General features: G+C 31.4%; 96 protein-coding genes, 1 tRNA gene and 21 pseudogenes (2 of these 118 cut by a window edge). 37 read left to right on the top strand and 81 right to left on the bottom strand.

What is annotated here, in order from left to right:
- Positions 1–2,976 carry the start of a non-ribosomal peptide synthetase gene (locus tag I6L50_RS29890; protein ID WP_219303867.1) on the bottom strand. Its footprint begins 4,623 nt before the window's first position, so 2,976 of the gene's 7,599 nt are visible here — the first part of the coding sequence; it begins with the start codon at positions 2,974–2,976; its stop codon lies beyond the left edge, outside the window.
- Between the two features lie 368 nt (positions 2,977–3,344).
- Between I6L50_RS29890 and I6L50_RS29885 the strand changes: the two genes are divergently transcribed.
- The 3 genes from I6L50_RS29885 (at position 3,345) to I6L50_RS29875 (ending at position 7,157) form a co-directional block, all read left to right on the top strand.
- Positions 3,345–4,271 (top strand): aldo/keto reductase, encoded by a 927-nt coding sequence (locus tag I6L50_RS29885; protein WP_219303866.1) that lies wholly within the window; start codon positions 3,345–3,347, stop codon positions 4,269–4,271.
- 484 nt (positions 4,272–4,755) lie between these two features.
- Positions 4,756–6,408 carry a pyridoxal phosphate-dependent decarboxylase family protein gene (locus I6L50_RS29880; protein ID WP_219303865.1) on the top strand — a complete coding sequence of 551 codons (1,653 nt, stop codon included), beginning with the start codon at positions 4,756–4,758 and terminating at the stop codon, positions 6,406–6,408.
- Between the two features lie 104 nt (positions 6,409–6,512).
- Positions 6,513–7,157 (top strand): hypothetical protein, encoded by a 645-nt coding sequence (locus I6L50_RS29875; protein WP_098618353.1) that lies wholly within the window; start codon positions 6,513–6,515, stop codon positions 7,155–7,157.
- An 843-nt stretch (positions 7,158–8,000) separates the two neighbouring features.
- Here the strand turns inward: I6L50_RS29875 and I6L50_RS29870 are convergent.
- Positions 8,001–8,411 carry a hypothetical protein gene (locus I6L50_RS29870; protein WP_219303864.1) on the bottom strand — a complete coding sequence of 137 codons (411 nt, stop codon included), beginning with the start codon at positions 8,409–8,411 and terminating at the stop codon, positions 8,001–8,003.
- A 116-nt stretch (positions 8,412–8,527) separates the two neighbouring features.
- A complete protein-coding gene (locus tag I6L50_RS29865) occupies positions 8,528–8,716 on the bottom strand; it encodes a helix-turn-helix transcriptional regulator (protein ID WP_219303863.1) in 189 nt (62 codons plus the stop codon).
- A gap of 160 nt (positions 8,717–8,876) precedes the next feature.
- On the opposite strand from I6L50_RS29865, the gene I6L50_RS29860 reads away from it, so the two are divergent.
- Positions 8,877–9,200: a helix-turn-helix domain-containing protein gene (locus I6L50_RS29860; protein WP_219303862.1), complete on the top strand. Its 324-nt coding sequence runs from the start codon at positions 8,877–8,879 to the stop codon at positions 9,198–9,200.
- A gap of 389 nt (positions 9,201–9,589) precedes the next feature.
- Here I6L50_RS29860 and I6L50_RS35100 read toward each other — a convergent pair.
- From I6L50_RS35100 to I6L50_RS29805, 12 genes and pseudogenes are all read right to left on the bottom strand, one after another.
- A pseudogene (locus tag I6L50_RS35100) lies at positions 9,590–9,727 on the bottom strand (site-specific integrase); the annotation flags it as partial.
- A gap of 199 nt (positions 9,728–9,926) precedes the next feature.
- Positions 9,927–11,249 (bottom strand): annotated as a pseudogene (locus I6L50_RS29855) (IS4 family transposase).
- Between the two features lie 195 nt (positions 11,250–11,444).
- Positions 11,445–13,112 (bottom strand): ADP-ribosylglycohydrolase family protein, encoded by a 1,668-nt coding sequence (locus I6L50_RS29850; RefSeq protein ID WP_219303861.1) that lies wholly within the window; start codon positions 13,110–13,112, stop codon positions 11,445–11,447.
- The gene (locus I6L50_RS29845) at positions 13,099–13,785 is read right to left on the bottom strand and encodes a DarT ssDNA thymidine ADP-ribosyltransferase family protein (RefSeq protein WP_219303860.1); all 687 of its coding nucleotides are present in this window, start codon (positions 13,783–13,785) and stop codon (positions 13,099–13,101) included. The genes I6L50_RS29850 and I6L50_RS29845 overlap by 14 nt, the downstream gene beginning before the upstream one ends.
- A 10-nt stretch (positions 13,786–13,795) precedes the next feature.
- Complete coding sequence (locus I6L50_RS29840; RefSeq protein ID WP_257475432.1) at positions 13,796–15,241, bottom strand: 3'-5' exonuclease; 1,446 nt, start codon at positions 15,239–15,241, stop codon at positions 13,796–13,798.
- A 570-nt stretch (positions 15,242–15,811) separates the two neighbouring features.
- Positions 15,812–15,973 (bottom strand): hypothetical protein, encoded by a 162-nt coding sequence (locus I6L50_RS29835; RefSeq protein ID WP_219303859.1) that lies wholly within the window; start codon positions 15,971–15,973, stop codon positions 15,812–15,814.
- 806 nt (positions 15,974–16,779) lie between these two features.
- The gene (locus tag I6L50_RS29830) at positions 16,780–18,474 is read right to left on the bottom strand and encodes a hypothetical protein (protein ID WP_219303858.1); all 1,695 of its coding nucleotides are present in this window, start codon (positions 18,472–18,474) and stop codon (positions 16,780–16,782) included.
- Positions 18,474–20,546 carry a hypothetical protein gene (locus I6L50_RS29825; protein WP_219303857.1) on the bottom strand — a complete coding sequence of 691 codons (2,073 nt, stop codon included), beginning with the start codon at positions 20,544–20,546 and terminating at the stop codon, positions 18,474–18,476. Before I6L50_RS29825 ends, I6L50_RS29830 begins: the two co-directional genes overlap by 1 nt.
- Positions 20,536–21,213 (bottom strand): hypothetical protein, encoded by a 678-nt coding sequence (locus I6L50_RS29820; protein ID WP_219303856.1) that lies wholly within the window; start codon positions 21,211–21,213, stop codon positions 20,536–20,538. Before I6L50_RS29820 ends, I6L50_RS29825 begins: the two co-directional genes overlap by 11 nt.
- 582 nt (positions 21,214–21,795) lie before the next feature.
- Complete coding sequence (locus tag I6L50_RS29815) at positions 21,796–22,005, bottom strand: hypothetical protein (RefSeq protein WP_219303855.1); 210 nt, start codon at positions 22,003–22,005, stop codon at positions 21,796–21,798.
- Positions 22,006–22,040: 35 nt separating this feature from the next.
- On the bottom strand, positions 22,041–22,928 hold the full coding sequence (locus tag I6L50_RS29810) for a hypothetical protein (protein WP_219303854.1): 888 nt from the start codon (positions 22,926–22,928) through the stop codon (positions 22,041–22,043).
- A gap of 42 nt (positions 22,929–22,970) precedes the next feature.
- Positions 22,971–24,620 carry a hypothetical protein gene (locus I6L50_RS29805; protein ID WP_257475431.1) on the bottom strand — a complete coding sequence of 550 codons (1,650 nt, stop codon included), beginning with the start codon at positions 24,618–24,620 and terminating at the stop codon, positions 22,971–22,973.
- Positions 24,621–25,463: 843 nt separating this feature from the next.
- Here I6L50_RS29805 and I6L50_RS29800 point away from each other — a divergent pair.
- A complete protein-coding gene (locus I6L50_RS29800) occupies positions 25,464–26,024 on the top strand; it encodes a hypothetical protein (RefSeq protein ID WP_098542558.1) in 561 nt (186 codons plus the stop codon).
- Positions 26,025–26,986: 962 nt separating this feature from the next.
- On the opposite strand, the gene I6L50_RS35095 is transcribed toward I6L50_RS29800, so the two are convergent.
- From I6L50_RS35095 to I6L50_RS35085, 4 genes are all read right to left on the bottom strand, one after another.
- The gene (locus I6L50_RS35095; protein WP_257475430.1) at positions 26,987–28,165 is read right to left on the bottom strand and encodes a hypothetical protein; all 1,179 of its coding nucleotides are present in this window, start codon (positions 28,163–28,165) and stop codon (positions 26,987–26,989) included.
- 631 nt (positions 28,166–28,796) lie between these two features.
- Positions 28,797–29,612, bottom strand: a complete 816-nt coding sequence (locus I6L50_RS29790) for a hypothetical protein (protein WP_257475451.1) — start codon at positions 29,610–29,612, stop codon at positions 28,797–28,799.
- Positions 29,613–29,622: 10 nt separating this feature from the next.
- Positions 29,623–30,072: a hypothetical protein gene (locus I6L50_RS29785; protein ID WP_219303853.1), complete on the bottom strand. Its 450-nt coding sequence runs from the start codon at positions 30,070–30,072 to the stop codon at positions 29,623–29,625.
- Positions 30,073–30,162: 90 nt separating this feature from the next.
- The gene (locus tag I6L50_RS35085; protein WP_257475429.1) at positions 30,163–30,291 is read right to left on the bottom strand and encodes a hypothetical protein; all 129 of its coding nucleotides are present in this window, start codon (positions 30,289–30,291) and stop codon (positions 30,163–30,165) included.
- 115 nt (positions 30,292–30,406) lie between these two features.
- On the opposite strand from I6L50_RS35085, the pseudogene I6L50_RS29780 reads away from it, so the two are divergent.
- Positions 30,407–30,970: pseudogene (locus tag I6L50_RS29780) on the top strand (right-handed parallel beta-helix repeat-containing protein); the annotation flags it as partial.
- Positions 30,971–31,261: 291 nt separating this feature from the next.
- Here the strand turns inward: I6L50_RS29780 and I6L50_RS29775 are convergent.
- Positions 31,262–31,555, bottom strand: a complete 294-nt coding sequence (locus tag I6L50_RS29775) for a hypothetical protein (protein ID WP_219303852.1) — start codon at positions 31,553–31,555, stop codon at positions 31,262–31,264.
- Positions 31,556–31,559: 4 nt separating this feature from the next.
- Entirely contained in the window at positions 31,560–31,751 is a 192-nt protein-coding gene (locus I6L50_RS29770) for a helix-turn-helix transcriptional regulator (protein ID WP_219303851.1), read from the bottom strand.
- Positions 31,752–32,353: 602 nt separating this feature from the next.
- Between I6L50_RS29770 and I6L50_RS29765 the strand changes: the two genes are divergently transcribed.
- Both I6L50_RS29765 and I6L50_RS29760 read left to right on the top strand, forming a co-directional pair.
- Positions 32,354–32,719: a hypothetical protein gene (locus I6L50_RS29765; RefSeq protein ID WP_219303850.1), complete on the top strand. Its 366-nt coding sequence runs from the start codon at positions 32,354–32,356 to the stop codon at positions 32,717–32,719.
- 138 nt (positions 32,720–32,857) lie between these two features.
- On the top strand, positions 32,858–33,130 hold the full coding sequence (locus I6L50_RS29760) for an HU family DNA-binding protein (RefSeq protein ID WP_001043951.1): 273 nt from the start codon (positions 32,858–32,860) through the stop codon (positions 33,128–33,130).
- Positions 33,131–33,427: 297 nt separating this feature from the next.
- On the opposite strand, the gene I6L50_RS29755 is transcribed toward I6L50_RS29760, so the two are convergent.
- Together I6L50_RS29755 and I6L50_RS35080 are read right to left on the bottom strand one after the other, a co-directional pair.
- Positions 33,428–34,954 carry an FAD-dependent oxidoreductase gene (locus I6L50_RS29755; RefSeq protein WP_219303849.1) on the bottom strand — a complete coding sequence of 509 codons (1,527 nt, stop codon included), beginning with the start codon at positions 34,952–34,954 and terminating at the stop codon, positions 33,428–33,430.
- A gap of 1,148 nt (positions 34,955–36,102) precedes the next feature.
- Positions 36,103–36,237: a hypothetical protein gene (locus tag I6L50_RS35080; RefSeq protein WP_257475428.1), complete on the bottom strand. Its 135-nt coding sequence runs from the start codon at positions 36,235–36,237 to the stop codon at positions 36,103–36,105.
- A 237-nt stretch (positions 36,238–36,474) separates the two neighbouring features.
- Between I6L50_RS35080 and I6L50_RS29750 the strand changes: the two genes are divergently transcribed.
- Positions 36,475–36,585: a YjcZ family sporulation protein gene (locus tag I6L50_RS29750; RefSeq protein WP_000540371.1), complete on the top strand. Its 111-nt coding sequence runs from the start codon at positions 36,475–36,477 to the stop codon at positions 36,583–36,585.
- 89 nt (positions 36,586–36,674) lie between these two features.
- Here the strand turns inward: I6L50_RS29750 and I6L50_RS29745 are convergent, their stop codons facing one another.
- From I6L50_RS29745 to asnB, 3 genes are all read right to left on the bottom strand, one after another.
- On the bottom strand, positions 36,675–36,989 hold the full coding sequence (locus tag I6L50_RS29745; RefSeq protein WP_002016778.1) for a hypothetical protein: 315 nt from the start codon (positions 36,987–36,989) through the stop codon (positions 36,675–36,677).
- 227 nt (positions 36,990–37,216) lie between these two features.
- Entirely contained in the window at positions 37,217–37,951 is a 735-nt protein-coding gene (locus I6L50_RS29740; RefSeq protein WP_219303848.1) for a DUF874 family protein, read from the bottom strand.
- 537 nt (positions 37,952–38,488) lie between these two features.
- Positions 38,489–40,312: an asparagine synthase (glutamine-hydrolyzing) gene (gene asnB, locus I6L50_RS29735; protein ID WP_219303847.1), complete on the bottom strand. Its 1,824-nt coding sequence runs from the start codon at positions 40,310–40,312 to the stop codon at positions 38,489–38,491.
- 401 nt (positions 40,313–40,713) lie between these two features.
- Between asnB and I6L50_RS29730 the strand changes: the two genes are divergently transcribed.
- Positions 40,714–41,283, top strand: a complete 570-nt coding sequence (locus tag I6L50_RS29730) for a TetR/AcrR family transcriptional regulator (protein WP_219303846.1) — start codon at positions 40,714–40,716, stop codon at positions 41,281–41,283.
- Positions 41,284–41,536: 253 nt separating this feature from the next.
- On the opposite strand, the pseudogene I6L50_RS29725 reads toward I6L50_RS29730, so the two are convergent.
- The 6 genes and pseudogenes from I6L50_RS29725 to I6L50_RS29700 all read right to left on the bottom strand — a co-directional run.
- Positions 41,537–41,959: pseudogene (locus I6L50_RS29725) on the bottom strand (polysaccharide deacetylase family protein); the annotation flags it as partial.
- A 4-nt stretch (positions 41,960–41,963) separates the two neighbouring features.
- Positions 41,964–42,038 (bottom strand): annotated as a pseudogene (locus tag I6L50_RS36035) (imm11 family protein); the annotation flags it as partial.
- Between the two features lie 383 nt (positions 42,039–42,421).
- On the bottom strand, positions 42,422–43,075 hold the full coding sequence (locus I6L50_RS29715; RefSeq protein WP_219303845.1) for an SMI1/KNR4 family protein: 654 nt from the start codon (positions 43,073–43,075) through the stop codon (positions 42,422–42,424).
- A complete protein-coding gene (locus tag I6L50_RS29710; RefSeq protein WP_219303844.1) occupies positions 43,072–44,661 on the bottom strand; it encodes a T7SS effector LXG polymorphic toxin in 1,590 nt (529 codons plus the stop codon). Before I6L50_RS29710 ends, I6L50_RS29715 begins: the two co-directional genes overlap by 4 nt.
- Positions 44,658–45,029 carry a DUF3958 family protein gene (locus I6L50_RS29705; protein ID WP_257475427.1) on the bottom strand — a complete coding sequence of 124 codons (372 nt, stop codon included), beginning with the start codon at positions 45,027–45,029 and terminating at the stop codon, positions 44,658–44,660. Before I6L50_RS29705 ends, I6L50_RS29710 begins: the two co-directional genes overlap by 4 nt.
- A 42-nt stretch (positions 45,030–45,071) precedes the next feature.
- A pseudogene (locus tag I6L50_RS29700) lies at positions 45,072–45,347 on the bottom strand (TIGR04197 family type VII secretion effector).
- Positions 45,348–45,612: 265 nt separating this feature from the next.
- Between I6L50_RS29700 and I6L50_RS35885 the strand changes: the two are divergent.
- From I6L50_RS35885 to I6L50_RS29680, 3 genes and pseudogenes are all read left to right on the top strand, one after another.
- Positions 45,613–46,274: pseudogene (locus I6L50_RS35885) on the top strand (EndoU domain-containing protein); the annotation flags it as partial.
- Positions 46,275–46,277: 3 nt separating this feature from the next.
- Entirely contained in the window at positions 46,278–46,613 is a 336-nt protein-coding gene (locus I6L50_RS29685; protein WP_219303843.1) for a hypothetical protein, read from the top strand.
- Positions 46,614–47,857: 1,244 nt separating this feature from the next.
- Positions 47,858–48,044, top strand: a pseudogene (locus I6L50_RS29680) (hypothetical protein).
- A 108-nt stretch (positions 48,045–48,152) separates the two neighbouring features.
- On the opposite strand, the pseudogene I6L50_RS35065 reads toward I6L50_RS29680, so the two are convergent.
- The 3 pseudogenes from I6L50_RS35065 to I6L50_RS35060 all read right to left on the bottom strand — a co-directional run.
- Positions 48,153–48,263, bottom strand: a pseudogene (locus tag I6L50_RS35065) (rod shape-determining protein MreC); the annotation flags it as partial.
- 16 nt (positions 48,264–48,279) lie between these two features.
- A pseudogene (locus I6L50_RS29675) lies at positions 48,280–48,420 on the bottom strand (helix-turn-helix domain-containing protein); the annotation flags it as partial.
- 146 nt (positions 48,421–48,566) lie between these two features.
- Positions 48,567–48,804, bottom strand: a pseudogene (locus I6L50_RS35060) (hypothetical protein); the annotation flags it as partial.
- Here I6L50_RS35060 and I6L50_RS35055 point away from each other — a divergent pair.
- Together I6L50_RS35055 and I6L50_RS29670 are read left to right on the top strand one after the other, a co-directional pair.
- A pseudogene (locus tag I6L50_RS35055) lies at positions 48,802–48,972 on the top strand (MarR family winged helix-turn-helix transcriptional regulator); the annotation flags it as partial. The pseudogenes I6L50_RS35060 and I6L50_RS35055 sit on opposite strands and share 3 nt — an antisense overlap.
- A 502-nt stretch (positions 48,973–49,474) precedes the next feature.
- A complete protein-coding gene (locus tag I6L50_RS29670) occupies positions 49,475–49,987 on the top strand; it encodes a DUF6609 family protein (protein ID WP_219303842.1) in 513 nt (170 codons plus the stop codon).
- Positions 49,988–50,435: 448 nt separating this feature from the next.
- Here I6L50_RS29670 and I6L50_RS29665 read toward each other — a convergent pair whose 3' ends face one another.
- From I6L50_RS29665 to I6L50_RS29610, 12 genes are all read right to left on the bottom strand, one after another.
- Complete coding sequence (locus tag I6L50_RS29665; protein ID WP_219303841.1) at positions 50,436–50,963, bottom strand: nuclear transport factor 2 family protein; 528 nt, start codon at positions 50,961–50,963, stop codon at positions 50,436–50,438.
- A gap of 154 nt (positions 50,964–51,117) precedes the next feature.
- Positions 51,118–51,510, bottom strand: a complete 393-nt coding sequence (locus I6L50_RS29660) for a nuclear transport factor 2 family protein (protein WP_219303840.1) — start codon at positions 51,508–51,510, stop codon at positions 51,118–51,120.
- 4 nt (positions 51,511–51,514) lie between these two features.
- Complete coding sequence (locus I6L50_RS29655) at positions 51,515–52,336, bottom strand: MBL fold metallo-hydrolase (protein WP_219303839.1); 822 nt, start codon at positions 52,334–52,336, stop codon at positions 51,515–51,517.
- Between the two features lie 172 nt (positions 52,337–52,508).
- Entirely contained in the window at positions 52,509–53,129 is a 621-nt protein-coding gene (locus tag I6L50_RS29650; protein ID WP_219303838.1) for a DsbA family protein, read from the bottom strand.
- A 714-nt stretch (positions 53,130–53,843) separates the two neighbouring features.
- Positions 53,844–53,996, bottom strand: coding sequence for a hypothetical protein (locus tag I6L50_RS29645; protein ID WP_219303837.1), 153 nt, complete (start codon positions 53,994–53,996; stop codon positions 53,844–53,846).
- A gap of 71 nt (positions 53,997–54,067) precedes the next feature.
- Positions 54,068–54,141: transfer RNA gene (locus I6L50_RS29640), tRNA-Ile, on the bottom strand.
- 235 nt (positions 54,142–54,376) lie between these two features.
- Positions 54,377–55,363 (bottom strand): type II toxin-antitoxin system antitoxin SocA domain-containing protein, encoded by a 987-nt coding sequence (locus tag I6L50_RS29635; protein WP_219303836.1) that lies wholly within the window; start codon positions 55,361–55,363, stop codon positions 54,377–54,379.
- Between the two features lie 40 nt (positions 55,364–55,403).
- Positions 55,404–55,835, bottom strand: coding sequence for a hypothetical protein (locus I6L50_RS29630; RefSeq protein WP_219303835.1), 432 nt, complete (start codon positions 55,833–55,835; stop codon positions 55,404–55,406).
- Positions 55,836–56,584: 749 nt separating this feature from the next.
- Positions 56,585–56,968, bottom strand: a complete 384-nt coding sequence (locus I6L50_RS29625; RefSeq protein ID WP_016089855.1) for a hypothetical protein — start codon at positions 56,966–56,968, stop codon at positions 56,585–56,587.
- 188 nt (positions 56,969–57,156) lie between these two features.
- Positions 57,157–57,729, bottom strand: a complete 573-nt coding sequence (locus I6L50_RS29620) for a histidine phosphatase family protein (protein WP_219303834.1) — start codon at positions 57,727–57,729, stop codon at positions 57,157–57,159.
- 218 nt (positions 57,730–57,947) lie between these two features.
- Positions 57,948–59,102 carry a 1-deoxy-D-xylulose-5-phosphate reductoisomerase gene (locus I6L50_RS29615; RefSeq protein WP_219303833.1) on the bottom strand — a complete coding sequence of 385 codons (1,155 nt, stop codon included), beginning with the start codon at positions 59,100–59,102 and terminating at the stop codon, positions 57,948–57,950.
- Between the two features lie 92 nt (positions 59,103–59,194).
- Positions 59,195–60,448 carry an MDR family MFS transporter gene (locus I6L50_RS29610; protein ID WP_219303832.1) on the bottom strand — a complete coding sequence of 418 codons (1,254 nt, stop codon included), beginning with the start codon at positions 60,446–60,448 and terminating at the stop codon, positions 59,195–59,197.
- Positions 60,449–60,550: 102 nt separating this feature from the next.
- On the opposite strand from I6L50_RS29610, the gene I6L50_RS29605 reads away from it, so the two are divergent.
- Positions 60,551–62,197, top strand: coding sequence for an ABC transporter substrate-binding protein (locus tag I6L50_RS29605; protein WP_219303831.1), 1,647 nt, complete (start codon positions 60,551–60,553; stop codon positions 62,195–62,197).
- A gap of 454 nt (positions 62,198–62,651) precedes the next feature.
- Here the strand turns inward: I6L50_RS29605 and I6L50_RS29600 are convergent, their stop codons facing one another.
- The 7 genes from I6L50_RS29600 to I6L50_RS29570 form a co-directional block, all read right to left on the bottom strand.
- Complete coding sequence (locus I6L50_RS29600; protein ID WP_257475424.1) at positions 62,652–62,930, bottom strand: hypothetical protein; 279 nt, start codon at positions 62,928–62,930, stop codon at positions 62,652–62,654.
- Positions 62,931–63,226: 296 nt separating this feature from the next.
- Positions 63,227–64,909: a DUF2075 domain-containing protein gene (locus I6L50_RS29595; RefSeq protein WP_219303830.1), complete on the bottom strand. Its 1,683-nt coding sequence runs from the start codon at positions 64,907–64,909 to the stop codon at positions 63,227–63,229.
- Between the two features lie 145 nt (positions 64,910–65,054).
- Positions 65,055–65,384 carry a nucleotide pyrophosphohydrolase gene (locus I6L50_RS29590; protein ID WP_219303829.1) on the bottom strand — a complete coding sequence of 110 codons (330 nt, stop codon included), beginning with the start codon at positions 65,382–65,384 and terminating at the stop codon, positions 65,055–65,057.
- A 68-nt stretch (positions 65,385–65,452) separates the two neighbouring features.
- Entirely contained in the window at positions 65,453–65,815 is a 363-nt protein-coding gene (locus I6L50_RS29585; RefSeq protein ID WP_219303828.1) for a hypothetical protein, read from the bottom strand.
- A gap of 57 nt (positions 65,816–65,872) precedes the next feature.
- Positions 65,873–66,796, bottom strand: coding sequence for an HNH endonuclease (locus I6L50_RS29580; protein WP_078205662.1), 924 nt, complete (start codon positions 66,794–66,796; stop codon positions 65,873–65,875).
- Positions 66,797–67,363: 567 nt separating this feature from the next.
- Positions 67,364–68,110, bottom strand: a complete 747-nt coding sequence (locus I6L50_RS29575) for a zeta toxin family protein (protein WP_219303827.1) — start codon at positions 68,108–68,110, stop codon at positions 67,364–67,366.
- A 578-nt stretch (positions 68,111–68,688) separates the two neighbouring features.
- Positions 68,689–70,059 carry a lytic polysaccharide monooxygenase gene (locus I6L50_RS29570; RefSeq protein WP_219303826.1) on the bottom strand — a complete coding sequence of 457 codons (1,371 nt, stop codon included), beginning with the start codon at positions 70,057–70,059 and terminating at the stop codon, positions 68,689–68,691.
- 680 nt (positions 70,060–70,739) lie between these two features.
- Here I6L50_RS29570 and I6L50_RS29565 point away from each other — a divergent pair.
- Positions 70,740–71,030 carry a DUF4183 domain-containing protein gene (locus I6L50_RS29565; RefSeq protein WP_201053967.1) on the top strand — a complete coding sequence of 97 codons (291 nt, stop codon included), beginning with the start codon at positions 70,740–70,742 and terminating at the stop codon, positions 71,028–71,030.
- Positions 71,031–71,083: 53 nt separating this feature from the next.
- Here the strand turns inward: I6L50_RS29565 and I6L50_RS29560 are convergent, their stop codons facing one another.
- Both I6L50_RS29560 and I6L50_RS29555 read right to left on the bottom strand, forming a co-directional pair.
- Positions 71,084–71,941 (bottom strand): DUF4183 domain-containing protein, encoded by an 858-nt coding sequence (locus I6L50_RS29560; protein ID WP_219304042.1) that lies wholly within the window; start codon positions 71,939–71,941, stop codon positions 71,084–71,086.
- A 180-nt stretch (positions 71,942–72,121) separates the two neighbouring features.
- Entirely contained in the window at positions 72,122–72,529 is a 408-nt protein-coding gene (locus I6L50_RS29555; protein WP_374108435.1) for a hypothetical protein, read from the bottom strand.
- An 85-nt stretch (positions 72,530–72,614) separates the two neighbouring features.
- Between I6L50_RS29555 and I6L50_RS29550 the strand changes: the two genes are divergently transcribed.
- The 3 genes and pseudogenes from I6L50_RS29550 to I6L50_RS35720 all read left to right on the top strand — a co-directional run bounded on the left by I6L50_RS29550 (position 72,615) and on the right by I6L50_RS35720 (position 73,927).
- Positions 72,615–72,830: a spore germination protein gene (locus I6L50_RS29550; protein WP_078205660.1), complete on the top strand. Its 216-nt coding sequence runs from the start codon at positions 72,615–72,617 to the stop codon at positions 72,828–72,830.
- A gap of 250 nt (positions 72,831–73,080) precedes the next feature.
- The gene (locus I6L50_RS29545; protein WP_219303824.1) at positions 73,081–73,362 is read left to right on the top strand and encodes a DUF4183 domain-containing protein; all 282 of its coding nucleotides are present in this window, start codon (positions 73,081–73,083) and stop codon (positions 73,360–73,362) included.
- A 375-nt stretch (positions 73,363–73,737) separates the two neighbouring features.
- Positions 73,738–73,927 (top strand): annotated as a pseudogene (locus tag I6L50_RS35720) (hypothetical protein).
- Positions 73,928–74,313: 386 nt separating this feature from the next.
- On the opposite strand, the gene I6L50_RS29540 reads toward I6L50_RS35720, so the two are convergent.
- Positions 74,314–74,739, bottom strand: coding sequence for a DUF4879 domain-containing protein (locus tag I6L50_RS29540; RefSeq protein ID WP_219303823.1), 426 nt, complete (start codon positions 74,737–74,739; stop codon positions 74,314–74,316).
- 617 nt (positions 74,740–75,356) lie between these two features.
- Between I6L50_RS29540 and I6L50_RS29535 the strand changes: the two are divergent.
- Positions 75,357–75,570: pseudogene (locus I6L50_RS29535) on the top strand (hypothetical protein); the annotation flags it as partial.
- Positions 75,571–76,129: 559 nt separating this feature from the next.
- A complete protein-coding gene (hfq, locus tag I6L50_RS29530; protein ID WP_219303822.1) occupies positions 76,130–76,318 on the top strand; it encodes an RNA chaperone Hfq in 189 nt (62 codons plus the stop codon).
- A 294-nt stretch (positions 76,319–76,612) separates the two neighbouring features.
- On the opposite strand, the gene I6L50_RS29525 is transcribed toward hfq, so the two are convergent.
- Complete coding sequence (locus tag I6L50_RS29525; RefSeq protein ID WP_219303821.1) at positions 76,613–76,975, bottom strand: carboxymuconolactone decarboxylase family protein; 363 nt, start codon at positions 76,973–76,975, stop codon at positions 76,613–76,615.
- Between the two features lie 273 nt (positions 76,976–77,248).
- Between I6L50_RS29525 and I6L50_RS29520 the strand changes: the two genes are divergently transcribed.
- The 4 genes from I6L50_RS29520 (at position 77,249) to I6L50_RS29505 (ending at position 79,325) form a co-directional block, all read left to right on the top strand.
- A complete protein-coding gene (locus tag I6L50_RS29520; RefSeq protein ID WP_000354585.1) occupies positions 77,249–77,422 on the top strand; it encodes a hypothetical protein in 174 nt (57 codons plus the stop codon).
- 174 nt (positions 77,423–77,596) lie between these two features.
- On the top strand, positions 77,597–77,860 hold the full coding sequence (locus I6L50_RS29515) for a transcriptional regulator SplA domain-containing protein (RefSeq protein WP_219303820.1): 264 nt from the start codon (positions 77,597–77,599) through the stop codon (positions 77,858–77,860).
- Positions 77,857–78,885 carry a spore photoproduct lyase gene (gene splB / locus I6L50_RS29510; protein ID WP_219303819.1) on the top strand — a complete coding sequence of 343 codons (1,029 nt, stop codon included), beginning with the start codon at positions 77,857–77,859 and terminating at the stop codon, positions 78,883–78,885. Before I6L50_RS29515 ends, splB begins: the two co-directional genes overlap by 4 nt.
- A gap of 266 nt (positions 78,886–79,151) precedes the next feature.
- Entirely contained in the window at positions 79,152–79,325 is a 174-nt protein-coding gene (locus tag I6L50_RS29505; RefSeq protein ID WP_219303818.1) for a helix-turn-helix transcriptional regulator, read from the top strand.
- Positions 79,326–79,774: 449 nt separating this feature from the next.
- Here the strand turns inward: I6L50_RS29505 and I6L50_RS29500 are convergent, their stop codons facing one another.
- A complete protein-coding gene (locus I6L50_RS29500) occupies positions 79,775–80,101 on the bottom strand; it encodes an ArsR/SmtB family transcription factor (RefSeq protein WP_219303817.1) in 327 nt (108 codons plus the stop codon).
- Positions 80,102–80,510: 409 nt separating this feature from the next.
- Positions 80,511–80,699, bottom strand: coding sequence for a hypothetical protein (locus I6L50_RS29495; RefSeq protein WP_219304059.1), 189 nt, complete (start codon positions 80,697–80,699; stop codon positions 80,511–80,513).
- 406 nt (positions 80,700–81,105) lie between these two features.
- Between I6L50_RS29495 and I6L50_RS29490 the strand changes: the two genes are divergently transcribed.
- Together I6L50_RS29490 and I6L50_RS29485 are read left to right on the top strand one after the other, a co-directional pair.
- Entirely contained in the window at positions 81,106–81,567 is a 462-nt protein-coding gene (locus tag I6L50_RS29490; protein ID WP_219303816.1) for a hypothetical protein, read from the top strand.
- A 743-nt stretch (positions 81,568–82,310) separates the two neighbouring features.
- Positions 82,311–82,724, top strand: coding sequence for a hypothetical protein (locus I6L50_RS29485; protein ID WP_098717920.1), 414 nt, complete (start codon positions 82,311–82,313; stop codon positions 82,722–82,724).
- Between the two features lie 75 nt (positions 82,725–82,799).
- Here the strand turns inward: I6L50_RS29485 and I6L50_RS29480 are convergent, their stop codons facing one another.
- The 4 genes and pseudogenes from I6L50_RS29480 to mntA form a co-directional block, all read right to left on the bottom strand.
- Positions 82,800–83,015 carry an alpha/beta-type small acid-soluble spore protein gene (locus I6L50_RS29480; protein WP_219303815.1) on the bottom strand — a complete coding sequence of 72 codons (216 nt, stop codon included), beginning with the start codon at positions 83,013–83,015 and terminating at the stop codon, positions 82,800–82,802.
- A gap of 159 nt (positions 83,016–83,174) precedes the next feature.
- Positions 83,175–83,261: pseudogene (locus I6L50_RS35880) on the bottom strand (chemotaxis protein); the annotation flags it as partial.
- Between the two features lie 134 nt (positions 83,262–83,395).
- Positions 83,396–83,809, bottom strand: a complete 414-nt coding sequence (hepT, locus tag I6L50_RS29475) for a type VII toxin-antitoxin system HepT family RNase toxin (protein ID WP_219303814.1) — start codon at positions 83,807–83,809, stop codon at positions 83,396–83,398.
- Complete coding sequence (gene mntA, locus I6L50_RS29470; protein WP_016093855.1) at positions 83,799–84,206, bottom strand: type VII toxin-antitoxin system MntA family adenylyltransferase antitoxin; 408 nt, start codon at positions 84,204–84,206, stop codon at positions 83,799–83,801. The genes hepT and mntA overlap by 11 nt, the downstream gene beginning before the upstream one ends.
- Before the next feature lie 333 nt (positions 84,207–84,539).
- Between mntA and I6L50_RS29465 the strand changes: the two are divergent.
- Positions 84,540–84,746, top strand: a pseudogene (locus I6L50_RS29465) (zinc ribbon domain-containing protein); the annotation flags it as partial.
- A 100-nt stretch (positions 84,747–84,846) separates the two neighbouring features.
- Here the strand turns inward: I6L50_RS29465 and I6L50_RS29460 are convergent.
- Positions 84,847–86,316 (bottom strand): HAMP domain-containing sensor histidine kinase, encoded by a 1,470-nt coding sequence (locus I6L50_RS29460; protein ID WP_257475423.1) that lies wholly within the window; start codon positions 86,314–86,316, stop codon positions 84,847–84,849.
- A complete protein-coding gene (locus I6L50_RS29455; protein WP_219303812.1) occupies positions 86,310–86,993 on the bottom strand; it encodes a response regulator transcription factor in 684 nt (227 codons plus the stop codon). Before I6L50_RS29455 ends, I6L50_RS29460 begins: the two co-directional genes overlap by 7 nt.
- A 366-nt stretch (positions 86,994–87,359) precedes the next feature.
- Here I6L50_RS29455 and I6L50_RS29450 point away from each other — a divergent pair, with 366 nt between their 5' ends.
- From I6L50_RS29450 to I6L50_RS29440, 3 genes are all read left to right on the top strand, one after another.
- Positions 87,360–88,088 carry an ABC transporter ATP-binding protein gene (locus I6L50_RS29450; protein ID WP_219303811.1) on the top strand — a complete coding sequence of 243 codons (729 nt, stop codon included), beginning with the start codon at positions 87,360–87,362 and terminating at the stop codon, positions 88,086–88,088.
- Between the two features lie 61 nt (positions 88,089–88,149).
- Complete coding sequence (locus I6L50_RS29445) at positions 88,150–88,977, top strand: ABC transporter permease (protein ID WP_219303810.1); 828 nt, start codon at positions 88,150–88,152, stop codon at positions 88,975–88,977.
- Between the two features lie 146 nt (positions 88,978–89,123).
- The gene (locus I6L50_RS29440) at positions 89,124–89,909 is read left to right on the top strand and encodes a hypothetical protein (protein WP_219303809.1); all 786 of its coding nucleotides are present in this window, start codon (positions 89,124–89,126) and stop codon (positions 89,907–89,909) included.
- A 137-nt stretch (positions 89,910–90,046) separates the two neighbouring features.
- On the opposite strand, the gene I6L50_RS29435 is transcribed toward I6L50_RS29440, so the two are convergent.
- From I6L50_RS29435 to I6L50_RS29405, 7 genes are all read right to left on the bottom strand, one after another.
- Positions 90,047–91,462 (bottom strand): S8 family peptidase, encoded by a 1,416-nt coding sequence (locus I6L50_RS29435; protein WP_219303808.1) that lies wholly within the window; start codon positions 91,460–91,462, stop codon positions 90,047–90,049.
- 203 nt (positions 91,463–91,665) lie between these two features.
- Complete coding sequence (locus I6L50_RS29430; protein WP_219303807.1) at positions 91,666–93,048, bottom strand: lanthionine synthetase C family protein; 1,383 nt, start codon at positions 93,046–93,048, stop codon at positions 91,666–91,668.
- Positions 93,049–93,075: 27 nt separating this feature from the next.
- Positions 93,076–94,890, bottom strand: a complete 1,815-nt coding sequence (locus tag I6L50_RS29425; RefSeq protein WP_219303806.1) for an ABC transporter ATP-binding protein — start codon at positions 94,888–94,890, stop codon at positions 93,076–93,078.
- Between the two features lie 151 nt (positions 94,891–95,041).
- Positions 95,042–98,233 (bottom strand): lantibiotic dehydratase, encoded by a 3,192-nt coding sequence (locus I6L50_RS29420; protein WP_219303805.1) that lies wholly within the window; start codon positions 98,231–98,233, stop codon positions 95,042–95,044.
- Positions 98,234–98,509: 276 nt separating this feature from the next.
- Entirely contained in the window at positions 98,510–98,719 is a 210-nt protein-coding gene (locus tag I6L50_RS29415; RefSeq protein WP_257475450.1) for a gallidermin/nisin family lantibiotic, read from the bottom strand.
- Positions 98,720–98,821: 102 nt separating this feature from the next.
- Entirely contained in the window at positions 98,822–98,995 is a 174-nt protein-coding gene (locus I6L50_RS29410; protein ID WP_219303804.1) for a gallidermin/nisin family lantibiotic, read from the bottom strand.
- Between the two features lie 125 nt (positions 98,996–99,120).
- The gene (locus I6L50_RS29405; RefSeq protein WP_219303803.1) at positions 99,121–99,294 is read right to left on the bottom strand and encodes a gallidermin/nisin family lantibiotic; all 174 of its coding nucleotides are present in this window, start codon (positions 99,292–99,294) and stop codon (positions 99,121–99,123) included.
- Positions 99,295–100,048: 754 nt separating this feature from the next.
- Between I6L50_RS29405 and I6L50_RS35875 the strand changes: the two are divergent.
- A pseudogene (locus I6L50_RS35875) lies at positions 100,049–100,152 on the top strand (RsfA family transcriptional regulator); the annotation flags it as partial.
- Positions 100,153–100,532: 380 nt separating this feature from the next.
- Here the strand turns inward: I6L50_RS35875 and I6L50_RS29400 are convergent.
- Positions 100,533–101,480: pseudogene (locus I6L50_RS29400) on the bottom strand (S8 family serine peptidase); the annotation flags it as partial.
- 70 nt (positions 101,481–101,550) lie between these two features.
- Between I6L50_RS29400 and I6L50_RS29395 the strand changes: the two are divergent.
- On the top strand, positions 101,551–102,018 hold the full coding sequence (locus I6L50_RS29395; RefSeq protein ID WP_219303802.1) for an RsfA family transcriptional regulator: 468 nt from the start codon (positions 101,551–101,553) through the stop codon (positions 102,016–102,018).
- A gap of 179 nt (positions 102,019–102,197) precedes the next feature.
- On the opposite strand, the gene I6L50_RS29390 is transcribed toward I6L50_RS29395, so the two are convergent.
- From I6L50_RS29390 to I6L50_RS29370, 5 genes and pseudogenes are all read right to left on the bottom strand, one after another.
- On the bottom strand, positions 102,198–103,472 hold the full coding sequence (locus I6L50_RS29390) for an MDR family MFS transporter (RefSeq protein ID WP_219303801.1): 1,275 nt from the start codon (positions 103,470–103,472) through the stop codon (positions 102,198–102,200).
- Positions 103,473–104,010: 538 nt separating this feature from the next.
- Complete coding sequence (locus I6L50_RS29385) at positions 104,011–104,487, bottom strand: GNAT family N-acetyltransferase (protein WP_219303800.1); 477 nt, start codon at positions 104,485–104,487, stop codon at positions 104,011–104,013.
- 283 nt (positions 104,488–104,770) lie between these two features.
- A pseudogene (locus I6L50_RS29380) lies at positions 104,771–104,854 on the bottom strand (GNAT family N-acetyltransferase); the annotation flags it as partial.
- A gap of 251 nt (positions 104,855–105,105) precedes the next feature.
- Positions 105,106–105,471, bottom strand: a pseudogene (locus I6L50_RS29375) (ATP-binding cassette domain-containing protein); the annotation flags it as partial.
- Positions 105,472–106,413: 942 nt separating this feature from the next.
- Complete coding sequence (locus tag I6L50_RS29370) at positions 106,414–108,123, bottom strand: hypothetical protein (protein ID WP_219303799.1); 1,710 nt, start codon at positions 108,121–108,123, stop codon at positions 106,414–106,416.
- 1,321 nt (positions 108,124–109,444) lie between these two features.
- Here I6L50_RS29370 and I6L50_RS29365 point away from each other — a divergent pair.
- On the top strand, positions 109,445–111,142 hold the full coding sequence (locus tag I6L50_RS29365; protein WP_002068878.1) for a helix-turn-helix domain-containing protein: 1,698 nt from the start codon (positions 109,445–109,447) through the stop codon (positions 111,140–111,142).
- A gap of 49 nt (positions 111,143–111,191) precedes the next feature.
- Positions 111,192–111,413: pseudogene (locus tag I6L50_RS36030) on the top strand (IS256 family transposase); the annotation flags it as partial.
- Here the strand turns inward: I6L50_RS36030 and I6L50_RS29360 are convergent.
- Entirely contained in the window at positions 111,401–112,051 is a 651-nt protein-coding gene (locus tag I6L50_RS29360) for an RpiB/LacA/LacB family sugar-phosphate isomerase (protein WP_016096909.1), read from the bottom strand. The pseudogene I6L50_RS36030 and the gene I6L50_RS29360 sit on opposite strands and share 13 nt — an antisense overlap.
- 183 nt (positions 112,052–112,234) lie before the next feature.
- Positions 112,235–113,932 carry a helix-turn-helix domain-containing protein gene (locus tag I6L50_RS29355; RefSeq protein ID WP_219303798.1) on the bottom strand — a complete coding sequence of 566 codons (1,698 nt, stop codon included), beginning with the start codon at positions 113,930–113,932 and terminating at the stop codon, positions 112,235–112,237.
- A gap of 1,188 nt (positions 113,933–115,120) precedes the next feature.
- On the opposite strand from I6L50_RS29355, the gene I6L50_RS29350 reads away from it, so the two are divergent.
- Positions 115,121–115,343: the beginning of a hypothetical protein gene (locus tag I6L50_RS29350; protein WP_219303797.1), read on the top strand. The gene runs 1,487 nt beyond the window's last position; the window shows 223 of its 1,710 coding nt (coding positions 1–223); it begins with the start codon at positions 115,121–115,123; its stop codon lies off the right edge, out of view.

Raw genomic sequence — 115,343 nt, 5'->3', positions numbered from 1 at the left:
CCATGTTTTTACCAACCTTTTTTCTGTTTCACTTATTGGTGGTACATATTGATTCTTCATATTTCCAAGTAAAGATGGGATTTGTAATTCTAATTTTTTTCTATCAATCTTACCACTTGGTGATAATGGAAATGTTTTAAGGTGAAATACATAATTTGGAGTCATAAAATCTGGTAAACTTTCACTTAAGAATGTTTTTAAGTCCTCTTGTTTTATCTCTGTATTGTCTTTTGATAAATAAAAGCTAGCGATTTTGTCATTTTGATAAGTTACTACTACTGCATCTTTTACCTCTGGGTGTTTAAATAATGCTCTTTCAATTTCATCAAGCTCAATTCGATACCCACGTAGTTTTACTTGATTATCTTTCCTTCCGATAAATTCTAAGTTCCCACTTGGTAAAAGACGTACTAAATCCCCAGTACTATACATTTTTTTATCGCAATTATAGGATTCTTCGAAAGAAATAAATGCCTCTTCTGTTTTTTCCTTTTGATTTATATATCCTTTGGCAACCCCATCACCACCAATGAATAACTCACCTACTACTCCTGACGGACATAACGTGTTGAACGGACTTACCACGAAAACTTTACTATTAGCAATTGGTTTACCTATTGGGATATTAGAACTTTCTTCTTTTATTTCATGATTTACTTCATAAATGGTTGTACATACAGTAGCTTCAGTAGGACCATATGCGTTAAGAACTGGAATCTTTAACCCTAATTTACTTTGCCATTTACGAACTGATTCAGCAGGTAGGGTTTCCCCTCCCACAAATACACATTTTAAAGAATTTAATGTAAGTAACATTTCTTTTGGCATATCAGCTATTAATTTAAAAAATGCAGTTGGTAAAAGAACATATGTAATACCATTCTTGTTAATTGCATTTATAAATTCTTCTGCAGAACGTTTTTCCATTTCAGAAATTAAATGCATTCTCCCTCCGCATAACAAAACCGGAAACATTTCCATAATGGAGGCATCAAAGATCATCGTTGCAAATTGTAAAAATACATCATTTTTGTCTAAATTAAATTGATTCATTAATGAATATGATAAATTAATTACTGCTTTATGTGGTACATCTACTCCTTTTGGTAAACCTGTCGAACCTGACGTGTAGATAATATACGCTGTATCTTCTATGGTATGTGTAGGTACAATATTTTCTATAGAATTAGCGTAATGAAAATCCTCTAGATAAATTGTATGAATCGCAAACCTTTCAATTAATCCCCTGAATTCTTTCTTTGTAATAATCATTTGACTTTCACTATCTTTTAATATATATTCTATTCTTTTTTCAGGAAAATTTGGATCGATTGGTACATAAACTCCACCTGATTTTAGTATACCTAGAATCCACACAATTGTATCAATCTCTCTCACCATAGTAATACTTACACGCTGTCCCTTTTTTATATCATTTTCACGTAAATAATTCGCAATTTGATTTGACCTTTGCTGCAAGTCATAATAGGTAATCGATTTATCTCCCATTGAAATCGCTATTTGATTTGGCGATTTTAATGCTTGTAGATCGATTAACTGATCTAGTGTTTTTGAATTAGGATATGCAAGAGTATTTGAGTTTATATCTTTGTATAAACGATGATCCTTTTTTAAAAGTAAATCCAATGAATGGATAGGCTCATTTACATTCTTCATTAGTTTTTGTAACAAATATATATATCTTTCAACTAAATCATTCATACTCTCTGCTTTATATAACGCTGAATTATAGTCAACCTCAATTTTATTCTCTGTTTCCCCTTCATATCTCATTATTCTCCAGGTCATGTTAAAAGGATTTACTCTTTTACAATCTGTTAAAACTGTGGACTCAATATCTGGAATTTTCAATTGAGTTATCCTTACCGTATTAAATGCTGTTGAATATATCATATTATGATGTGTATTATTATTTAGATTTAAATCTTTTACTATATGTGAATATGGATTATGTTTATACTTAATAGCCAAATGAACAGATTTATTCACCTTGTTAAGTATCCCCTTAAATGTATCCCCCTTTTCTATTGTTATACGTATTGGTAATGTATTAACAAAATAACCAAAAGCATTCCCTTCTTCCGTGTGTGGTCTAGTATTAATTGGAATACCTACAATAATTTCTTCAGCGTTTGTCATTTGATGAAGCAAGGCACAATAAGTACTTAACATAACCCGATAGACACTTATGTTATTTCTTTTAGCAAAACATTGTATTTGATAAAATAGATCGGCATCAATATTCTTACTTATATTTTCATTCGTATATATCGGTTCATTCATTTTATTAATAGTAGCAGGAAACTCTGTAGGAGGTAATTCACCTTGTAAATAATCTTTCCAATAGGATGATCCTTCTCTATATATTGCACTGTCAATAAAACCTTCCTCAAATTCTACAAGGCTCTTATAAGGAGATTCTAATACTAAACCTGTATTTTCTTGAAGTAATTTACAATACGTATGAGACAATTGTTGGATAAAAATTCCTAAACTACATCCATCATAAATAATGTGATGAAAAATCATATGTAAAATAAATTCATCTTCACACAATTTAATGATGTGGAATTTAAACAAAGGCCCTTCTTCTAAATTAAATTTCTCATTCACTATAGAGTCTAAGAATTTTTTTAAAATAAATTTTTGTTCTGTGTTTTTAAAAGCAGTTAAATCCTTAATTGGTATATCAAAATCTATACCCTTTTTAATGAATTGTTTTATTTTTTCGTCCCTTTTAATAAATAATGTACGTAGCGCCGGATGAGATTGCACCATTACAGTAAGCGCTTTCTTTAGGGTCTCTATTTGAAGATTTCCTTTTAGCTTTATTAGGGCAGCTTCATTGTTCATTCCTTTTTCTAATTCCATTTGATGAGCTATCCATAATGCTTCTTGCCCTACTGTTGCATCCAATTCTTCTACAATTTCACATTGCTTTTGTATTTCCTTCATATGAATTTCTCCTTTTATAAATATTTCAAAACGGATAATATTTACATTTACAACTATATGTACATATTCTACGATTTGTAAATGTATTTTTTTCGACTAAATTCAACATTTATTTCACTTGTTGCATAGTTATTAAAATGATGAATAAAATTCATATTTATACCGTGAAAGTTCATACTTTTATTCAATTTAAGCATAAAAAATCATTTTACTAATAATTCCAATTACTTTTTATAAAGTAATCTCATATATATTTATTAAAATATATACTCTAATTTATACCCCGAAAATAAATTCAAGGATATTCCAACAGGTCACTATATATATATTTCTAATAATATAAACTGAAAAGGAGGAGTCCGTACATAATGGAATATAGATTATTAGGCAACACCGGATTAATAGTTTCTGAGATAGGATTCGGTTCTTGGGCGATTGGTGAAGATGAATGGGGCGCAGTAAAAGATAATGAATCCATTGATGCAATCAATAAAGCAATTGACCTAGGGGTTAATTTTATTGACATTGCTGATGTTTATGGACTAGGTCATAGTGAAACACTCGTTGCAAAAGCCATAAATAATCGAAGGCAGGATATCATTCTTTCTACAAAGGGTGGATTAATCGGTCATCATTATGACCAAAATCAACCAGCAGTTTTTGGAGATCCTCAAAAGATTATTGATGCGTTTGAGGCTAGTTTACTACGGCTTAAAACGGATTATATAGATGTGTACTTTTGTCATATTTGGTGGGATAAACCTGAAGAAACAGAAGCTTTTCTACAAGCTTTCCAAACCTTAAAAACATCTGGCAAAGTGAGAGCAGTTGGCGTTTCTACTAATGATTTAGATTATATTAAACATTTTAATCAGAATGATGATTTAGATGTTGTACAATTTGATTATAGTATTTTAAATAAAGAACCTGAAAAAGACATCCTTCCTTATATTGAAAAACATAATTTAGGTGCTGTGATAAGAGGTCCTCTTAAGATGGGAATTTTAACTGGGAAATTTAATCATGAAACTCAATTTCCAGAAGATGATTTAAGAAAAGATTGGCCAAAAGAACAGTGGTTTAAAGATAGCTTAAACAAAATAGAGAAACTAGGTTCTCTTGTACGATCAAATCGAAGTCTAGCGCAAATCGCCTTACGTTATGTTTTAAGCCACCCAGCCGTTTCAGTTGCGATTCCTGGTGCAAAAAACTCTACTCAGGTTGAAGAAAATTCTTTACACTTAACTCGTCCATTATTATTAAATAGTGAGAATGAATTCATTAAAAAACTTTGATCCAATAATTATTCTTCCATAAAAATTCATGCTAATTTTACTATCAAATCCATACCACTACTTCTTCTCCACTAGAACATATCTTTAACACTTCCACCCTATTTTTTCTCTTTTCCCGACAATTTCTACAGTTTATAAGGTAGTTGAACACTTTTATTCAACTACCTTATAATACGTTCTACATTATATTAAAATATCTACTACACTAGTTCAATACATGTTAGGACAAGATATAAATTAAATAAACAATTAATTCAGATATATTTTTAGAAACTTCATTATCTCACAATTACTTTTTTAAAAATAAATCAAAAAATTTTTCTTTACTTTAAATTCCATAGTTCATATAATTTTCTATGGAATTACATTTTTTTCTAAATAGCTCCTCATTTCTAAGGATTCAAAGGGCAATTACAAATTATTATACCCTTATGTTTAACCAAGTAAAATAAAAATCCAGTTTTTTACAAGGAGAAGTGACTGCATGCAAGATATTTTAAAACTATTTCCGAGCGTTGACGGAAATGAAGAAAAACAACAACTTTTATTAGAATCTATGCAGAAAATAATTAAAAATCTTGACCAATTAAAAAATGAAGAGCGAGCTACTTTAGGTAAATGTGAGGAAAAATCAGAAGGATACTATAATAGCTTAATTCACCAAAGTCATATACCACTAGCTGGAATCACTATGTCTGAGGTTATAGAAGAGCTAAACCAATTTATGAATGGCCATCCTTATCCCAATAAATACTACTTGTCTAATGCTGTACCACTACCAAGTATTCCATCACTATTGGGTATACTAACCATGGCACTTTTAAATGGTAATGGCGTTTGGGATGTCTATGGACCAGGGGCAGCTGAAGCAGAGGTAAAAGTTGTATCCATGCTTTCAAAACTGATTGGTTATAATCCACATAATAGCGGTGGTTATACAACATGGGGTGGACAAGGTTGTGTATTTTCGAGCTTACGTTTAGCAATCTCTAAACAATTCCCATTAGCAAAAGAACATGGCGCTCCACAAAATGTATATTGCTTTGCTTCTGAAAATGCACATTATAGTTTATTAAAATCAGCTGAAGCAACTGGTATTGGGTCAAATCACTTAATAAAAGTGAAAACTGATCCTTATACAAATTCTATGGATATAGAAGATTTAGAGGCTAAAATGATACAAGTTATTAAAAATGGCGGTATCCCCCTTTATATTCTAGCTACTATGGGGTCAACAGATACATTTACCATTGATGATATAAAAAAAATTAAAGAGAGCGCTGAAGTAATACAAAAAATATATAAATTAAAACCTATTTATATCCATGCGGATTCTGCAATGGGCGGATTCTATAGTTTCTTTAATAATTATAGTTTTGAAGAAAATTCACTCTCATTTGAACCTAATGTGAAAAATGCCTTACAATACGTACAAGATAAAATGCAATATATGTCCCTTGCAGACAGTGTATGTTTTGATTTTCATAAATTAGGTCAAACACCTTATGCTTCAAGTATTTTAATCGTAAAAAATCATACTGATTTACAACTGATGGACATTGAACAAGATGATACACCTTATCTTGGTAATAGATCCTATGGGAGTTATCATACAGGCTATACCTTAGAATGTTCACGAGCTGGTAGCGCTATTCCCATGTATATCAATCTATTAGCCTTTGGAATTGAAGGATATCAAAAATTACTAGCAAATTATGTTCGTGTAAATCTATTATTTAGAGAGAAGTTGCGTGAGGCTCTACCTCAAGTCGCAATCACAAATGATTTTACATATGGACCAATTACAACCTTCCGTTTCTATATGAATGGAGATGGTCAAGAAAATTGGGAAAAAGAAAGAATAGGTCTTGCAACAAAAGAAGAAATTGAGGATACAAACCGATTAAATATAGAACTATTTAATTATCTAGGAAAAAATCGCGATCAAGTATTTTTTGGTGATACAACTCGTTCTTGTGTAGTAGATGTAATAAACAGTAGTGATAGAAATCCGATTTCCACATTAAAATTCTTTTCTATCTCTCCATATACAACTGTTGAATGTTTAGATGATATCGTATCATTTCTTTATGAACATATTTCGATTGCTACTAAACAGACTTATTCATATGTTTAATAATCATATTTGTTAGCGCTTTAATAGTTAAATTTAACTAAATTAAATAAAAATCTTTATTCTTTTAATTACTATTAACTATATCAGGAAAAGAGGAAAAACATATGAATATAGAGCTATTAGATACACACCACGTGAAAGATGCAGCACATTTACTTGCACATTCTTTTGTGAATAACGAACCTCTTGTAAGCAGTTTACAAATTCCCTTTGCTCCTTTTCACAAAATGTGCGAAGAAATGATAAAGCAAGCTGTATCTCAAGCAATGTCATTTGTAGCAATAGATAATTTTCAAATTGTCGGTGTTCTTTTAACAAGAAAAGTAACCCAGCCACTAATAGATAAAGATAAGGCAAATGAACTATGCCCACAAATGGATCCTATTTTTCAACTTTTAGATACATTAGAAACAGAATCTATTGAGTTTTCTCATTTGGATAAAGAAAAATTGGTCTATCTAGACATGGGCGCTTGTCATCCAGATTGGATGGGAAGTGGGATAGTCACCAGCCTTCTTTCACATGCAATTCAAGAAATAAGTAAAAAAGATTTTGATTTTATTGCTGCTTGTACAAATAAAATTTCTCAAAAAATTCTAAACAAACTGTTCACGACCTTGGAAATGAATGAAATAGTGTATAGTAATTTTTCTTATAAAGAAACATATCCATTTGCTAACACGACAACTTCTTTAGCAGCTCAATTACTATATATACCTCAATCCCAATTCGTCATTAAGGCCATATAAATTTGTGTAGAAGTCTAGCTGTACTTTTGTACAGCTTCTTTTTTATATAGAGTAAAATAGCAATAAACATTCTTACATAAGTGACACCTTTTACACTTTAACCTCTTCGAATTCAATAGCCACTTTCTCAGCATGCCTTATTTCTCTTCTTAACCTACCTCAAGATCCCTTTCTATTTATTTCAACATGTTTCATCGTGTTTTAATTTGTTATGCTCCATTATTTCATCTATACAAGTAACTTAAATACTTTTCACTATTTTAATGTCTAATCTTTTACTTTTTAAGTAACGAGTGATACATAGATTCCCACTTTTAAACACTTTAAGACATATTACTTGATAACCCATTAATATTCCCTATAATACTGACGGTTACAATTCTCTTTCATTTTGTTTATCTATTCATATTACATACCCTATAGCTATCTAATCTTCCTTAAAGAATCCCATTTAAAATTCATGATAAAAGGAAACAAACGTGTCATATTTAGCATTTAAGAAAAAAGAGTAAGAATTACTGGATTCCCCTTTCTTCTCTTCCTTTTAAGAAGCTCTTTTAAGTCTAATTCAATTGTATTCCTGCTAAATAACATGCTCACTAATCATTAACAATTTGTATAACTGTATAAAGACTTTACTAAATTACTAAAGGAATCTCCTCTCCCCTATCGAATTATTGTAGAGGAAAGGAGAGGAATACATGGAAATTCTAGGATTAGATCCTCGCGCATTAGCGACTTTAGGTGCACTTGAATACACCAATCGCCGTAATAAATTAATCGAAGACTCGGAGAATAATTTATACGAATGTAAAGAAATAAAAGAAATACTTCAATCACTTCCTAAAGAGAAGCAGATTGAGGTTCTTGAGAATCAAGCTCACTTTGAAGCTGTGGCAAAGATGATTGAACAAAATAATTTAATTCTTTTAGAACAGATGAAAGCTCTACAGCTAATTCAGAAATAATAAACTTATGATTAATTAATTCTACATACGCTTCCATAAATAATGTATCTTTATTTATACCATCAGCCTCTGTTTTTACAGAGGCTTTTGTTATGCGTTGATTCATATTTTGTATTTGAATAGTCTCTTTCACATGTATGAATAGATCTTCTAATAAACCTGGTGTCGACTCTAATTCCTGCTTTTCAATTTCCTCTGTTACAGCACTTATAAACTCCCATAGTACCTTTGCACCTAGTAGTTCTGCTAATCGTTTTTCACGCATTTCAAATGTTTTCATGTTCATATTTAAACACTTCCCTTATCTAATATTTTCTTAAAAATAATTAATAAATTATTTCGTTTTAGGAAAACAATATAGAAATGAAATTCTCACCCCCAATAATTACACGTATCGTGACATTACTCTTCAAAAAAAAGAGTCCAATCAAAATTGAGTGCCCTAGCTATATTCTTTGCGACAGGAACACTTGGATTTCTTTCACCACTTTCAATCATTGCATACATACTTCTAGATATTCTTGCCTTATATGCAATATAATCTTGTGTTTTCTCTTTATTTTTACGTTTTTCCAATAACCAAAACCTCATTATTCCCCCTCTTTCATTGTCACAAAATGTGTAACTAATGATTATATTACATAATAATAAGTTTAAAATCAATATTTTTTACACATTTCGTGTACCTTATTAAATGTTACATATTGTGACGTTATAATTGATGTAGAAAACACCTAAAAGGAGGTAGCATATGTTTGGCACTAGACTACACACTCTTCGAAAAGAATGCAAACTGCGTCAAGAAGACATGGCAAAACAACTAGGGATTGCTCGAACTACATATGCAATGTATGAACAAGGAAATCGAGAACCTGATTATGATACATTGATAAAATTAGCCACCTTTTTTGAAGTATCTATTGATTACCTCCTTGGTACAACTGAAATAAGAAAAGCTACAGACATTCAAGATCCTGAGCTTTATCAATGGTTTAAAGATATAAACAATGCGACTCCTCAAAAACGTGAGGAATTAAAAAAGTTTTGGGAGTTTATAATACAAAGGGAAGACTAGATTATTTGAAAAATCTCCACTTTGACAGGATAAAAGTCATGAGTTATATCCTCTTTGGGGTCATAAGAAAATCCCTTGATATTCAAGGAATTTTCTTATATATAACTGTTTGCTAAAATGGATGGAATAGTACTTTTGGGGCAGAACATCGTAATTTTATATCGTTTTCAAAGATTTTTTATCCTGTATAGATTTAATAACATGCTGATATATCAGAGTTTAACATCTATTATCTGTTATAATCATGAAAGATTATCGATTTTGACAGGGTGAAGGTCGTGAGTTCGAACCTCTCCGGAGGCATATTGTAGAAACCGTGTCAAATTAGCTTTTGATGCGGGTTTTATTTTTGGAAAAATCCTATGCTACAACTCCAGTGGTCACATTCTCTACAAAATCTCATCGATTTTGTGAACTGCATCTTCTTGCATCGTTGGTAATACATGCGAGTATATGTCTAATGTAATTTTGATGTTACTGTTTCCTAACTACTCAGAAATCACATTCACACCTTTAGCCAATAACAAAAACCCCCACCATTATACCTTTAAATACCCAATATAAAATAATAAAGACAGAGAGCTTATAAGTGAAGTGAGACCCCACATCCATCAACTTAAAGTATATGTTTATACAAAGACTGATCTTGCCATATAGTTTTTTATAGATATCATAAAAGTAGACATATCAAATAAACCCTGAAGGATTTAAATTTTTTTACTATAACTATGATACCTGATGAATAGAAGCGGTAAACTCATAAACAACACCCACAATATCAAAGACTGTTTTTTTCTCATATCTGTGGGATTTTCGTCCGTTTTGCTGTAGAAGGTTAAACAGACGAAGGAGAATTTTTGATAATTCTTGGGTGTGTTTATGCAATGTTTGATGAAAAAGTAAGAAATAATCTTTAATCATGTACATCGCTTTATATTCACTTAGTTCTTTCTGTTTCTCACGTAACAGAGGTTCCCTTATTTGGAACATAGTAGAAGAACATAATAGGATACTAATGAGTTGTCCATATAGGTGACATTCTAGCCGCTCTTGTTTAATAGATTTACAACGATGAATTTGAAACCAAGATTTCCATATTTTAAATAACAGCTCAATTTGCCAACGCGGGGAATATAAATCATAGATTTTCTCTTTTGGTACCCATTCCGTAGAAATGTTTGTCATATATACCGTAATTCCTTGCAAAAGCTTCGTACAATCTGTATGTGTAATCCTTTTTTTCTTTTCACAAATAGCTCGGTCACATTGTAATTATTTCATGATGTCTTCCAAATGAACTTGTATATATACCGGTCTCAATTGATCCGGTTTTGTTTTAAATACCACTGTTCCGAATTCTTTTCTTTATATTTTAGTTGGTAATTTAAGACGTGATAAATAATATCCTTGCTTATCTTAGATAGACTTAAAGTCTTGTAAACGAAAATATCCTAAGTCACGAATATATAGTTCATTCTTTTGTATCATGCCTGTTCGAGTCGCACCATACGCCTGATCACTTAGTTTTCCTGGCTCAATTTTCACATCAGAGAATTATCTACTCAACAAGTCATACACTAATTGAATTTTCACACCAGCTTTATGACTAAATCCTCCGGCACCAAAATAAGTAGAGGCGAATCAATCTGGAACTTGAAAAGTTGTAGAATCATGGATGCGCATGCGCTCAAAGTAAGCTGAAAGAGAATGAAAAATCTTAGATAACCCTCCAATTTTATCTTGTAGAAGTGTAGGAAATAAAGTTCGCAAGAAAGTTACAGAAGCTGAGTTAAAGTGTCGAGTAAGTCCCTCCGGACTCAATAAAACTCCTGTTGAGGTTTCTAACTGACTACAAAGTCGAGTAAGAGAGGTAGTAGCGATTTGTTGATTTAACCATACACACAAGGATAGAAAATACTGACCATGGCACTTACGTTTTCGTTTCACTCCGCCAGCTTCTATAGCTAATTGATTAAGTGTAGCGGGAGACATATATCGATATAACTCTTCGGCAAATATAGACAACCCTTGTTTTTGATGTATATTCATAAAAAGCACGTCACCCTTTCTCATTAATATAAGAAAATAGTAAAGAGTTTTTAATTTTAAGAATAGTTAGAATATTTTTTTCGATGGATGGGGGTCCCGCCACCCATCAAACTAAAATTTTAAGACAGCCCAATCTCATTAGATAAATAAAAAAGGGATTGGATATTTAAAATAATATCCAATCCCTTTTTTATTTTAATATTTCAAAATAACGTTAACAGCTTTCTCAATGTCTTTCATATCAATTTGATGTTTCATCCATCTCTGTTCAAGAAACTTCAAACCATTCTGATTAATACCACCGCTACCATTCCGTTCGATTTCATCCATAATATCCGCAATAAACTGTAAACATAAATCAAACTCTAACTTTTCAGGTAAAATGTTTGATAAACCTCTGATTTTTCTAGAGTCTAGAACTGGTTTATCTGGATAACCTGAAGGCCGTGTTTGCTGTTGCTGATACCTAGAAATTGATTGATTTACCAGCATGTTACACTTGCTATCTTTTAAAGGGTATTCATCTTCTACAGATCCTTTTTCATAGGTTTTAACAAAAATGTGTTGCCCTTCTTCCGTTACAAATTTTAGTGTATTGACAATTGCATTTTTCGCATTTGGTCGATTTATGTGCTTATCTTTAAGCATCAATCTACCAAATGGCTCTGCTCTTAATATGTCACCAACCTGTAAATGTTTGAACTTTGCTTTCATCTCAGGATTGTAATAGTCAAACAAAGGACCATTAAGTTTTGTATCTTCCTTATTTTCTTGGTGAATAAGACTTTTAAGGTATTCATAGTCCTGAACATCAAGCCATGAAACTGAAAGAAACTCCGAACCATGTAAGATACCTAACAAACCACCTACCATTGAAGCTAATGTGTCCGTATCAGCATTTTTTAAATAAGCTGCTTCAATTATGGCTAGGCGAGGACTGGAAGCATATTTTGATGCAAGATAGATAGAAGCAACGGCTGTAACTGTACCTGAACCATTTACTTTTTTGTCAAAACACCCCAATTTTTTTAGGACTTCATCCCCTATATCTAAAGCACCTTGATCAAGTCCTTCTTTAATAATTTTCAATTGTTCAAGAACTTCTTCAGTTACTTCATCCCAAAGACCCATATAATTATCTTTAAATACTAAATTTGCAGCATTCATCCAGCTATCGAGTTTTTGGACATTCGGAAATGATCCCCATTCTTCTCTGCGTTCTAAAAGATAATCAACAAGCTCTCCATATCCAAGGGTTTTTTCAATGTTTTGTAAGTATGTTAATGCATCAGCATAAACTAATGCGCCAATCAACGCTCTTGGATGACCGTGTGTAAATATTCCATTTAGGAAAACCTGGTGTTTAACCTCAGCCCATGCCCCTTCACGTCTAAATACATGGGGTAAAATACGCATTGCTACACCATTTCCACCGGCACTAAAGTACCTTTGAACATCTTCTTTACTTTCTTTTTCTACATTCCAAGGATTGCTGCCCTTTCTCCAAGTTTCAGCAGCCCTTTTAGTAGCTCCTCCGCCACCTCTTTCATATGAAATCCATGCTGGAAGTTCTACTTTTGAAAATAGCTTATTCCAATTAGATCCATGACTTAAACTTCTAGCAGTTGCAATAATTAATTGAGTATCATCACTATATTCCCCAGGATGTATTTCCTCATAATGTGACCAAAATCGGCCTCCATCACGTCTCTCCCATTTTTGAAAAATTTCTTGTTCTTTGTGAGGAGCCTTACTTATATTTTTACTGTTTTGTTCATTGGGCCATCCTAATGCATCACCAGCTGCTGCTCCAACTAAAGCCCCTAACCATTTGTCTAGCTTTTGATTCTCACTCTTTTCCAAGTGATGCACCTCCTTGGTAATTATACTCTATAGGTCTTATGCCTTTACGAACTTTCGTACTCCATTCGCCATCGAATAAGTCTGGAGCTATAGATATATCAAACTTAGGGATATTTAACATTTCCCACCTAACACTTTCACCTTCACCTTGATCTTCATTTAGGACTACTACACCTATGATATCTTTTCTTGATATATTTTTATACACCAATACTTCCGCTTGATCATCTGTCGGACAACAATGGAGCATCTGAGAAGGTCTATTGCGATAATTGACCCTCTCATTAAAAAGTTCTTTAAAACCAGAATATCCACTGTTGATATACGCGCCTCTTTTTGTTGCTGCATTTACTGGACAAAACTCAGTTGTATCTAATGTTAGTATTTCTGGATTTATCAATAAAATAACCCATTCCCTGAAAAGTGGATCCTTATCCTTTACTCTTTTCCAATACCAGTGATTTGGGTATTGGATAGAACAATTAATAAAATCCTTCCTACCATCCAAACGTAGTTCATCATTGGCATCATACAAACTTTTATCAAGAAATTCAACAGCTTGTATTCCATCTTCAGAGCTTAATATATGCACAGCTTTTTGAGATCGAGTTATGTGACATAAACGAGTGATATTTCTTTTTTGATATTCCTGTCTAATTAATAATTCGTCCATAAACCCACCCCTACTTTTCTATTTTTCTTTTACTGTAAAGAGAGTCATCTTGAGGAATAATTTCAGTCACTACACCAGTGTAACTAATAGCTAATACTCGCTTAGCTCTAGTAGCTGCAACATAAATAAGTTTTGACTCTTCACCTAATGCTTCATCCCTGTCTTCTAATGCTGTAATTTTATCTTGATCTGGTAACCTATCAGCGCTACAATATGGAATCATTACAGCATTAAACTCTAGTCCCTTAGCAGAGTGGTATGTTCCAATAGAAACTCCGGGATTGTTTTTCCACCTCTTTAAATCTCCGTCCAATTCTTGAGGAGATACACCTACTTCCCCCAGTAGTGCTCTAACCTTTTTAAGTGATTCTCTAGTCCTCATCAAAATAGCAACAGTCTGTCTTTCACCAAGCGTAACGGCATTGCGAATAACCCACTTTAATTCGGTAGCTTCATTCTGAAACTCAGCTAACACAGGCTGTGGACCAGAAGCGACGGGCTCTATTGGTGTGACTAAGTCTGTATTCTGGTTAAAGAACGGTTGTTTAGATATTGCAATAGCTAAATCTGCTATTTCTTTACTATTTCTATAGTTCTGATCAAATTTCCAAATTTCATTTCTAGTAACATTAAGACCGGCATTTCTCCAAGATAAACGCCCTCCATATATTTGTTGAGCCACATCCCCAAAGAATGTAATACTTCCATCTTTAGGTACTGCTAGTGCTAAAGATTGAAGCATTACCGGTGAGAGATCTTGTCCCTCATCAATGATAATATGCTTGTACATTTTATCATTATCATCATCATTTTCTAGTTCACTTATGACAGTATGAGCTAGATCGTCCCAATCATAACGATAATCATTTCTCCCTCTTATATCAAGATACCTTTCATAAACGGCAAAGAAATAATGCCTCTTATCTCTAGTAATCCGTGTACCAGAACGTCCAATTCTTTCTGCATCAATATATTCTTCTAACGAAGAAATACCCATTTTCTGTATCCAGGATATTTCTTCATAGAACACTTCAGGTGCCCTCGATAGTGTCGAATTATTGCCATGTTCTTCTATTACCTCATTAAGTGATTGTTTAATAAAAGAGAGCTTTTTATTTTCCCTATTGTAATCCATGGATGGAACTATGTCATTCCATCCAAGCATACCTTTGTGATCTAGATAACCTCGGGCAAACCGGTGGTAATTTCTAACGTCAACATTATATAAATTGTTTTCAGCAAGTGAATTTAAATAGGTTACAAGAGACTTATTAAACGTAACCAAGAGAACCTTTTCTTTCGATTTTGAACGTTTTGCTAAATAAGCCGCTCTATGAATTGCTAAAGTGGTTTTTCCACTACCAGCCGTCCCTAAAACGACATAATGTCCTATTTCTGGTAAACATAAAACTTCTTTTTGTCTTCCCTCTGGAGCAGGTAATACCAATAAACTCATCCCCCTTATACATAAAAAATTGATACACTTAAGCATCATATTTCAATATTACAAACCATATACTAACTATATAGTCTCTAAAGATGTATGTCCATATATTGGATGGGGTATCGCCACATTTCAGAAAAAAAAGCTAAGCAAAAAATATAATAAGCCATCCATATGGACAGCTCATTTACATAATTCTCGTTATTGGAAGTAAAAGCAAATTCTTCCCATTTAAAAGGCATTTATTTCTTAAACAGTTACTTGACTTGGATCAGTAATTATATCAATCGAGCAGTCAGTTCTTCTGTTCAAAATACTGTTCTTTTTTGAAATGAATTAGCGATATTTTGGATTTGCCCCTATACGATAACCCAGCACTAACACTCAAAAAAACAAGTAACATCTTTTTTGTTATTCTCCCCTGAGAAACTACTAATGATTTTGATAATAAACCGTTAAAAATATCTTCATAAAAATCATAAAAAAGAGAAACAAAATCATCTAGGTGCATAAAGTTATAACTAGTAGATGTTGATTCTTCTTTTTTATTCCGTATTAACTTGTTATTAACTTGAATAGGTATTATGTAGAAGCAATCGAATTAAAGTTAAAATTGATTCCTAAATCACCATAATAAGTAATAATGTCCCTAGGTTCAACTGCAAATTTAATCCACTTATGATATTTTACATTTATGTATTGTAAAAGGTAATCACTTTCCCTTAGTTTACTAACTCTCCCCATGAGCTCTTCCTTCTTTTCTGATTTTTTATATCTAACAATAGTAGATTTTACAGATAGACCCTTGTAATAATATGTAAAAACAGCTACTAAGCAATCTAATGTCATTTTAATGGAGTAAAATATAGCTTGAAATTCTATTTGGTAAGATACCCTTCTATTAACCTTAGATATCCATTGGGATGTATCTACATCTTACTTAATATCGTCCCATGTAAAGTATCTCCTACTGTATCGATATAATTATTAAAGTGATAAACTGGCGCTAAATAAGAAGGTAAAATCGAATTCACCGGTGTCATTATATCAGTATACGAATGATTTAACTTTATATAAAATCTCTCTTTCTTTCCTACCTACCTTCATCATCTATTGAAATATGAGTTTTCGAATAAAAACCTCATGATGGTTTATTTTTTTGAAGTTCGTGCTCCAAACAATTATAAAAGGATTGTTTATACTCTAAAAACGTTATAGATAGCACTTCTAAATCTATTTTTAAATCTCATAACCTTCAACAAATACTCGTCTTTTCATTTAACCTGTATTTAATTCCTTCATAATAAATTCCTTTCTCTTGTAAAACATTTTTTTGGGTTGATTTTTTTACTTAATTTTTGAGTCAAACTACTATCTTGGTATCTCTACAAAAAGAAAAAATAGTAAAAGCCCCCTATTATTAACTTTGGTAAAACCGTAACAACATTTTTAAAGTTGAAGTTTTTAAAATATATAACTCTTTTCTTATTTTTAAAAGATATTCATAATTGAAAATATCCGATTAGATTCTAACCCCATATGGACAATCCTTAAAATAAACTTAAATCAACCATTATATGAACCAAATATATTTCTTGATTATTTCTTAAATGTACTGTTTTACCAACCTTTATATTTGCATAAACATATTCTTCTACCTCTTTATAATCTATTTTTGCATAAGGGTATTTATATTTTTTTATATGATCAACATACCTTTTCCACAACCCCGAAAAATTTTTTGAAGAAGAATATACAATTATAAAATTGTACTTAAGTCCAGTGGTATCATATCCAAATATTTTTCTCAAGTGTAACTCTAAATAATCCTTTTTTAATGAATCTAAATTCAATGCCTCAATAATTGAAAATGGTAGCCCATTCTTTTTCTTAACAAAGATATCTATTTCCCCAGATGTTTTCCCCTCATTCGATTTACTCCATAATGTCTGGTCTTTATTGTAAAAACCAGCCATATCTAAACATGTCGCCAAAAATGTGTTTCTTTCATTTTCTGTTTTATCTCTGTATAATTGATTACCTTGTAAATTAATACAAGCATTAATAATTACATCTATTAATTTATCATATGAATACTCCGAAAATAATTCTAAAAGATTTAAAATTTTATGGGTATTTATATCCCCCGTAATCTTCTGAAATTCCTTTTTTATTCTCGAATTATCTATATTTGGAAATGCATTAATAATCTTACTGAAAATTATGTCTTTTTCTGCATTTTCCTTTACTTCCGTCTTAGAAATCAACTGTTTTAGATAAGATAAAAATTTATGCATCTCTGACTCTTTATCAGCTTCATTTAACAATTTCTCAATTTTACAAATTTCAGCTTTGAAGTTTAATGAAAATAGTGGTTCAATTGTTCTCCTCATTAAATTACCTTTCATATTTTTTAATAAAGAACTTTCCATTAATTCCATACAAACTTCTTGATTTTTTATTTCATAAAAATAATAACAAAGTTGATTAAATTCTTTTCGATAATCTAACCAGCTTGAAGGTTCAACCATACTAATTTTTCTAAATGCATTTAATGTACGAAATAATCCTACTTGAAGTGGTGCAACCTGACTTTCAAAAGAAAATAGTTTTTGTTGCCATAATAACTTGGCCATTTTTTTAAAGCTTAATTGAAATTCACTTTCTCTGTGTTGAATTATGTCTAATAATAGTTTTATAACTGTACAAAAAAACTCTGCATCTATTCTATTTTCTATACAATTATTAGATTTCTGGAAATATTCCAAACTACTTTTTAAACATTTTACATATGCCTCTTTATCCTTTATTGCATTTGCTTTTAGAAAATATATACATCCTAATTGAAATAAGCTTTCACTTTTAATCTCATTTTTTTCATGTTCTTTCAAAACAATGTAAATTTCTTCTATTTCTTCTGTTTCATCCTCATAAAATAGAAACAATTTCTTTAACCTAGTAATTTCTAAAAAATCATCGCCTGTAAATTCCCATTCGTCTATCAGTATTCCTAATGCAGATCTTTTTTTTATTTTCTTAATCATGACTAAATTGATAAAATTTTCAAGTGCTTTTTTCCTTATATATAAGTTTTCTCCACTGTCTAAAATAATATTTTTTAAAAATTGCTGAACTTTTTTTCCATCAAAATTAATTAAAATATCCGGACTTTTAATATCGAAGAAGTAAATTTTCTCATGTATTTTCATATTTTGAAAGTTTTCTATTTCAATACACTCCTTCATTAAAATACATATTCTCCTTTATTAAAAACTTTTTCATTTTGTACTATATGTGCTAATTTTCTTTCAGCCGTCCCAATAATTATTTGTAGATTATCTCCATATCTTTTATCAATATCTACAAGAACCTCCGTTAAACCAGTAAGATAATTAGAATCCCCTTCTTCTTTATTTGGACTATCTATTATTAGAAATCTCGTATGTCTCCCAAAATTATATTCAATATCTAATTGAATAAGTGCAAGATACAAGGCTATCTTTGCTCTTAATTGTTCTCCTTCTGCAATACTATCAAAAGTAAGATCGTATCCATTTTGCTTATACTTAATATCAAAATTTTCATTGATTTTAATTTCTGTAATTGAATTTAACCCAAAATGATGCAGATTCTCTAACATTAAATCAGATAGATACTTTAATATCTTCTGTCCATTATCATATCTTAATTTATTTAACTTTCTAATTGCTTTCTCTAATAATTCAATCTTCTTTTCTTCTTTATAAAGACTATCCGGACTTTGTGTTAGTTTATCCAAACGATAATCTATAACCGCTTTCTCAGCTACTAAAACAGTTTTTCTTTCATTTTTAGGACTTAGCTTTTCCATCTCTTTATTGATGCTTTCTTCAATATCTTTTAGTTTTTTCTTTAGAGAACTAATTTTTTCTCGATTTATCACAGGATCCTCTAATTGTTTTATAATTAAACTTTTTTGTTCGAACTCTCTATTGAATTTTATGATTTTTTTTTCAATTAAACTCTTTTCTTCATTAAGTTTTTTCTTTATGATTTCTAAATCGGCAAGCTTTTGATAATATATATCTTGATTAATTTCTTTATCTAAATCATGAACTGGTTCATGACATAGGACACATTTTTTTTCTTGATGGATATTTTCTTTTTTTACTTCATGATTACAACTAGGACATTGTTTAATATTAAGGTTTGAAAAGAAGATACCGATTTCAATATATTCTTTCATATCATTTATAGCCCTATCATTTTTATTAATTTCTTTCTTTATTCTTTTTAATTCATTAGTATATGTATCAAGTTCCCAATTAATTTCACTTATCAATTTACGTTCTTCACTTAACTCAATTGTATTTTTAGTTATTAAAGCATTTTCATCATTGATTTCATTAACTATTATTTCATATTTCTCATGCAGTTGATTAATACTATCCATTTTAAATGAATTTAACTCAACTAATTCATTTTCTAAATCAACTTTTCTTTGGAGTAAATAATCCTTTTTATCTTGATTTTTTTGTCCTTGTGTTTGATCAATTTGTTTAGCATTATTAAATTGCAAGAAATCTTTTTTAACTGAAAGTTGGTTAATTACTAATGTTAATTCAAGTCCTAATAACATTTGAAAAACTTTTTTTCCTTGGCTACCATACATTAAACTTGCACTATCCTTTGATTCAAGATATATAGACTTAAAATATGTTTTCCAACTTGCATTTGCTTCTACGAGTTCGTTCTTTTCTTTACTTGAACTTTTTTGGGTCCATTTAAGCGAGTAATAAGAAAACTGCATAAAGAAAAAATCTTGAATTTGCTCTTCATACTCATTAATTGTGCTCGTTTCAAATATGGGATCTAACTTAGATATCTTTCTATCATCAATGTTATCTATTACCCCACTGTATAATGCACCCTTCATTCGATTATTTTCAAATTTTATAATTATAGAATATTGTTTATCGTTTATTTTAAATGATAATAAAATTGATTTAATCCATTTTTTAACATCATGTTTCAATTTATTACTACCTGTAAGTGCCAATTGAATCATCTTAAACAAGCTTGATTTCCCTTTAAGATTATCACCCACTATTATATTTACACCGGTATTTAAAGGGAGACTAAAGTTAATTTCTTCACCGCTACTTTTTATTCCAATAATATTTATCTTAGTTAAAATTAGTTTTTTACCGGTAGAAATGGGAGTATCCTTTTTATACTCATATACTGTATTCAATAGCTCATTAACTTCTCTTAACGTAAAAGTATCACTATAAGCTTTATGTACTTCCTCTACAAATCTTTCAAAATTAAATTTCATATAATTCTTCTCCAAACATTTCTAAATAAATTTTCTTTACTCTATCTTGGATATTACTAATACACTCTTTATAACTAGCATCTTTATATTCATCTATTTCATACTGTAAGTCTTTGAGCTGTGTACCTCCTAAATCTCCAAAGAATCGTTTTATTAATTCTATTCTTTCTTTATACCAATATAATGATTTTAAATTTTGAATCTCATCAATTTTTCTACATGCTAGCTCTGTAATATAATAATGCTTTTCAATTGTTCTTAAATCCAAACTTTTTTTACTATTAAAGTCAATAAAGCCTATGCTTTTTAGAAAACTGATTACATCGTCAATATTTTCGTACGCTCCAAAAAAAAACTTTTCCATTTCGAGTCTTCTTATACTGGGTTCTCTTTGAGTAAAAATATTTTTCACAATTTCTTTACATTCTTGTTTACTAATTTTATTTTCTTGAGCAAATAATAAAATTTGATATGCAAAGTAATCGGGGTTACGCACCAAAAAATCAACTTTCTGGATTTTCACTTCACTTTTAAAAACTTTTTTTAAAGTATTATTACCATGTTCTTCAGACATATCTTCAGAAAGGAAATACAAGATGAGAAAAATTCTAATTCTATCCTTATATATCCTAATTTCTTCAGAAAAATCAACTAACACATCGCTCATTATATCCCCTCCATATATTACCTTAATAATATACCAAATTTTCCATACAACTGCATATTCTTACTACTTATTATAATAACTGATTAGTGTATATTTTAAAAAAAATCCATTGAAAATAGGAAGCATTTGTATAATGAGCATTATAAAATTGATTGAGATACTAAAAATACTAAGAGGAATCAAGAATTTTATGAAATGTTATAAGTTCAAAGACAGTGCATGATATAAGCGATAAGCGTATTATTGATGAAGTTACAAAGTAACCTTTATTTTTGAAAGAAGATTAATCGGAATAAATTACCAACTAACATAAAAAAATGACTAATCCTTTTATAACGAACAAAAAGAATCCATTTTGAAAAGATATATCAAAATGGATTCTCTTATTAGCCTTAACATAAATAATTGCTAAGCTTAACATTATTACCTTAGCAAGGGCAACTTCTAATCCCCGCTCTTAAAAGATTATTCGGAAATAAACGCTAAAATTCTCTTATCTGTTCCTATTGTGCTTGATTCTCATCATCCTGATTCACTCATTGTAATATAAAGGGATTCATTAGTGATTAGTTCACTATTTTTTTAGTCGCTTAATATCCAATCATAAAAATCTCTGTTCTCCTTTAATTCAGGAAATGCTTCAACTAAAAATGATAATTTCTCTCGAATAGAGATGTTCGTCTTATATGGACTTTTACGGTTATTTAAAGTACATTCAATCTCAGATTTCCATCCAACTCCTAACATATATATCCAATAATCCATCTCAAATCGGTCTAATTTGTTGTTCAACGCTATCTTGTCAGCTCAAAAATCTCTCTACAAAACTATTCTTCTTCTTCACATTGACAGGTGTCTTCTATTCTATACTCCCTACAAGAAGAGCAGTATTCCATATCAACTAATACTCCACCGTCTCTATGATTAGCACACCTATAATTTAAACAAGTCCCAGCTTCTAATTCATGATTGTATACTAAAGAATTTATTCCGCATTCCGGACATTCTAAATAGTCAGAATCAATTATAGATTCAATTGTAAAACTACATGTAGTGCAATAACAATCTGTTGGATAGGAATTCCCTCTATACATTATGAAGAAAGAATAATGACCACATGAAAAGCAATTACCAATTGCATAATCTTCTTTTTGCAAATTCAACATCATTTCATGACGCTCTCTACGTTCATCACTACAGAAAATGTTACCTAACTTTTCTTCAAATGTGTGGTCAGGTTGTTTATTTATATATAATAAAGCTGGTGCTATTACTTGATGATATAATTTTAAAACTATTTCTCTAACTTCCTCAGACTTAATTGCAAAGCAAAAGTGTTGCACTTTATTTCTTAATTTCGATGCCCGTTTCTCATATATTTTCAAATTTACTTTCTCATTTCCACTAAAATCAGGCGCATACTTAGCTACCGCATAACACAATGAATTAACATCCAACGATTTACATTCATATAATTCCTCTAGAGTCGGGTCCAAAGGGTTTTCACATTTATTAAATAACGAATTTTTATCAAAAGCATATATTGGGTTTTTTAAGAATAGAATTTCTTTTAATAATAGTTCTGTACCCTGACAAAGATTTAATACAGCGTGCTTGTAATCATAGATATTTTCTGTTTTAACAGCAGATTCAAGATATTCAACACCATTTTGAATTGAATCATATGCATTTTCAAGTAAAGATAGCTTAATCAACTATTTCTCCCCCAAGCCCTTTATTATAAGTGTTTCATTTGCCTAATATTCCTTCCTTACTATAAAGTAGCCCCAAAATATTGTATTCTTGTTTAGGGCATATACTTCTTCATTAATAATAGTAGCAATCCACTTCACTTTTCTTTTCCTTGGATATCTTTTATCAGACTCATCAAATTCATAAGACCCATCTATAATTCCTATTGCATCAATAGTTGTATTACTTCTTTGAATAAAGACAAGATCTTGTTCTTGCATTTCCTCTTGGAAATTTAACAAAATCCTTCTTACTGTACCGTTTACACTATCATTTTGTTCATTTATAAATGGATCTTGCTTAGCCCACCCAATCTTGATATAACCATTCTTAAAACATTCTTCTTTGAGTTTAGTTTGCCCCGTCCCTTCAAGAAGGACATTCCACACGACAGGGTGCTTTCGTATCTTTAAGGAAGGTGCTTTTACTCTAACCTTTTTAGCCTCTTCACAAAACTTTTTAAATACCCCAGAAGTATATTCATATTTTAAATCTGATATGGAGTCTTCATCTTGTTGATTAATTACCGGTTTTATTCCTTCAATAAATTCTTCATATCCATAGGATTGATGAAATGTTGTAAAAGCAACTTTTCCTTCTTTTTTTAACATTTCATAACGATCTAGTACTTCTTTATAAGGCATTTCCTTTAATGACTTAATACTTTTTTTATCACAAATGGCAACTGCGTATAAAACCGTATTATACGTTTTACCTGTTCCAGGTGGTCCATACAAAATTTGATTCTTTGCAAATTCCACATCATTACTCCCCTTTTGTGAAGGATTTGTTTCTTGCTGTTTAGTTACCGTATTGTACAATTGAGATACTAATCGTTCACCAGCTCCCTCTGTCAACAATCTCGTTGAAATCCCTTGTGAAAGCCCCTTATCATTATCAACGGGTAAAAACAAACTATCGGTAATATCAATCTTTATGTACTGTTCCCCTTGCCATGTACCTAAATGTTGAATCACTTCTTCACCTTTTAATCCAGCTGCATTACATGCCTCTCGAATGGCTATTAAGGAGCTCTTATCTGGCATCATCTGTACTTTTTCCGCTCTCTCAACATTTGCACTTTGTCGTGAAACAGGTGTGAAATCTTCATCTAAAATAAACAAATTGCCTTTTTTATCACCAATATAATAAACATCTCCTATTTCATAGGCACGCTCAAACGTTATTTTACCTTCCATCTTTAATTCTTCAATAATTACTCCAACTTTTAAAATACGGTCTATCTCAGCCAAGTTCTCACTTGTAACATCTTCATCTAGATATCTCTTAAATCCCTTAAGTATTTCAAACATTTGAAACGGTAACATAACAGTGTCCCTTTTTCTGTTTTTATTGCTATGTTTATATCTGTAACAAATAATCGGATTTTCTATAATTTCTCTAACAACTCCCATATGTGTAATCATTGGCGAAGATGTAACTTTATCCTTTAAATCTTCGAATATATTATCACGAATAGAAGCTCCTGTTACTAGGTAAACTTTATCCCCAACCACTTCCTCTTTTACATTTCCGCTATCGCTTTGAGACTTTGTAAGTTTAGTAAGTGATCTAGGCCAATAAATTGTTTGGGATTTTACAAAGATTTCATATTCCCCTATTGTATTTGAAAAAACAGCAAATTTTTGTGCCATAAAAATTTCGACTCCATTCTAACTAAACTGAGTATCATATTGCCTTTACCATAAAAATAATCACAAATGAATTTCTCTCTTATTCCATTATTGTATCATTTGTTTATGCTACTCTTATGAAATATATTAAATTGATTTTTTGTTAAAAAACCATGAATTATTTACAGTTCGGTTTCAGATGACAAACGGAGACCACAGTAGTTGATGTCCCTTCCCCCACAATACATTTCGATTTCTATTTCATTAATACAAGATATAAATTGTTAATTTAAATTATATAGTTAAAAAAGAATACAAATAAAAAGGAGGAAGATAATGATGAAATATCATGCAATATATCCGTCATTTTATTTTGTTAAAATTTTCTATTTTTCATAAATCTCAGCCCTTTCTTGCTATCTATATTTCATCTATGTATATCCACTTCCCCACTAAAAAGTCTTCAGACACAGTGTTGTTTTTATATCTCATGTGTATTAATTCCCAATACAAAAAAATTCAACTACTACCAAATTACGTTTTTTTGTAAGATAACCCTATTTTAACATTAGAGATTTTTAGTTCTTAAAAGGGTAATAATGGATTCTTTATTAATCTATCAATTCATTATTAATTACTCACTACCTAACATTATTTCTATTTCCACAATTTAATTGATAAATAAAACGCAGAATATTCAAATAACTAAATTGCAAATATCTTGAAACCGCGGTTTTAAAGGTAATAATCATTGGATTTCATTATTTTTCCGCTTTCTGAAGGGTATATATTTTTATAGCTTTATGTATTAAGATAGAGCTGTGCTAGAAAATACCGGTAAAAAAGCATAAATAAGGAAAAGGGATGGGATTAAAAATGAAGACTATATTAAGAAATATTGTATCAATGGCGCTCGTACTCGCTTTGTTTACAACTTCTTTCGCTGGAATCTCCAAAGCGCAAGAGATTAATAGTGAAGAAGAAAAATTAGTACAAGAAGTAGCTGCACAATTAAAATTTGTTGTTGAAGAAGCTGCAGTTAAAGATAAACATGGAAGAGTAGTAGATATTGATATTGATATGATAGAAAACAAATATGGTAAAACTGAAGAATTAGAACAATTGAGACAAGAAATCAAACGTGTAAACACACCGCCTGGCTATGAAGATCCATTCAAACAAGAAACGGAAGCTGTAGATAACTGTATAGAAAGAAAACTTATAGCAAATTATAAAGAATTTCTATCAGTAGGCTTTATAGGTTCTATTATTGCTAATATTACTAACAAAGAATATGAATTAGCAGCTAGAAAAATGATTAGATTAGGCGTCAAAGGTAATTTAATTGGTTTAGCTGGTCAGCTTGCTTGGTATCTAGGTACATGCATTTATGAAGAAGAAGGCTGGACAGGAAAAACATGGTGATTAATAAAAAACAACCTCTTATTTTCTAGAGGTTGTTTTTTTTGAAGAAAATAACCACATCATAATTTCAAAAAACGCTACTATAAATAGTGTTTTTATAAGGTTTTCAAACCAATTGAAATGATTATGATTTGCATAGTTAAAAGCTATCAATACAATATACAGTAAGACTATAAAAATTAACGGTCTCTTATATGTGAAATTCAAATTAATCACCCCTTAAATACTTACTTAGAAAAATTACCTTAATACTATGTTAACCCAAAGCGCAATCACTTTCGATGATTTTCTATATTTCTCCATATTTGCAACAGACGCTATTTCTTTATAAAATGTGCTCATACTTAATTCTAAAACACATTTACCGGAAGTTAAACTGAACATGAATCTAATAAAATCTTATATTAAATTCCCCCCCAAACCTTAAATCATTTCATACCTTAACACTTCAAAAGGTACACTTTTCTATTTAAAGATTGATTTTAAAATTATATTTAGTTACAACTATAAATTGATTGAAAAATAATAAGTTATATTTCGTTTTTAATTTTAATTATTGGGTAAGAGTGCACCATTCTTACCTATTTACCTATAATTATATTTTTCGTAATTTATTATCATATAGATATTGATTTAAAGTAATTTATATAAAATTAATAATTGGAATTTTTATGGGGAAGGCGGATTTTCGATTGTTAATTAACAAAATTTTAAAATATAAAACTTTATATATCAAAATTGTTATATAGTGAAATCAAGTCGTAATCAATATGGCTTCCCCGTTATGAATAATGAGATAATTTATGTTTCCCGTGTATTCGCTTTAAACCAAAAAGAACTTGTAGTGATTCCTACAAGTTCTTTTTTTTATTTTCAAATCAACAAAAATCCGAGATGAGTCTTCTCATTTACTCTTAACTAAAAAATCCATTAAATTAGTTAGTTAATTTTCTAGACATATGCTATTTATCAATTAGCAAACTAATTGGAATTAAATTTTTTAAAACAGGGACACTCTGGATAGTTTTATCTAATTCTTTCAATCTCTCCTCCCTCTCATTAGGAGATACTTGCAAACCACCAACTAAATTTTTCCCTTTAAATACAATAGAATCAGCTTTTCCTTGTTTAAATTCAATTAATTGAAATTCATTTTTTGACATTATATAGTGATTGTTATTTATTGTAAGAGGGGATACAAGCATTCTATTTTTATCTTTATCTAACATAACAAACTTTTTTCCCTGATATTGTACAATTGTATAATCTTCTTTTTTCTCAGCTTTTGTATATCCATATTGAAAGAAAATCCAAGATGAACCTATACCAAATATAATGATTATAATCCCTCTTATTCCCCAGTTACATTGCTTCCAAATATAAGCCAATGGGTTTCTTCTATAAATAGCAACAATCCCTTTTAAACATAGCTTTAAAAGTCCGTTTTTTATTGTTCCTGATTTCAACTTTTTTAGGGAAAGTATGATAAATAAAAATAGTAATATTGTTAGTAAGATGAAAAAAAGTACCCATACTCTCATACCTAATAGATTAGCTACATTAAAATTATATGAATCCTTTAATACTAAAAATGGTAGGTAGCCAAGGATTAGCATAAGAAAAATTCCATTTGTAATTGCATTTATAGGAGCAAACTCCTTCTTATCATAGATTGTTCTTATCACGTCCTTAAAATTACCAACTTTATTTAAGTCTGTTTCAATAATTGAACTTGAAAACTCACCTATTTTTGAATAAAATTTTTCTAATTTCACCCTTATAAAAGTTTCTTTTTTAGGAGCATTTTGCCTCGCATCCAGTATGTTAAACATAAAAGTTGCACACCAAATTATAATTCTTGAAATAAAATATAAAACACATACCCTGAGTATCAAAGAAGAAACATCATATACAGAACTAACAATTAAAGGTACATCTAGATCACTTAAACTAATATCATCTATACCATAGTAATCTCTAATTCCCTTTTGAAAAGAATAAGAGAAAAAATAGATGGCTCCTGTGAGAATTGTGAAAATCCATGCAGTATCTTGTAAATAAGATAATCTATCCTTTTGTATTTGCTCCCCTTCTTTTTCAATTTGATAATTTTTTCTTTTTATTCTTTTTCTCACCAACATACCCCCTATCTAACTAATTCTTTAAAACACTTCTAATACTTAATAATAAATTTACCAATATAATCCTATCTTTCAATAACATTCTACCATTAGTTTTACTGTAGAAATAAAAGTTTCTGTAAAATTTGTGCATTTTTCTCGTATTGATTGTTTTGGAATAACACATTCTTTATAAAATATGACTTTATCTTTTATTTTCAATTGCGCTATAAACAAAATTACAAGCATTACCATTATATCAAGATGATAAATATAAGTAACTACACATAAATAACATTCTAAAAAGGGACATCTTTTCTAAAATATTTAAAGGTTACAAAGAAAAAATGAGTTTTACAAAACATACAAAATGTTAAACTCGTAGAACCTAGTGATAATAAGCACACATACTAGTATCACGGGGGGTTATTTGGTTATTTAACGACGGATTTTACAAATTATAAAGAGGTGTAAACTTAGTTTTACTTTTTACAGATGACTCTTCCTGAAAAATGATATTTGGAATTGAATACTTATTTCATAGCAAAGAAAAAAGCACCCATCAGGGATGCTTTTTAAAATTATACATGTTTGTACTAGAACTGTTTTTTAGATTCTTAGTAATAAAAAAGAATTCTTTAATAAACTATAATTATGAAATAAATCCACTCATTAAACTAATAAATTGACCAATCTTAGTTGCAACTTTGGAGCCATCATCAACCATTGAGTTAATGTCAGTTAAAGCCGCTTTTGCTCGTCTAAGAAGAGAGGGTTTTACAGTTTCACCTTGTTCTACATTTTGTGCTATTTCCTCAACGAAATCTAAAGCATCCTCTTTAACATCTGGGTTCTCTATAGATGTTTCTTTTAGCAATTGTATTAATTCTTGAGCTACTTTTTGAATATCATTATTTTCCCCTTGATTAATTGTTTGGTGAGCATCAATATTTCCTGTCTCTGCATAGTTTAATTGTCCTAAATTCCCTTGTACTAGTATCTTTGCATTTGGTTTCTCGTCAATACCCAATTCGATTGCCATCCCCTCTAAATAATCTGTAATATGATTTACTAAAAGTTTTACTACCTCACGATTGAACTCTCTTATCGTGTCTGAATACTTTGATCCCTTATAGAAAGCATATCCATAAGTTGTTAAATCTTCATATGATGTAAAATGTTCGGTACCATATTTTAAAAGTTGATAAATAAAGCTAATTTCTTCATCAATCTCTATAGGGATATCATATTTATGATTATAATTTTTGGATGCTCTTATTTCTTCAATGTTGTAGTCTTGAGTATGATTTTTTTGTATAAAATCATAAATAATTGGCTCGTTTTCTATGTGAGAAATAAACCTTTTGGCTAACCTTATAGCTTCATGTCTATCTTCTGTATTCAGTAAGTCACCAGAAACTCTTCTAAATGCTCTAGATAATAATTTAAATTGTTTAATAGGAATCACTGTTTCCAAATTAATTCACCCCACAATATGGACAAAATGGCGAAGATCCAGATTTAGCTAATATTGAAGTTTTTGCTTTTCTAGAACAGCAAGTAAATTCAATTTCGTCTAGCTCGTCTTTTTCATACAAAGTTCTTGCTTTCTTTACGGGAAATGAAGAGTTAGATTTTACTTTAACATATTTATTTCCTCTCGTAGACTTTTTCAAGTCTTTAAACATGTCATTAAGCATTTTGGATACTTCATTTGCTGCTAGTATTTTAGCATTTTCTATAATGTCGTCTGTATAAAAAGTGGAAAGGGGACTTGGGATACCACAGCTAGGACAAAACAATTCTATAACATCTTTCTTTTGAACTTCATCTGTTTGAAGTTTAAATTCTTCGCCACATAATGAACAACTAAAAGAGGTAAAACCATCTAAATCACTTTGTTTAGAGATAATAAAATTTTTGCTCATTATAATAGCTCCTTTAAAAATAGATTGAATTTCAAATCATATATAATTCTAATAGTAAATAAACAGAACATTTCTAAAGATATATAACTATTATTTAATTCCTGCAAGTATCAATGGAGTTTTAATTATGTTAGCAATCGCATTGCGAAAATGGCTATCTTCTAAGATAAGTTTTCCTAAAAGATAAATCCCTATAAGTAATAAAGTTGTTTCCATCATTACTATTCCTCCTCCCTCTTAATATGCGAACGTACATTCTTATTGACTATCATACTATACCGGAAATTAAATGTATAGAAAAATATGGTATGTATTATAGAGATTGATAATTATAAATGAATATTCAGCTGATGGTATTTACGTGGATGGTGGGAAGGAAATTATCATTGAGCAAAATCAAAGCTATGAAAATGACCTCGGTATTGAAGTAGCTAGCGAACATGCAGGAAAAAGTGCAAGCCAAATTACTGTGAGAGACAATACAATATCCAATAATATCATGAGTGGAATTACAATTGGTGGATATGATAGTCAACAAGGATATGCTGAAAATAACACGATTACGAACAATGTGATTTATAAAAATGATACAAAAGATCAAGAGAGTGGCCAAATCGAATTAAATTACGATACCCGAAACAATGTAATTACCAATAACCAAATCTATGCAAGTAATAGCCGTATTTTTATCAGCAATAATTTTAATAAAAACACTGGAAACAAACTGGATTACAATCATTACTATGGTGATTTCGATCAAACTAATGGCTTATGGCAATGGAAAAGAAAAACGTATAAGGAATTTTCATCTTATCAGGCAGGTATGAATCAAGAAGGAAATGAACAACATAGTGTATTTAGCAAATTGTCTCCTTCATTTAAACTTATTTTAAAATGAATCAAATTTACTAAAATGACTTTATCTTAGCACACTTCAAATTCCCTCCCCTATAATGGCAAGGATGAATTAAAAATTGCAGTTTCAATTGAAACTGCAATTTTTCCAAGCTTATAAAAACTCTGTATTTATTCTTTAAGTACATAGGCGTATCTATAATTATATTAAAAAGCTGCGGCTAATTTCTCTTAATATTAAGTACTAATACCTCCGCAGAAATTAATCTATTATTAATTCAGGAACAAGTATATTAAAAATATGACCCCTTATTTTTAGTATTTCTTTTTATATTTAATAGATCCTTCTCCAATATGAATAAGCAACTTTTATTATCCCTAAAGAAATAAAGAAATATAAGAGAATATTCACAAATTGCTCTGCTGTAATATATTGAAGTATGTTAAGGAGAAATAATATAACTATTCCTAGATAAAGAGTATTATATAAAAAATTAGTAGTTTTATACTGAATTTCTAAACCTCTTTCATCTCTTGCCTCTTGGCTTTTTTGAAATTTAAACATATATAATTCACTTAAGCATGATAAAACTACAATAACAATTACAGCATACTTTATAAATTCCATTTGTTTATTCCTCCTTATATTCGAAAACTTCCTCTAATGGTTTTCCAAAAGCTTTGGCTATTTTAAATGCAAGAATTAAAGAGGGATTATATTTATTCCTTTCCATAGAAGCTATAGTCTGTCTACTAGCACCTACTCTCTCTCCTAAATCTTGCTGTGTCCAACCTTTTTCGGCACGACAAACAACTACCTCCACCTCCTATAAATATTTTATCCTATTTTTTACATTTTGCATATAATCTTTAACATATTGTGTGCTATTTTTTACATTTTGTTAAAAATTCTATACGAGAAACATTGAATATTTGCAAGAAGTAGTCCCTTTGTACAACTAGTAATCTAGAAAATTATTACTAAAGAAGTTGCTGCTTTTTATTCCTTTAAAAACTTAATCGCTTTGTTGTACTTCTCTAATCATTTTAGGTCTTTATCTGTTATTCTAGCAAGATAGTAATTTATTGATGTTAATAAAAGTAAATCTGAACAGATTGAAGAATCCACTATAAAAAAGCTATCGAAGCAAAAGTAAACAACATATAGATTTGAATTATATTTCTCAACAACCAAAATTACTTAATGTGGTAAAATAATAATCGGGTTGGCACCCAATACCATATTACGATGGTTCCAGTCGCAGGAAGGCACCTTTGGGTGTCTTTTCTTTTGCTTGAAACACATTCTGCCAAAATACCTGTATCTTTGTTGAATTACGACTCATATAATCCAACAAACTTCGTATATATAATTTGTTACCCTAAATGGGTTGACAATACGAACAGTTATAGGAGGATTTTGTGAATGGTAAAAACAGCTTGTGTAAGTATGATTACTGGGATTCTTTTAATATGTTCAACAGGATGTGCCACTCAAACTGATTCTATTACAACTAAAACTCAATCAGTAGATGATGGCACATATACAACAAAAGAGATCACAGACGTATTTCCTGTAGGAACACCCATAACTACCTACATTCGAAAAGAAGAAAAACTGAACGTAAAACATCTCACCAGTATTACACTTACAGATGGTGGTGTCGGTAGAGTTTTGGAAGCAACAGATGGTTTTGTTATCGTATGTGGGAATGAAAAAGGAATTTTTGATGTGTTAATATTTAAAACCATGGAAGATGTAAAGAAATATGAACAGAGTTTAAAGCGATAATTAATATCCTTCTTATGCCTTGTACACAGACATTGTCCTCTAGCTCTTGCTATGGCTTTTCCTATGTACAGTATAATTGCATCATGAGTAATCACACGTTATAATAGTCACCTAATTACATATGAAGAGGTGCAGAAAATGAATAAAACAGAATTAACAAAAGTAGTAGCAGAAAAAGCTGAACTTACACAAAAAGATGCTGCTGTAGCAACACAAGCGTTATTAGATACAATAACAAATGCGTTAGCAAATGGAGAAAAAGTACAGATTCTTGGTTTTGGCACATTTGAAGTACGTGAAAGATCTGCACGTACAGGACGTAACCCACAAACAGGTGAAGAAATGCAGATCGCGGCTTCAAAAGCACCTGCTTTTAAGGCTGGAAAAGAATTAAAAGAGGCAGTGAAATAAGTATACATATTGAAAAGGGTTTGATATTCATATCAGGACCCTTTCAATAGCCTTTTTGTTCATAAATCAAAAAAGTATCATCCAATATATATTAGAAGATACCTCCTTTCCCACCTACTCACTGGGCTGTGACCCTTCACGCTCCTTGAGAAAGGAGTCTTCTTGGAAAAAATGATAAAAAGAAACATATACCTGCAGAAAATAAGAGGTTATGTTTCTTTTTTGATATAGTGCGTAAAATATACAAAATTAGAGTATATCTAATACAAATATTCATTGATTTGTACTACCTTTTCCTCATTTGGCATTAGAAATTGAAATGGAAGAGAATAGATTTGGAATGCTATTCTCAAAAGCTAATGTAAAGGAAGGGATTAGTTCATGTATTCTTTCTTGCAGTGATCTCTTATCTACTTCTCCAAGTTCGTTCAAAAGTTCATTCCCTTCCAAAGTCTCATCCTCAGTGATTAACATGCTTAACATATCTGAGTTAATGATTTCATGAGGTGAATAAACTAGCCCATTCATCATTATATATTTTTGGAGCATGGTAGAATTACCATCCCTTGCTTGCTTTAAAGCTTGTTTAAGATATAAATCAAAATATTTCTGTGTAAATTTCACACCTTTTAGTGGAACTGCTCCTACATGTTCAACACCTTCCCAACGTAAATCCGCAATTGAACTCAGCCACCATGCCGGCTCAATAGCCTGTTGCATACGTTGCAGCACTTTGCGTTCGAATCCTTGTTTATGAGTAGAATGTTCTTTTAAACAAGTATCTAACATTTCAGCTTCAATGGCGGCTACGGTCATCCCTTGTCCATAAATGGGATCAAAGTTACAAAAAGCATCACCTAACACTAATAATCCAGATGGCCAATTTTCCATTTGTTCAAAATGTTGACGAGTTGATTCATGCGCTCTAAATCCTCTTGGGACACTAATTGGATCTAACTCTTTGATTAACTCCCTCATCATAGGGGTAACTAATGAATCCAGTTCTTTTTCATATTCTTTTGAATTGGTTGGTGGATAGTGCGTACCTCCAGCAACAAATAGTAGCGCTTGAGCTATGTTATCTTCAATATATAATAGTCCTACAGCACCAACGCTTTTAGCAGGATCTCCTTCAGAAATTGCACTCAATTTCTCTTTGATATGTGGGGGTACTTTATAATATCTCGTGCTATATCCAAAATTCACCTTTAAACGTTCTGGTTCTGGAACATCATATCCCATAGATGTAAGCCATTTATTGAGTTTAGATTGACGGCCACATGTATCAACTACCAAATCAGTTAAAACTGTTCTCTTTGTTTTTAATTCATCTCGTTCTTGAATATTGATCCCAATAATACGCTTGTGATCAGACGAAGTTAGAAGTCCTGTCACCACTTGCTTTGAATGAAAATGTACATTAGGAATTTTTTGTACACGTTGGCGGATTGTCCATTCTAACAATGCTCGACTGCTCGCTGCACCTTTTCGTTCTATAACTAGTTCAAGTGCACCATAAGGAGAAAATCGAATCATTTTATCATTCTTGACATTATGGGCCCCTAGATTTAATAAATTATCAACATATCCAGGAAAGAAACAGTTCATAATTATTTCTCCTCGTGGTAATACACGATGAGGATGAAAGTCTTGGGGTGTACCTGGACGTTCAGATGGTTTTTGAGGTAACTCATCTTTTTCAACAACTATCACTGTCTCAAAATAACTGGAAAGTACGCGTGCAGTAAGTAAACCTGCAATACCGGCTCCAATCACGAGTGCCTTTTCTCTTTTTCGCTGTTGATATGGTAATTGATTATCCATCAATAATCTCTCCTCTTCCTAAAAAGTATGTTTGTTCAGTATGAAACCATTAAACTTTTTCCAGAAATCAGAATAAACAAATGATGATTCTCCATTATTTCAATAAGGAGCCCGATGAAATAATAGTTAATATAGTGAAACAGATACATATCAAAACACTACAATTCCCCCTGTTATTATAAGCTATTACAAGTGAGAAATAATTAACGTGACCAGTACAATTGTAGTATCTGATAGCACTGGTCTTAAATAGTTTGTTTTCCAGTAATAAATGTGTCAGTACACCCAGTACATTTTATAGTTATACTTTGAAGTTCAGTTCTCTCTTAAATATATATGTTTACATTTTTTTAGATATACGACTTTAAATCCTTCTGAAAACTCAATAGACAAATGCCGCCATATCATTACATTACAGAATTCATCATAAAATAGTAAGATTTCAAAAAACTTACTTTAACTAACAGATGCTTCAATCAAATAACTTTTTTATCTCTGCAAAGGTATTACAATTTTAAATACGTTTTTCAATCCTTTTAATCCAGTAAAATAATTCATTTAAATAATAAGATTTCACTGCATGATAGGATACCTAAAGCGCTATTGGTATTTCGTTTCATTATGCCCCTATTGGGATCTGCCTCCAACATTCATATTATTAAAATTACGTTAGTCCAAGTCAGAAAAGTTACACTTAAATCAGTATCTTTTTAACAAAATTCAGGTTCATATAACCTGTATAAATGCCCACCGCTTATAAAAGTTTTTTTAATACTTCTTTATTCCCCCTTTAATATTTTTTATAATTCGCAACTTAAATGTATCACTTTTATTACCCTTATAAATATTTAGGGTTTTTAGAAATATTTATTTGATTTTTAGTAAAATTAGGATTCTATTTTATCAAATAAAAACTACAAGGTTTGAGAGAAATATGTAATAATGCATAATAAATCAACTGGATATTATGATATACTTTCAAAGAACTGATACAAAATTTCTTTAGATTGGAAAACTAAAGTCTTATCTACCTAATTGTGGGGACGCCTTATGGCGTCTTTTCTTTTTTTATTATAAAAAAACCCTCAAGCATTTATATACTTAAGGGTTTATCGATTGAAAGATAGAGCTATTTGGAATTCCTTAAATTAAGAACAAAGCGGGATTACTCCTAAACCAATTAATAAAGCTGCAGCAAACGCTGGAATTGGCGCAGGAATCTCGATACCTTCTACGACTAAAGAGTATTGTCCATTTACTACTTTAAAACAAGCTAATTGCATGGCTAATCCTCCCTTCTGTTAGGATTAATACATTATTTTATTAATATAATGTATTAATTTATTTTTAGAAAATGTGTAATTTATCAAAGTTTAAGGGAAACACATTAATTTATCTTTCCCTTATTTTCAAAAGGACCTGCTCAATTCATACGTAAAAACATAAGGTAAAGTGAACCCATTAACATCCGTAGAATGAACCCTAGTTTTATTCTCTTATCTAAAGTAGGAACTATTATTATGGGATATGGTGGTAGTTGCGGCGAAGGCTGCGGTTTTGCTGGAGGCTTTGCCTTACTCGTTGTACTCTTTATACTATTAATCATTATCGGATGCAGTTGCTTCTGCTAAAAAACTATTAGAAAAGGCACCTTAGAGTGTCTTTTCTTTATGCGTAAGAACCTCGCCATCTTATGGAAATGGCGAGGTTCTTATCTATATTATTTAATATCTTGTTCCAGGCTTTTATCAAGATTAGAATTACTATCATTATGGTAACGTTGGTAGTTCTCTTCATGTTGCCTTTGTTGTTCTTGTTCAACTTTATTATCATGATCAATCACCTTAATAACAAAAAATAATATTACGATTACAAACACCACAAATGGGATGAGAGCAGTTTTAGAAAGTTCCTTTAGCTCCTCTTTTGCTTGTTGCTTTTCTTCTCCTGTTGAAAAGAGATAAGCAAATAAAGCTATTATAAATGCAAAAAAACCGAAGAGTATTTCTACAACTGCAAAAATAGCATCTAACATTACTTATGTATCCCCCCTAATATAACATATATGCCTTACTAATTAGCCAATAATTCCCTTACACATTATATCAGCTAGAGTACACGGAAATATAGTAAATTATTTGTATAGTTAATTTTAATAATTAATATGCATTACTACACAATAATTCGAGTCGTCCGGATACCCCTTAAGGTTTTTTTCTTTATGGAAAAATCCCCACACATTGTGTAGGGACCTTGTTTTTCTTACCATTTAATTTTTGTTGAATTTAACTTGGAAATAGATCCACGTACTAATTGTTTTTCATTACTGTCATAGATACCGATATCACCAGAGAAATTTTCCCAATATTCCCCTAAATAGTCTTTTGATGGTGCTTTCAAATCTACATTTAATCCCATAGCCCCAAAACTTGCCACTTGGCGCGCTGCTATATCGCCTACTTGTTGTGCTCTTTCTTTCGTTGTTCCAGCTGGAACGATAACAACAATTCGAGTTAGACTGTCTTTTGCTTCAATATGGACGTCTTGCGCCTGTGCAGCCACCTTTATTCCATCCTTTGCTGTTTGGATGCCTAATTGGCTTAATTTCACATCTTTATTACGCGCTCCCTGGCCTTGTGCTGTCATCGATTGTTCCATTTTTTCTTGTGCTTGTGCCTCATTTAACCCGCTGACTTTCGGTTGTTCAACAGGCGTTGACTCCGCTTTTTGTTCTTCTTTAACTGTTTCTTTTGCTACATTTTCATGCTGTTTTGACTTATCCGTCGATTGTTGCACAGTTACTTTCCTATCTTCTTGCTGCTTTTCTGCCTGAAATGCTTTAACTTTTTCTTTTTGTTCCTCTTTCTTCACATCTTGCTCTATTTTCGCTTCTTCAGTACCACACGCTGCCAATAGTAAACCTGCTGCAATTGTTAAGCCTGCTAATTTAATTGCTTTCATAATAAATACCGCCTTTTCATAATTTAATTTTTTCATATGTATAAACGACCTCAGCTACAAATATTAACTTTGTAGCCCATATCTGAATCATTCAAATGATAACATATTAATATTCAAATTCTTTATATTTAAATATTAACTTTATAATCTATTTTCAATCAAAACAAATTAATTTTTTCTTAAAAAGTGGAATCATTCTTTTAAATTGATAGTGATGGAGTACCACCACATCGCTATCAACCTAAGAGAAGCAAATACCACAAAAACAAAAAAACGATAAAAAAAATAATAAAAAAGCTTATCATTAAGTGCTAAAGGATAAGCTTTTTTGTCTATATTTATTAAAAGGTTCATCGTATTCTCCTTTACGTGGGACCTCCAATTCATATTATTCCCCCTAGTTCTTTCCATGTCCCTTATTCAATTCTAATTTACTAACTGATTAGCGTTATTGCAAATCAAGATAATAAAACCGCATCTCCAAATGTTAGATAACTATCTAATACATTGGAGATGCGGTTCACTTAGGTCATTAAGGATTCATCTATCCTCTTTATTCGAAGATTACATTTATCACACTAATTTAATATTATATTCCTGAAGCCAACTATTAACTTGAAGTAAATAATCTATTATACCTCGTGCATCATTACCTGAAATTACTTCGTCTTTTCCTTCTGCAATAGCACGAACTTTTTCTACATTTATTAATGGTAAAATAGGTGATTGAGGATCGTTCAACACATGTAACATCCAATCACTAATACCCTGTAGATAAGAAGCATCCTTTGTGCTTGGATATGCACTTTTTTTGCGATAAAGTACATCATCTGGAAGTATATTTTCAAAAGCTCGACGTAAAATACCTTTTTCAATATTGTCTATACTTTTCATTTCGAATGGAACATTCCATAAGTATTCTACAAGCCGGTAATCGCAAAATGGAACTCGTACTTCAAAGCCATTCATCATACTTGTACGATCTTTTCGTTCTAGCATAAATGGCAAGAAACGTGTAATAAACATGTAAGACATTTGACGTTGCTTCATTTGCAGATCACTTTCACCTTCTAAAAAAGGAACCTCAGCAACCGCATCTTCAAATTTTTGTTTTTGATATTTTTCAGGGCTAATCTTTTCTTTAAAATCCTCTGATAAAATTTCTGTACTATACCATAAATTAACACTCCAAGGGAATATCTCTGCATCTAAAAACTTCTCTTGATGGAACCATGGATATCCTGAGAACACTTCATCTGCGGATTCGCCTGAAAGTGCAACTGTTGCGTCTTTTTTCATTTCCTTAAATAGCAAATAAAGAGACGTTTCTAGTTCTCCAACTCCTGGTAGATCACGCGCTCGCATTGGAATTAATAAATTCTCTATTAAACTATCTGATCCCAATTCTATAGAGTGATGCTTTGTTCCTACATATTCAGCCACACGTTTCACCCAAGGTTCATCACGATCAAAACGAAGGAAATCTTGCTCAAAGTCTTTTTCATCATTGATGAAATTCAGGGAATATGTATGAAGACGTTCCCCTTTATTCCCAAATTCATTTCCTGCTAAACCTGTTAGACCACTTGAATCTAAACCTCCGGAAAGCATAGATACCACTGGTCTATCAGCAATTAACTGGCGTTTAACAGTATCTTGTAAAATGGAGCGGATTGTCTCCACTGTCGTATCAATATCATCTATATGTTTTTTACTTTCAAGTTTCCAATACTGTGTCGTATTTGAACCATTAGAGGTAAACGTCATATAATGACCCGCACGTACTTCATGTATATCCTTAAAAATCGCATGACCAGGAGTACGTGTTGGTCCAAGACAAAATACCTCAGAAAGTCCTTCTTTATCTACTTCTGCATTTACAAGCGGATGCGAAAGCAAAACTTTTAACTCTGAACCAAAGAGAATTGTGCTTCCTCTTTGAGCGAAAAATAAAGGCTTCACACCTAGATGATCACGACCAAGCATCAATTTCCCAAATCTTTCATCCCAAATACCAAAAGCAAAAATCCCATTTAAGTGTTGAACACAATCTTCTTGCCATTCTAAATAAGCATGTAGTAATACCTCTGTATCAGACTTAGTCTGAAATTCATGACCTTTCCCCTCAAGTTCTTTACGTAATTCTTGATAGTTATAAATTTCTCCATTGAACGTAAGGCCAATCGTATCATTTCCATCTTTATACAACATAGGTTGAAGGCCACCTTCAGGATCAATGACGATGAGACGTCGATGACCTAATGCTGCTCGTTTTGAAAGCCAATGCCCCTCTGCATCAGGCCCTCGGTGAGTGATAGCATCTGTCATTTTTTTTAACGTTTCTTGTTCATGAGACAGGTCTTTAGACCAGTCTATCCACCCTGCAATTCCACACATAGTGTCTACCTTCTCTCAAATAGTATAGAAACCGACTAAAATTAAATATCAGTCGGTTTTCCGTAAAAAAATCCGACTAAAAACATCTTTTAGTCATGTTTATATAATAAAACGAATTGAATAAAAAATCAAATAATTCAATCGAGAAAGAAATCACTGTCCCCTTTCACTTGAATTCTCATCTTCCGATTAAAAAGTTATTACCTTAAACTTTCATTTTTATCCTAAGTTATAAAGTTGCATTCTATTATAGTTATATACTAGAAATGAGAATGGTGTATGTTATTCTATAAGAAGCAAATAGAGGACTTTCTATTAGGAGTTAAAAAATTACAAATGGACTGATACAGAATGTAATGAAAGAAAACTTCGCTAAATATTTCAAGGATAGGGTGTAGACAATGATCAAATTAGAAAAAGAAAATAAAAAAATGAAAATCATTCAATCTGCCACAATACTGTTCTCTACGCGTGGTGTCCGTAACACAACGGTTGATGAAATTGCAAAGAAAGCTAAAGTTGGTAAAGGTACTATTTATTATTACTATACAGATAAAACTGAAATATTATGTGACTGCTATATGCGTCATATTCAGCTTATACGTTCACAATTGTTTGATTTATATAAAGAGGAAAAAGATGTTTTACTTCGAATACAAAAAATCCTTCATTATATCAGCCTAGAATATCATCAAGATCCGTTTGTTTCTACACTCTTTCAAGAATATAAAGAGTACCATTCACCTGAAATTACAGCTTGTTTTAAAAAGTCTGAAGAAGAAGCAATTAAAATGATAAGTAATTTGCTCAAAAAAGGTTATCAGCAAGGAGCTTTGCACAAGGTACCATTACCACTTACAGCTTTTATGTTAGTACGAATGATTTTTAACTACGAACAGGATTACATAAAAGATGATAAAAGTGATAAAGAATTTCTGCAGTTGCTAAAGCATATGCTTCTTAAAAACTAGTTTTAACCACATACAAAAAATAATTGCGGTACAAATATATGAAGAAGAACGTGAATAATGGCGTTTTTTTATGAGCTCCTTTCACTCTAGGCAAACATACGAAATATCCAACGCTTATATAGGAATGAATGAAAAAATAGTCCAGTAAAAAGAGCGTGTTTTCATCTATCTAAACACGCTCTTACAAATATTTAACCCCCATATGAATTGCTTATTCCATTCTGATATTTTCTTATAACTAATACAAATCTCGTTATATACGGTTATCATGCCAGAAGTTTATTGGAAAATGATTATTCTCATCATAAGCTTCAAATTCATACCCTTTTTCTTTTAATTCTTTTATAATTGCTGGAACTGCCGCGACAGATTGTGGATGAATATCGTGCATTAAAACAATTTCCTTTGAAGACACCGCACCTGCTAAGACATTTTGAACAATTTTTGCAGCTGCTACATCAACGGGTAATTTATTGTATTTCCAATCTAGAGAATCAATTGTCCAATCCCATACTTTTAAATTATTTCCGACCACTTCATTTCGGAGTGATTCATTTAATCCAGGCATTGATTCATATGGTGGGCGTGTTAATTTCGGTGTGTTTCCAATAACATTTCTAATTAAAGATTGATCTTCTTTCATTTCCTTAACATATTCCTGATTGGTGTATAACTTTTTAGATTGTTTTATTAGTATCAAGTGCTTCCAACACTCTTAAAACATGCATAGCATAGTATTGTTTGTTTGTTTGTTTGTTTGTTTGTTTGTTTGTTTGTTTGTTTGTTTGTTTGTTTGTTTGTTTGTTTGTTTGTTTGTTTGTTTGTTTGTTTGTTTGTTTGTTTGTTTGTTTGTTTGTTTGTTTGTTTGTTTGTTTGTTTGTTTGTTTGTTTGTTTGTTTGTTTGTTTGTTTGTTTGTTTGTTTGTTTGTTTATGAATTAATGGTAAAAATTCAATAGTACCTCCTACTATAGGTTCTAAAACATTCTTGGCTTTTTCACTAATTATTTGTACACCAGACTTTCCTTCATCTGTTACCTCAATAAAAAACAAACTAACCTTTAAAATGTTAGTTCGTTTTTAATAAATCATTAAATTAATATCAGGTAATTAAAAATGAATTTCAAATTATATTTAACATTAATTATTTTTATCCATTGGTATTGTATTTAGTGCTAAACCAATAGATCCTAATTTTTCAATTAATTTTTTTGCTTTACCATATGGAGCTCCTTTTACTAATGTAAAAGGAAGCTTTTTCGATCCTTTTAATAGTTCCCCTGTTGAAATATCAAGTGCTAGTACACTTTTTATCTTTACTAAATCTTTTAATCCTCCATTAGGAATTTCTATTAACACTATATTACACGTATCAGGGATTTCTTCTTTTATTTTCTGTATTTTTTGATTCAAACACCCCGTATTTACCCAATCAATAAAATCTAATGTAACTACAGTGGCATGATTTGGATTCATATCACCAGAATCAACAGCCCTAACTTCTCGTACATCTGCACCTTGCGACATTAAAAAAACATTGCCACTACCATCATCACCAATAGCAACATAACCATTTGCATATTCTGTTACTTCCCAAGTCTCATTTCGTTCTATAATATCATCAGTACCATAAATTATTAATCCTCCACCTATAGAAAAACCATTTGTATATTTCAATAAATCTTTATGTACATTTGGTAATTCAACTTTCATTACATCTTCTATTTCTTGAATTTTAATATCATTTGCTGGCTTATTTTTTATTAAACCAGAAACATTAGATAAATTTATCATTTTTTCACAAAACCTCCCAAACTATCAAAATATTTATAAGCATCTACCAATACTTTTCTTGCAGTTTTCTGATCAACTCCTGCCTCAATCATTTCTCTATAGCTTACATTAAATTCATAATTTATATCAGTATCATATCCTTCAAGCCTTCTTCGCTTTCTTTGCATAGCAGAAATTTTCGCATGAGGTAAACCAGAACTTGATGGTAAAAGTATTGCTTGAGCTTTCTTTTCGTTATAATCAAATTCACCCTTAATAGCCCATCTTTTAGCCCATTCATTTTGTATAGGATGATGTGATTGTATTCGATTATCAGCAGCTATATTTTTATTTCCTGGAGCACGATTAACCGCCGGACTTAAATAACCATGTTCATCGATATCTCCTTTTTGATATCCCCCTGGTCTTTTTGCATTTCCTAGCTTTATATTCATTCCGTTATTTGGACTACTTGCTTTAACCAAATAATCTTTCATTGTAGGTATTTCAATTTTCATAGAACCCATACCTGCAATGGCCAGACGGTCTCCTATTTGCAAATTATTTGTAACATGGGATAAACCTTTTGTTAATGTAGTTACATTGCCCATTTGCCCCAATTTACTTACTTTACTTAATCCTTTATCACCAATAAGTCCAAGTCCAATTTGTGTAAAAGCATAACTTCCCCACTTAGCACGACTTTCAGCGTCTCCATTTATTACATCATTAATAAACGAATCTGATAATGTGTTCCACATAGCAGGTAAGGTTTCATTTAAATGAGTAACAGCGTATCCCATGTTCTCCCACGTTTCCCATTTACCAAGTGCCACAACACCATCTATTGTATCTTCAACAGCTTGACCTGTACCTTCTAAAATACCATCTATAATTTTTTCAGATATAGATTTTTCGGGAGGTTTCTTGCACACAGCTCCCTCTCCCATTGATCCTTTCTTTAAAAGATTATCAACTTGACGTTTTCTTTCATCAGCAATTTCTTGAATCGAAACGGTCCAATCCATATTTAACCCTTGTGTACTAAACGTGCCACTTACAGGACTAAATCCTTTCCCGCTTTGGACTTCAGCAAGGCCGGCAGTAATGCTAGCCACTAGTTGAAGAGCTGTGTTGTAGTTATTACTAGACGTATAGTTAAATTCATATAGATGTTCTAATTTTTCTTGCAGTTTTGTTCTCATCTCCACTAAAACAATAACCATAGCATCTATTCCAGGCAATACTGTAGCAATACTAATCGCTTCTATACTTGCGACCATTCGATTAATTTCTTGAATTTGCTCTCTTATTTCTTGTTCGATGACATCTGTGGAAGCAACTTGTGATTGAAAATCGCTTGGAAACGCATCATTTTGACGAATTAATTCTTCACATAAATAAATGATACCTTGTGCTAAAGGACGAAAAGTTTGGACAAAAAATATTTTTGCACTACTATATGTTTGTCCTTGCAAAACCGAATCAGTTGCAAAGGTATCAATTGATTGGATTGCTTGCTCCATAGCTTGGATAGTAGCGACACATACAGCATTCATGCTTTGGGTCTGATTTTGTACTTCCCCTAAATACATATTTAAACTCATGCTTTATCCTCCCTTTTTAATCGCTGCTGCCGATAGGTAAGGTCGGTTTCTAAATCGATAAGATCGCGTCTTTCTTTAAGTAATGTTTCTTTTTGATTTTCCAATTCAAATGTTAATTTCCGCTCAATATGTTGCGAATCTTGGAGCTTATTCATAAAAAAATTAGAAACTTCTTTATCACTATGCCATGTTTCTAAAATCCTATTGAATAAGCGATTATTTCGACTTCTTAATTCGTGAAAGTCCATTTCTACTTGTCTCTGAATTTGAATCTCTGCTTGATTTCGATCCTTTTTTTCAAATACTATCCGTAATTCTTGATTTAATTGATTTAATTGATTTATTTGCTTTTCCATATCTTGACTCATCTTATTCTCCCTACCCTTCTCCCTTTACCGTAGGTTTCCACATTAGCGAAATGTCTTTTGTAGTTCGTTATCCATTCTTTCAAAATCCTTAGCTACTAAATGAATATTATCAACTGCTTGTTGAAAGGCCCCACAAAATTGTCTAGTCAAATCTAGCATTTGTTGATTCGCTTCTTACGCCTGGGCATTAACAGATAGTGTAGTACGGCTTGCCTTTGTTATAGAACGATTTGTCGCACCTTGAATTGTATCCGATGCACTTTTCATTTGTGTAGCAATTTGTGTAGCCGTTTGAAAGTTACTTTGAAAGTTTCCCATCATTTAAACCCCTTCTAGTTCCAAAATCATCAAGAAAATTATACCATGTAAGAATATTTCAATGTATCAAATATTTCTAGCAAGGAATTGATAGCTCCTAATTATAAGAATGAAGCTTTTCATACCGAATTTCAATTAAGGGTCGCCTCAACAGATGTAGTTGAACTAGAACTATTAGAACAAATTCAAGAGATTGACCTAATATGAACGAGTACTGAAGTTACGAAGCAAGTTATGCCACTACCAGGTATGGGTGCAATAGTGAACAAATATTTTTATGGAGCTTGGTTTAGGGTAGATTTTTAGTAAAGGGGCAGGCAAAATTGGAAAAGTAACTTCCCTTGGAGACTCTGTAAAATTAAAAAGATTTTCAGAGAATATCCCTCCTATTTCAAGTCACTTACCATTAAAAGATCGATTTGCTTTTGCTGGTGGAGATGGTTTGCAATCTAGATTTGACACACCAGACTTTAAACAAGCTGAAGAAAAACTCTCAACCTATCAATTTGCTAGTGGTGGAACAATTAATGGTGGGAATGTCCCGTATAGATTTGATTCATCACTTATGGAGCACCTTTTCACGGGGAACTAAAACAAAAATGGTGGGATTAAAAGCTGTTGAATATCACCATGAAAGTATGATGGGTGGAGGAGAAATAGTTAGAATTACCCATGCACCAAATTCTGCGGGAGTATATAGAGCAAAAGTAAAAGTAGACGGTGAAACAAAAAACGCGCTTTCTTCATTTTTCCCTCAGGATTGGGATAGAGTACAGGTGCTTGATTCTATCAAAGATAGCATACGATAATAAGATTCAAGTCGATACAGTTAGATATGTAGGACAAACATCTCACGGATTTAAAGTAGAAATGATTATACAAAATAATGAGATAATAACAACATATCCTGTTTATACTAGGAGGTAAAAAATGAAATATACATACGAATTTTATCGTGATGGACTTGGCGGATTAAGAATACGTTTGCCAAAAGAAATTTCTATAATTTCTCATTTCTTGGAAGATATTTTAGATGATGAAGCAGATGATTATATACAGATTTTAAATAATGTAGTAGACCAAAAAGTTCCGCAATATGAAATAGAAGGGAACGTAGCAGCAGTCTACATTGAACCTAATTACACCAGTGCTATTAACTTCTTTATGAGTGCCCCAAATAACCAATGTAAAATTGAGACCTCTGAATTTAGAAAACTACTTGTGTTGTGGAGAGATACATTGGTAGCAGAGGGGAAAGATATATAAGCATAAAAGAAAACTACCTTCTGTTATATTTAGATCATAGATGCTAAACTCAATAAAATCAAAGGCGGGAATATATTTAATATATCCCTACCTTTTTATTATGTGGCGAGACTCCACATCCATTAACTTAAAAATTTTTTAACACCCTAAAATAGAAAAACAATCAAAAATACATCTCTATAAGGATGTATTTTTGATTTAGCAGGGATTGTACTTGCAGGAATATAAAAGATTTTACAATGAAGATGCTGCACTTAATATTGTTAACAATTATTTTTGCTTACCCCTTATTAATTGTGAACTGCTATGTTCTTCCGGTACAAGAATAGAATGTTAAAAATAGATTTAAAATGAGTTTCTTTGTCACCTTGTAAGCTGTAGAGCTTTCATATATTCCCCTTTTCTTTCAAAAGCCTTTTTTGCATCCTCAACCGTTAATGCAAAATCTACTGCAATGTTCTGTAATAACTCCTTATTAGCTTACCTGAAGAAATCTCTTAGTTGTTGATTCGCCACCCTTTATTGTTTACTATCAATCAATTAAAAAAAGAATCTTTTTGTTTAAGGGCTACTTTAAAATCTTAAGTTGATGGATGTGTGAACGTACCCCTAATAATATTCTTGCTTTTAAATCATTATTACTGTATTATATTTACGTAGTAATATAAGGATTATGGTATATAAAAAGGAATCAAATCTATAAGTAAGATTTAAATCCTTTTCCAAGGCAAAAAGATTTTGCTAAAATCTAATATAATTTATGCTTGTCTTTTTAATATGTATCTAGTAAAAACATATTTTTTATCAATAGAATTCTGTTTTCAATATAAATGGAAAATTTAAATAGAAGTTTATTAACTCTCAATGATAGGAGTTAGTGTTCTAGAATATAGAGAAACAAGGCACGATACAAAGTAATCTGACAAACCTAAGAAGTATTGTATATTATTTGCCCATCTCCAGGTACTACAATAAAAGAGCCTTACCTCTCTAGGCAAGACTCTACTAGTTTAGTTGTATAATATTTACATGATAACTAAGAAACAGAAAACATATAACACCAAATAGCAGCACCCTATTACTCCTCCTACAGCTAATACCTGTTTAACCCAACTCTTAAATTTTTGATTACTGTAAATCGCCTGCACTCTTTCCATATTTCCTCCTATTAAGGAGAACCCTTAAGACTCTCACCTCGCTATAGTACCATTAAAAAATGAATAATAGAGATCTAATGTATAAATATGCAATATTGCATACAAAAATTCATTGTTATAATTGTAAGCGCTTACTATAATGAGATTATAAAGATTTATCACATCTTAATACGAAAAAAGAGGAGAGAATAATATGGAAATCGCAATGGCAGTTTTAAAATTTATAGGTGGAGCAATCCCATTAATTCAAGAACTTCTAAAAGCATTTATGTAATTTCATTATTTAGCAATTCTTTATAAATATTATCATACAAATGATCTGTATATCAAAGATAAATTGATTTACAGATCATTTGCGTGAGCAAGGTCCCTTTAACATTATTGAGGGGATTTTTTCAATTTTAAAAACTTTCTTCGTCTCATCGTACCCTGTAACAAACCCTAGAATAGATTGATCAGTTTGCAATGTTACTGCCAAACGATTCATTCTTTCACCTTTAGACTTCTGGGTGCACCCCTTTTCGATTCCAACCATGCCTTTTTCTCCAAGACTTAACAGTATTAATACTAACCTCGTATTTCTCAGCCAGTTCCTTGTACTTCATACCTTGCATGTAATCTTCTTGAGCTAACTCGTGTTTTTGCTTCACTTCATATCACCTACCACCTTCTATACAACTAGGAAGAAATTCGTTCATTTTCCCTTCGAATAACTTTTTTACAAAGAAAAAAGACCTTGTAAACTACAAAGTCTTTTTTCTTATATATAAATTTACAACTTTCATATTAGTATTAGTTAAATCCCTCCACCAGGTTCTGTGTTAGCGGGTGCTCCTGTATTTCCATGTGTACCATGTATCTCCCTTATTGTAAGAAGGTGCCCCTCCTGTATGCCCATCCGATTCTATCTTCGGTGCAGGGAAATATCCATGAGTATAAGTTGGCGCTCCTCCATGATCCCCATCAGCTTCTAACTTCGGTGCAGGAGTATCTCCTACATTAAAAGAAGGTATTGGATAGTCTCCATATCCATAAAATTAAAAGTAACACCCAAAGGACAAGAGGCATCGAAAAAATCCATTGAAAACTCTACTTCCTACAAAGGGATGTCCCTGGCATTACAGCAGCTTCAAGAAGATGATGTTCAAACATTATTGCGTATTCATAAAAGTTTATTAACCTCTATAAAGCAATTTCGTTAATTGATGTAAAACATTAATAAAACAAATTCTAATTCTTATTTATCAAAGAACTGAGCAGTTAGATTTCACTAGCTGTTCTTTTATTTTAAATAGCGTTTTTGTTGATTTTTCGTTGACATTTTGTTGATTTTTTCTTCACATTTAAATGAAACCAACATACGATATTGTATGTAGTCTCTCCGCTCATAGAGATCTACCTTTCTTATCGAAGAGCATGCTTATATGTGTGCTCTTTTTACTTACAATTAAATAACTATTTTGTTAAGTTTTATTAATTCCTACATTCTCTTAATACGTTCTGTATAATAACCTTTCCAAAATCATTGTGTTCCTCTATTAAAAATACTGTTTTTCTCTGCAGTACTACTTTTCTAAAGTATCCGACAAAATTTGACAAACACAGTCAGCTATATTTGTTATGATGTTCTAGGTATTTCGCTTGACTACATAGAAGTTCTGAAAAAAACATATTTAATGACTGTTCGAAGAAGGAGAATACAACATGGAAACACACACCTACAAATACCCTAGACAAAAGATTAATGGGATTTGGCTAATAATTGCCGGTATAGCAATGTTTTTACTTTTAATAAAATATAACGGCTATCCAAATGTTTGGCCTTTTATCATCGTTTACATATTGGGCATGATTTGGCAATTAAACTCTAAAACTAGGAAAAAGTTAGCAGTTGGTCCTGGAACACCAGAACAAAAAAAGTGGTCTAATTCTTCAATCATTCTATTGGCCATTTTAGTTTTTCTTATTTTCCATTTCTTTTCCGATGACTATAAAATTTGCTGGTTATTAATTCTTTTAGCTGTAGGTGTTCATTTTTTAGCTTTCATTCCAGTACACGGAAAATTAATGATCTTTTTATCAATTAGTTTGGTAATTAATGCGTTCATAGGATTAATTATTACTAATGTAAGTCTAGATATCTTTTTTGTAATAGATGGACTAATAAAAATCTTATTTGGTGGTATCTTTATTAAGCTAAGTCCTACTAATTTTTAAAAAATTAGTATTCTGTTTCACAGTGAACCTCGGGGATAAGCAGTTAGCTTTTGCTAGCTGCTTCTTTTATTTATGAAAAAAGGAAATTTCCATTCAAAATTAGATTCTACACTGTATGAAGACTTATTAAATTCTTTAATTCTTTCAAAATCACTCGTATATTCTTAACCAAATTTATTCTCTTGCAAGAAAAAACTTCCCTTACTTAACTCTTCTTGCCTATAGAAAAGTTTCTTACTACGATATGACTCATACATCAAGAGTATTATCAATTTTATTACGTACAAATTAAATCTCATTAAAACAACTGTTGAGTTGAGATAAAGTATAATCAAAAATGCTCCACAAACCCATATGGAAAATAAGAAGACTCCATTTTGAAAAAAGGTTAATCAAAATAGAGTCTTCTGTTATAAATTTGAATTTAATTTATATATATATTTTCTACCTAAAACATAGTATTATTATTAGCTGTCTCATTTGGAATCTCTTGAATTACATCCCAGTGTTCGACAATCTTTCCATCCTTTATACGAAATATATCCACTATAGCAACTCCCTTATCTTGAGAATTAGTACGAGAATGTACATGAAGAGCAACTGTATCTCCTTCTACTACTACTCGTTTAATCTCTGCAAAGGAATTAGGATTTTTAACAAAATCCTCCTTAAAGAAATCCATGAAGGCTTTTCGTCCATCAGCAACAAAAGGATTATGTTGCTGATAATCTTCACTTACATATTTAGGAATAATATCGATATTATGTTTGTTAAAAACTTCATTATAGAAATCAACTACCATCTTTTTATTCTTTTCTTTTTCTGTCACATTATCTTTCGATACTGATGCAACATTCTCGCTCTTTATTGCGTTACCTTTGTTTTTACCTGTGGAAGCTTGAAATATCAAAGTCGACACAATTCCTAAAATAAACACAGAAATAATTATTATTATTAAATTTTTCTCTAATTTCATATATATCTACCTCTTCTAATCATATAAGTTATATTCCATAACATACTTGAAGAAGGAGAAACCTTCCCCAAAATGTGATATAAGGGGTAATGTTAGAAAAATCTGTTTATCCTAACACTACTCCTTATACAAGGTATGTTAGAAACAATTAACTCTAATTCAATACCTCATTAACAGTTGCACTGTCCACAATTTGAATAAACTTCTTAACCTTATCGTTCTCATCAAATTCATACAGATGACAAAAATCTGCTATGAATGATTTCCCTGTTACTTTATATGTTCCACTATATTTTCCATACACGATAACAGTATTGTTATTAAAAGCATAAATTTCATCTTTAGCGCTATAGTTATCCCATTCAGTTCCAAGACGTTCATGTACATTTTTCACTACTTCATCAGGACCTATATAAGTGCCCGCATATGGAAAACCAGCAGCTTCTGTCCAAGATACATTTTGACTTAAATATGTTTTGAAAGCATCCATTTTTCCCTCGCCAGTTAACACATACGTTTCATGTAATAGTTTTTGATATTTATTCATAGCATTAACCCCATGGCATTTCTTTTGTTACAACTTTTGCACTTAATTCCAATACACCTTTATTAGCATAGCCTGGATATGCTGTTTCAAGTTTTGCTACAAAATCTTTTGAAGTTTTACTTTCCTCAGAAGCTTGAATTGCAGTTCTTAGATAATCCATAGTTGCAATAATTGCTTGATTATCTAAGGATTTTTCGATTGATCCATGGCTTGGTACAATAATGTCAGCATTTAACGCTTGTAATACTTTCAAGTTCTCAATCCATGCCTCCATTTCTGCTTTTGAGCTAGTATCTGCTAAGAACACATGGATTTCGTTAAATACATCAATGCCTCCAATTAATAATTTCAGTTCTCTGTTAAATAAACTAGTTCTGTAATAATCTAAACCTACCAGTTCAAATGTTAGTCCCTGAAAATCAATAGATTCTTCCTTAAAAACTTGAGGCAATACCACATTACTTGGTGCATTTTCTCCAAGTGCATCTTTCCAAACTTTTAATTTCCCTAATACAGAATGAACAATATGTTCAACAGTAGACTCTGTAGCATACGCTATAGCTTCTGGGTAAGCGGCTTTTATACTTTCTAACCCAAAATAGTAATCAGGATCTCCATGCATAATAAAGATTTTATCTAGAGATAAGTTATTGTTTTTCAAATAATCCACAATTTCTTTCGAATCAGATTGAGTAAATTTTGTATTTATTAAAAATGCATATCCCGCTTTCTCAACTAAGGTTGCAGTGACCATAAAACTTTTTTCATCCGAACTAAACACTGTTAATTTCACATCTTTATGATTTGTATCGATTGTTTTAAACATGGATCTTATTCTCCTTTTGTTATAGTTATTGAATAGATAACACACTTTTATTTTGCTTCGACAGAAGGCCCCCTCCTCAATTCTCTGAAATGCTCATGGCACCAGTAAATAGATAAGAGATGTATGTCGGTTGGCGTAAGCTAACATGTTTACTACTATAGTCTAAACTTTCTTAGTATAAATTTTTAAAACGTGCTTCAATTTTATCTGGCGTCATTACCCCACCACCAATAGGAATAATTTGATTATCCTTTTGTAAAAGTAATGAAGGATAGCTATTAACCCCAAGCTGTCGAACCTTATTAAAATCATTTTGGACATCTATAATTGTTTCTTGCGCATTTAAACGCTCAATTACTTGTTCAGGGTCCAAACCATGCTCAATTGCAATCTTACGATATGTCTCAGGATCACTTAGGCTTTGTCCATCATAATAAAACGCTCTTTGCATAGCAGACGTGAATTCTAGCAAACGGTCTGGCGCTAATGAACGTAAAGCTGCAAAGCCAATTGCAGCATCTTTCGAATTCATTTTAAAAGTCCCTTCTTCCACCAATTTTTGATATGCAGGACCAAATTCTGCACCTGTAAGTTGATTAATTCTTTTATTTCCCTCTTCTATATATGAGAAATTTTTTATTGGTAGATCATCTAAAAATAATCCTCCACATAAAACTGTTAACGGCATTTCAGTGTGTTCTTTGTAAAAGCCTTTAATACTTTCTGAAAAACCATAGCACCATCCACAATATGCGTCCCATACGTATATAAGATTATCTTGTTTTGTCTCCATTTAAATCTCCTACCTTTATTTTTATTAGCTAGTTCAGCTATTACTTAAAAATTCTTAGTTAGCTTTTCGGTTTGTAAAAGTGCATCTTTTTTAGCACCCTTATTATTTTCCCCAAAAACTAATCCTTCAAAAATAGATCAACTAAAATTATTCATAAAAGATAACGATACACATTATTGCTCGAAAGCATAAAATACTACCGTTCAGAATATGTTTAGTTGTTAATAGAGTAGTTACTTTCTACACTGGACGACAACGTATAAAACACAATCCTCAATTAAATATATAAATATTTTTCTTAAAACAGGAAATAATTGTAACTGAATAAGTTACAACTAGATTAAAAGTCAATTATTTTTTCACAAAAAACATTAAATTTCTACTTTAACGTTTCCACAACTATGGAACTAAAGTAAATTCCCTTTACCATGAATGTCTATTTTTCAAAGCAATGAATTCAAAAAAACATCTTCTCATATTCCTTTAATATGTTTTCTTTTAGTTCTATCCTAATATTCGTTTTATATTTTCCTAAGGTATATAAATCAAATATTTCGAAATAGAAATGTGTAAATTTTTTATACAACACAAAAGAAATTTATCTTTTAACCTTAGGAACTACAGGGATAGCCTAATCAATTAGAATCCACGAGGTTTCCGTACTTAGAAATCTCCCACCTAACGACCTTACAGCCTATAAGAATTGAAAGTAGTTTAATTCTCTAACATGGGTTGTGGAACAACCTTTTTTCCCACTACTTTAAATTCAATTTCCCCTTTTTCTCCATATATTAGTTCTATAATTGGAATAGTTACCATTAATTTTTCCTTCTTTCTTCTTTCTGTCTCTAAATCAATTATTTTCATGTCACAATCCCCTTTATTTATTATAAACAAGGAGAAAGCACTCATTTGAGTGCTTTCTCCTTGTTTATAAGTGGACCTTGTAGGACTCGAACCTACGACCGAACGGTTATGAGCCGTTTGCTCTAACCAGCTGAGCTAAAGGTCCAAAGCATAAAATGTACTTCAAAAGGCGTATTCATATATATCATTTTACCATATAACGTATCAATTCACTTTACTTTTTAGTTAATATGCATATTTACATCGTGTTAATAATGTTTATATTCTACACGCCTTATCCCTTTATAATTAGTACTATCTTTTAATACATTTACATAAGTGCAATTAACAGTAAAACAATCCATATATCAATCATATTAAAAATGATATAGTTACAACACTTAATTGTTTATTTTATCAAATACTCTTATGCTATATTGTCTAATATCAGAAATAGTTACTAAATTATATGCCTGTTTTATTGTGTTAAAGCAATTATTTATCTTTTCTTTTTCTAAGATAGGTTTACACAAATCATTATCTTCTAATTCTAGATCAGCTACTGCCCATGGTAAGTCAAATAGAATCATTTTCTCTAAACTCTTCCCACTATAACACCCTAAAGTATTAACTACACACTCTAATAGTTCCTTTTCTATTTGAGTTAACTGATTTGTACTATCATAATTAAATTCAAGATTGTCGTACTGATATCCTTTGTATTTATCAAAAATAACTCGATATACCGGGCCGTGACTTCCTACTTCACAATCATCTTCAAATAAATATGTTCCAGTAAACACCCTACAAAATCCTTGCGAGTAGTATAAAAGCTTTTGAAGAGCTAAAGGAGTAACATCATCATTTTTATATAACAAATAGTTAGCAACTTCCTCGATTTTCGTAGAAGTACAATCCTCATTTTCTTGTAACTTTGCGATTGCTTCTTTAGAGACCCTATATGCTTTTGGAGTAATTAAGTCTTTATTTTTTTCCAGAATATCTAGCATAAAAGATTGATCTCTACTTAATCTTTTCAATATATCCGAGTACTGCCTTGTCGGAATATCTCCATTTACATACCTTGTTAAGGTAACCTCTCCCCAACCTAAAAGCAAAGATAACGGACGTTTTCCAATCTTATATTTTTCTAAAATCCCTCTTATCTCATAAATAGTAACTAATTGTTCCTGTTGTCTATATACATGATCTAATTGTTCTAAATTATAATCATGAATGTTAGGAACAAATATTTCAGCTTTACACTCTGCGCAATTTGCTTCTTTACCTACGTAATGATATTGCTTCCCTCTAATGACTGTCACTTTTGGAACATCTTTAGTAGAATACTTTACCATATCACGACAAAACTCACATAAAACCATCATAAAAATCCTCCCTTATTCTAAAACCATTAGTCACTTATCTTTACCTAAAAAGATAAGTGACTGGTTTATTCCTTTTATGAAAGGAAACAATAATCATGTATTTGTTCCTATCCTTATTTTCAATCAGATTCGTCTTAATATATATGTCTACCGACTTCTTTTGTCCCCAATCATCTAGCTCATATTGTGGACAAAAGATATACAATTTTTCATGAGCAAAATTTGGATTTTTATTATCAACCGCATAACAAAAATCACTTACTCCTATATTAAGAAGAATCTCTTTCACTTTACTAGCGTTAATCTTATTTGCCTCTAAAAATTCACTATTCTCTTTCCTTTTTTCATTTCGAGAAACTGTAAATCGATTATTTTTAATTAACTTTTTAAACTCTAATATGTACTGCTCAATCTCCCCGATTGTAAAATTAGTGTGCTTTTTTGTCTCCCTATTTTGAAAGCTAATATGCATTAAAATTCTTTCCCCTTTCAAAGCGTACCTCATATTCATTAGAATTACAACAAAAAACGTATCAATTGATACGTTTTTTAAGGGAACCCACGTAAACTTCTATTTATCCTTCTAATAATGAGTACGTTTATGTCGTCTACGAAACATCTTTATAATTATTTTTACTGTGATTCGCAAATCAATTATGTATCTATTTTAAAATCACAGTTTCAAGTATCCATGTATACATTTAACGTTAAAAAACTACATATCCCTCCAATTTCCCTGATAAACAAATTAATTACTCATATGTATTCTCCCCCTATATAAACTTCTTATTTTAATCTATTGTTTTATACAGAAATATATATTTATACCTGTTTAAACCTAAACAAAAAAGGCCTCCTCAAGTCGATTAATTGTGCATAGCAAAATAAGCTAAATACACTAATCGGCTCAAAGAAGCCCTTTCAAAATTAAAGTAAGAAAAACACTTACTTCTACAACTCAACCACAACACTTAAGGTGTGGGAATAAACGGAATCAAATAAACTAACAATATACCTATATATTACAAAATACATAGGTTTATATCAAGATATTTTATAAATGTAACTTAAAGAAATAATTTAAGTAGGTTTTAAATGATAAATAACATATGGAAGGGAAGATTATACTCTTTTCATGAAATTAAACTCAGTTATCAGTCTAAATCATCTTTTAGATCTAACAATAACAAGCGTGCTTCTTTACCTTTCAGATAGTCTCTATTATTCTAATTCCTTCATTTCTTTCAGCGGTTCTATCTCCTTTTCTGAAGCATTTTCTATTTTATACAGTTCATAGCTACCCTTTATCTCATCTATCACTACAAATTCAACTTCATTTCGAACATAGCTTTTAGTTTTCCCCTTTTTATAACCATTAACATTATCTAATATAGTTTCTCCACTATCTTTTTTATATAAATTATAGCTAACAGGCGGACGGCCAATTACATACTTATTATCAGAAAATCCGACTATATCATCCCTCCCTAATCCTGTCGAAACACTCCAAACAAAAATAATCTGAAATATAGAATAAACAACAATACCGCATATGAAAAAAAATAGGATTGATTTAAAAAATAACTTTAAAGATATCCTGCCCAAAAACATTCCCTCCCATTTCACCTCGGGATAGCAAGAACAAAACGTGAATTTTGTACGCTAAGAAACCGAATTTTTTAGATTTTTGAAATCAATCCCCCCGTCAGTGCCATAAGAAAAAGAGTTACAGCAGTAACCCTATTGCTTATAATACACGTCATTTGGGGAAGCTACGGATGAATAAAGTCAATCTATGAAATTTCCCACAATCTTTTAACCTCCACCAATTCCTGTACATTGAATTCCATTCTATATATATCTGGTTTTGATGTCTGAAGTAAAAAATTCAAATCATACTTGCTGTCATAATACCCCATCATCAAAGTCATTACAGCTCCATGAGTGCCTACTACTACTTTCTGTCCTTGATAGGTGTTTAATAATTCTTTTAAGACTTTTATAGCACGTTTCTGACAGTCGGCATTAGACTCTCCTCCCTTTAAAGCAAAGTCGGGGTCTAAAAATGACTTTTTTATCAAAGGAAATAATTCTTTATCCGACATTCGTTCCTCTTCAGCAATAAAGATTCTCTCTTTTAAGTCTTCAAATACTAAAACTTCTTGCCCTATTTGCTTTGCTAACTGCTGAACAGTTAGAATTGAACGATTGTATGGACTTGAGATAACAACATCGATTCCCTCACCTTGTAATATATCTGTTATTTGTTGAACATCTAATTTTCCTTTTTCAGTTAATCCTCTTGTTCCTTCTTTTCCAAACTTTGGTGAATCTCCGTGTCTAACCATATATATGAAAGTTTTCATAATTACCTCCAGTTTTTTTAGGTTTCTTTATTCCTTATATAGCTTATATTAATTAAAAAGAACTTTCCCAATGACTATAACTAATAATCACTATAAACCCTTATGCATGCGATATCTTGAATACATTTCTTCACAATTCCATGAACGTAAATGTATTAAAACAAAAGACCGCGTAAAATGGAGAGCTAAAAAAGACGAGTTTTGTTCTAGCTCTTTTTTCATTTTCTAATTAATAATTCTTTTGCATATTCACGAGCCCAATGATCGGCGTCTAATACTGTTTCCAAATTTGGATTTGCAATGCTATGATGAGCTTCAAGAGTAGAATAAATTGTTTTTTCAATGTCAAAAAACGGAATTTTATTTTGTAAATATAGCGCATTTGCAATTTCATTTGCTGCATTTAAGACAGCAGGTGTTGTACCACCAATTTTTCCTGATTCATACGCATAATGTAAGCAAGGGAATTTTTTGAAATTTGGTTTTTCAAAGTGTAGGCTAGCTATCTCTAGTAGATTTAATTTTTTATAGTTTGATTGTAATCTAGTTGGATAATGAAATGCATATTGAATCGGCATTCTCATGTCAGGGGCACCGAGCTGTGCCATGATGGATCCGTCTATAAATTCAACTAAAGAATGAATAACACTTTCTTTATGAATTAAAACATCAATTTTCTCATACGGGATATCAAATAACCAACGTGCTTCCATAACTTCAAAGCCTTTGTTCATTAATGTAGCTGAATCAATGGTTAGTTTTGCTCCCATTAACCAGTTGGGATGCTTTAAGGCATCTTTAGCTTGTAAGATTTCCATTTCCTCACGCGTTTTATCCCGAAATGCACCGCCTGAAGCAGTAACAATAAGCCTCTCAATTTCTTGAGTATTTTCCCCATTTAAACATTGAAAAATAGCAGAGTGCTCACTGTCTACTGGAATTAAGCGGCAGCCGTTTCGTTTCGCTAAATCTGTCACAATATGCCCTGCCGCAACTAATGTTTCTTTGTTCGCAATTGCTATATCTTTTTTCGCTTTTAATGCTTCAATTGTTGGAAGGAGACCAGAAACACCGACAACTGAAGATAATACAAGATTAGAATCAGGGTAAGTTGCAACTTCAATTAATCCATCTATTCCATATGTGACTTTTGTGTCCGTAGAAATTTGCTTCCGAAGTGCATCTGCTAATTCTTTTGTGCTAACGCTTACAATTCGAGGGTGAAATGTATGTATTTGTTGTTCGAGAAGGTCAATATTGTGATTTGCCGTTAAACCAATAATTTTAAAATTTTCCGGATGAGAAGTGACTACATCTAATGCAGACGTACCAATTGATCCAGTTGAACCAAGAATCGAAATATATTTTACCATGATAATTCCTCCAAAGTTGAATAATCCCTCTTTACACACCTATACTACGCCTCTTTAGAAAGAATAGTGTATATTTCATTTTAAGCATCATATTATATTGAAATTTTATTCAAGCTTTCCTGCGATTGACTATTACTTCTAACATATAGGCCCTTATATAGGAAAAATGCACCTATTATTACAATCATACCAATATAAACAGACATCATCGTAGGAATTAAGAATGCACCGACGATAATAGTCATTCTTGCAATTAGGTCCGCCCCAATATCTGATAGACCCGCAAAGGCTGAATATGATCCTCTCTTGTCAGCCGGAATCATATTAGCTTGTTCTGCATTTCTGATTGGTGAGTAGACAAGTTCACCAACAGTAGCGATAAAGTTAAAAATAATCAGTACGTACCATGTGTTTGAAGATGTTACTGCCACATAGCCTATCCCATAGAGCACAAGACCTAAAAGTAACGCTTTTTTCCCAGTTAGATGATCTGTAATTTTATTTATAATAAACGTTAAACATACTACTAAAAGCATATTTTGTATGTTAAGAATACTTAGCATCCTCACTCCTACTATTTCAAAGTCCCCAATGCTTATTGGATTGAATGTTTCTGAAAGTCGTACACCAATATAACTGTTTAAAGAAAACTCTGCTGCAAATATACAGGTAGATCCTATTACAACTCTTAAAAATGCTCTATCTTGAATAGCAATTTTATAATTTTGAATTAGATCAAGTACTATATTTTCCTGCCTTTTTTCTAAGCACTCTTTAACTTCTGTAACTAGCCAAATTTTATAAGCAATCGGTACTGTAGCAGAAACACAAGTCAGTAGTATAAACAACTCTTGTTGATGATTAATGTATAAAAAACCACCTAATGCTGCACCAATTGCCATAGAAAGATTCATAAGCCAATAGTCAATTGTATAGACAGCCTTTCGATTTTCCGGTGTAGTTGAGTCTATGATGATAGCTTGCATGGATGGTCGCCCAAGACTGCTAGTTATTATAAAACCTACATAAGCGATTGCAAATAACCAAATCATCTTATCTTTCGGATATAAGCTTAAAGTCATGAATAAAAACATCAAAGTACTAGAAAAAGAAGTTAACAATAAGATTGCCTTTCGCTGAAATCGATCTGAAATGTAACCTCCAATTAAATTTGAAAAAAAACTTAAAATAACCGTTAAGATTAAAAATAACCCGGCCCATACTTTATTTATTTCTTGAGCAAAAAACAATGCCATAAAAGGCATTACTGCTGATGTAACAGCACGATTAAAAAATGATGTAATTAAGCGTACTTTTATATTTTGCTCAAATTCTTTCCAATTCATCGTATCTCCTCCCCTTGTCTAATGTTATATTAAACTAGACTTATCAAATTAAAAATGGACAACTTCAGAAAAACATGTCCACTTATAAAAGGAGATAGGAAAATGGATAAAACTTTACTGAATCTATGGCAATCATTTTCTTCAGGAAATATAAAAATACAAGACCTAGCAGATTTTTTAAATTTAAGTACAAAGCAAACAGTACGTTACTTACATAAATGGATGGATGAAGGCTGGCTGACTTTCATTTCTGGAAAAGGTAGAGGAAATCACTCCTCTCTCCAATGGTTGAAAAATATAGAACAAATCTATGAGTCACAAGTAATGGAAATTATGGACCAACAGCCCGTTGAAAAAAGTAGTAAATATTTACTATATAATTGGTCTCCAAACAGTAAACTACGCTTAATGACTAAGTTTCATTCAAAATTTGGCTATATACATAATTCAGATGATAAATTAATTATTCCTAGAAGAAGGCCCTTTTTAACAACACATCCGCTCGAGGCTGCCGATGTACATAGTGCACATATTGTCGCAAATGTTTTCAATCGACTTGTTTATATGGATGAAAAGGGGAACATATTCCCTGAAATAGCTCATAGTTGGGATTTAACTCAATCTATGCTTAGACTATATTTAAAAAAGTCTATAAAATTTCATGATGGATCCATCTTAACAGCCTCTGATGTGAAACTATGTCTCTCAAAATTACGCAGTCATACATACTATAAAGATTTATGGGCACCCATAGAAAAAATAGAAGTTGTATCACCATTAATTATTGATATACATTACCCAAAGGGGTGTAGTTATTGTTTACAAATGTTATGTATGATAAATACAAGTATTTATAAAGAAAATAACGGTCAAATTATAGGAACCGGTGGTTTTTATATAGGAGAGAATAATCTGGAGAAAACATCATTGATAGCATTTCATGATTATTTTCAAGAAAGACCATTGCTAGATACAGTAGAGTTCATTCAGGTCCCTCTAGAATTTGATACTATTTATCAATCCTCCAAACACCATAAATGTAATTCTACTTTTCAAGTAGAAAGGAATTCCGGTTTTGGCGTTATAATTATGAATGCTTGGCGCGATTCTTCCATTCAGCACATAGATGTTCGTAATTACTTACATTCTATTATCGCTAACAATATAAATCATATTCATGAATATGATTCTCAAAAAAACCCAAACGTTAAGAGCTGCTTGAAAGACATAGATCATCAAGTCAATATTCCAAAAAGAAAACGCCCCTACTTTAAAGAACCACTTATTATAAAAGCTACTCAGTATACAGAAGCGACTACAAAATGGTTAATGAATATCTTAGAAAAAGAAAATATACCTTTTCAAGTTAAATGGGTTCCATTTGAAAACTATCTTAGGGATGAAAAACTTAATGAACAAGTCGACCTTTTTATTCATGGTGAAGTATTCGAGATGAATCAAGAGATATCATTTTATTATTTTTTAACAGCTAGATATTCACCATTAGCTAAAGTGTTAAAAACAAGTAAATCACTAAGAAAACAACTATCTAAATATAAACACACACATTTTGAAGAGTGGGCTTTATTAAATAAGAATCTTGAAAAAGAACTGATAGAATCCTCTATCATGATTCCCTTATACTATGATACACGTCAAATTCCTTTTTCATCAGATTTAACGAATATTAAGATGAAATATTTTGGGTATGTGGATTTTTCTCAACTTTGGATAAGACCTTTAATTTAAAATAAAGTCTCTTTTCTTCGGAGGGATGGTAACGTTATTTTCTAATTCCTATCCTATTTGCACAGAGATAATAAATTCGTTAACTTTTTATCTTGAATAGTAAAAGCCTTACTACAATTTGTGTGTAGTAAGGCCTTTTAAAGTTTCTTGAAAAATGCAAGTCGTTCTCTTAATAGTTATTTAGACCATTTTCCTTTAACCGCCACTGTTTCAATAATTTTTGTTTGGTTTGAATTTAAAACATCAGTAATTTTTCTATTTGTTCCTTTATGCGTGTATCCGGATACATACCATTGACAGACTTGTACTAGGGTATATATATCCATTGATGGTGCAAGAATCACACCTTTTTCTACCTGTTCAGGTGCAAAAAATCATAATTTTCCAACCCTTCAACTTTAACAGTTTTTACTTTTAGTTGAAAGTATTCAGATTTTCAGTTTGATTTTTACTATTACAATTTGGTACATTGTTCTTCAGCTAAGTCCCTAAGAAATTTTGCTCTTTTAAGACCTTTGTATTCGTCTAAAGTTATATCTCTAACAATTGACCACGAACCAAGCCACATTGTTTCTCTGATATAACCATTCGGGATTTTAATTTGGGAAGTATCGCAAGCATTTCTTCCACACATAACAAATAAAGCTTTATTATAATCATCTTTATAATCTCTATTGAATTTATGATCTTTCATATATTGTTCAAATCCGCAATTACTACATTTAATTTGCACCTTTCTCAGCCCCTTGTCTTTTGTTGTTCCACGTATCGTTCAATAGGTATGATTAATAACTTTGGAGGTGTTTGTCAGAAGAAAAGGATTTATATGGTTCGGCATAAGATCCAAGCTCACTAGGCCTACCTTACCAACTATCCCTTCATTTATAAAGATTTCGTTTATAATTTACATTTGCAGTAATAAAATTTAAGCAAAAAGGGATGCCCTAGGACGTCCCCTTATTTTTGTTCATCTTATACATAACTTATCTAAATTTCCAGCTCTTTTTTACTATCAAAGCTCTTTTTTATTTATTGACTTACTTTTACTATTTCCTTTAGATATCTCTGCATATTTTGATTTACTGCATAGACGTAACATCCATTTATCCCGCGAGATAATAATACGTAATAAATACGTTTAATATAGGATGTTAACTCTTCATTATTTAAATCCGTTCCCTTAATCGGAAGTCCGTTTCGATCCTTATACTCTTTTGGGTTGACGATGATCTTTGCTTTATTCAAATCATAGTCTCCATTTTCTTCACCTGTATAATTACAATCAATTTCAGCTCCTAAGATCGCACCAATATAATTTAAATCAGCACCTTGGGTAGTATGAATACATCCTATTTCCTCTACACTATTCTTAAAATTAATCCAGTCCTTTACCTTTGAGTTCCATACAAATGTATTACCTGTAACAGGATCTTTGATATCATATAGAGTCTTATCCTTTTGTGTAGCCCATTTCCAAGAATATCCTGCGACTACGCGACATAATTCATGTTCTTTATTTAAAGATTTCATAGAATCATTTAACTCTGTAATAGAATCCATTACTTTAAAGTCATAACCCTGCAATAAGCCTTCCTCATAAACACCAACATTATTTGCTATTTGTAGATATTTACGCAGCCATGCTAGATATTGGTCTCCAGATTTCAAACGAAATTGTTTATGTAAGGGATGCCTCTTATAATTCACTGTCAACCGTTGAAATACATCTGTATCTATATCTGCAGGTCGAATTGTTTGGTATGGATCATAAACCACAGTTAAGTGATATGCATATGTTTCTATTAACTCCAACTCAGTTGTATAACCGTTATCAGTGACTAAATGTTTTAAATCACGTGCTTGTTTACCAAAATATTGTTTCAGACGATGCGCTTCGTCCACAAAAACATATTTATATTTTGTACCCCTACTTTTTGCCTGCTTAATAAATTGTGAAGGTGACAGTACTGTAATACTTTGTAGACCTAGCTTGTTCATTAAACTCTTATATAAATTTAATGAGTGAGTTTGCGGAACTACAAGTGCTATATCTTCATAATTCAAGCCCTCTCGTGCTTTACCAGTTTTATTGTCGTAAGCAAGCGCATATAAGATATTTGTTAATACAATTGTTTTACCGGTACCCGGGTCCCCTGTAATCAAATGTCGACTATTTGATGTAGTAAGCATCGTATTAAAAATGTCTTTACAAACCTCAATTTGATTAGCTGATAGCTCTTTAAATGGTGAATATTTATAAATAAATTTATTATGTATCTCACCTAGATTCTCACTAGCTACCCCTTCTTCAATTAACTGATTCCAAATTTCTTTAAACATAATCTGAACATTTTCAATCCCGTTATAAGAATGAATCTTTTGGCCCCTAACTTTATTCAGTAAGTTAAATTTATTATCTGCAGATAAATATTCAATTAACAATGTTTCAATATGCTTAATCGAACTTTCATTAAATAATTCACTTTTTATTACAATAACTTCATTGAATGTTTTACCTTCATCACTTAAATGTGCAACGAAACGCTCATATATATCTGTGGACTTACCTACATATAAATTCTTCTTATCTCGTTGAATATAGACTACTGGTACACTATCAATTTCAAAGTCTCTCGTACAGCCTTGCTCAAACGCCTTTCGCTTCTTCTTAATTATTTCAAATGAAGATAATTTTGCTGCAAATGATATCATTTAAATAACTCCCCACTTTTTAAATTGAATAATATTTGAGTGTGTGGATTGTATACTCGCTGAATACAATCCACACATACAAATCACAATCCCAACCATCCTCTTTCACAAAAACATTTCAAAAAACTGTAAAGCGATTATCGCTTTACAGTTCGTCATATTTTTTATTACTTCCAAATGCTTTTTCGACAGGATATTTCTCTGCATTCTTTAATAACTTAGCATGTACTGCCTCTTCTAAATCAATATTCAATTTATCACTTAACATAAGCAAATAAATCATTACATCACCTATTTCTTCTTTCATTTCCTGCATTTTAGTTTCTGTTGCTTCTTCACTAGACTTCCATTGAAAAGTCTCAAGTAATTCTGCTGCCTCTAAATTTAATGAAATTGCCAGATCCTTTGCATTATGAAACTGACCCCAATTTCTCTCATCTCGAAATTTTATTACTGCCTTTTGTAAATCTTGCATCACTATTAATCCCCTCTCTTATTCATACTATCTTTTCAAAATAAAACGCATTATATATAGAATCTCAACTAATTCACCTTAATCCAGATATCATCGTCCTCATATTTAACATTTAATTTTAATCGGATTCCCTTCATATATGCATCTAATTGCTTTGATAGGTTTTCATCACCGATTTGATCATATCTATCTACCTCTAAATATAACTTAAAGATACTTCCCTTCGTTAATTCAAACTCCCATTTTAGAAAGTTATGTAACATACTTTCCTTACTCATGTATTCATTTGCTTCCATAAATTCTAATAGTTCATATAAATTATAATATACTAAGCTACTTGGCCTGAGATCTTGACATTTTGGACAATATTCTCTATATCTATCTTGCAATTGCATAATCATTTCTGTACCACATTGATTACAGTTATACATGTAGCAATCTCCTTCAATTCTCTTATGTTCTTCATACTCTTGAAATTATAAATTATACTATTTTGTTTTAAAAATGTTCCTCTTATGCCACTTAAAGTATAATTTATTTTCTGGGCGAATTTCTATCTTAGCTTTGGGTGTTAATCCAAATATCAAATAATCTGTTTCTACTATCAATGGAGAAATATGCAATCGCCCCTGGCCATCAAATGTAATAAACCCTTTATCATACAGGGCATCATGATTACAGCAAAGGAGCACACCATTATAAGAATTTAAACGCTCCATACTTGTGCTATCTTTCCATGGCTTTGAATGACTCGCTCTTAATAATTCTGGTAAATTTATTCCGCATAATGCACATTTCCCGTTCCACAGCTCCATTAATGCTTTCCTGAATTTTTGCTGTCCAATTCGGATTGTAGCTTTTACCTTTGATTCCGTTTCAGATATAACAGGAATTAATGTGTTATTTTCAGTCCTTCTTACCTCATCAACTGATAATTCTAATTGCTCATTTTTCTTCTTATAGATGTTTGAATCACTAATTAATTCAATTAATTTAAGAGCTAATTCTTCATTACATGGGTATAAATAACCTTGATTTCCATTTGCATCTGATTGAAAAGGCGAGTATTTAATTGGTAAAAGCTGCGATATCTCTTCAAAATTCTCACGTATATTAATTGTTTTTTCTAACTCATGATATTTTAAAGGCACCAGATAGCCTTCATCATTCCATTGATCATGACTTTTCATAATCGATGGTTTATTCGATTCCTTACAATCTTCTTCAGCAATACTAACCGCTACAATATTCCCTTTTACATAATGAAAGATTCGATCTCCTTTTTTTACATCCATCATTCTTTTCCATGAATGTGGTACATTACCACCTCTATCTTTTTTTGGTGACCAAATAATTCCTAATTCCTTTTCTTCTTGATAAGTATGTCCCTGCATAACAATAAAATGGTTCATATATTCTCTCCTAAAGCGTATATTTACTACACTGATTTCTATTTAATTTAATACTAAAAAACTCTCCTACGATTAGCAAATAACCTATTTAAGTTTTTACTAATAATTAATTATACATTTTTTATTTCATACGATTTTTTTCTCATAAATTAAATCCCACACACAATGGTGTTAACATGTGAAAATAATATAGTAGTTTTACATATAAAGTACATATCACACAAATATCTACAAAAGCAGCACATGCGCTATTATTGATTTTTGTGATAAATGGAGGGTTTTAACTAAATACTCATTTATGCAAACAAAAGAGTTGACCTAAAAGGTCAACTCCTCTGCTTCAAATTCTTTATTTCTCTTCTTCCTTTTTTTCCATTTCCCGTTCATTTTTAGCGATTAAATCATGAAAATGCTCTTCTTTGTTTTCTTCTATATACTTCATAAGTTCTTTAAATTCCATTCATATCGCCTCCTATACTTATTATATCAATAATATTATAAGTTGTCAGGAGATTATAGAAATTAAATCTATTTATCATTTTATAAAATTTATTAAATGTATATCCCCTAAAAAACAAGAGCTGATTTTTCGTTAAATTGATTATTTCGAGGTTCATCAACAATACTTTCTTTTGCTTGTTTTGATTCTTTAAAAGCAAAAATTTCTGGTTGCTGACCCGTATTATCATATAAGCTATAACAATCTATCAAATCTTTAATTTTACAAAATGTAGTTGCTACTTTCATATGGCTTTCTTCAATAATATGTTCCGGAACCAATCTTCCTGTTAGTTTAAAACGCATGATTGATCGTTCTAAAGCAACCTTTATTGGAACATCTACAATGATTGCATTAATACTGAATTCAGCTTGTCTTAATTGTTGAATCAATTTTTTATATTTCTCTACATTTTTCATTGTACCATCATACATAAAGCTTATTTTTCTCTTCATACAGATTTTTAAAAGTTCCATGGTAATATCACTGCTTTCATCATGAACCAAAAAGGCTGCTTGTTTTATTAGTTCTGTGTCCCCTGATTCCATTAATTGTTGATATTCTGGTATTTTTTCTTTGATCTTATCAGAATCTATCCAAATCATATGTTTCTTCTTACGTTTATACCCCTTACTTACTAACTCTCCAATTGAGCTTTTTCCAGCAGCAGAACCACCACCAAGTAATATGGCTTCAGGTTCTTTTTCTTGCTGTGAATGTTTATTTAAAAATAATTCAATAATCTCATTATGTAGATCCTTACGTTCTATTACATACTCCCCATTGTTTACGTATCTTTCTCGGGTTGTTCTCAATTCGTCTTCTCCTCTTCTATAAATGAATTATTAGGTTCCCTTCAAAAGTTAGAGTACTTACTCTAACCCTGTACTTATAACTTTGATTTCTCGTCTCTACTTGAGATCATTCTTACTATGATTCCATATAGCTCTTTTAGTTAGATGCTATATTTTTCAATTCATCATTACACATTCCTTCTAAACAACCATATTTCTCTCTAACTTAATACCTACTCTATATATCCACTTAAACAAACAAAAAAGGACTCCTTTAAGTCGATTAATTGTGCATAGCAAAATAAGCTATATACACTAATCGGCTCAAAGAAGCCCTTTCAAAATTGAAACAAGAACACAACTTGCTTCTACAACTCAACCACAACACATAAGGTGTGGGAATAAACGGAATCAATTAAACTAACAATATACCTATATATTACATAATTTAGTTATTATTATCAAGATGATCTATTAATAATCGCCCCTCTTTTTAAGAGGATGCGCTTAATTATAATATAAAGCTTGATTTTTTCTCCTCTTAATTATTCATTTCAAATATACTTGATTACATGAAAAATGAGCTACTAATTAAATTACTATTTTATTTCATTCCATAAAGATAAAGCAAAGATCCAATTCGGATCCCCATTCCCTTGATAGCTTTGGGCCGCCTCGTATTCCTTACCCTCGTGAACTACTCTATCTCCTTTTTTATATGCTTTATACGAATCCCATTTCTCATAAGCGTTTTCTTGTTCCTTCGTAGTAACTGTTAAGATATCACTTTTCATTGATTCATTGCCAGCCGTATCAACTGCAGAAACTGCATACTTGTATGTTGTATTTGCTTGCAAATTCTTGTCCATAAATGATGTGGTATTAACAGTACCTATTTCCTTCGTAACCCCCGCAATTTCTCTGTATACAATATAATGATCCACATCTATGTTATCTTCAGACGGACTCCACATTAAGTCAACAGTATTGGCAGTGATTCCCATACTGTGTAACCCTTTAGGTTGAGTTGGCGCTTCTGTATCTGGTTTTTCCACTGTTGTTTTAATAACTAATGCTTCACTTTCCTTAGATATATTCCCTACAGCATCTACTGCTTTTACTGTATACGTGTAATCTGTGTTTGGGCTTAATTTTTTATCAACTACACTAGTACCCGCTACAGTATTAATTACTTCTCCATTACGTAACACTTGATACTCTTTCACCCCTACATTATCTGTTGCAGGCTTCCAATTAAGTTCTACGCTATTTGAAGTGGCTTTTACTACTTGTAGTCCAGATGGCTGAGTTGGTGCTTCTGTATCTGGTTTTTCATTATTAACTAGATTCACATCAATCACATTATAAAAAGCATTTACGGTATCAGCTACATCCCAAACCGCTAAAATGACATGATATCCACTACGATCAGTTGGTACATTAATTTTATGTGATAAATTATTAGATGCTGCAGAACCATCGTGTTTTACAGTTCCTATTGTTTCAAAATCCGCTCTTGTTAGAGGTTTATTTGGATCCCATCCTTTTTTTGTGATGTAATAGTGCCATTGACTTGTTAAATGAGGAGCAGTGTATTTCCAAGTGAATGTATTCTCTCCACCCTTAATCGTATTCTTAAACCATCGATCAGCTGTTTGTTGATCAAGAATCCCACCAAACAGGCCTCCTGCTGAAGCAATTTTCCCATCAACCGGTCCACCTTGTGGGAATCCTTTAGGCGCTTCTAAGCTTTGCGGCTCATACATCACATTGCCACAATTTAAATTCAAAGCTCCATAATTCTGGCTACATAAAGCAGCACGGCTACCTGGCTTTTCAACGAACCCATGTGCATAGGCATTTTGAGGAATTAAAGTTGTACTCATAATTCCTACTGCTACTACAGCAGCACTTAATCCTTTTTTATTTGTAGTCATTTTTCTCAACTGCTTTAGAATTTTTTTATTCATTTTAATAGTCCCCTCCTATTAATTTTCTTACTATATTAAGAGCATTGAAGTAAAAGAATAATAAAGCATAGATTACAGAATTTACGATACGGGAAAGCCCACGCAGGACTTTAGTCCGTCTTTAGACGTGGGATGAAAGCATCGTTTTTGCATAGAAAAACATGGTATACTTTATTCATAGTCATGCAAAAGACTCTAAAACGACTGTTCTCTGAAAATAGAATACATATGAGGTTGGGGTAGCCAATTCTTCTACTCCGTAAAATGTATTAAGTCGTCATGCAAAAGACGTAAAAACATTTGAGAACGAACAATCTGTACGGTATGGTCACAGTACCGTAGCCCACGAACCTATATGGTCTGTTGTGAGAGTGGTGATGGCACACCGCAATCTTGCACGTCAGCGATACCAGAAATGGACTTCGCCTTTGGTAGCAAGAATCCCACTGACGTTAGTCAGCTGGCCCCTTTAGGGGTGGGAGTGTCAAAGGAGTTCTTTATTGTTTACTTGTCTATTAAAATAGCGTTTTCATTCAACACCAATGTATCTAATTTAATAATTGCACTTAAACCCTAATGCATAAGCCGTTTCTAGTATTTAAGTACGTCATAGAATACAATATAGGACAAGTTTTCTCATAATCTAGTCCTAATAAAATCGAAAAAGAGGTGAATACCAAATGGCTATCGTACCTCCATTTATAGCTTCTAGAAGATTTACATCCTCACTAGGTGCAGGAACAGGGACAGGTGCTGCGTTTGCGATTGCTGCTACAGCTTGTCTAAATGATGCTGGTGTGGCTGCTACAGCATTCCCTACTTTTACGTATTATAATCTCTATGTAAACGGCGTATTGCAGCCAGGTTCGAATTCTAGTGTTACTACTGGTCCAACTGGTGCTATCACAATCCCAGGTGGAGACACATTAGATCCAGGAATTCCAATCACTGTTGAGTTTATCGTAACTTAATCAACATCTTTTGTTTTTGGACAGATTTCTTAATAAAGAAATCTGTCCTTTTTTTAACTAATAGTAATGAATTGCAGAATAATTGAAGCTCCCTGCACTGGAGCTTCAGGCGCTAACACAGTTAACTGCCCAGTTACAACCTGGTACGAAGATAGTGGCTGAAGAATTCCGTTTATAAATAAATTAATATAGGAAACATCACTTGGTGACAATATCTGTGTTGTCCCATATTGAGGTAAACCATCAGCATTTGTATAGACAAGTTTTTGTCCGTCTGAAAAAGTAAAATACAATACATTTGCCGTTTGTATTACTCCGGTTGGACCTGTTATTCCAGGTGGACCCGTTACTCCGGTTGGGCCCGTTATTCCAGGTGGGCCCGTTACTCCGGTTGGACCTATTACTCCGGTTGGACCCGTTATTCCAGGTGGACCCGTTACTCCGGTTGGACCCGTTATTCCGGTTGGGCCTGTTATTCCGGTTGGACCCGTTATTCCAGGTGGGCCCGTTATTCCAGGTGGACCCGTTATTCCGGTTGGGCCTGTTATTCCAGGTGGGCCCGTTACTCCGGTTGGACCTGTTACTCCGGTTGGACCCGTTATTCCGGTTAGGCCTGTTATTCCAGGTAGACCCGTTACTCCGGTTGGACCCGTTATTCCAGGTGGGCCCGTTATTCCGGTTGGACCCGTTACTCCGGCTGGACCCGTTATTCCAGGTGGACCTGTTACTCCAGTTGGACCCGTTGGACCCGTTACTCCCGTTGGACCCGTTACTCCCGTTGGACCCGTTGGACCCGTTACTCCCGTTGGACCCGTTACTCCCGTTGGACCCGTTGGAAAAGTAATGGATGGGATTGGCGGGAGAGTCGGTCCTATAGTTGCAGGATCTATAAACCTTTGAGTATCAGACATTCTTCTAAATCGGTCCACATCAACACCTCCTTCTCTCTAATATTTATTAGATGATAAATTGTATAAAATGTTAAAAATCAATTTACAAACAATGTTTTCATCTTTCTAGTTTTTAAATTTCACTCTTCCTTCTATTGGTGTTTTCATGGAAAAAACCTAGTATTTCTATTTTTTATTCTTTTATCTATAGTTTTTAAAGACAAAATATCGTGTATCATCCGACCAACCTATTTCTTTCTCCATGTGAATTTCCTCTAACGTTTTATAGACAGGGAATCCAATACATTCCCACTCAACCTTTTCAGTCGGATCCATTTCCTCAATAACAACATCATGAATATCTCCAAAACCTATAACATCCATTAAGTAATAGCCAACTGCTTCAAATCGACTCTTCGGCCTAATAACTTTTATATTTTCACCTAAACCAAACATCATTTTATAGAATTTCATTTGGACCTTATTTGTTTTTTTAACACATTCTGCAATCCAATCGTAATAACTCTCTTCAATGAGAAGCACCTTTCCTACACCTTCAAGATTCTTCTTCTCCCAAAGAGATTTATTAGGTTTTCTAACATCCCTCATTTTAAAATTTTCAGATTCACATGAACATCTAGACTCATAGACCATATTCTAATTTAAACGCTTCCTAAGAAAGCAGGTGAAACTGATGCCATCTATTGTTGGAAACATGGTTGTACAAAATAGTAACGGTTCTTTCAACTTAGGTGATTTTTATAACGTCTCTCCAAAGGAAAATACAAAAGCTTATAATGGCTCAGGCTCATCCAATGTTGCTTTTGTTGCTAATACCTTTAGCGGTGTTAGTGCAACGAACACATTTGATGCTGATGTTGCAGACCAAAACCAAGTTGGAACAGCATAAATTTATTCATTTCCCTCTACCTCTCTGAATAAAACACAATATTCCGTCCATACTATAGATAACCCATCTTTAATGTGCTGTAACCAGTTAGATTTTCCTTAAGACTGGGCAGTTAGCTTTTGCTAGCTGCTCTTTTTCGTATATGCAACTTACATTCCGAAAACTCATATATTGATTTCGAATGGAACTCACAAGTCATCTTTTTACAGTAAATCTTGGCCAAGTAGGTTCTGAAAAGAGGTGAATATAATTGGCTATCTTTAAACCGTTTATCGCTGGAAGACGATTTGTAAGTACAGCAGCAACAGTTCCTGTTGCTGGAGCCGATTTAACTTTTGCAAACACTGACTTCACTGATGATGCTGGAGCTGTAACAACATTCCCTGCTTCTTATACATTTTTAACGCTATATATTAACGGCGGAATCCAAACAGGTGATACTATTACTGGAGTTACTACTACTGCTACTATTGTAGGAGGAGCTGTCCTAGATGGAGGTACTCCTATTACAATTGAATTTACTATAACGTAACTTCAGGTGTCCTTTTTATAGAGGCTTTATTACAGGAAGCCTCTATTCTTAAATAAAAACTGACATCCATGTTTGTAGCAACTACATACTGTAGAGCATAAACTAGTATAGAATGATAGGAATTTATACTCACTTTCGAAAAGAGCACTTATCTATAGTGCTCTTTTTTAGCGTTTACTTATCAAATAGCGTTTTTGTTCAACTATCGTCTTCACTTCTTCACGTTCTACAATTCGATATGTAATATTACATATTCTGTATGTTCAATTTATAAACATGTAATAATTAGTTTATAAAATATTTAAAATTAATATTGAAAGGAGAATACTAAAATGTCTTTCTTTGCTTGGTCTCCTCTTATTTTCTTAATAGTTATTGCAATCATCATTTCTATTAAAAAGGCTAAGAAACAATAGCTTTAGATAGTTACGATAATTTATTATTAGGAGGTGTAATTATGTCATTTGCAGCATGGAGTGCAATTTTTATGACTTTAATCGGAGCAATGTCCGGGGCAATATTTGGTACAATTTCCTCTAGAAATAAAAGTAAAAATACCAACTAAAAAACCTAATAATAAAAAGGTTTTCCTTTACTACTCTACGCTAAGGGATAGTATCAGCTATCCTGTCACCACCCCCTATTTATCAGTTCAATATGTTGAATCTGGGAGTAAAAGTAAGACTATGACCTATTTTTACACGTATCTCGGCTGTATCCCCAATACATATTATTAAAATTAAAGTTGTTCAAATCGGCGGAAGACACCTTAGGGTTTCTTTTCTTTACATACAAACCAATATGTAAAAGTGCATCATAACTTGTTACTAGCTCATGATACAATAAAGAAACAACTTTTATTTTTCAAGTCAGATTGAAAACCTAACTGGTTACCTACCCAAAATAATCCCCACACAATGCGTGGGGATTATTTTACTATGGATTAAGTGATTATTTAATGTATATAGAAGTTCGTAACGTATTTCTAGGATGGTTTATTGAAGTTTTTTGATACTCGAAAGTTCCCTCTTTAAACTTTGATACATCCCATTTATACTCCCAGCCAACTATAGGATTACCACCAATTATTTGTGAACCAACACTTTTCACATCAAATCCGTCCATTTTTGCAAAAGGAAATTGACCATAACCAATTTTTCGTGTATAAACATATAAATAACTTCCACCATGATCTCTAGTTGTACTAAAACTATTAGGATTAATAGTTTCTACCCCACCTAATTGCGATTCCACTTTAACCACATTTAAAGAAGTTAACGGTGCTGCTGGTCCTGCTGATGCCTCAGGTGCCATTCCTAAACCTACTACTGCTGCCATTGTTAACGATGATATCCCTAATGCAACTTTTTTTAACATATAAACATCCCCTTCTTTATTATATAAGTACAAATTTGATACTAACAGAAATTTATAAGAATATTCCTCATTTTGAAAACGTTAACAAATTATACTTTTTTAGATATGCAATTTAGCATATCGATTGACATACAGAATAATCCATCTACTACTTTCGATATAAAAACTATTTTCAAGTTTAATACTATTAACTCACTAAATTCCCATAAAAAGACTGGTCGTCTATACAATATTTTGGTAAAATATAGATATCTTTTAAGAAGGAGAAGCTAATATACATCGACTAAATAATGTAAAGAAAATGTTTTATTGCATAAAAAAAGGCTCCATTGCTGGAGCGCTCAAAAATAATATAAGTAAATGAATTAAAACAAATAACAGACAATTAAACTATATAGATAAAACATAAATAAATCTATATATATGCAATATTACATATTGGAAATCCTATTTATTGATGCTATAATAAACTTACTTGATGATTGTTATATTTTTTTATGTTTTTTAGAAGACCGCCCACGCTTTGCCGGCTTACGGGTGGTCTTCTTCTTTTTGTTTTTAGAAGTGATCTTCTTAAATCCAAATGTTATTACTTCTCTAGCAATAGTCTTTGCGATCTCTATGAACCACTATTTATTACTAGAAATGAAGAAAAAACTTCAAGCTATCTTTTCCGAAAATGATGGAAAAGAACTTACTATATCGAATGGTAACGAATCAAACGAAGAAATAAGTTATGCCATTGTGGCTTTTAAAGATTGGGAACAAGTTGAAGTATTAGATGACAAAAAAGTCGCTTATACTACTGTTTCCCCTGAAACGAGACAAATTTTAAAAAGGGCCTTTTGCAAGGGTAGGCCCTTTCAGGGATAAAATTAATAGTAAAGTTTGCGTTGAGGTTACTTATATAATATAAAATACAATTTATTAATTCTATATGTCGGATGTTAAAAAATTTTTAGGTGCTAAAAAAGAGCACCGTAAACAAGTGCTCTTTTTAGGGAGGGTCATATGAGTGAAAAAGCCTCACATACAAAATATATGCGTATTCCTTTAAGGGATGGCAAGCTAATTAAAATGAAAAAAGAGTACCTTTGACCGTACTCTTTCTAGGAGGAAATAGTAGAATAAATCGATTAACGCTATTCATTTTAATCTTTGATAATATTTGCTACAGTTCGTATTTTCCTTTTATTTGTGACTAAAATAACATCATTATCGTTTATAAAAAAAATTAAATCCACTTTTACAAAAGATAATATTCTTTCTGTATTTCCGATAAATTTATTGCGAAATATGTAGCTAAAGCGGTATTTTAATTTAAATATGATACGATAGTTATATAGCAAGAAGGATTAGAAGGGAAATATAAATATAGGGGGCATTTTCCATGTATAACTTACAAGAAGATACGTATGAACAATTAAAAGTGAAAAAAGGGGACAGCACTATATTTTTGAAAAGTGGGGTTCCCATACGTGGACAGATCCTCTCAACAGATAAATTCACTGTCCTTGTAATGGTTCATGGTAAGCAACAACTGGTTTACAAACAAGCGATTTCCACAATTATTAGTTAATTCCTTTTCTTCTTTTCGAGGGAAGAGAGACAAAACTGAAAAAAGGACAGATGACAGAATACTACTCCAACTCTTAATCAATTATAATTATATAGGAGTATTCAATTATTTCTTAATTTCCTCAATATTATCTGTCTCATTATTAAATTATTAAATTATAAAATAATTAATTCTTTTTATAATTTAATCTGTGTTCTTTCCTGTTGCAGCATCCTGGTTATAGGGATGCTCTTTTTTGTATTACGAATCCACAAATAAAAAAGCTAAGCTTCCATGCAAACAATCCTATTCTAATTAATTCAGGTTCCTTAATTCTTCTATACTTCTTTGAACAAGTGTTACTGCTTGACTCATAGTAGGACCACAGCCAAATGCTGCCGTTACCCCAATGCTTTCTAGGATTTCTTGTTCAGAAGCTCCTTGATCAATACATCCCTTTGTATGATAAATAATACAATACTCATCCTGAGAATAAAGACTAATACCTAATGCAATTAATTGTTTTTGCTTTTTTGATAGCGCACCATCTTTAAAGCACTCTTCCGTAAATGAATTAAATTGTTCAGTAAGTTTCGGCATCTTCCCAGCAAATACTCCCAAACCATATTTGTACTGAAGTAGTGCATCTTCTGTTGAATTTCTACCTTTATGTTCCATTTTACATTCAACTCCATATCTATCATGTATTAAACACAGATTAATATGGGCCTAAACAGTTTTGATTATTCATAATTGGTACTAGAAAACAGGTTGAAAAGAAAATTGAATAATATTTTTCTTCAATCTCTATTGTTGTAATGAATTAGGAATATTTATTTATGAAAGACTCCACATAATTTTACTAAAAAGAAAAATACTAATACTTGTTTTAATGCTTTACTTCAAAGTATTAAAACAAATTTACTAACTACGATACAAGGAGGCATCACTGTGGACATTCGTGAAGGATTAATTCCAACAGCTCTAGGTACAGCAGTGACAGCAGCAGGTTATGCTCTTAAACAAACTCGTGGAACTAATAAAATGATTGCAAATACGGTATTTGGGTTTGGTTTAGCTCACGTTGTTTTAGGTGTAATTGATCTTGTTGAACATCGTCGTTAGAACGAAAGGCAAGCATTGATATATGCTTGCCTTTTTGGCAGTGCAATTATTATTCATATTTGAAAGTATATTTGTATGACGTAATCTTATCAATGAAATTAAATAGTTACACCACAGGAACATTATAAAGTAAAGCTTTGCACATTGAATTATATGAAATGAGATGGTGATGGAATGGAATTTTCTTCTGAAAGTAACACGTATAATGCTGGTGACATTGTCTATATTTTTTATCGAAATCCCCACACGCAGGATGTAGCTAATATACAAGCTGCAGCAGTTGTAAATAATCCTGAAAGACCTAATGAATTAGCACTATTTCTTTACGAAACATATTATCCCCTAACAAACGAGATGGCTGTATATGCTACAGAAGATGAGGCAAACCAAGCGTACACTTACTATTATGGTGATATTTCAGAGGGGATGTTGGAATGAATAAGCCATTTATGCCTAAGCTTGTATATTTTGAACCTAAAGCATTAGATTATCCTTTGGGGAAAGATCTTTTTGAGAAGTTTTCAAAGATGGATGTTGAAATTAGACATACTACTTCCCATAATCAAGTAAGAGATTTGCCAGGCGATAACGATTTTCAAAAATATCGAGTAGCAAAATCTACACTTGTTGTTGGTGTTAGAAAAACACTGAAATTTGATACTTCCAAACCTTCAGCAGAGTATGCAATTCCTTTTGCAACGGGCTGTATGGGACATTGTCATTATTGTTATTTACAAACAACGATGGGAAGTAAGCCTTATATACGAACGTATGTAAATGTTGAAGAAATTTTAGAGGTTGCTGATAAATATATGAAGGAGCGTGCACCTGAAGTAACAAGATTTGAAGCGTCGTGTACTTCAGATATTGTAGGAATCGATTATTTAACGCATACCCTTAAACGGGCCATCGAGCATTTTGGAGAATCTGAATATGGGAAATTAAGGTTTGTTACGAAATTCCACCATGTAGATCATTTACTTGATGCTAAACATAATGGAAAAACAAGATTTCGTTTTAGTATAAATGCTGATTATGTGATTAAAAACTTTGAACCAGGAACTTCTCCATTAGCGAAACGAATTGAGGCAGCAGGAAAAGTAGCTAGAGCAGGATATCCACTTGGTTTCATTGTAGCGCCTATATATCTTCATGAAGGCTGGCAGGATGGATACTATCATATGTTTGAACGTCTAAATGCTGAATTACCTCTTGACGCCCGGGATGATATTACATTTGAGTTTATTCAACATCGTTTTACAAAGCCAGCTAAGAGAGTGATTGAAAAAAACTATCCGATGACAAAATTAGAATTAGACGAAGAGAAAAGAAGATATAAATGGGGGAAATATGGAATTGGAAAATACATTTATCAAAAAGAAGAAGAAGAGGATATAAAAAATCATCTGTATTCCTATATGAAACAGTTCTTTCCTAATGCAAAATTAGAATATTTTACATAAAAAAAGAACAAAGTTCTTTTCTTCACCAATTTAAGAAATTACTCACTCAAAAAACGAAAAAATATGTTGACATCGTTATGGGGTAGCACCATATCATCTTGATGGACATATGGTGCTACCCCATCGCCTATCAAGCTAACAAATAAAAATACCCCCAAAATAAAAAAAACGATATTCTTTCTATCTAAAGTGTAGAAGGATTATCGTTTTTTCACTTTTATAAATGTAAAAAAATTTTGACAAATTTAAAGGTGATGTTCATAAAAATGGAGAACATAATTCGTATTTTACGTAAAGAGCAAAAGCTTTCCCAAGAAGATTTAGCTAAATTAAGTCATGTTTCAAGACAAACGATTAATGCGATTGAGAATAACAAATATGATCCTACATTGGAACTTGCTTTTAAAAGACTTACTTTAACTAACAGGCGCTTCAATTAAATAACTTTTTTATCTCTGCAAAGGTATTACAATTTTAAATAATGCTTTATCCCCCCTTTAATATTTTTTATAACTTGCAACTTAAATGTATCAATTTAATTGTTTTCGTGATTTGAGAACCAACAATCTGTACGGTATGGTCACAGTACCGTAGCCCACGAACCTATATGGTCTGTTGTGGGAGTGGTGATGGCACACCGCAATCTTGCACGTCAGCGATACCAGAAATAGACTTCGCCTTTGTTAGCAAGAATCCCACTGATGTTAGTCTGCTGGCCCCTTTAGGGTTGGGAGTGTCAAATGTGTGTCATTTTAAAATGTAATGTAGCCGCTACTTATTACTTCCCCCATTCACCCTATATAAAATATTTTAGATTGGCATCCTTTCTAAATCTCATATTCTTTTATAATGGTACACACTTTGATAAACATGCAAAAAGTTCCCTACTTTATAAAAGGGAACTTTTTTGCTTATTATTTCCCCACAAACCTAAAATTCCTACAATCTGACGAGCCTTAGCATTATCTATATAATAATGCACCTCTAACCCTCTTCTTTCTGCACGGAGTACGGTTCTCCTTAATTTTGATAGATGCTGTGAAACAGTAGATTGTGGGAGTCTTAATATCTCCGTTAACTGCGTAACATTACACATTTTATGGTGCATTAATTCATTTACAATTTGTAATCGAACCGGATGTGCCATTACCTTTAAAACATCTACGTCTTCTTCGCGGATTTCAGATAGATCTCTATCAGATACTACTGTTTTCATTTCGCATTCTCCTTTATTATTAATTTCTATTTTCCTATTATCCTTATAAGTAGTACTTATAGATGGTTACCATTTGTCCTGTTGAGAAAATATATTCTCTTTTTAAAACAAAAAGGTTACCTATCCTGAAAACAGTTTTTCACATAACTTTGAACTATGATTAACTCACTTTCCTAAGCAAAAGTATTTCTTCTATCCCTTGTTTAAAGCAAATAAAAAATTCTGCTTATGCCTTCCCGTCCTGAAAAATTGATAGGCAGTATTCCCCATCTCACACTCTACAAAATAATCATTTTATTTCTCAATATGAATGCCTGGAATTAAAATTCCAAAAATGGTAATATGAAGTCACCTTCAGTTGTCAATTGTGTCCCTTTTTGAAAGGCCCTGTCTAAAATGACAAGGCCTTTTAAATTCCCTTAAATATCCTTTCTATTTCGCTTTCTTTTGATTTTGAATGGTTTCTTTTACAAGTTTTAAATAGATTTACTAATAAACCTGGTGTAGACTCTAACTCCTGCTTCTGCTTCATATTCTCTTCTGTTACAGTACTTACAAGCTCCCACAGTACTTGTGCTCTAATTGTTCTGCAAATCATTTCTCACACATTTCAAATGTTTTTATCTTCTTTTTGAACACCGTCCTTATTTAATACTTTTCTTTCCTGTTAATGACTAAATCAAAATTATTAGCTCTTGTCAGTAGATTCCAATATTATGTATAATAACATTACCTTTTTACCAATAAACGGTAATGAAGAGATGATACAAGTAAATAAACCAAATGTATCATCGATATATTAAAGGATCTATTCAATGTACATTCAGATACATATTTAGGATTTAAAACCATGGAATCTTATGTACAGATTAAATTACTACAAGATGGAAGAATGGTAGCAAATGTACTCAGGGAAAAAGAACATTCAATTTGCTTAATGTCATATAACTACTTGATGTGACAACTATTAAACAAATTGAAAAGATACTCAAGGGGGATTTTATATGAAAAAATTTGGTAAAGTATTATTAATGGGAACATTGGCTCTTGGTAGTTTAACAGCAATGAATATAGAAACACCTAAAGCTCATGCCGATGGAGCAAGCGAATATTGTCGTTACATTTGTGGCCCTAGCGAAACAGTGAACAATTTCACGATTCAATTACACGCTACGGAATACGGATTTGGACAAAATGTCATTGCAAAAGTTACAAATAATAGAGCTGAAAGTGTGAATTACAAAGTTGCTATCGAAAAACAATATGAAACTGGCTGGGGCTATTATGAAACTTGGTTCAATTGGAACTCTATGTTACCAGCTGGTTCAAATGAAGAAATAGTTACTTTCTCAGGCAATGGCGAAGATATTGGGGATGCAGGCACATTCCGTTATAAAGTTGAAATTACGAATGCTGACGGATCTGTTGACACAATTTACACAGCGCCAATGACATTAGTTAATTAAATATTCGCATTGACAAACTAGATGATGAAAGGAAGGATTACACCTTCCTTTTTTTATATTTTAAAATTAAAAACGTATCCCCTCTTACATTTACCTATATAAATCTAAGAAATAAATAATTCAAAAGGAAAAATAAAAATACTACAACAAAGAATTTCCACTTGTTTCTTTTCGTTGGTTTTCTAGCATGTTGTATATAAAAAAACAAGGCAATACCTGCCATAGTAAATAAAAAAATTTGATAATAATCAATCATCTGTAATCCCCCTCCATACCAAAAATAAGAAGCCTCTTTTTGAGAGACTTCTTATTTTTAATACAAACGACATACTTAGGCTAAATATACACAATAAGATTAGGATGCTAAACCTTATTGCAGCTTTATTATAACATATAACCTCTTATTTCGTTTAATAATTCCGAATTATAAAACTTTATAAACAATTGATTGTTTATTTACATACAATGAATGCACAATAAAAAAACAACAAAATATTCACTTATAGAACCAACGTATGTAAAAACCAGCTACCATCACATTCATAGTTTTGAAAAGTTGTTCTCTACTTCTTTAGAATACTTTAAACTTCGGATAGATTACCTTATATCGACATCTTATGTATGCAAAATTACATATTAAATCTCATTGAAAATCATTCTCGTTGTAACTATAATGGTTTCAAGAGGTGATATTTTCACTTCGTTTTCAAATCTCACAATATATTAAAGGAGGAACTAGCATTATGAAAAAAGTTATTTTAGCAGGGGCATTAGGAATTGCAGTACTATCAGGTATGAACTTACCAGGAGCAGAGGCACCTAAAGCGAGTGCAGCAACTACAAATTTAGAAATTCAAGAAGTTACAAAATATTACTCTATGAGTTCCTATGAGGTTTCTCAAAAAGAATCATTTAATCTTAATAAAGGGGAAGAACTTACGGTCTTTGTACAAAATTCCGGGTTCCCAATTTCTTATACAGTCTTTGATGCAGATGATCAAGTAATTGGCACATACAATGCGAATTCACCATACGGTCGCGTATTCAAAGCACAAAAAGACGGTAATATTTCGGTTCAATTTCAAGCAGGAGTAAATTCTTCTTACATGAAGAAGATGAATTTCACAGCCAAATTTGCAGTGTCTAAATTTAACTAGCAGTAAAAATTTTCACTATCCTCTTTAAAGACAAATTAAAAAGGTATATCCCTTCCATGGGATATACCTTTAACTTTAGTGAATTTTATATTGACCAGATAACTGCTCTTGCGCCATACGAACTAAACGTTTTGTAATTTCTCCACCTACTGAACCATTTGCTCTTGCTGTTGAATCCGGCCCAAGAGTAACACCAAACTCCTGTGCAATTTCATATTTCATTTGTTCAATTGCACTTGCTGCAGCTGCTATTACGATTTCGTTTGAATTATTATTTTCGCGAATTTGCATTTTTTAAACACCTCCGTTGAATTTGGTAATATCATGCTCTATTTCCAACAAAATATGCAAAAAAAATATTCTTTTAGCTATTTTACATATATACCTAAGCTTTCATCCCTTATGTGGGAATAAATAAAGGTATAGGTCATACCCATACCTTCTCCTATCCTACTTATTTTTGAATTCCCCTATTAACTCCTGTAACTCTTGGGAGAGCCATTTTAAAGAATTTTCCAACCCTGCAATATCTTGTACATTTCATGCAAAGATTCACTTCAACATGAACAAATTCATCTTATGACCGCTTTTCTTTTTACGAAATTAAGTAATTGTTTCAATAGCTGGTATAAATTACTTTCTTTCTCAGCTCTATTATTTTGTTCTTTCGCCTAAAATTCCAATATCCCCATTACTTCTTTCGTAAATAATTTAAAATCAGTTAAATGTTTTTCAATAATTTGACGAACAATATCTAAATTTACACTTTGATAATCATGAACAGCAATATTACGAAATCCAACCATCGCCTTTAACTTATTTGCTAGATCAGCGCTAAGTAATCCTGCTGTAACCAACAAATCAAAGGCTTCTCGACTAGATTGGGGTAGTCCTAATTTTTTTCCTGCAACAATATGCATCGCTAAATCAATACTCGCTTCACAAGCTCTTTGTATGTTCAATATTATTGAATCTTGTTTTGTAAAATCCTCTAAATTTCCAGGGGCATTTCCATACACATCTTGGATTCTTTTTATACAACGCTCTATTGTAGAAATTTTATTTAAAATAACCTCATTCTTCATATATTGAACCTCTTTTCTTTATATCATCAAATACTACCTGTCGTTCTTCATTCAATTTTGAATACATTTTTAAGGTTTTCATTTCAAAAACGACCTTACGTTTATCATCCGAACAAAATATTGTCTTTCCTGTATGTATAATCTGAGCTTGAAAAACTGTAGAAGCTTCGGATAAATCAACTAAATCAACATCTCTATTAACGATGTTTGCTAACTCCTGTGCTAATAAAAAACGTTCATAGTTCCCTAAAGTTGTGTCACTTAAATAAGCTATATCAATATCACTATCTTCCCGTTCTCTGTTCTCAGCCGTTGATCCAAACACAATTATCCAATAGGGATTCACCGTCTCTTGTAATTTTTCTATAATAGCTGTTATCATGCTTTGAAAAATCATTTAATTAATCCCCCTTATTATAATTGAATTTTATTATATCATAACCATTCCAAAATCCTTTAAACTACTACAAATGCTTAAACAAAATTAAGCCTTTTTAGTTTTTAGTACTTAACTCCTCACAAAATTAGAAGCTTATTCCTGACCTAATATTAATATAGTTCAGGAATAAGTATGTTGTGGTTTTGGACCTTAAATAATTGTTTATAATTCAACACTTAGCTGGTTAAATGTTTTTTACATTTTCTCTCCACAAAAGTAAAAGACTAACAATAACTGTCAACCTTTTACTTTTGCAATTCTAAAGGACTTTAGCCTATTTCAATATACATTCTAATTTTCGTATCTAAAACATTTGCTTCAAGCCAATCATATTCTTGTTGCGGATATCAAAACAAAGACGTTAAAAATCTAAACCTACTTAAATGAGACTGCCGTTCTAGTCGTACACATCATGATAGGGATATTAACGCAAGTATCAATCTGAAAAATGAAGTAATAAAAAAGAAAGGGCTTATCTTTAAACAATCATTAGCATAAGCCCTTCCTTCTATCTAATTATTAGGACGCATTAACTATCAATGATTAGCATTGAATATCTACCGTACAAAATATTTTTTCTTTTCTTAATCGTACACCTCTATACAATATCACTACATTCATCATCTTCTTTTAACTTATTATTGCCAGGTAAAGAAAACTCTATAGTAGCTCCTCCTCTTTTGTTATTACACGCAGAGATTTCTCCTCCATGTTTTTCAATAATTATCTTACAAATATAAAGCCCTAGCCCAGAACTATTTTTATATATTAAATCTCCATTTCCCTTATAATATTTATTAAAAACCAAATCGACTTCTTCACTAAATCCCTTCCCATTATCTGACACCCGAAATGTCAAATTACCATTCTCTAAGTATATTTCAAGAAGAATTTCTCCCTTATCATCGGTATGCTTTAAAGAGTTCGTTATAATATTTTGGAGTACCTCATTTATTCTAAAAGAATCAAAATCAAATTTTTCTCTAGGTGGCAATGAATCTATTATACGAAAATTAACATTCTTTTTTGCACATATATATATATAATCCCCTTCAAGCTCTAAAATATAGTCATTTAAATCTACCTTTTGAAAATCTAATTTAAAATTTGGTCTTTCTAAATCCCAGATTTCATTTAGTTCATTAATCATTTTTTTTATTTTTTCAGAATTACTAAGCATAATATTAATATATGCTTTTCTATTTTCCTCTGAAATATGATTATACGATCCTGCGAGTAATTCTAAATGTCCATTAATTATAGTAATTGGTGTCTTAATATCATGAGTAAGTGATAAAATCATGTCTTTCCTTTGCTCTTCCATTATCCATTGTGCTTTTAGCGATTTTTGCAGTGCTATCCTCATATCTTCAAATGATTTTAGAACCTGCCCTAATTCATTAGTATAAGACGTGTCAATTATAAAATCTAATCGTCCAATCTTTATGTGATTACTTAATCTAACCATTTCCTTTAAAGGACGTACTATCTCCTTTGAAAATAATACAGAAAAAATTAATATAATAATAAAAGGACAGATTATAAATATAGGAAAAAGAATAAAAAAGAATAAAAATACATTATATTTAAATTTTTTTATAAGAGTATTAATAATACTGGATTCTACAAAAACATTGCTTTTATATCTTAAAACTATTCCACCTTTAAATTTGCCTTCGCTAAACAAAGGTTTAAAGGAAATTCCATAAGTAGCATTATTATATTCTTTACCATAATACTCCTTCGAAATAATCGTAAGATTTTCAGGTAATTTTTTCATATTTGTTGAAGTATATAACACCTTCTTATTATTAGATACAATCCAATATTCGAAATCATTTTTAGGAATTTGTTTATTTAATTCATCTTGAAAGTTCACATTTAAAATTTTATCACTATTAATTACTGCATAATTTTCAATAGCATCTGCGACCTTCTTATTTTCAAATACAAATAAAGCTATACCTAAAAATAGCAATGACATGATAACTGATACCATAAAACATAAAAGAAAGTACAATACAAACTGTGTTTTTATTTTTAGACGCATATTTAAACGCTTTAACATTCCCATTTATATCCCAATCCCCATACTGTTTTTATACACACTTTCTTAAGTCCACAATAATGAAGTTTTAAACGTATTCTTCTTACATGCTCAGTAACAGTAGTTATATTACTGTCACTTATATTTCCCCACACAACTTCAAAAATTTGTTCTTTAGAGAATACTTGTCCAGAGTGCGTACATAATAGCTCAATAATTTCATATTCTTTTCTAGTCAACTCTACTATTTGTTTATTTATTTGAATGCTTTTAGATAAAATATTAACTCTAAGATCACCGAAGATTAGCTCATTAGATTTTTTTGAGGACGATTCTCTTTTATCTTTTCTTATATGTACACTCATTCTAAGAATAAGTTCTTTTAATGAAAATGGTTTTACAATATAATCATCTCCCCCAACTAAAAAACCCTTGATTCTTTCTTGCTCAAGCCCTCTTGCCGTTAAAAACAAAATCGGACAATCAACTTTCCTTCTAATATTTTTACATATATCAAATCCACTCGTATCTGGCAACGTTACATCCAATAGTATAATATCAAAATCTAAATTAATTTTTTGTAAAGCTTCATCCCCTGATACAGCATAATCTACAGTATATCCTTCAACTTCAAGTGCTGGTTTTACAAATGAGATTATTTCTATATTGTCATCGACTATAAGTACTCGTCTATCCATTTCTTATATCACCCTTTTGTAATATCTTTATATACACTCTTTTCTTAACTCTTTATAAAGCTTACTTATATTCACTCCATTTCAAAATCAATTAATGTATATATTTATAAATATTGTTATAAAAATGATTATTCATTTCACTATCCTTAATATAATGGCTACATAAATATTACAATAAATACCTCTTCTGAGCAAAATCATTTTAAATTACTCATTCATGATATTCATTTTTAGATTGAAAATAAGAAAAATAAATAAAGTTGATAAAGAGTTGTTTTTTATATGTTTAGATATAAGTGTAAGAACAATTACCCCCTTAACATCCCATGATATTATTATGATTCTTAATAAGAAAGGAAATAAAAGATGAAAAAAATTGAAGTGAAACATGTTAATAAAACTCTTAATAAAAGAAAAATAATCCATGATGCTACTTTTGATATTTTAGAAGGAGATATATGCGGATTTATTGGACCAAATGGTGCTGGGAAAACCACTCTTATGAAAATAATAACCGGATTAATAAAACCTGATGAAGGCAGTGTATATAATAACGGTATTGATGTATTAAAAAATAGAGAATTAGCCCTAAACGGAATTGGGGCAATTATTGAAATTCCTGTATTTTTCGAATACATGTCTGGAAGAAAAAATCTCCAAAATCTTGCACGATTAAATACCAATATGAACAGAAAAGAACAATTAGCAAAGGTTGAAGAAGTTCTAGAAATTGTTGATTTAAAAGATAGAGGCGATGATAAGGTTAAAGGTTACTCTTTGGGTATGAAGCAAAGACTTGGTATTGCTCAAGCATTACTTAATAATCCAACAATAGTGATATTAGATGAACCTGCAAATGGTCTTGATCCAATGGGAATGAGAGATTTAAGGGAATTAATTCTTAATCTTAGAAAGAATTTAGGGATTACTTTTTTCATCTCCAGTCACCTTCTAGATGAACTTCAAAAAATATGTAATAAATATGTATTCATTCGCGAGGGTAAAATTAAATGGACAGGTGATAGTCATGTTCTAATGAGTTCAGTAGGTGATGAAAAGAAATTAGAGGCTGTCTTTATGGAATTAATGTCTTAAAGGCTCAATAAACCTAACACATTCTAATCGAAAATATATCTATCAGTAATAGGAGGATTCAATGTTTAAATCTCTATTTTTATATGAATCTGAAAAGTTTTGGTCTAAAAAAATAAATATACTATGTTTTATTGCTATACCTATTATCGTTTTGCTATCACTCAAATTTGCTGTACAAACGAATGCTACACTCAAACCATTAAGTGTAGCATTCAGCTCAAATTTAAACTTTCATTTAACAAGTTTACAGGAAATGCTCTTTACTGCTTTTAATGCAATTGTTATTACTTTTTGTGCTATAAGTTTTCATGAAGAATATAAAAAAGGCACTCTACGAATTCCGTTTACAAGAGGGATTTCTTTAAAACAATTATATTTAGCAAAATCTTTAATTTTTATGTTAAATATTTTCTTAATCCTAATTTTGCAACTCCTTGTTTCATTAATTATAGGCTGGTTATTCTTACCTAAATTAACTAAAATCCCTTTATTTTTTATGAATGGTCTTTACGGAATTAACGAGATTATACAGTATTCTTTTAAATACTATTTATTGGGATATATGAGTTTACTTGCTTTTGGTAGTATTGTTGAATTTATTTCCTTGAAACTTAAAACAATTACTGGTGTCATTGGTTTAAGTCTAGGTTTTATATTTGCTAATATTTTATACATTATAGTGATAAGTCCTTTTATTAAAGGATATCCAGAAAATCATCCTGTTGTATTTACCTATCAATCTCTATCACTAATATTAACTCAAGTCAAAGGGGCTGCTTATTTTGCTGCTGGCGTTACAAATATATTTTTATACAGTCCAATTGTTATATTTACAGTTTTTAAAACTTTATCTTATATAACTTTTACACGTAACGATTATCTTGATTAAATTGCTAACAAATTAAAACGTAAGGGTTATTAAATATATTTTTTAGACCTACAAACTTTACAGACACTTATGTTACCCATTGTTTGTATGACTTTCTAAAAGTAAATAATGATTTTATTTAACGCTATATAGAGAGGGTGTATACTATGAAAAAATTAATTTCAGCTGAAATTCAAAGGATTTTTGCTAGAAAAAGTACAATAGTTTTATTTTTAATTTCTATTTTATATCCACTTATATTCTTTTATTTAAGTCAACTTCGTTGGAAGTTTGATAGTTATGTTGTAAATGGAATAAAACTCCCTTTGAATAATTTAAACTTTCCAGTTGGCCAAATTCTTACCTACCATATTCTTTTAATAATTATTATTTTACCTTTATTCTATTCTGAATCATTAAGTTCAGAAGTTGATTCAGGTGCATATAAGATGATCTTACTACGACCTTTTAAAAAGTGGAAAACACTCGTAAGTAAATGGATTTCATTAATAATTGTATATGCAGGCATGTTGTTGTTAACATATCTAACAAACACTTTGATTGGATATATGTTTATGCCTAAGGTAGAACAGGCAAATTATTATAATATAGAAGAACCTATGGGTTTATTTGCTTCCAGTATATATAATTTTAAATTTTATTTTATTATTTTTATAGTCCATATTGCATTACTTTCTGTAGTTTCATTTATAAGTGTTATCTTAAAAAAACCACTACTTACGTTTATGGGAAGTATTGCATTTATAGTAGCCTCCATCTATTTATTCGATTCAATAAAAAACATTCTATTTCACACTCCAGATATTGCCTTTTCAATTTTGGGAGGAACATACAACTTTGATTATACCTTTGTTATATTTATCTTGATTATGCCCTTATTTTTTGGAACATCATTATTCATTTGGAATAAAAGAATTGGCAGTATGGTATAAATGGTTTCAATTTGAACCACCTGATAGCCTAATAATAAAGAACTTTTAGATCTACAAATAATAAAAGGAGTAGGATGAGTTTTTACTCTCAATCCTGCTCCTTTTATTTTGTCTTATAATAAATCATTAACTAAGAATCAATGATTTATAGCATTGTAGATATCCAGCTTTCCCTTTCCAAAAAATAAAGCATCTATCGGAGTTTTATTAACTCCATATTTATATAAATCTCTAGTTGCCTCATTAGGAGAATTTTTTAATTTATACTTATCAATAATTAATGCCAATGCTCCGGAAACTTTAGGAGCTGCGGTTGAAGTACCTGCCCCATAATAATATCCTCCTCTTGGACGTGTACTAATAACTTGCTCTTTCCTAAACCATCCCTCTTTCATATATGCATCACTACCGAATTTGTTAAATAATCTTAGATCTCCACCTGGTGCTGTTAAATCACTAAAACCCAATCCATAATTTGAAAATAAGGATAACTCTTGGGTAGGACCCGTAGAACCCACAGTAATAACACCGGGTAAACTCGCTGGAACATCTAGGCCCTTACCTTTATATGTTAAATCATCCTGTAATAATCTTTCTTTTATCAATTTATCCATCATTTGATAATTAGTAACATCAATTCCATCATTCCCAGCAGCTGCAACCACAACGCTTCCTTGTTTTTTTGCATATTTTATTGCTTTTTTATATGCTTTGATTTCAGCTGCTTCTTTTGTTGATGCTCCTTCCTTTGAATAAATCGTACCATTTACTAGATAAGAACCTAAACTTAAATTAATAACATCTACATCATCTTTAGCGGCTTCTATAATTGCCTTGGCAATCCAGATTGGTTCAGCAGATTTCCCACCAAAGACCCTATAAGCTCGTACTCCTACACCAGGAGCAACCCCTTTCATTAAACCATTTGCAGCAATAAGTCCCGCTGTATGAGTGCCGTGACCACGTTTATCATCTAAATAATTTATATCGCCAGTTTCACTTTCTTCCGTTCCCCTATATCCACCTTTAGGAACTAAATTTTTTGACCCACTCAATACATTTTTTGCTAAATCAGGATGATTAACATCTATGCCTGAATCTATAATGCCAACTACTACATTATGAGTGCCTGTAAATTCTTCATAGCTTTTCCCATCATGAGTCACTTCCCTTACATCCCATTGTAAATCCCATACTGATGGTTTGTTAGGTTCCATTTGCAATTTTGTTACATCGTTTGAAATTTGTCTAGAGTTAACAATACCAATCGATGGATTAATTTCTTCCACTAATGGATCTCGCCTGATTTCTTCTATTCGCTTCTTGTCAGCCTGAATTTGAATAAGTCCAATCTCAGGAACAGTATAAGTTATATCTACTATATTATTATTTATTTTTAAATTATCTAAAAAAGCATCTGTGCTATACCCCTCTTTTAAAAGAAGGGTATAATAAATATGATCATCAGACTGAGCAAAAGTAGTCACTCCCTGAACAAAAAAGCTTCCAATTATGGAAAAGTATATAGCAATCAAAACAATTATTTTTTTCATTAATGACCATCCCTAACTATTTTATAGAAATTTCCACTTTAAAAATTCAAACAACTAATATGAAATGAAAATTTCTAGTTCAACATTAAAAGATAATAGTTTAATATTCCCTTAAACTATTATCTTCTATTAACAAACTACATTAATCATTTACATATATTCATTTAGCTAGCATACTAAATCACTACCTATTCACACCTAAACTAATTCAGTAAAAATGCTGTATCCCAATTTGTTTTTATAGGTTTTATCAATGCTAATAGTACCAAAAGAATACCACTAACTCCCTCAATTAGCCCTATATTTACTGAAAGCTCCATCTTATCCTTACCTAGTTGATAATTATAAAAACCAAAAGGCGAATTTGAATCATACGTATTTAGAGTCATTTGCAGTAACTCTAAAATATATCCTTTAAACTTCTCTTTTTTTGTATCAATATACATCAAATTAAGTATATGAAGAAGTCCAGCGTATCCATGACAGAATGTAGGAGAATATAACCCCCATTCATGTCTCTGATAATTAAAAAGATTATCTAATGTTTGAATAGAAACATCTATATATTCTTGATTATTTGTAACCTTTCCAGCAAGATATAAGGCCCTTGCAACCCCTGGAGTTCCATAACACCAGGCTGCCCTTGACGCACTATTCTGTTTTCCTTCTCCAGCGATAAATTCGTCCCAATCAACCCTAAATGACCAAAAGGAACCCGTGTCTGATTCAATTTTAAACTTTATTAGCCAATCAGCAATTTTAACAATAGCCTCCTTTTGCCCTTCTACTTCAATACCATTCTTTAAACTAACAGAAAGTAATGACAGTGGACCTGGAATACCATGTGATAGCCCTAAATTAAAATTCCCATTTGGATATAATTCCTTTTCTGAATCTAAGTACTGATTTTCAGAAGAAATATACCATCCTGGAGCCAGACAATTATTAATAAGTTTATCCTCTGTCATTTTCACTAAAAAATTTAATATATGTTTTAAAGCTACTTGCTCTCTTTCATTGTCTTTATATAACAGTAAGTATCGTCCAATCCCTGTTACCCCAGAAATCACATCATAATCTGACATTCCTAAATTATTTTCTTCTAATTTCTTATAATATGTAGGTAAAATCCTATTTATATAATCTATAACTAGATTATTAGTCTGTCTAATAAAATTCTGATATCGAGTAGCACCTTTTGATAAGGCTGTAACCGCGAAACCAATTCCAGTAAACCCTTGAAAAAGTGAGTACGAATACATCCCGTTTTTAGATAGATATTCATTAATTTGCAAAACATAGTTATGAGCAACTACATCCCATTTTTCCGCTGGATAATTTTCTGATAATTCACCCAGAAATAAACATAGACTTGGGTGGCCTGTACTTAAACTTACATCTTCCCATGGAATTATATCTTTTTCTAAAAATTTCATCGTATTATTTTTATTTGTTACAATTCCCTTTACACTTTCTGGATCTTTTAATCTTTTAGTTATTTCTAATATGACGCGTTCAATTTCAAATTTAATTTCTGAATCCCCTAATGGAGAAATATACTCCCCTTCGTCTACTTTATTTATCAATTTATTTTACCCCTCTCAAAATTAAATTTAATTCAGTTGATAACTTTTTTTATTTTCTTCGTTAAATGGAGATGCTTGTATACCATATAATTTGCTATAATATCCATTTTGTTCAACCAACTGATTATGACTACCCTTCTCTACTAAACACCCTTTATCAAATACCAAAATCTCATTTGCAATTTTAATTGTAGAAAATCTATGTGACGTAAAGATTCCTATTTTATCTTCCACAACATTGAAAAATTTATCAAAAATATGTTTTTCAGATATTGGATCAAGTACAGCACTAGGTTCATCTAATATATAGATATCTGCTGGCTTAAAAAACGAACGGGCAACAGCTATCTTTTGCCACTGTCCTCCAGATAATTGTTGAGATTCTGCAAACCAACTACCTAATTGAGTATTTATTCCTTCAGGGAATTGGTCTATCATACTCTTAGCCCCACTCTTCTCTGCTGATTGTAATATCCGTTCTTTATTTTGTAGACTCTTAACATTCCCCAATCCAATATTATCTTGAACTGTTAATTCATACTTTACATAATCCTGAAATACAACACTCATTCTTTTTCTAACGTCTTCTTCACAGTATTTATTTATATTTTGATCATTAATCAGTATTGTGCCTTCCTCAACACGATATAATCTTAGTAGTAGTTTTGTAAGTGTAGATTTCCCTGAACCATTTTCACCAACAATTCCTACGATTTGTCCTTTTTTTATGGTAAAACTAACATTCTTTAAAGCATATTTCTGAGAACCTGGATATTTAAAGGAAACATTTTGGAATTCAATTTTTTTAATGTTCCCCAATTTAATATAGTCGTCTTGTTTTCGTACGGACATATCAGTTTCTAAATCTAAAAATTCAAAAAATTGCTTTATGTATAAATTGTTCTGTAGTAATGAGGCAATACTATTAAAAACACCTTTAAAACTCGTTACACATAATCCGACTGCCTTCATATAACCCATTAAATTCCCTATTAAAATTTCTCCAGTAAATGTGACAAAAATAATAAATAAAGTTATAAACAGACCTATTATTTCTTCAAGACAACTAAATATTAGGCCAACTACAGCCTTTTTTCTAGCTATTTTTTTATCCATTACTATAAAGTCGTCATAAATTTTTTTATATCTATTAACAATATATTCCCCAAGGTTAAATGCTTTTATTTCTTTATAATTAATGTCTTTAGTTAATAAAAACGAATAGTACCATGACTTTCTAAATTTAGGAGTTCTTTGTACTTGGATATCAAATTCCCATTTACCAATTTTTAAGGAATAATAAGTAGAGATTATTGGAGTTATGATTAAAAGTAGAAACACCCACCATTTCCAAGTAATCAGTACAACAGCGGAGGATAATAAAGTAATAATTCCAGTAATTATGCTTAAAAGGGTAGTGAATACTTGAAAAGGTCTAGTTCCAACCTCTCCTTGTGCCCGCTGTAATTTATCATAAATTTCCGGATTTTCAAAATCTGTTAATGATAACTCAGATGATTTTTTCATAAGTTTTACATTTAATTTATATACTATTAATAACTGTAAAACACTTTGCAAATAACTTTGTATAATTTGAACTAATACTAGTACTAATGAAACTGTAGCTAATAATACAAACCAAAATAGTACAGGATCAAAACTTTTCCCTATAGATGCTAATATTGTATTTATAAGTTCTTGTGTTATTAAGAGAGTTGCAACAGGTAAGATACCTTGTAATATCGCGAAAGCCATTATACAAATCATATAAAACCAATTTACTTCAAAAAGTAACTTTAGGGTTCTTAGCCAATATTTCGTGGATTTAAACATTTCTTTCATTTTCTCACCTATATTCTTCCTCATCATGAATTTGGATTATATATCTTAGCCTATAATACTGTTATGTATATTTTCTAAAAACCGAATTTTTTTTAAGAACAGAACTCAATTATTATAATAATTGAGTTCTGTTCTTAAATTTATTATTCCATTAGTGTGTTATCAAAATTTTGTTTTGTTTCTCATAAAAATAACTTAGAGCCTTTAAGGTATGTCTTGCTAATGTATTTAATTTCTTTTCATATACTCTATCTATACCTATTAACCTATTACAATGTAGATGTATTACACTAAGTATAATATTTTCTCTTACATTAAATAATTTTCCTTGTATTTCTATAGCATCTATCTTTTCTTTATATAATTTAATCTGTTTTTTCCTAGCCGCTAATAACTCATATAAGTCTGAATTGTCTGTCGTAATTCCAAAATCGATAACATTATTTTTATTACACAGATTCACTAATACTTTTTTTCCCTTTCTAAAATCCTCTAAATATTCCTTATAATCCACAACAGCTTCCATAAGCTTTAATTGTTCCTCATGGGTTAATTCAAATCCTTGCAAATAATCTAATATACTATAAATACAAATGTTTTCAAAACTAGTATTAAGTAAATTATTTTCTTTTAGTCTTATTAACTCCTGTACAAATTGACTATCAAGGAAGAATAAATCTTCCGCTTCTCCTATAAGCTCTGGTCCTCCGTATCTTTCTACTTCTCTTTCATACACATCAATAGCTACGCTTGATACAACTCCCTTTTCTTTTAACTGGTTGCAATGTGTATTAATATAAGAGATAAGTTTTGGGAAATTATCTTTGTTTGACATATTAAATCTTAATCTTATGTGTTTTTTATTATCAGAATATCTCATAAAGAAATACTTATCTGCTAGTCCCTCAAAAACTGCATTATTACAAATTAATTGTAATTCTTGCCCAATAAACTCATCTTCCATGTTGTTATTACAATAAATTCTAAAATATAGCCAATCACTACCTGGTTCCTTAGTTCTAACTTGATTGCATTCGATACTATGACTCGCATTAAAATGAACTTTCATTTTTTCTTCTACTACTTCTTGGTTTTTAATAAATGGCACTACTACTTCAGAAATATACGTGCCAGTGTCCCCTTCTATCCATTCTTTAGAAATTTCATTTCCCATCTCATAAAATTGAACCTTATTGCCTTTTGAGGAAGACATTTCTTTTTGAATTATTTTTACGTGTAGATTATTTTTTGTATCTATTAAAATTCTGTTATCCATATCAAACAGATAAATAAATCTAGGTACTTTATATTCTGCACACCACTTATGAAATTGTTTTTTAAAAAGTTCGAAATCCTTTTTTAGTTCTTTCACATTAATGTCTAACATATTTAAATTTAAATTCCACATTGCAGGTATAATTGTAACCTTCCCTAAATTGATTCTTGGAACAAATGCCATCTTTGTCATCCAACTAAAAATTGGTAACTTCCAATGCACCATACCATGATTTGATAGTTCTTTTAGCAGTCTACAAAGATTATGACATCCTGCGATGTTTAGCATGTGGCCTGTAGTAATAATGACTCGCTTATTAAGAGATTTTGATCGTATATAGAAATTCCCCTGATATACTCCAACTACTAAATCAGACATACTTAGTGTTTGTTTTTTGTCTTTTGAAGAATTTGTACCAATACACAACTCATAATCCCTTATATTGTTACTAATAGTAACATTCGCTGAGCGTCCATAATCTGGTAAATACACCATTTCTGCAAATATTGTATCTTCATAAAATAATTTTTCTAGCTGATTAATTTTATATAGTTTTTCCTGATTTTCTTCATTAAACAATTGATTAAACCTTCCAAAGGTTTTACCTGCACCATCAGATCCTGCGTTTGGTACTAACTGGATTTGATATTGCTCATTATCTATATTAGAAGAACTTTCTGAAATAATTCTAAAATATAATTCCATTGAAACAGCAGCTGTATTTAAATCCATGTCTTTCTTTTTGAATTTTTCATAAATTTTATTTTCTACATTAATTTCTCGAATATCTCCATTATTACTGCATGATAATCTAGATATTTCCTCTAAAAGATAATTTTCAAATTCGTTTAATTGATTTACAGGTGGATTTTCGACTTTTTTATAACTAGGTGGATTGAGGTATCCTCCTGGTGCTCCAAGTCCAATATCAGGATTAAGTAGCTCTAGTATAGAAATCTCCCTATATTCTCCATATTTCTCTAAGAAATCATTTCGATAATGGTCTAACTCATTATTATTATTTTTTTTAGGTGTAAGAACCCAAAGAAAATCTGCTACTTTTGATAGTTCATTTTGAATAGACTTACTTAAAGTACTATGTTTTGTTTTTATTGATAAATCTACTTGTAAAGGGGTATCCACTTCATATATTCTCTTCATGCTATCAAATAGGTTTAACAATAATTCCTTTCCTTCTCCCAAAGATAATCCATTATATATATCTATATCTTCTTTTAACTTAGTTAGTTGTACATAATATTTGGTAAGTGCTTCTTTTTCAGATAATTTATTAATGACATACTCAAATGGATTTCCATTTGTTAAAATAGGTCGAAGTTCACTTATTAAATACTCATTTTTAAACAAATTCCATACAAATTGTGCTATAGTTTCCTCCTGGACATTCGGATATTCTAATTTGATACTATTTATTAAGTTAGAAAATAATATAGGTTCCTGTGCTCTGTCAAAAACCTTTTGAGAAACTTCATTATATTTGATAGAAGATGCTACTACTTCCTTTTTCGTTGCCTTAGACCTTTCTCCGTACTGTGTACTATATAATAAATTTGCTCTTGATCCAGAAACCACAGTAAGATGATTTACCATGACCTTTAAATGCTTAACATTATCAATATCCGACTCAATTTGTTTTATAAAGCCCAATAACCATGCCATATCAGGGCGGGCTGTTTTAGTAAAATGATTTATATCATCTATTTGAATACCCGTTTTATCATCAAAATCACCTATAGAGACACCAGAAAATAGACCAAACGGTGTTGATCTAGTACTCATTCTTATTAAATATTTAGTTAAGTTTAGAATAATTTGTTCTTTCTTTTTAGTATTAGGATCATTTTCCAATCTTAAAAGCGCCTCATATAATTTGGGACTTGCCACAATAAGCATTTCAATTATTTTTTCATTACTAAGAACATTATTTAATATATAATCTAAACTCTCCTCTTCACTTCCGATATCTATAATACTTTTAAAATTATCAATTGAATATGTGGGTGTACGTAACAGAAAAAAATCTAATGGTGTATATAAATATTTCATCTTTCTTTTAATCCCCCTATATTTATGTATTGTCACAATATAAACCTTTATTTAAAAAATTTGAGAAACGGTTTTTCCATTCCTCAAATTTTTTAAACATATAGTTTACTACCCTCTTCAAACTTATAACATTATAAATAGACTTATCTCAAAAATACTCTAAATCTCATTTACTTTGAGATTATTTAAATATAGACTACATACATTAATTTCTAATTTTGTATCCTAATGTTCATTTGAAATAAACATTAGGATACAGAAAATCCTATTTATTATTTATCTTGTACAATAGTAAACTGTAAGTTCAACACTGCAACATGCTGAATCAAATGTTGGACCATCATTACATGCACATGTTCCTGGTGTACATAATGCAACACTTGTAATTCTTGGCTCAACACCATTTGATGATTTCTCTACTTTTAAGTCTAAATCAAATAAATTGTTTTCCATTTTCCTTACCTCCGTATAATTGTTTAAATTGATTTTTTAAATTAAATATAACCGCTTAATTAATTTAACGAGATTAAATATTAATAATGAATTTTTTCTCATTTATCAGATATTTATAAATGCAACTTATTATCCTTATTTACAGTTGTAAATAGTAAACTCTACACTACAACATGCTGAATCAAATGTTGGACCATCTTCACATGCACATGTCCCTGGTGTACAGAACGCAACACTTGTAATTCTTGGCTCAACACCATTTGATGATTTTTCTACTTTTAAATCCAAATCAAACAAATTGTTTTCCATTTTTTTCACCTCCACTATATATTTTCGCACAAAAATTCCGATTATTAAAAATAAACCGTTGCAAAAATATATTATGTAATTACTAGTATCTAATTTTTCTAATAGATACTACTTCACATTCTTTCTTACTTGCAATTGTAAATAGTAAATTCTACACTACAACATGCTGAATTAAATGTTGGGCCATCTTCACATGCACATGTCCCTGGTGTACAGAACGCAACACTTGTAATTCTTGGCTCAACACCATTTGATGATTTTTCTACTTTTAAATCCAAATCAAACAAATTATTTTCCATTTTTTCTCACCTCCTTATCTATATTTCATTGTATACCCATAATTTGGATTGTCAATACAAAATGTTAAAAAAATGTTTTTTATACTTTTTATGTAAAAATGCATATTTAAAATCAAAGATATAACTCACGAAATTAGTTAATCTAATTAACGATAGTATCACTGTTGATACAACATAAACTTGAGATTAATAGACATATTAATTTTAAAATAAGAAATACATTACTTCATTCAAATATTTTACTTTATCAAAAAATCAAAAAATCAAAAAATCAATAAATATAAATGTTCCACAATCATTTACAAATAATGCAGATAGGATTAAAAACATTGCGATATTTATATATGATTTTACTAAAATAATTGTTATATACTACTTAATTAGAATATAACAATATTATTGCACTCTGATTTCCTATACATTTGATCTTCTTTATTACCTACAAATTATTTTTGAATACAATAGTTAAACTTGTGAAAAGCAATACGAAATATAATTTTAATATAAAGTTAGTTTTTACATAAACTTACTTTATACTTTCGTGAAAGGTATTATAAAGTTAGATTTCTTCTATAATCTTTAAATTAACTTTTTTACTTTCAAATATAAATTAAAGGATTTTCACTAAATATCTTACGGTATTTCTAGTCACCCAGCTGCATTCTCTTTATATAAAACGCATAAGGGAGATTGAAAAATGGTAAGTTTAAGACAAGATTCATAGACTGATGATAATGACTTACTTCTTACTACAATAGTACTTCAGAATATTCGTGACGGTAGAACACAAGTAGCTACTTGGCTAGAACACCTGTTGCTTGCGGATTTCGTTGGAACTCTTACGCACGAAAAAAATACAACAGGAAAAACGAAATTGAAACGCTGGAAACAACAAATCCCCGATCCAACAAGCTATATATATTACATTAGATGACACTATAATTTTTCTAAAAAATTATAAAAAAGTGAATGATGCAAAAAATCAACAAAAGAAAATTAAATATTTAAAAGCAAAAAGGACACCCTAAGATGTCTTTTTTCAATATGTCTATTGTGATATTTTATTTATTTTCAATTTGTTACAGCAAATAAAATATCCACAGAAGTACTTTCCTCTTCATATAGATAAAAGTACAATAGATAGGCTCTTATGCTACAACACATAAGAGCCTATCTCACTAGTATTATAAACAACCAGTTATATAATGTTCTTTCATACTAAATAGGAGGTATTTCTATTATTCTAGGAAAATGAAGTTAGAGTTCCCTTCACTATTAGCAGAATCCTCTCCTGGGAATGTAATAGTAGCTCCTTCATTCCCTTTATTTATTTCTTGTTCCTCAGGAAATACAATGGAAGAATCATTACTTAAGTTTGGTGAAAAACCAAGTTTAGATATGATGGCTTTTAAGTCAGGTAAAACACCAAGTTTATCAGAAATTGGATCACTTAAAATATCCCTAAGCTGGCTTGGTGTATATACTTTTCTACGATTAGTTTTTGTAATTCCTTGAATTGATGCAGCACCACCAGCAATGATAAGTGATGCACTAGACGTTCCACTAAAGCTATATGTATACGGATTTGTCATAAATTGATTTGGTTTAGCGCCTGTTGTATCTACTGCATTCCCCCCTCCATATACATCCACTCTATTACCATAATTAGAGAAAGATGAACGTTTATGAGGAACCCTTGCAGAAGCTGCTCCAACCATAATTCCCCCTGAATCTTTAAAATCAGGACTATTACGATTTAAAACTTGTTTACCATTACGGTCTCTAAATTGATCCAAATCATTTCCGCCGTTTGCACCTGCTTCAATGATAATACTTCCCTTACTTGTTCCCATACGAATTGCATCAAAGATATCCCGTTTTACTTCTACAGGAAGATAATTCTTATTTCCATATCCATCGTAGGTTGCTTGTGCTTCTAATAAAAGTATATCTCCGGCTTGCATATTGTTAACCGCACTTAATATAGCATCAGCTGTATTATACCTACTGTTATCTCTAATCTGAGACACAACCTTTACCTTAGCTTTTGGTGCAATCCCAATTCCACCTATGTTATTATTTTCTGCAGAAACAATCCCTAAGACAGAGGTACCATGATCATGATTGAATAACCAGCCATACTCCATATCTACAAAAGTCGTTCCTTTTCCATCTCCACCTTTAAGGAGGGTTCGTCTTCTATTTCTTTAATTAATTGCATATATGTAATAAAAAACATATAAGGGAGATTGAAGTATGATAATTTCAAGACAAGATTCATGGACTATTGATAATGATTTACTTCTCGCAACAATAGTACTTCAAAATATTCGTAACGGCGGAACACAGTTAGCTGCATTTAAAAAAGTGGCTAAACAATTGACTAGGACATCTGCTGCTTGTGGATTTCGTTGGAACTCATACGTGCGAAAACAATACACAGAAGAAATTAAACAGGCAAAACAAAATAGGAAGTTGGGAAACACCATATCCCCCTCCAAACAAAAAAAAGAAGCAAACTCTTTATCTATTACATTAGATGACATTATTATCTTTCTACAAAATTATAAAGAAGTGAATGAATTGACAAATTTACAACAGCAAATTGAATATTTAGAAGCAGAGAATAAATCCCTTCTCCAACGGTTAACTACATACGAAGAAGAGTATCGTATGTTAATTAACCATATCGATAAGACAAGAAATCTGATTGTAGTCGACTAAGAAGAATCAAATTAATTTTTATCATATTAAAACCGTAGCCTGTCAAAGTTACTATGTATGAATTAATTTCAATACATTATAAATGATAATAAGCAAAGCGCACGTTTATTGTTAATAAACGTGCGCTTTACTTAATTCATAAAATAGAAATTTTTTTCAACTTGATAACACTTTTAAAATTAAGATGTTTGTTTTATAGGTATCTGTTTACTTCTATTCTCAACAAGTTTATCTAATAATAAGTAAACAAATCCAGACATAACACATCCCACACCTAAGATTGTAAATAATATATGCCCTAGAAGATGCTCCAGTAATAAACCGCCTAAAAGGGGCCCTAATATATTACCTGTAATCCACTGCAGGTTAGCGGCTCCCATATAAGTACCCCTCAAATGTTCTGGAGCTAAATTAGCAACGAAAGTCATTTGGACGGGTGACATAATCATTTCTCCTAAAGTATAAACTGTATAAGCTATTAATAATGAAACTAAAATAACTAAATCGTTTGTGTTTATTACTTGAAACCACTTTGGTAACCATCCTATTGCCAAAAGACCAATACCAAAAAGAATTGCGCCATATAGCATTGATTTCCCAATCGATTTGTGAGTTAACCATTTTGAAATGGGAAATTGAAAAAAAACAACTAATAGGCCATTTAACGTCATTAAATATGGAAATGGATTACTATTTCCAAAAATTATTGTCTTCTCATTACTAAAATGAAGCGGTAACATACCTTCCGATTGCGAGAATCCCATAAATATAATGATTCCTGTAACTATATAGAAAAGTAATATCCTATCCCTTATAACAACTCTTAATGTGGATCTTATTGAATTTCCAGGTGGTTCTTCATGTATCATGACATTTTTAGGTTTTGTTTCCTTTAAAAACAGTACCATTAATATTGTATAAAACAGCATGGTTCCAGAAGTAATCAAAAAGATGACATCTTTTGATACATCTACAACTGCTGCGCCAATTATAGGACCTATCGCTGCTCCTATATTATGAGCCATTCTAAGTAATCCATATGCCTCAGTTCTTTTTTCTGGTTCTGTTACATCCGTAACCATTGCAGATGCGGCTGGTTCAAAAAAAGAGTTACATAACCCTAAACCGATAGATAAGATTGCATATGCTATAAAACCATCTATGAACAAAAAAAACAGCATTAATAACCCATTACTGGCCATAGAGAGTACCATAGTTGGTTTCCGGCCATAAGTATCTGCTATATGTCCTCCAATTAACGAGCCTATACTTGCTGCAATTGGAGATAAAGCTATGATCACACCTACCTCAAGCAAAGAATCTACTTTATCCTTTAAATATAATGCGAAAAATGGCATTAACATCATCATTGCAATACCATTTAAAGCTTCTCCAATAAAGCGAATCCATACATTAAGGTCCATCCCCTTGAACTCTTTCCATGTACTTCTCATATATATCTCACCTATGCTCACTGTATATTTTTTATTACAGAATTTATGAAGCGTGAAAGCCCACGCAGGACTTTAGTCCGTCTTTAGACGTGGGATGAAAGCAGCGTTTTTGCATAGCAAAACATAGTATACTTTATTTATAGTCATGCAAAAGACTCTAAAACGACTGTTCTCTGAAAACAGAATACATATGAGGTTGGGGTAGCAAATTCTTCTACTCCGTAAAATGTATTAAGTCGTCATGCAAAAGACGTAAAAACATTTGAGAACCAATAATCTGTATGGTATGGTCACAGTACCGTAGCCCACGAACTTATATGGTCTGTTGTGGGAGTGGTGATGGCACACCGCAATCTTGCACGTCAGCGATACCAGAAATGGACTTCGCCTTTGGTAGCAAGAATCCCACTGACGTTAGTCAGCTGGCCCCTTTAGGGGTGGGAGTGTCAATACCCACAAATCATAATGACGCATTACATCAAAAAATCGCAACTCTCCACATTTAATGGACGTTGCGATTTTTATGTACAAATAATTTTTATATATTTTTCGTTAACCTAATCATATCCATACATTGAATACCATTTTCATATATTTCTTCATTATAATTGCGTAAGAAAAAGTCCTTATCCACACTGGTTATTCTAAAACCACATTTTTGATAAAGGCCTAATTGCATTAAACTAGAATTCCCCGTGCCTATTTCTATAGTTTTATATTCTTCTTTTTTAGCATAGTCTATAGCAAATCTAAGTAAATATTTCCCATATCCTTTTCCTTGCTCTTTTTCGGAAACTGCTATATTTATAATCTCAATTGTTTCAGTTCGAGTAGGAATTAAAATCATAATACCCACAGTAACAGCACCTTTTTTTAAAACAAAACAATCCCCCTTTTTAAGATACCCATTAACTACTTCTGTTGAGGGATCAGCTAGTAATAATAACTCCATTTCTTCCATGTTAATACTTGTACCTTTTTCTATACTAATTCCATCCCAATTATTTAATTCCATTTCTAACATCCTCCCAATTAATATTTTCAATTAATATCTTAAATGAATTCCTTCTTATAAGACAATATCAACAACAATATTAATATTTAGTAATAGACAGAGTGTTGAGAAATCCTCTTGGATTTCCAACACTCTGTCATCTTTTCGAATTTTATAGAATAAATATCATAAAATATGATAGAAACTATAAATTTACCAATTAATCCACATAATAGGTATATACGTTATTTTATTTCTGTTTTTTCATTTCTTCTTGCCATGTAGCATCAAAACCACCTGAAGGCGTATACTCATGGACAGCTTGCCAATCTTTGAACTCAAATTTTCGTATTAAAAACCTCTCTTTTTTACAAAATTTTACATTTATTCCCTCCCCTCAAAAAATCGTAACTTTATTTCAAATCCACATTTAACCCTTAAAACAAAAAGAACTTGTAGGAATCTCTACAAGTTCTTTTTAATTTCAGATGAATATACGAGACAAAAAAACTATCTTACAGATTCATCATAGAAATTACAGGGGTAATGCTTTGACAAATATATTATATAACAAATATTAACAGCCATAAATTTTAATTTTGAAAATTACGTGTATTAAGAACGAAATTAGCTTTTTTCTTAAATATTATTAATTTCGTTTACTACTAACTTCTTTTTCCTTAAATAAACTGCTCGATCCGATTTTTTTGCAACTTCTTGTGAATGCGTAACTACAATTACACATTTATCCTCTTGATGAGCGAGCTCCTGAAACAACTCAATAATTTCATTTGCTGTTTCTCCATCAAGGTTTCCTGTTGGTTCATCAGCAATCAATAAATCGACATTGCAAGATAGTGCTCGAGCAATTGCTACACGTTGTTGTTGTCCACCACTTAGTTGCAAGACATTTCGTTTCGCTTCTACTTCTGTGAGTCCTACCTTCTCTAATAATTCTAATGCTCTTGCTTTTTTATTTTTTACCTTCACACCTGTAATTTCCATTAATCAACTATCCACTTTAAGTATGATTTACTTTTTTCGGAAATCTAAGAGAATATAAAAAAAATTTATATTTTATATCAAAGTTTTTTAGGAATGATTAATACTAAATAAAATGTTTATTACAGTACATAAAAGAACTAATTCCATTAAGAAATGAAATTGGTTTTACACAGGACCTATTCTCTATAGTAAGCATTAAACAATATTAAAACCTAATATAATATATATCTTTAATATATAAAGAAAAAAGATAATACTTTTATACAGAGGGAAAATAGTGTTAAAACAGTGCTGTGCTAAGGGTTCATAATTACTCTAGCCGCAAAAAATCATAAAAAGTAAATACTGGGAACGTACTTAATGAGCTGGATGATGATTAAAAACTACAAAATATCGTAAAGTAGGCATATAAAATCTACATATAATCATCGTTAATTTGATTCGAGTGAATGAATAAATAATAAATGCAAATTTCGCTGACTTACGAACAAACTTTCCACATTTCTTAAAAACTATGACCAATTTATTAACAAATTGGTCATAGTTAGGAACAGAATCCACTTTTTAAACATAACTAACAGAATTTTTTCTGATTTTAAGTAGATTTAGAGATAGAACATGATAAGAACAGTACTTAAAGCTTTCTATTATACACATCAGGACAAAATTATTAAGATATCAACAGAATAATAAAAAATATTTATGCTTTTTTATAGATGAAATGGCATAAAAAAATAAAAATTCAGATTCTTCAACTCGAAAATTGTGAATATCTCATTTTGTTTCACGTGCAATGTATGTAATTGCATAAAAAATAGAGAGTCGTAATCATTAAGATTGAAAACTTTCTCTCTGTTTTGTTTGAAGTAATGCATTCCACATGTTATCTCCAATACGAATAGCCCTCCACTTTTGTTTTTTCAAAAATAGAGAGCTTTATCTTTACATTGCTGGAAGCAGCTGATCGACCGTATGCGGTACTTCACTAGTTGAACGGTAATATGCTTCTAAGGACTGTAGAAACTGAATTAAATCAAAGTCTTCAGCGACCTCAATTACACGAATCTTTTCCTTCGGCAATTTATCAATTTTTTCAATGAACAGTTCACGAATATCGCTAGGGATTTGATTTCCTTTATGCCCACTAGATTTTAATAGTTCGCGAATTTCAATTTCTAATGCTGTATATGCGTTAATATTTACTCCTTGCTCATAAGCATATTTCCTAAATAGTGATTCCTCTTGATACTGCATGTAATTACGGTGATAAGCATCTATGGTTACAGGTACAGCATATTTCGCATGAAGCAGGTCATGCGCCTTCCGGAATAACTTTTGAACATTGCGTAAAGAGTATATAGCAAAATGAGTACCAAATTTAAAAATGGCCTCTTCTTGTTCATGCTTTGGTACATTGTGTGTAATTAAAGGATAAATACCAGTTTTAGCGGCTGTGTCTAATACACGATATTGAGAAGATTGCTTTAATAATTTACTTAGTGTATAAACAAGCTTTTTCGGATATCCTTCTTGTCGATCAATTATTTCTCGTAATCCACGAACTACTTGGCGAATTTGACGATGACAAGAGTGTTTTAAAACGTTAATGAATTGGTTCATATCCTTTGCAAATTCAGCAATATTCATTTCAACTAACAAGTTCTCAATGAATTTAACTTTACGCTTATATGTATCTCGTGGTGTAAATGGATCACGGTATTCTGCTCCTTCTTCTTTCGCGCATAAGAAATCAGGATGTACAGATAAATGCAATGTTGTGTATTGCTTTTTATTCCTCTTCCCTTTTTCTAACTTGCAAATTTTAAATAAAGGAGATCCAGTAGCAGAAAGTTTTGTTTCTAATTCCTCAAGTACAGCACGAATCTGATGTGGGTATTTCTTATGTAAGTAACGATACATACCACCAAAGTGTGTTGAGTTTCCTTGTTCATCAACTTTGAATAAAGAACGTTTCAGGGTAGTTTCGCGTTTCTGCTGCATTGCTACATCCATGAATAGTTTCTTAGCTGCAATGGATAACTCAAAGAATTCTTTGGTAAATACTATCGGGCTAATAAATGTATATGCATTTGCTTTATTCGTTTCCTTATTCATGAAATCAGTTAAGATGATTTTATATTTACCACTGTACTCATTTTCGATTGTAATGATGTTATGGAAACTTAACTTCTTCAAAGCCACATAAAATTGTGAGTGGTGAATATGTGCAAATGCTTCTTTATAATTTTTATAATCTTCCCAAAGCATGTGGATCGATACATGCGAAAGCTCACCATATGTATTACATTTTTTATAAAGAAATAGAAATACTTCTAAATCAGCATTTGTAATACCATATAGCTTATGTTTTCTGCCCTCATTTTTATCAAATACACTTACTTTATCTAAAACTTTTTTCATTTTCAGTGAAAAAGATGGCTTTGCTTGTTCAACAAACCCCTCTTCATCTGCAATTCGTTCTTCATAGGACATTGACTTCACAATGTCTTCTAAATAAGTATCTTTAAAACTGTAATACCTACCTTCCAAAGCTTCTACTAACTTTTGCCATGATTTAATTGTTACAATTACCGGTGTTGTTGTTTCACCATTCAAACTACGTTTGTTCTTTATAACGAAAGGTTTTTCCATCTTTTTCACCTCCTTTTATTTTAAGTTGCAGTTTTCCCCACAATTAGGTATAGAATTACATTTTTGATTATATCAAATCGAATGCTGGTGAAATCTGTCCCTTTAAGAGGAAAAACAAAAAAATGAAACGTGCCTCAATCCCTTGTGCGACAAGGGGTTTGACGTTTCATGAAAAAAAGTTTGTTGCCACCATAGGTCTATGAAGTTTAGTAAATATGAAACGTAGTATAAATTGTAGTAAATCTTTATTAAGCATTGATTTAATAGGGTTTTTCGCTGATTTCATTTTAAAGTTGTAGCCATCATATAGCTATAACGTTTCATGTTTTGGTTGAATAATAATATTTTGTAAATACCACATAAACGTTGTTATATAGGGATATAGATTTGCTTTTATTTGAAAAGTTGTAGCCATCATACCGCTATAAACGTTTCATTTTATTTCATATTTCCTGCCGTCATATAGCTATAGCGTTTCATGTTTTCAAAACAACTTAACTTATATAAAAAACCGCTGTAACCCTTGGTATATAAGGGTTTCCGTGATTTTTTATGATGATAGTTGTAGCCATCATATAGCTATAATGGTTTAATCGAGTTTTCAATCATATTTTATGAAATGGCTTTATATCAACGTTTATCATAAAATCATATAGAATAAAATTTTTTTTAGAAGGATAATGATCAGGGCATGCTCGTTTCATTTTTTAAGAGTTGTAGCCATCATATAGCTATAACGTTTCATAAATTACTAAATTGTAGCCACAATAGAGCTATGTCTAATTAAAGATAAGGAATTGCAGCCACAATAAGGCTGCATGATTTCAAGTAAAGAGTTATAGCCATGATAAGGCTGTATGATTTTAAGTAAAGAGTTATAGCCACAATAAGGCTGCATGATTTCAAGTAAAGAGTTATAGCCATGATAAGGCTGTATGATTTCAAGTAAGGAGTTATAGCCATGATAAGGCTGTATGATTTCAAGTAAGAAGCAGCTGGTTATAAAGGGTGTAACCTAATGTAGTAAGTTATCTAAGCTGTAGGAAGAAAATCAGTGTAAATAGTTAATTTACTTTTAAAAATTGAAACTGTATTGTAAAGTAGTAATTTTACAAATAGAAACAGTTTTATATAATAAAGACAAGCACAGAAGAAATTAAATGAGTCCATAATTAGATTGTATAAGAAAGCTGATACTTGTAAGGACTATTCTGATAATATTTTAACTTCAAGGCTATGTAGCCATCATATAGCTATGACGTTTCACATTTTTAAGATGCAAATTATGTTTGTAATTAACATTGTTAGGAGGTATTTAAATATGGAAAAAGTATTAGTATTGTTCAGTGATGCCCTCCTACTGGCTGCTCCAATTTATGAAGAAAATAAGCAGTTATGGGGCAAATGGAATAAATATTATAAAGAAGTACAAGAGAATCACGATAAATTAGTAACATCTGCTAATATGTCCCCTTCCTTTTCAACGCTTGTTTCTTGGTTAGGTCAGAAACAAGAGCAAGGAGTATCGGTATTGAACATTTATGCCAATCTGGATAAATATAAAATTGAGATTCAAAATGTACTAGATAAGATCATTGAACAAGAATTCGGAGGAAAAGTTGAAGCAGTTGAGCCAACTCAAATTTCAATTTTTGAAGATAGTCAGGTAAAAGAACATATAGCAGATATATCGGATGATTACTATCCTGTAACTAATGACGCAATGTACTATCAATTACGTGATGGAATAGCAAAAAATCATTTTGAGGAAGATGAAGCAGTAGCAAAACCGGTATTGCCATTAGAAACGAAAAATTCAAGTGGAGTTGCACAACTATCCTCACATAAGGATGAGGATTTGAGACTAGTTAACACAAACGAAGCAGAGAGATGGTCCATATTGGTCGATGGAGTAATTAGTAATATGGATGACCTTACAGCAGATTGTTTGGATACCATTACAATCCAGTGGCTAAATCAAGCTAAATCACCAGATGAATTCATAGATTTTAGTTATGAAAACGTATTGGAATTGTGCAATATGCCAAAAGCATCCGCAAATGGTGTAGAGTATTATCGCGCAGAAGATAAGATAAAAATAGCACAACGTATTGCAGCTTTAGCTAGTATCTTTATTTATTTGAATGATGATAATGAAGTTGTAGTATTGAACGATCAAGCAGAAACTGGGAAACAATTCGAAATGAAACGTGAAGTAATCAAAAGGCTGTTCGTACTTGATTCTGTAGTGTTATGGAGAGATAAGAATACTAATGAATACATGGGAATAGAATCCTGTAAGATTAAGCCAGGTAGTTTCTTATCAGGTTATTTGTATGGATCTAATAGTACAACTGCTTTATTGTCGAAAAAAGCATTAGAGTATAATAGCTATAGACACAAGTTTCATAAACGTTTAATACGTTATTTATCTTGGCAGTGGCGAATTCGTCAACAATACAGTACTTTAAAAAGGCCATACTCCATTGGTGGAGAAAAAGGTCTACTATCTGTAATAGGTATTAAAACAACGAAGGGTCGCCCAACTCGAATCCGAGAACAACTGGAAAATGTTTTAATTGACTTAGAAAAAGAAAATGTCATTTCACATTGGGCATATGCAGAAGAATTGGATGAAACAAAGATAGGCGAACGTAATTGGTTTAAAAATTACTATGAAAAGTTGGGAATCATTATCTTACCTCCAAAAGAACTGATGAATAATATAGATAGTATGGTGAAGAAAAAAACAATAGATATGCAAGAGAAGCAGGAAGAACCTTATACTGCAGATACAGTAAAACAAACTACTATAGGATCAGAGGATATGATTCGGGAAAAAATCATGCATCAGCATATGCATCAAAATAAAACAATGCGTGAGATAGCAGATGAAATAGGTTTATCCCCTGCTACGCTATCAAGATTTTGTAATAAAAAAATGAAACGCATTTCAAAAAGTGTTAATGAAAAACTTAACAAGTGGTATGAAAGACAAATGATTATAGAATCTATGTGAAAAGAAGCAGATACCTTTAAGAGGTACCTGCTTCTTTTTTAGAGAGTGTAATGTTGCCGAATATGTCAATTCAAGTTTCCGTAAGATAACGAAAAAGCGCTTTCCCGACCGGAAACGCCTTAATAAAAGTTCTGTTTTTACGTGTAAAAGAAATCCAAAACAAATGGAATGTCGGTCATATCCGCAAGTGGTCAATGGTGTTGAATCAATTTATAGATAACGATAAATTCGCCAAAACGTATTGAAAAAATACAGTATTTACCTATCGTAATTTAAATGCTTCGTTTGTTCGATAAGATAATTTGATATATCTGTGTTGGTACCATTTCGCAAGAGGAATTCCACTAAATCTTGCTTTTGAAGAACAGGATTAATAACGGCTCCATCTATCTGACTTAGAATCTCAACGATGCCATGATGTGAAAAACTCTTGATTGCTTTAAAAAGTTCTGCATCACGTTTCTTTCGTTCGGCGGATTCTTCAGGATACCCAGTATTGAACGGTTCTTCAAATAGTTTCTCAAGCGTGAAGCGAAGATTTAATTCGCCCGCCCAACCGAAGTTCAATCCAAGTGGCAGTGATGCACAGTTTCCGTTATTTATCCTACCGAATAGGAACGCATCTGTTGGAGTTGGCAGATAACCACTAATGACATTCGGAAGTGTATTACAGGCAATCGACATACCAACACCGCTACTACATCCAGTGACGACAAAATCAACTGCACCTGAATTTAGAAGTAGACCAACAGCTAAGGACACTTGGATATAGCTTAACTCGGATTCTTCAACTGTAACACCAAAATTGAGCACTTCATATCCATGCCTCGCCACAGCCCTTTTTGTCTCTTCAAAAATCAGTTCATTTTTGCTAATTTGGGTACTTGCTTGTATCACCGCTATCTTCATTCTTCCACGACCTTTCGATTTAATTATCACACAAACCGAAAGTCAAAAGAAGATAAAAAAGACAGAAGCGATCTTGCTTTAATATTTGCTATTCTATGTGTTCGTTTCAAAAACTTACACAGATTTCTTGACAATCCCAATATTTTATTTATAACTATTTCTATAAGTAGTTTTTAGTCTAAGTTACATCTTCTCTAATATTTCTTGTCTTTCACACCATTTTGTTAACTTTTCTAATGCTTTTTTAGACAAGCGTTTTGTTTTATAATTACAAAATCTAGACAGCGTAGATGGCGAAATACTAACTTCATCTGCTATTTCACGAATACTTACATTTTTTTCATTATGCACTTTCAGTATTTGATCCCGAATTTTCTTCTCTCTTTGTTCGACGGGTTCCACAGTCTCCCTAACCTCTTCAACAACTGTTACTACAGGTAATTGATCTTGTGGTTCCTCTATAAATTTCTTTCCTATTCCACTATCCATTGACTGTAGCATTTCCTCAGGCGGCAAAATAGTTATACCTAAGTTAGAGTAATAATTTTTAAACCAGTTACGTTTCCCAACTTGTTGTTCATCAAGCGGGTCACTATACTCCCAATGAGAAATTACCTTCTCATTTTCTAAATCCATTAAAACATTCTCTAGCTGTTCTCTAATTCGATTTGGCTTCCAATCTTTTGGAATATCCATTACTGATAGTAAACCCTTGTCCCCTCCTATAGAATATGGCTTTTTCAATGATGAATACATTTGTCTAATTCTCCATTGCCATGTTAAATATCGAATTAACCTTTTATGATATTTATGTCTATAACTATTGTATTCAAGTGCTTTTTTTGACAATAATGCTGTTGTATTATTTGATCCGTATAAATAATTCGTTAAAAAACTACCTGGCTTAATACGACAAGATTCAATCCCCATATATTCGTTTGTAACACTATGTCTCCACAATACAACCGAATCTAAAACAAATAACCTTTTAATAACCTCACGCTTTAATTCTACTCGTTCTCCTTCGTCATCACGATCGTTTAGTACTACGACCTCATTATCATCATTTAAATAGATAAAAATACTTGCTAAAGCCGCAATCCTCTTCGCTATTTTAATTTTATCTTCCGCTCGATAATATTCTTTATTTTTAACGACTGTCTTTGGAATATTGCACATCTCTAAAACTTGCTCGTATGAAAAATCAATGAATTCATCTGGAGATTTCGCCTCATTTATCCACTGTATTGTAATTGCATCTAAACAGTCTGCCGTCAAATCATCCATATTACTCATTACATCATCAACAAGGGTATTCCATCGAGCGGATTCTTCATTATTTGTAAGTCTTAAATCCTCGTCTTTGTGTGAAGAAAGTTGAGCTACACCATTAGAAGACTTCGTTTCAATGGGATACTGTAGGACTTTACTTTTTTCATCTTCTTCAAATTGATTCTTTGCAATTCCATCTCTTAGTTTATAATAAACAGCAGAATTATTTACTTCGTAATAATCCTCATGGTTCACTATATTTGTCTTATCTATATTTTGATCATTTTCTAATATTATGGAATTTGAATGCGCTACATTCTGAAATTCTTTTTCTATATACTGTTCAATTTCCTTATATATTTCTTCCTTATAATAATCAATCTTCGCATAAATTTGTACTAATGTAATTCCGGATTCTTGCTTTTTCTCTAACCAAGATACTAATGCAGTAAATGATGGAGAAGCATAGTGTGAGGTTAGTACTTTGTTATTATTGTTTTCAACATCTTTAAAGTACGCATTCCACTTATTCCATAATAGCTCGTTCGTTTTATAAATTGGCTCAGAGATTAGCAATGCATCTCGGAACATTTGTAATAAGTTATCCACTTTATATTCCTCCCTAAACCATGGATCACAACAAAGTAGTTTTCATCATAAAAATCTTTACTACTATTATATTTAATTTATTGTAACAGATATTTACAAGATTTTGCGGTTTCTTCTCCTTAACTTGCAACATGTTTGCTCTTTCTTTTCCCTATTCCTCTTTGCTTGTATTCCTTTTGCGCTTTTCTTTCCTTTCCTCTACAACTTGCAACACGTTTGCTCTTTCTTTTCCCTATTCCTCTTTACTTGCATTCCTTTTGCGCTTTTCTTTCCTTTCCTCTACAACTTGCAACATGTTTGCTCTTTCTTTTCCCTATTCCTCTTTGCTTGCATTCCTTTTGCGCTTTTCTTTCCTTTCCTCTACAACTTGCAACATGTTTGCTCTTTCTTTTCCCTATTCCTCTTTGCTTGCATTCCTTTTGTGCTTTTCTTTCCTTTACTCTACAACTTGCAACATGTTTGCGGTATCCTTACCCTATTTCGTCTAACTTGCAACAGTATATTTTTTTCTCAACCTAATACATTACACAAAAAATCGTTCTATTTTTAAATTTTTGAGTGATTTTTTTATACTTTCAACAAGTTATTCAAATAAAATGCAACATGTTTGCGGTATCCTTACCCTAACTTTTTTGTCTTTTTTAATCCAATCCCTTATATATCAAGGGATTAGGTGCTTTTACTTATTCTTATACATATAATTCAACTTGCAACACGTTTGCGGTATCCTTACCCTTATTTTTCGCATAAGATGCAACACTGTTTGCGGTATCCTCACCCTATCGTAATCCATACAAATCTAATTAAACCTATTACATCAACGATAATCGTTATATTTCATGATTAATAAGCATACTTCTTAACTTGCAACACGTTTGCGGTATCCTTACCCTAACTTTTTTGTCATTTTCCATCTAATCCCTTATATATCAAGTGGGGAGATGACTTTTTACTTATTCTTATACATATAATTCAACTTGCAACACGTTTGCGGTATCCTTAACACAAAAAAAATTAATAGAATTCTCATATCCCTTGATACACCTAGCTTTATAAGCTGTTGCAAGTTGCTATCTTTCTTCTTAAAGGAGCACCTTTCACCAATTTTCGATTTGCTATAATCAAAATTGGTATATTTTATAGTATTTTGACATATATTTCTGAATTTGCAGAACGGAGGTGAAAAAGATGGGGAAATCATTTATTATTCAAAATCAGCGTAGCTTAAATGGAAAAACAACAAATGCTGTTTTAGTTACACTAAAATCTTGGCAGAAGTTTGTTGCAACATTTGAGGAGAAGTACTACAGCTATAAAGATACATATTTAGAAGATATTCTGCAGCGCATGACATACGAAGAACGTATTGCGGATGTAGAAGGCTTTGTCGAACAAGCGAAACCATCTTTTT

The organism is Bacillus sp. FDAARGOS_1420 (assembly GCF_019344915.1).
GTDB lineage: Bacteria > Bacillota > Bacilli > Bacillales > Bacillaceae_G > Bacillus_A > Bacillus_A mycoides.
The sequence above is the reverse complement of the archived record's forward strand: the minus strand, read 5'-3'. Positions and strand labels throughout refer to the sequence as shown.

Bases quoted from the DNA above. Each gene is read 5' to 3' on its own strand.
- I6L50_RS29495 (WP_219304059.1), bottom strand. From the start codon at position 80,699: ATGATTTGCAGAACAATTAGAGCACAAGTACTGTGGGAGCTTGTAAGT.
- I6L50_RS29610 (WP_219303832.1), bottom strand. From the start codon at position 60,448: ATGAATTGGAAAGAATTTGAGCAAAATATAAAAGTACGCTTAATTACA.
- I6L50_RS29580 (WP_078205662.1), bottom strand. From the start codon at position 66,796: ATGAACCATTTTATTGTTATGCAGGGACATACTTATCAAGAAGAAAAG.
- I6L50_RS29450 (WP_219303811.1), top strand. From the start codon at position 87,360: ATGAAAAAAATTGAAGTGAAACATGTTAATAAAACTCTTAATAAAAGA.
- I6L50_RS29875 (WP_098618353.1), top strand. From the start codon at position 6,513: ATGAATATAGAGCTATTAGATACACACCACGTGAAAGATGCAGCACAT.
- I6L50_RS29880 (WP_219303865.1), top strand. From the start codon at position 4,756: ATGCAAGATATTTTAAAACTATTTCCGAGCGTTGACGGAAATGAAGAA.
- I6L50_RS29360 (WP_016096909.1), bottom strand. From the start codon at position 112,051: ATGAAGATAGCGGTGATACAAGCAAGTACCCAAATTAGCAAAAATGAA.
- I6L50_RS29825 (WP_219303857.1), bottom strand. From the start codon at position 20,546: ATGAAATTTAATTTTGAAAGATTTGTAGAGGAAGTACATAAAGCTTAT.
- I6L50_RS29750 (WP_000540371.1), top strand. From the start codon at position 36,475: ATGGGATATGGTGGTAGTTGCGGCGAAGGCTGCGGTTTTGCTGGAGGC.
- I6L50_RS29860 (WP_219303862.1), top strand. From the start codon at position 8,877: ATGTTTGGCACTAGACTACACACTCTTCGAAAAGAATGCAAACTGCGT.
- I6L50_RS29715 (WP_219303845.1), bottom strand. From the start codon at position 43,075: ATGATAAATTTATCTAATGTTTCTGGTTTAATAAAAAATAAGCCAGCA.
- I6L50_RS29840 (WP_257475432.1), bottom strand. From the start codon at position 15,241: ATGAGTTTATTGGTATTACCTGCTCCAGAGGGAAGACAAAAAGAAGTT.
- I6L50_RS29730 (WP_219303846.1), top strand. From the start codon at position 40,714: ATGATCAAATTAGAAAAAGAAAATAAAAAAATGAAAATCATTCAATCT.
- I6L50_RS29505 (WP_219303818.1), top strand. From the start codon at position 79,152: ATGGAGAACATAATTCGTATTTTACGTAAAGAGCAAAAGCTTTCCCAA.
- I6L50_RS29665 (WP_219303841.1), bottom strand. From the start codon at position 50,963: ATGAAATTAGAGAAAAATTTAATAATAATAATTATTTCTGTGTTTATT.
- I6L50_RS29480 (WP_219303815.1), bottom strand. From the start codon at position 83,015: ATGCAAATTCGCGAAAATAATAATTCAAACGAAATCGTAATAGCAGCT.
- I6L50_RS29555 (WP_374108435.1), bottom strand. From the start codon at position 72,529: ATGAGGGATGTTAGAAAACCTAATAAATCTCTTTGGGAGAAGAAGAAT.
- I6L50_RS29615 (WP_219303833.1), bottom strand. From the start codon at position 59,102: ATGGTAAAATATATTTCGATTCTTGGTTCAACTGGATCAATTGGTACG.
- I6L50_RS29705 (WP_257475427.1), bottom strand. From the start codon at position 45,029: ATGAGTCAAGATATGGAAAAGCAAATAAATCAATTAAATCAATTAAAT.
- I6L50_RS29630 (WP_219303835.1), bottom strand. From the start codon at position 55,835: ATGCATATTAGCTTTCAAAATAGGGAGACAAAAAAGCACACTAATTTT.
- I6L50_RS29365 (WP_002068878.1), top strand. From the start codon at position 109,445: ATGGAAAAAGTATTAGTATTGTTCAGTGATGCCCTCCTACTGGCTGCT.
- I6L50_RS29885 (WP_219303866.1), top strand. From the start codon at position 3,345: ATGGAATATAGATTATTAGGCAACACCGGATTAATAGTTTCTGAGATA.
- I6L50_RS29765 (WP_219303850.1), top strand. From the start codon at position 32,354: ATGGTAAAAACAGCTTGTGTAAGTATGATTACTGGGATTCTTTTAATA.
- I6L50_RS29655 (WP_219303839.1), bottom strand. From the start codon at position 52,336: ATGTTTAAAACAATCGATACAAATCATAAAGATGTGAAATTAACAGTG.
- I6L50_RS29485 (WP_098717920.1), top strand. From the start codon at position 82,311: ATGAAAAAAGTTATTTTAGCAGGGGCATTAGGAATTGCAGTACTATCA.
- I6L50_RS29420 (WP_219303805.1), bottom strand. From the start codon at position 98,233: ATGAAATATTTATATACACCATTAGATTTTTTTCTGTTACGTACACCC.
- I6L50_RS29370 (WP_219303799.1), bottom strand. From the start codon at position 108,123: ATGGAAAAACCTTTCGTTATAAAGAACAAACGTAGTTTGAATGGTGAA.
- I6L50_RS29445 (WP_219303810.1), top strand. From the start codon at position 88,150: ATGTTTAAATCTCTATTTTTATATGAATCTGAAAAGTTTTGGTCTAAA.
- I6L50_RS29645 (WP_219303837.1), bottom strand. From the start codon at position 53,996: ATGAAAATAATTGATTTAGAGACAGAAAGAAGAAAGAAGGAAAAATTA.
- I6L50_RS29620 (WP_219303834.1), bottom strand. From the start codon at position 57,729: ATGAAAACTTTCATATATATGGTTAGACACGGAGATTCACCAAAGTTT.
- I6L50_RS29650 (WP_219303838.1), bottom strand. From the start codon at position 53,129: ATGGAGACAAAACAAGATAATCTTATATACGTATGGGACGCATATTGT.
- I6L50_RS29870 (WP_219303864.1), bottom strand. From the start codon at position 8,411: ATGAACATGAAAACATTTGAAATGCGTGAAAAACGATTAGCAGAACTA.
- I6L50_RS29800 (WP_098542558.1), top strand. From the start codon at position 25,464: ATGGGATTAAAAATGAAGACTATATTAAGAAATATTGTATCAATGGCG.
- I6L50_RS29785 (WP_219303853.1), bottom strand. From the start codon at position 30,072: ATGAGCAAAAATTTTATTATCTCTAAACAAAGTGATTTAGATGGTTTT.
- hfq (WP_219303822.1), top strand. From the start codon at position 76,130: ATGTATAACTTACAAGAAGATACGTATGAACAATTAAAAGTGAAAAAA.
- I6L50_RS29760 (WP_001043951.1), top strand. From the start codon at position 32,858: ATGAATAAAACAGAATTAACAAAAGTAGTAGCAGAAAAAGCTGAACTT.
- splB (WP_219303819.1), top strand. From the start codon at position 77,857: ATGAATAAGCCATTTATGCCTAAGCTTGTATATTTTGAACCTAAAGCA.
- I6L50_RS29845 (WP_219303860.1), bottom strand. From the start codon at position 13,785: ATGGACGAATTATTAATTAGACAGGAATATCAAAAAAGAAATATCACT.
- I6L50_RS29435 (WP_219303808.1), bottom strand. From the start codon at position 91,462: ATGAAAAAAATAATTGTTTTGATTGCTATATACTTTTCCATAATTGGA.
- I6L50_RS29395 (WP_219303802.1), top strand. From the start codon at position 101,551: ATGATAATTTCAAGACAAGATTCATGGACTATTGATAATGATTTACTT.
- hepT (WP_219303814.1), bottom strand. From the start codon at position 83,809: ATGAAGAATGAGGTTATTTTAAATAAAATTTCTACAATAGAGCGTTGT.
- I6L50_RS29605 (WP_219303831.1), top strand. From the start codon at position 60,551: ATGGATAAAACTTTACTGAATCTATGGCAATCATTTTCTTCAGGAAAT.
- I6L50_RS29550 (WP_078205660.1), top strand. From the start codon at position 72,615: ATGCCATCTATTGTTGGAAACATGGTTGTACAAAATAGTAACGGTTCT.
- I6L50_RS29865 (WP_219303863.1), bottom strand. From the start codon at position 8,716: ATGAGGTTTTGGTTATTGGAAAAACGTAAAAATAAAGAGAAAACACAA.
- I6L50_RS29440 (WP_219303809.1), top strand. From the start codon at position 89,124: ATGAAAAAATTAATTTCAGCTGAAATTCAAAGGATTTTTGCTAGAAAA.
- I6L50_RS29775 (WP_219303852.1), bottom strand. From the start codon at position 31,555: ATGGAATTTATAAAGTATGCTGTAATTGTTATTGTAGTTTTATCATGC.
- I6L50_RS29500 (WP_219303817.1), bottom strand. From the start codon at position 80,101: ATGAAAACAGTAGTATCTGATAGAGATCTATCTGAAATCCGCGAAGAA.
- I6L50_RS29425 (WP_219303806.1), bottom strand. From the start codon at position 94,890: ATGAAAGAAATGTTTAAATCCACGAAATATTGGCTAAGAACCCTAAAG.
- I6L50_RS29585 (WP_219303828.1), bottom strand. From the start codon at position 65,815: ATGTATAACTGTAATCAATGTGGTACAGAAATGATTATGCAATTGCAA.
- I6L50_RS29565 (WP_201053967.1), top strand. From the start codon at position 70,740: ATGGCTATCGTACCTCCATTTATAGCTTCTAGAAGATTTACATCCTCA.
- I6L50_RS29525 (WP_219303821.1), bottom strand. From the start codon at position 76,975: ATGGAACATAAAGGTAGAAATTCAACAGAAGATGCACTACTTCAGTAC.
- I6L50_RS29830 (WP_219303858.1), bottom strand. From the start codon at position 18,474: ATGAAGGAGTGTATTGAAATAGAAAACTTTCAAAATATGAAAATACAT.
- I6L50_RS29685 (WP_219303843.1), top strand. From the start codon at position 46,278: ATGAAATATACATACGAATTTTATCGTGATGGACTTGGCGGATTAAGA.
- I6L50_RS29515 (WP_219303820.1), top strand. From the start codon at position 77,597: ATGGAATTTTCTTCTGAAAGTAACACGTATAATGCTGGTGACATTGTC.
- I6L50_RS29805 (WP_257475431.1), bottom strand. From the start codon at position 24,620: ATGGCACAAAAATTTGCTGTTTTTTCAAATACAATAGGGGAATATGAA.
- I6L50_RS29595 (WP_219303830.1), bottom strand. From the start codon at position 64,909: ATGATATCATTTGCAGCAAAATTATCTTCATTTGAAATAATTAAGAAG.
- I6L50_RS29710 (WP_219303844.1), bottom strand. From the start codon at position 44,661: ATGAGTTTAAATATGTATTTAGGGGAAGTACAAAATCAGACCCAAAGC.
- I6L50_RS29410 (WP_219303804.1), bottom strand. From the start codon at position 98,995: ATGGAAAACAATTTGTTTGATTTGGATTTAAAAGTAGAAAAATCATCA.
- I6L50_RS29590 (WP_219303829.1), bottom strand. From the start codon at position 65,384: ATGCAAGATTTACAAAAGGCAGTAATAAAATTTCGAGATGAGAGAAAT.
- I6L50_RS35085 (WP_257475429.1), bottom strand. From the start codon at position 30,291: ATGATGGAAACAACTTTATTACTTATAGGGATTTATCTTTTAGGAAAA.
- I6L50_RS29820 (WP_219303856.1), bottom strand. From the start codon at position 21,213: ATGAGCGATGTGTTAGTTGATTTTTCTGAAGAAATTAGGATATATAAG.
- I6L50_RS29745 (WP_002016778.1), bottom strand. From the start codon at position 36,989: ATGTTAGATGCTATTTTTGCAGTTGTAGAAATACTCTTCGGTTTTTTT.
- I6L50_RS29490 (WP_219303816.1), top strand. From the start codon at position 81,106: ATGAAAAAATTTGGTAAAGTATTATTAATGGGAACATTGGCTCTTGGT.
- asnB (WP_219303847.1), bottom strand. From the start codon at position 40,312: ATGTGTGGAATTGCAGGGTGGATAGACTGGTCTAAAGACCTGTCTCAT.
- I6L50_RS29540 (WP_219303823.1), bottom strand. From the start codon at position 74,739: ATGTTAAAAAAAGTTGCATTAGGGATATCATCGTTAACAATGGCAGCA.
- I6L50_RS29390 (WP_219303801.1), bottom strand. From the start codon at position 103,472: ATGAGAAGTACATGGAAAGAGTTCAAGGGGATGGACCTTAATGTATGG.
- I6L50_RS29560 (WP_219304042.1), bottom strand. From the start codon at position 71,941: ATGTCTGATACTCAAAGGTTTATAGATCCTGCAACTATAGGACCGACT.
- I6L50_RS29385 (WP_219303800.1), bottom strand. From the start codon at position 104,487: ATGGAATTAAATAATTGGGATGGAATTAGTATAGAAAAAGGTACAAGT.
- I6L50_RS29460 (WP_257475423.1), bottom strand. From the start codon at position 86,316: ATGTTAAAGCGTTTAAATATGCGTCTAAAAATAAAAACACAGTTTGTA.
- I6L50_RS35095 (WP_257475430.1), bottom strand. From the start codon at position 28,165: ATGTTGGTGAGAAAAAGAATAAAAAGAAAAAATTATCAAATTGAAAAA.
- I6L50_RS29455 (WP_219303812.1), bottom strand. From the start codon at position 86,993: ATGGATAGACGAGTACTTATAGTCGATGACAATATAGAAATAATCTCA.
- I6L50_RS29740 (WP_219303848.1), bottom strand. From the start codon at position 37,951: ATGAAAAAATTAAATTATGAAAAGGCGGTATTTATTATGAAAGCAATT.
- I6L50_RS35080 (WP_257475428.1), bottom strand. From the start codon at position 36,237: ATGCAATTAGCTTGTTTTAAAGTAGTAAATGGACAATACTCTTTAGTC.
- I6L50_RS29570 (WP_219303826.1), bottom strand. From the start codon at position 70,059: ATGAATAAAAAAATTCTAAAGCAGTTGAGAAAAATGACTACAAATAAA.
- I6L50_RS29755 (WP_219303849.1), bottom strand. From the start codon at position 34,954: ATGGATAATCAATTACCATATCAACAGCGAAAAAGAGAAAAGGCACTC.
- I6L50_RS29670 (WP_219303842.1), top strand. From the start codon at position 49,475: ATGGAAACACACACCTACAAATACCCTAGACAAAAGATTAATGGGATT.
- I6L50_RS29660 (WP_219303840.1), bottom strand. From the start codon at position 51,510: ATGAATAAATATCAAAAACTATTACATGAAACGTATGTGTTAACTGGC.
- I6L50_RS29835 (WP_219303859.1), bottom strand. From the start codon at position 15,973: ATGGGGAGAGTTAGTAAACTAAGGGAAAGTGATTACCTTTTACAATAC.
- mntA (WP_016093855.1), bottom strand. From the start codon at position 84,206: ATGATTTTTCAAAGCATGATAACAGCTATTATAGAAAAATTACAAGAG.
- I6L50_RS29405 (WP_219303803.1), bottom strand. From the start codon at position 99,294: ATGGAAAATAATTTGTTTGATTTGGATTTAAAAGTAGAAAAATCATCA.
- I6L50_RS29635 (WP_219303836.1), bottom strand. From the start codon at position 55,363: ATGATGGTTTTATGTGAGTTTTGTCGTGATATGGTAAAGTATTCTACT.